General features: G+C 36.9%; 103 protein-coding genes, 1 riboswitch and 2 other annotated features (2 of these 106 only partly in view). Of the genes, 24 read left to right on the top strand and 79 right to left on the bottom strand.

Annotation, left to right across the window (positions count from 1 at the left end; translation table 11 throughout):
- The 7 genes from IGJ27_RS03175 to IGJ27_RS03145 all read right to left on the bottom strand — a co-directional run.
- Positions 1-181: the 5' portion of a hypothetical protein gene (locus IGJ27_RS03175; protein ID WP_053766137.1), read on the bottom strand. It extends 95 nt beyond the left edge of the window; only the first 181 of its 276 coding nucleotides appear in the window; it begins with the start codon at positions 179-181; its stop codon lies beyond the left edge, outside the window.
- Positions 178-528 (bottom strand): type II toxin-antitoxin system RelE family toxin, encoded by a 351-nt coding sequence (locus IGJ27_RS03170; protein ID WP_010738289.1) that lies wholly within the window; start codon positions 526-528, stop codon positions 178-180. The genes IGJ27_RS03175 and IGJ27_RS03170 overlap by 4 nt, the downstream gene beginning before the upstream one ends.
- Positions 529-940: 412 nt before the next feature.
- Positions 941-2020 carry an ABC transporter substrate-binding protein gene (locus tag IGJ27_RS03165; RefSeq protein ID WP_053766139.1) on the bottom strand — a complete coding sequence of 360 codons (1080 nt, stop codon included), beginning with the start codon at positions 2018-2020 and terminating at the stop codon, positions 941-943.
- Positions 2017-2844, bottom strand: coding sequence for an ABC transporter permease (locus IGJ27_RS03160; RefSeq protein WP_010719841.1), 828 nt, complete (start codon positions 2842-2844; stop codon positions 2017-2019). The genes IGJ27_RS03165 and IGJ27_RS03160 overlap by 4 nt, the downstream gene beginning before the upstream one ends.
- Entirely contained in the window at positions 2844-3650 is an 807-nt protein-coding gene (locus IGJ27_RS03155; RefSeq protein ID WP_010719842.1) for an ABC transporter permease, read from the bottom strand. Before IGJ27_RS03155 ends, IGJ27_RS03160 begins: the two co-directional genes overlap by 1 nt.
- A 13-nt stretch (positions 3651-3663) precedes the next feature.
- A complete protein-coding gene (locus IGJ27_RS03150) occupies positions 3664-4749 on the bottom strand; it encodes an ABC transporter ATP-binding protein (protein ID WP_010719843.1) in 1086 nt (361 codons plus the stop codon).
- A 17-nt stretch (positions 4750-4766) separates the two neighbouring features.
- Positions 4767-5309, bottom strand: a complete 543-nt coding sequence (locus IGJ27_RS03145) for a helix-turn-helix domain-containing protein (protein ID WP_010719844.1) — start codon at positions 5307-5309, stop codon at positions 4767-4769.
- A gap of 240 nt (positions 5310-5549) precedes the next feature.
- Between IGJ27_RS03145 and IGJ27_RS03140 the strand changes: the two genes are divergently transcribed.
- The 6 genes from IGJ27_RS03140 to IGJ27_RS03115 all read left to right on the top strand — a co-directional run bounded on the left by IGJ27_RS03140 (position 5550) and on the right by IGJ27_RS03115 (position 10564).
- On the top strand, positions 5550-6539 hold the full coding sequence (locus tag IGJ27_RS03140; protein WP_178306121.1) for an acrylyl-CoA reductase family protein: 990 nt from the start codon (positions 5550-5552) through the stop codon (positions 6537-6539).
- The gene (locus IGJ27_RS03135; protein ID WP_034699795.1) at positions 6536-7282 is read left to right on the top strand and encodes a phosphopantothenate--cysteine ligase; all 747 of its coding nucleotides are present in this window, start codon (positions 6536-6538) and stop codon (positions 7280-7282) included. The genes IGJ27_RS03140 and IGJ27_RS03135 overlap by 4 nt, the downstream gene beginning before the upstream one ends.
- An 85-nt stretch (positions 7283-7367) precedes the next feature.
- Positions 7368-7919, top strand: coding sequence for a phosphopantothenoylcysteine decarboxylase (gene coaC / locus IGJ27_RS03130; protein WP_178306122.1), 552 nt, complete (start codon positions 7368-7370; stop codon positions 7917-7919).
- Between the two features lie 16 nt (positions 7920-7935).
- Complete coding sequence (locus IGJ27_RS03125; RefSeq protein ID WP_010719848.1) at positions 7936-8568, top strand: ECF transporter S component; 633 nt, start codon at positions 7936-7938, stop codon at positions 8566-8568.
- Between the two features lie 361 nt (positions 8569-8929).
- Positions 8930-9577 (top strand): SDR family oxidoreductase, encoded by a 648-nt coding sequence (locus IGJ27_RS03120; protein ID WP_010719849.1) that lies wholly within the window; start codon positions 8930-8932, stop codon positions 9575-9577.
- A 3-nt stretch (positions 9578-9580) separates the two neighbouring features.
- On the top strand, positions 9581-10564 hold the full coding sequence (locus IGJ27_RS03115; RefSeq protein WP_010738295.1) for an NAD(P)H-quinone oxidoreductase: 984 nt from the start codon (positions 9581-9583) through the stop codon (positions 10562-10564).
- Between the two features lie 102 nt (positions 10565-10666).
- Here IGJ27_RS03115 and IGJ27_RS03110 read toward each other — a convergent pair whose 3' ends face one another.
- The gene (locus IGJ27_RS03110; RefSeq protein WP_178306123.1) at positions 10667-11200 is read right to left on the bottom strand and encodes an isoprenylcysteine carboxyl methyltransferase family protein; all 534 of its coding nucleotides are present in this window, start codon (positions 11198-11200) and stop codon (positions 10667-10669) included.
- A 210-nt stretch (positions 11201-11410) separates the two neighbouring features.
- Positions 11411-12922 (bottom strand): flavocytochrome c, encoded by a 1512-nt coding sequence (locus IGJ27_RS03105; RefSeq protein ID WP_178306124.1) that lies wholly within the window; start codon positions 12920-12922, stop codon positions 11411-11413.
- A 237-nt stretch (positions 12923-13159) separates the two neighbouring features.
- Here IGJ27_RS03105 and IGJ27_RS03100 point away from each other — a divergent pair, with 237 nt between their 5' ends.
- A complete protein-coding gene (locus tag IGJ27_RS03100) occupies positions 13160-13999 on the top strand; it encodes a hypothetical protein (protein ID WP_096709323.1) in 840 nt (279 codons plus the stop codon).
- Between the two features lie 220 nt (positions 14000-14219).
- On the opposite strand, the gene IGJ27_RS03095 is transcribed toward IGJ27_RS03100, so the two are convergent.
- From IGJ27_RS03095 to IGJ27_RS03080, 4 genes are all read right to left on the bottom strand, one after another.
- The gene (locus tag IGJ27_RS03095) at positions 14220-14525 is read right to left on the bottom strand and encodes a bacteriocin immunity protein (RefSeq protein ID WP_010738298.1); all 306 of its coding nucleotides are present in this window, start codon (positions 14523-14525) and stop codon (positions 14220-14222) included.
- Between the two features lie 281 nt (positions 14526-14806).
- Entirely contained in the window at positions 14807-15391 is a 585-nt protein-coding gene (locus tag IGJ27_RS03090) for a GNAT family N-acetyltransferase (protein ID WP_010719856.1), read from the bottom strand.
- Between the two features lie 107 nt (positions 15392-15498).
- Entirely contained in the window at positions 15499-16419 is a 921-nt protein-coding gene (gene murB / locus IGJ27_RS03085) for a UDP-N-acetylmuramate dehydrogenase (RefSeq protein ID WP_178306125.1), read from the bottom strand.
- A gap of 71 nt (positions 16420-16490) precedes the next feature.
- Complete coding sequence (locus IGJ27_RS03080; protein WP_010738300.1) at positions 16491-17411, bottom strand: Gfo/Idh/MocA family protein; 921 nt, start codon at positions 17409-17411, stop codon at positions 16491-16493.
- A 114-nt stretch (positions 17412-17525) separates the two neighbouring features.
- On the opposite strand from IGJ27_RS03080, the gene IGJ27_RS03075 reads away from it, so the two are divergent.
- Positions 17526-18278: an exodeoxyribonuclease III gene (locus tag IGJ27_RS03075; protein ID WP_010738301.1), complete on the top strand. Its 753-nt coding sequence runs from the start codon at positions 17526-17528 to the stop codon at positions 18276-18278.
- A gap of 191 nt (positions 18279-18469) precedes the next feature.
- Complete coding sequence (locus tag IGJ27_RS03070) at positions 18470-19003, top strand: 3'-5' exonuclease (protein WP_010719861.1); 534 nt, start codon at positions 18470-18472, stop codon at positions 19001-19003.
- A gap of 165 nt (positions 19004-19168) precedes the next feature.
- Here IGJ27_RS03070 and IGJ27_RS03065 read toward each other — a convergent pair whose 3' ends face one another.
- The 4 genes from IGJ27_RS03065 to IGJ27_RS03050 form a co-directional block, all read right to left on the bottom strand.
- Positions 19169-19693 (bottom strand): GNAT family N-acetyltransferase, encoded by a 525-nt coding sequence (locus IGJ27_RS03065; RefSeq protein WP_034699781.1) that lies wholly within the window; start codon positions 19691-19693, stop codon positions 19169-19171.
- A complete protein-coding gene (gene tsaE, locus IGJ27_RS03060; RefSeq protein ID WP_010719865.1) occupies positions 19686-20159 on the bottom strand; it encodes a tRNA (adenosine(37)-N6)-threonylcarbamoyltransferase complex ATPase subunit type 1 TsaE in 474 nt (157 codons plus the stop codon). The genes IGJ27_RS03065 and tsaE overlap by 8 nt, the downstream gene beginning before the upstream one ends.
- 256 nt (positions 20160-20415) lie before the next feature.
- Complete coding sequence (gene pta / locus IGJ27_RS03055; RefSeq protein ID WP_010719866.1) at positions 20416-21396, bottom strand: phosphate acetyltransferase; 981 nt, start codon at positions 21394-21396, stop codon at positions 20416-20418.
- Between the two features lie 152 nt (positions 21397-21548).
- Positions 21549-22229: a uracil-DNA glycosylase gene (locus tag IGJ27_RS03050; protein WP_010719867.1), complete on the bottom strand. Its 681-nt coding sequence runs from the start codon at positions 22227-22229 to the stop codon at positions 21549-21551.
- A gap of 124 nt (positions 22230-22353) precedes the next feature.
- On the opposite strand from IGJ27_RS03050, the gene IGJ27_RS03045 reads away from it, so the two are divergent.
- Positions 22354-23223: a Cof-type HAD-IIB family hydrolase gene (locus tag IGJ27_RS03045; protein WP_010719868.1), complete on the top strand. Its 870-nt coding sequence runs from the start codon at positions 22354-22356 to the stop codon at positions 23221-23223.
- Positions 23224-23246: 23 nt separating this feature from the next.
- Positions 23247-23762 carry an LURP-one-related/scramblase family protein gene (locus IGJ27_RS03040; RefSeq protein ID WP_010719869.1) on the top strand — a complete coding sequence of 172 codons (516 nt, stop codon included), beginning with the start codon at positions 23247-23249 and terminating at the stop codon, positions 23760-23762.
- A gap of 165 nt (positions 23763-23927) precedes the next feature.
- Here the strand turns inward: IGJ27_RS03040 and IGJ27_RS03035 are convergent, their stop codons facing one another.
- From IGJ27_RS03035 to gloA2, 5 genes are all read right to left on the bottom strand, one after another.
- The gene (locus IGJ27_RS03035; protein ID WP_178306126.1) at positions 23928-26057 is read right to left on the bottom strand and encodes a collagen-binding domain-containing protein; all 2130 of its coding nucleotides are present in this window, start codon (positions 26055-26057) and stop codon (positions 23928-23930) included.
- 287 nt (positions 26058-26344) lie between these two features.
- Positions 26345-26908 carry a GNAT family N-acetyltransferase gene (locus tag IGJ27_RS03030; RefSeq protein WP_010719873.1) on the bottom strand — a complete coding sequence of 188 codons (564 nt, stop codon included), beginning with the start codon at positions 26906-26908 and terminating at the stop codon, positions 26345-26347.
- 51 nt (positions 26909-26959) lie between these two features.
- The gene (locus tag IGJ27_RS03025; RefSeq protein ID WP_010738307.1) at positions 26960-27139 is read right to left on the bottom strand and encodes a hypothetical protein; all 180 of its coding nucleotides are present in this window, start codon (positions 27137-27139) and stop codon (positions 26960-26962) included.
- 77 nt (positions 27140-27216) lie between these two features.
- Positions 27217-27735 carry a hypothetical protein gene (locus IGJ27_RS03020; protein ID WP_010719875.1) on the bottom strand — a complete coding sequence of 173 codons (519 nt, stop codon included), beginning with the start codon at positions 27733-27735 and terminating at the stop codon, positions 27217-27219.
- Positions 27736-27827: 92 nt separating this feature from the next.
- Positions 27828-28208 carry an SMU1112c/YaeR family gloxylase I-like metalloprotein gene (gene gloA2 / locus IGJ27_RS03015; RefSeq protein WP_010719876.1) on the bottom strand — a complete coding sequence of 127 codons (381 nt, stop codon included), beginning with the start codon at positions 28206-28208 and terminating at the stop codon, positions 27828-27830.
- Positions 28209-28493: 285 nt separating this feature from the next.
- Between gloA2 and pnuC the strand changes: the two genes are divergently transcribed.
- Complete coding sequence (gene pnuC / locus IGJ27_RS03010) at positions 28494-29252, top strand: nicotinamide riboside transporter PnuC (RefSeq protein ID WP_010738309.1); 759 nt, start codon at positions 28494-28496, stop codon at positions 29250-29252.
- A 153-nt stretch (positions 29253-29405) separates the two neighbouring features.
- Here pnuC and IGJ27_RS03005 read toward each other — a convergent pair whose 3' ends face one another.
- The 4 genes from IGJ27_RS03005 to IGJ27_RS02990 all read right to left on the bottom strand — a co-directional run bounded on the left by IGJ27_RS03005 (position 29406) and on the right by IGJ27_RS02990 (position 33124).
- Positions 29406-30701: a hypothetical protein gene (locus IGJ27_RS03005; RefSeq protein ID WP_178306127.1), complete on the bottom strand. Its 1296-nt coding sequence runs from the start codon at positions 30699-30701 to the stop codon at positions 29406-29408.
- Between the two features lie 90 nt (positions 30702-30791).
- Positions 30792-31436 (bottom strand): pyroglutamyl-peptidase I, encoded by a 645-nt coding sequence (gene pcp, locus IGJ27_RS03000; protein WP_010738311.1) that lies wholly within the window; start codon positions 31434-31436, stop codon positions 30792-30794.
- Positions 31437-31491: 55 nt separating this feature from the next.
- Positions 31492-32436 carry a DUF979 domain-containing protein gene (locus IGJ27_RS02995; RefSeq protein ID WP_010719880.1) on the bottom strand — a complete coding sequence of 315 codons (945 nt, stop codon included), beginning with the start codon at positions 32434-32436 and terminating at the stop codon, positions 31492-31494.
- A 1-nt stretch (position 32437) separates the two neighbouring features.
- Positions 32438-33124 carry a DUF969 domain-containing protein gene (locus IGJ27_RS02990; RefSeq protein WP_010719881.1) on the bottom strand — a complete coding sequence of 229 codons (687 nt, stop codon included), beginning with the start codon at positions 33122-33124 and terminating at the stop codon, positions 32438-32440.
- A gap of 470 nt (positions 33125-33594) precedes the next feature.
- Here IGJ27_RS02990 and IGJ27_RS02985 point away from each other — a divergent pair, with 470 nt between their 5' ends.
- The gene (locus IGJ27_RS02985; protein WP_010719882.1) at positions 33595-33915 is read left to right on the top strand and encodes a DMT family transporter; all 321 of its coding nucleotides are present in this window, start codon (positions 33595-33597) and stop codon (positions 33913-33915) included.
- A 162-nt stretch (positions 33916-34077) separates the two neighbouring features.
- Here the strand turns inward: IGJ27_RS02985 and IGJ27_RS02980 are convergent, their stop codons facing one another.
- Positions 34078-35502, bottom strand: coding sequence for a basic amino acid/polyamine antiporter (locus IGJ27_RS02980; RefSeq protein WP_010738312.1), 1425 nt, complete (start codon positions 35500-35502; stop codon positions 34078-34080).
- A gap of 208 nt (positions 35503-35710) precedes the next feature.
- Here IGJ27_RS02980 and nrdI point away from each other — a divergent pair, with 208 nt between their 5' ends.
- Together nrdI and IGJ27_RS02970 are read left to right on the top strand one after the other, a co-directional pair.
- Positions 35711-36160 carry a class Ib ribonucleoside-diphosphate reductase assembly flavoprotein NrdI gene (gene nrdI, locus IGJ27_RS02975; RefSeq protein WP_010719884.1) on the top strand — a complete coding sequence of 150 codons (450 nt, stop codon included), beginning with the start codon at positions 35711-35713 and terminating at the stop codon, positions 36158-36160.
- A gap of 627 nt (positions 36161-36787) precedes the next feature.
- The gene (locus IGJ27_RS02970; RefSeq protein WP_256733879.1) at positions 36788-37189 is read left to right on the top strand and encodes a hypothetical protein; all 402 of its coding nucleotides are present in this window, start codon (positions 36788-36790) and stop codon (positions 37187-37189) included.
- 295 nt (positions 37190-37484) lie between these two features.
- Here IGJ27_RS02970 and IGJ27_RS02965 read toward each other — a convergent pair whose 3' ends face one another.
- From IGJ27_RS02965 to IGJ27_RS02910, 12 genes are all read right to left on the bottom strand, one after another.
- Positions 37485-39473 carry a glucose PTS transporter subunit IIA gene (locus tag IGJ27_RS02965; protein WP_053766156.1) on the bottom strand — a complete coding sequence of 663 codons (1989 nt, stop codon included), beginning with the start codon at positions 39471-39473 and terminating at the stop codon, positions 37485-37487.
- 13 nt (positions 39474-39486) lie between these two features.
- Complete coding sequence (gene murQ, locus IGJ27_RS02960) at positions 39487-40383, bottom strand: N-acetylmuramic acid 6-phosphate etherase (RefSeq protein ID WP_010738315.1); 897 nt, start codon at positions 40381-40383, stop codon at positions 39487-39489.
- Entirely contained in the window at positions 40370-41446 is a 1077-nt protein-coding gene (locus IGJ27_RS02955) for a DUF871 domain-containing protein (RefSeq protein ID WP_010719888.1), read from the bottom strand. Before IGJ27_RS02955 ends, murQ begins: the two co-directional genes overlap by 14 nt.
- A 440-nt stretch (positions 41447-41886) precedes the next feature.
- A complete protein-coding gene (locus tag IGJ27_RS02950) occupies positions 41887-42444 on the bottom strand; it encodes a histidine phosphatase family protein (protein ID WP_178306129.1) in 558 nt (185 codons plus the stop codon).
- Between the two features lie 86 nt (positions 42445-42530).
- Positions 42531-44027, bottom strand: coding sequence for an Lsa family ABC-F type ribosomal protection protein (locus IGJ27_RS02945; RefSeq protein WP_178306130.1), 1497 nt, complete (start codon positions 44025-44027; stop codon positions 42531-42533).
- Between the two features lie 349 nt (positions 44028-44376).
- Positions 44377-45498, bottom strand: coding sequence for a glycerate kinase family protein (locus tag IGJ27_RS02940; RefSeq protein ID WP_053766158.1), 1122 nt, complete (start codon positions 45496-45498; stop codon positions 44377-44379).
- A gap of 213 nt (positions 45499-45711) precedes the next feature.
- Positions 45712-47160 (bottom strand): hypothetical protein, encoded by a 1449-nt coding sequence (locus IGJ27_RS02935; protein ID WP_178306131.1) that lies wholly within the window; start codon positions 47158-47160, stop codon positions 45712-45714.
- A 263-nt stretch (positions 47161-47423) separates the two neighbouring features.
- Positions 47424-48350: a glutaminase A gene (gene glsA / locus IGJ27_RS02930; protein WP_010738321.1), complete on the bottom strand. Its 927-nt coding sequence runs from the start codon at positions 48348-48350 to the stop codon at positions 47424-47426.
- Positions 48351-48372: 22 nt separating this feature from the next.
- Complete coding sequence (locus tag IGJ27_RS02925; RefSeq protein WP_010738322.1) at positions 48373-49803, bottom strand: amino acid permease; 1431 nt, start codon at positions 49801-49803, stop codon at positions 48373-48375.
- 29 nt (positions 49804-49832) lie between these two features.
- Positions 49833-51041, bottom strand: a complete 1209-nt coding sequence (locus IGJ27_RS02920; RefSeq protein WP_178306132.1) for an ammonium transporter — start codon at positions 51039-51041, stop codon at positions 49833-49835.
- Positions 51042-51444: 403 nt separating this feature from the next.
- Entirely contained in the window at positions 51445-52038 is a 594-nt protein-coding gene (locus tag IGJ27_RS02915) for a YczE/YyaS/YitT family protein (protein WP_010719897.1), read from the bottom strand.
- 270 nt (positions 52039-52308) lie between these two features.
- Positions 52309-53196 (bottom strand): hypothetical protein, encoded by an 888-nt coding sequence (locus IGJ27_RS02910; protein ID WP_010738325.1) that lies wholly within the window; start codon positions 53194-53196, stop codon positions 52309-52311.
- A 348-nt stretch (positions 53197-53544) separates the two neighbouring features.
- Between IGJ27_RS02910 and IGJ27_RS02905 the strand changes: the two genes are divergently transcribed.
- Both IGJ27_RS02905 and IGJ27_RS02900 read left to right on the top strand, forming a co-directional pair.
- Positions 53545-54882 (top strand): amino acid permease, encoded by a 1338-nt coding sequence (locus tag IGJ27_RS02905; RefSeq protein ID WP_010719900.1) that lies wholly within the window; start codon positions 53545-53547, stop codon positions 54880-54882.
- 131 nt (positions 54883-55013) lie between these two features.
- A complete protein-coding gene (locus tag IGJ27_RS02900; RefSeq protein ID WP_034699754.1) occupies positions 55014-55457 on the top strand; it encodes a DUF305 domain-containing protein in 444 nt (147 codons plus the stop codon).
- A 70-nt stretch (positions 55458-55527) separates the two neighbouring features.
- Here IGJ27_RS02900 and nhaC read toward each other — a convergent pair whose 3' ends face one another.
- The 7 genes from nhaC to mgtA all read right to left on the bottom strand — a co-directional run bounded on the left by nhaC (position 55528) and on the right by mgtA (position 65515).
- Complete coding sequence (gene nhaC / locus IGJ27_RS02895; protein ID WP_178306133.1) at positions 55528-56940, bottom strand: Na+/H+ antiporter NhaC; 1413 nt, start codon at positions 56938-56940, stop codon at positions 55528-55530.
- A 372-nt stretch (positions 56941-57312) separates the two neighbouring features.
- Complete coding sequence (locus IGJ27_RS02890) at positions 57313-58548, bottom strand: M20 family metallopeptidase (RefSeq protein WP_178306134.1); 1236 nt, start codon at positions 58546-58548, stop codon at positions 57313-57315.
- Between the two features lie 74 nt (positions 58549-58622).
- Entirely contained in the window at positions 58623-59459 is an 837-nt protein-coding gene (locus tag IGJ27_RS02885; protein ID WP_010738329.1) for a MetQ/NlpA family ABC transporter substrate-binding protein, read from the bottom strand.
- A 13-nt stretch (positions 59460-59472) separates the two neighbouring features.
- Positions 59473-60153, bottom strand: a complete 681-nt coding sequence (locus IGJ27_RS02880) for a methionine ABC transporter permease (protein WP_010719905.1) — start codon at positions 60151-60153, stop codon at positions 59473-59475.
- A gap of 1 nt (position 60154) precedes the next feature.
- Positions 60155-61228, bottom strand: a complete 1074-nt coding sequence (locus tag IGJ27_RS02875) for a methionine ABC transporter ATP-binding protein (RefSeq protein WP_178306136.1) — start codon at positions 61226-61228, stop codon at positions 60155-60157.
- 62 nt (positions 61229-61290) lie between these two features.
- Positions 61291-61528, bottom strand: a binding site (T-box leader).
- A 39-nt stretch (positions 61529-61567) separates the two neighbouring features.
- Positions 61568-61803, bottom strand: a binding site (T-box leader).
- A 77-nt stretch (positions 61804-61880) separates the two neighbouring features.
- Positions 61881-62552 carry an HAD family hydrolase gene (locus IGJ27_RS02870; protein ID WP_178306137.1) on the bottom strand — a complete coding sequence of 224 codons (672 nt, stop codon included), beginning with the start codon at positions 62550-62552 and terminating at the stop codon, positions 61881-61883.
- Between the two features lie 314 nt (positions 62553-62866).
- Positions 62867-65515 (bottom strand): magnesium-translocating P-type ATPase, encoded by a 2649-nt coding sequence (mgtA, locus tag IGJ27_RS02865; protein WP_010738332.1) that lies wholly within the window; start codon positions 65513-65515, stop codon positions 62867-62869.
- Between the two features lie 347 nt (positions 65516-65862).
- A riboswitch (M-box (ykoK) riboswitch) is annotated at positions 65863-66037 on the bottom strand.
- Positions 66038-66256: 219 nt separating this feature from the next.
- Here mgtA and ndk point away from each other — a divergent pair.
- Entirely contained in the window at positions 66257-66700 is a 444-nt protein-coding gene (gene ndk, locus IGJ27_RS02860; RefSeq protein ID WP_010719910.1) for a nucleoside-diphosphate kinase, read from the top strand.
- 113 nt (positions 66701-66813) lie between these two features.
- On the opposite strand, the gene IGJ27_RS02855 is transcribed toward ndk, so the two are convergent.
- Entirely contained in the window at positions 66814-67725 is a 912-nt protein-coding gene (locus IGJ27_RS02855; RefSeq protein ID WP_010738334.1) for a helix-turn-helix domain-containing protein, read from the bottom strand.
- 502 nt (positions 67726-68227) lie between these two features.
- Positions 68228-70303 (bottom strand): LTA synthase family protein, encoded by a 2076-nt coding sequence (locus tag IGJ27_RS02850; protein ID WP_088744981.1) that lies wholly within the window; start codon positions 70301-70303, stop codon positions 68228-68230.
- A 117-nt stretch (positions 70304-70420) separates the two neighbouring features.
- On the opposite strand from IGJ27_RS02850, the gene IGJ27_RS02845 reads away from it, so the two are divergent.
- A complete protein-coding gene (locus IGJ27_RS02845; protein ID WP_178306138.1) occupies positions 70421-70636 on the top strand; it encodes a hypothetical protein in 216 nt (71 codons plus the stop codon).
- 63 nt (positions 70637-70699) lie between these two features.
- Here the strand turns inward: IGJ27_RS02845 and IGJ27_RS02840 are convergent, their stop codons facing one another.
- From IGJ27_RS02840 to IGJ27_RS02805, 8 genes are all read right to left on the bottom strand, one after another.
- Positions 70700-71320, bottom strand: coding sequence for a hypothetical protein (locus IGJ27_RS02840; protein ID WP_178306139.1), 621 nt, complete (start codon positions 71318-71320; stop codon positions 70700-70702).
- Between the two features lie 405 nt (positions 71321-71725).
- Positions 71726-73276 (bottom strand): bifunctional metallophosphatase/5'-nucleotidase, encoded by a 1551-nt coding sequence (locus IGJ27_RS02835; protein WP_178306140.1) that lies wholly within the window; start codon positions 73274-73276, stop codon positions 71726-71728.
- A gap of 637 nt (positions 73277-73913) precedes the next feature.
- Entirely contained in the window at positions 73914-75194 is a 1281-nt protein-coding gene (locus IGJ27_RS02830; RefSeq protein ID WP_063626665.1) for an extracellular solute-binding protein, read from the bottom strand.
- A gap of 24 nt (positions 75195-75218) precedes the next feature.
- Entirely contained in the window at positions 75219-76517 is a 1299-nt protein-coding gene (locus IGJ27_RS02825; RefSeq protein WP_178306141.1) for an MBL fold metallo-hydrolase, read from the bottom strand.
- Positions 76501-77319: a carbohydrate ABC transporter permease gene (locus tag IGJ27_RS02820; protein ID WP_081127814.1), complete on the bottom strand. Its 819-nt coding sequence runs from the start codon at positions 77317-77319 to the stop codon at positions 76501-76503. The genes IGJ27_RS02825 and IGJ27_RS02820 overlap by 17 nt, the downstream gene beginning before the upstream one ends.
- Positions 77316-78203 carry a carbohydrate ABC transporter permease gene (locus tag IGJ27_RS02815; protein WP_010719920.1) on the bottom strand — a complete coding sequence of 296 codons (888 nt, stop codon included), beginning with the start codon at positions 78201-78203 and terminating at the stop codon, positions 77316-77318. Before IGJ27_RS02815 ends, IGJ27_RS02820 begins: the two co-directional genes overlap by 4 nt.
- On the bottom strand, positions 78203-79279 hold the full coding sequence (locus IGJ27_RS02810) for an ABC transporter ATP-binding protein (RefSeq protein WP_178306142.1): 1077 nt from the start codon (positions 79277-79279) through the stop codon (positions 78203-78205). The genes IGJ27_RS02815 and IGJ27_RS02810 overlap by 1 nt, the downstream gene beginning before the upstream one ends.
- Positions 79280-79644: 365 nt before the next feature.
- On the bottom strand, positions 79645-81042 hold the full coding sequence (locus IGJ27_RS02805; protein WP_178306143.1) for a glycoside hydrolase family 1 protein: 1398 nt from the start codon (positions 81040-81042) through the stop codon (positions 79645-79647).
- Positions 81043-81438: 396 nt separating this feature from the next.
- On the opposite strand from IGJ27_RS02805, the gene IGJ27_RS02800 reads away from it, so the two are divergent.
- Complete coding sequence (locus IGJ27_RS02800; RefSeq protein ID WP_010719923.1) at positions 81439-81864, top strand: hypothetical protein; 426 nt, start codon at positions 81439-81441, stop codon at positions 81862-81864.
- 250 nt (positions 81865-82114) lie between these two features.
- Positions 82115-82297, top strand: a complete 183-nt coding sequence (locus IGJ27_RS02795; protein WP_010719924.1) for a hypothetical protein — start codon at positions 82115-82117, stop codon at positions 82295-82297.
- A 229-nt stretch (positions 82298-82526) separates the two neighbouring features.
- Here IGJ27_RS02795 and IGJ27_RS02790 read toward each other — a convergent pair whose 3' ends face one another.
- From IGJ27_RS02790 to IGJ27_RS02710, 17 genes are all read right to left on the bottom strand, one after another.
- The gene (locus tag IGJ27_RS02790) at positions 82527-83231 is read right to left on the bottom strand and encodes a deoxynucleoside kinase (RefSeq protein WP_010719925.1); all 705 of its coding nucleotides are present in this window, start codon (positions 83229-83231) and stop codon (positions 82527-82529) included.
- Between the two features lie 22 nt (positions 83232-83253).
- Positions 83254-83694, bottom strand: coding sequence for a nucleoside 2-deoxyribosyltransferase (locus IGJ27_RS02785; RefSeq protein ID WP_010719926.1), 441 nt, complete (start codon positions 83692-83694; stop codon positions 83254-83256).
- The gene (locus tag IGJ27_RS02780; protein WP_094940416.1) at positions 83694-84269 is read right to left on the bottom strand and encodes a TIGR00730 family Rossman fold protein; all 576 of its coding nucleotides are present in this window, start codon (positions 84267-84269) and stop codon (positions 83694-83696) included. Before IGJ27_RS02780 ends, IGJ27_RS02785 begins: the two co-directional genes overlap by 1 nt.
- 1320 nt (positions 84270-85589) lie before the next feature.
- Positions 85590-86594, bottom strand: coding sequence for a sugar kinase (locus tag IGJ27_RS02775; protein WP_053765925.1), 1005 nt, complete (start codon positions 86592-86594; stop codon positions 85590-85592).
- A 19-nt stretch (positions 86595-86613) separates the two neighbouring features.
- Positions 86614-87354: a 2-dehydro-3-deoxy-phosphogluconate aldolase gene (gene dagF / locus IGJ27_RS02770; RefSeq protein WP_178306144.1), complete on the bottom strand. Its 741-nt coding sequence runs from the start codon at positions 87352-87354 to the stop codon at positions 86614-86616.
- A 20-nt stretch (positions 87355-87374) separates the two neighbouring features.
- Entirely contained in the window at positions 87375-88481 is a 1107-nt protein-coding gene (locus IGJ27_RS02765; protein WP_178306145.1) for a DgaE family pyridoxal phosphate-dependent ammonia lyase, read from the bottom strand.
- Positions 88465-89577, bottom strand: coding sequence for an amidohydrolase/deacetylase family metallohydrolase (locus IGJ27_RS02760; RefSeq protein ID WP_178306146.1), 1113 nt, complete (start codon positions 89575-89577; stop codon positions 88465-88467). Before IGJ27_RS02760 ends, IGJ27_RS02765 begins: the two co-directional genes overlap by 17 nt.
- An 8-nt stretch (positions 89578-89585) precedes the next feature.
- Entirely contained in the window at positions 89586-90674 is a 1089-nt protein-coding gene (locus IGJ27_RS02755; protein WP_010719932.1) for a DUF871 domain-containing protein, read from the bottom strand.
- Between the two features lie 21 nt (positions 90675-90695).
- Positions 90696-92030: a PTS sugar transporter subunit IIC gene (locus IGJ27_RS02750; protein ID WP_161651947.1), complete on the bottom strand. Its 1335-nt coding sequence runs from the start codon at positions 92028-92030 to the stop codon at positions 90696-90698.
- A gap of 706 nt (positions 92031-92736) precedes the next feature.
- On the bottom strand, positions 92737-93438 hold the full coding sequence (locus IGJ27_RS02745) for a GntR family transcriptional regulator (RefSeq protein ID WP_010719934.1): 702 nt from the start codon (positions 93436-93438) through the stop codon (positions 92737-92739).
- Between the two features lie 240 nt (positions 93439-93678).
- The gene (locus IGJ27_RS02740; RefSeq protein ID WP_010719935.1) at positions 93679-94440 is read right to left on the bottom strand and encodes a formate/nitrite transporter family protein; all 762 of its coding nucleotides are present in this window, start codon (positions 94438-94440) and stop codon (positions 93679-93681) included.
- Between the two features lie 336 nt (positions 94441-94776).
- Positions 94777-96219: a glycoside hydrolase family 1 protein gene (locus IGJ27_RS02735; RefSeq protein WP_178306147.1), complete on the bottom strand. Its 1443-nt coding sequence runs from the start codon at positions 96217-96219 to the stop codon at positions 94777-94779.
- Between the two features lie 14 nt (positions 96220-96233).
- Positions 96234-98102, bottom strand: a complete 1869-nt coding sequence (locus tag IGJ27_RS02730; RefSeq protein ID WP_178306148.1) for a beta-glucoside-specific PTS transporter subunit IIABC — start codon at positions 98100-98102, stop codon at positions 96234-96236.
- 120 nt (positions 98103-98222) lie between these two features.
- On the bottom strand, positions 98223-99074 hold the full coding sequence (gene licT / locus IGJ27_RS02725; protein WP_010738350.1) for a BglG family transcription antiterminator LicT: 852 nt from the start codon (positions 99072-99074) through the stop codon (positions 98223-98225).
- Between the two features lie 255 nt (positions 99075-99329).
- Positions 99330-100052 carry a class A sortase gene (locus IGJ27_RS02720; protein WP_010738352.1) on the bottom strand — a complete coding sequence of 241 codons (723 nt, stop codon included), beginning with the start codon at positions 100050-100052 and terminating at the stop codon, positions 99330-99332.
- Positions 100053-100103: 51 nt separating this feature from the next.
- Positions 100104-100430, bottom strand: a complete 327-nt coding sequence (locus IGJ27_RS02715; protein ID WP_096709532.1) for a nucleotide pyrophosphohydrolase — start codon at positions 100428-100430, stop codon at positions 100104-100106.
- A gap of 172 nt (positions 100431-100602) precedes the next feature.
- Positions 100603-101796, bottom strand: coding sequence for an MFS transporter (locus IGJ27_RS02710; protein ID WP_010719941.1), 1194 nt, complete (start codon positions 101794-101796; stop codon positions 100603-100605).
- A 343-nt stretch (positions 101797-102139) separates the two neighbouring features.
- On the opposite strand from IGJ27_RS02710, the gene IGJ27_RS02705 reads away from it, so the two are divergent.
- Positions 102140-102829 (top strand): N-acetylmannosamine-6-phosphate 2-epimerase, encoded by a 690-nt coding sequence (locus tag IGJ27_RS02705; RefSeq protein ID WP_178306149.1) that lies wholly within the window; start codon positions 102140-102142, stop codon positions 102827-102829.
- 283 nt (positions 102830-103112) lie between these two features.
- Here the strand turns inward: IGJ27_RS02705 and IGJ27_RS02700 are convergent, their stop codons facing one another.
- Both IGJ27_RS02700 and IGJ27_RS02695 read right to left on the bottom strand, forming a co-directional pair.
- Complete coding sequence (locus IGJ27_RS02700) at positions 103113-103997, bottom strand: diacylglycerol/lipid kinase family protein (protein WP_034699710.1); 885 nt, start codon at positions 103995-103997, stop codon at positions 103113-103115.
- Between the two features lie 103 nt (positions 103998-104100).
- Positions 104101-106272, bottom strand: coding sequence for a VWA domain-containing protein (locus IGJ27_RS02695; protein WP_370566765.1), 2172 nt, complete (start codon positions 106270-106272; stop codon positions 104101-104103).
- Positions 106273-106477: 205 nt separating this feature from the next.
- On the opposite strand from IGJ27_RS02695, the gene IGJ27_RS02690 reads away from it, so the two are divergent.
- On the top strand, positions 106478-107980 hold the full coding sequence (locus IGJ27_RS02690; RefSeq protein WP_178306150.1) for a helix-turn-helix domain-containing protein: 1503 nt from the start codon (positions 106478-106480) through the stop codon (positions 107978-107980).
- 332 nt (positions 107981-108312) lie between these two features.
- Here the strand turns inward: IGJ27_RS02690 and IGJ27_RS02685 are convergent, their stop codons facing one another.
- On the bottom strand, positions 108313-110169 hold the full coding sequence (locus tag IGJ27_RS02685; RefSeq protein ID WP_178306151.1) for an ABC transporter ATP-binding protein/permease: 1857 nt from the start codon (positions 110167-110169) through the stop codon (positions 108313-108315).
- Positions 110153-112129, bottom strand: coding sequence for an ABC transporter ATP-binding protein/permease (locus IGJ27_RS02680; protein ID WP_178306152.1), 1977 nt, complete (start codon positions 112127-112129; stop codon positions 110153-110155). Before IGJ27_RS02680 ends, IGJ27_RS02685 begins: the two co-directional genes overlap by 17 nt.
- A gap of 82 nt (positions 112130-112211) precedes the next feature.
- Here IGJ27_RS02680 and IGJ27_RS02675 point away from each other — a divergent pair, with 82 nt between their 5' ends.
- Complete coding sequence (locus tag IGJ27_RS02675) at positions 112212-113042, top strand: MerR family transcriptional regulator (RefSeq protein WP_010719950.1); 831 nt, start codon at positions 112212-112214, stop codon at positions 113040-113042.
- Positions 113043-113451: 409 nt separating this feature from the next.
- Here IGJ27_RS02675 and aguA read toward each other — a convergent pair whose 3' ends face one another.
- Both aguA and IGJ27_RS02665 read right to left on the bottom strand, forming a co-directional pair.
- Entirely contained in the window at positions 113452-114549 is a 1098-nt protein-coding gene (aguA, locus tag IGJ27_RS02670; RefSeq protein WP_034699699.1) for an agmatine deiminase, read from the bottom strand.
- Positions 114503-115343 carry the 3' portion of an APC family permease gene (locus IGJ27_RS02665; RefSeq protein ID WP_034866259.1) on the bottom strand. 578 nt of this gene lie beyond the right edge of the window, so the window shows 841 of its 1419 coding nt (coding positions 579-1419); the start codon falls outside the window, past its right edge; it ends in the stop codon at positions 114503-114505. Before IGJ27_RS02665 ends, aguA begins: the two co-directional genes overlap by 47 nt.

Here is a 115343-nt window from a genome sequence, read left to right as displayed (position 1 = left end):
AGCCAAAATGGTACCTGTTCTTTTCGAATCCATCTTCAACTATCGTGTATCGTTCTTGGTCATAACAAATAAATACATAGCGATCTTTTTTGAATGTAAGAATTTTTAAAGCGAAACAGTTCTTTGACTTAAATGTTTTTTTCAAATATTGTTTTAATTGCTTTTTATAAATCATGTTCATTTTACGGCACTTCTACTTTCTTCATCGACTAGCCATTGATTTTTGTTGAATCGATTAACCAACTTATTTACTTCCTTATCAAATAAAAATTTTTTCAACGTTCGACTAATATAAAAAACTTGCACCTTTTTGCCATCTATTCTAAAAGCAATTCGAAAATCTTCCTTTCCTAAATGGATTTTCATTTCATAAATAGAGTATTTTGCAGATGAATGGACAGGTTTGATGCGATAAAAATTATGTGTCAAATACTCATTCACTTTATATACGATTATTTCTTGATATTTTTTTGATTGATTCTCAGAAAATACATCGGAAAATTCCTTGCTGAACTCTACAGAGTACATAACTATACCTTCTTTGTTAGATGATTTATGTAAAGGATAGAATACAAATACAATAGAATGTCTCATACATCACAATATAATTATAGTTGATAAAACAACCTATTTCTATTCGCATTCATTATAGCAACTATAAAAAATAGCCACCAAAAGACGGCTGAAAAATAGGCTTTTATTTGTAAGTTACCTTACAGACATTAGACTAATCCAACCAATGCCTATCAAAAACATATCATACTTGTTGCATCACTATTTCGTCTATTTTCTCTGGTAGAAAATCGCTGGTAGAAAAGATAAAATAACACAAAAAAAGCGCCTAAAAAGACGCTTTTGGTAGAAAATTGGAAAACTGAGTATTAGAAAGTATGTGAAATAGACTATTTTAAGCTTGATTTTCTCCCAATTTTATTGAGACTTACCAGCTTTTCCGATACATCTTGAACTCTAAGAACAAGTCGTTATAGATTCCTAAAAATTTAGGTCCAAGGTCTTCATAAACTTCTAGATGAGAGATGGTTTCATCAGAGGGATAGAATTGTTCATCTTGGGAAATTTCTTTTGGTAAAAGAGCTTTCGCTTTTTTGTTAGGTGTTGAGTAGCCAATGTATTCAGCATTTTGGGCAGCATTTTCTGGTTTCAACATAAAGTTGATGAAATCATACGCACCTTCTTTGTTCTTGGCTGTTTTCGGCATCACAATATTATCAAACCATAAATTCGAACCTTCTGAAGGGATCACATAATGAAGATGTTCATTTTCAGACATCATATCTGCTGCTTCTCCAGAAAAAGTTACTGCGACGGATGCTTCTTCATTGATCATATACATTTTGATTTCATCAGCTACGATCGCTTTGACATTAGGGGTTAGTTTGTTCAGTTTATCTGCAGCTGCATTCAATTGATCCATCTCTTTGCTGTTCAACGAATAGCCCAAACTGTTCAACGATAGCCCCATCACTTCTCTGGCACCATCGATCAACATCAAACTATCTCTTAATTTCGGTTTCCAAAGATCATTCCAGTGCTGGATTTCCTCTTTATTGAAAACTTTATCATTATATACGATCCCCAAGGTTCCCCAAAAGTATGGAATCGAATAGGTATTTTGGGGATCAAAGTCTAAATCCAAAAAGCGCTCATCAATGTTCGCTAATCCTTTGATCTTGGAATGGTCTAAAGGAAGCACTAATTTTTCTTTGATCATCTTTTGGATCATGTATTCACTAGGAATGGCTATATCATAATTTGTGCCACCTTGTTGGATCTTAGTAAACATGGCTTCATTGGAATCAAACGTTTCATAATTGACCTTATACCCATATTCTTTTTCAAATTTTGTGATCAAGCTAGGATCAACGTAATCGCCCCAATTGTAGATCGTAACGATTTTTGCTCCACTCATTCCGCTTGCTTGTTCTAATTGCCGTACACCAAAGAGCAAGACCAAGATGATCACAACGATACCCACAAACAGTGATTGTAATTTTTTCATCGTAAGCGTGCGACCTCCTCACGTCCTCGGCGATTTTTTCTCAGTTTTTTGGAACGATTTTCTTTACTAATAAAATAATAACCGATCACTAAAACCATCGAAAATAGGAACACTAATGCACTTAACGCATTGATTTCTAAACTGATTCCTTGACGAGCCCGAGAATAGATTTCTACTGACAACGTAGTGAACCCATTCCCTGTTACGAAAAATGTCACCGCAAAATCGTCTAATGAATAAGTAAATGCCATAAAATAGCCTGCAATGATGCCAGGAGATAAGAAAGGTAAAATGATATTTTTTACGACTTGAAAATTATTTGCACCAAGGTCTCTAGCGGCATCAACCATCGAATCATTCATTTCTTGTAATTTAGGTAATACCATCAATACAACGATTGGGATACTAAAGGCAATATGAGAAAGCAAAACACTTTGGAAACCTAATCCAAAGCCTAAAAAAGTAAAGAAAATCAAGAAACTGGCACCAATAATTACATCTGGTGAAACTAATAAAATATTATTCATACTTAGTAATGTCGTTCTTGCTTGACGTTTTTTAGTATAGTAAATCCCCATTGCCCCAAACGTTCCGATAATCGTTGCGATCAGTGCCGATAAAAAGGCTAACATAAAGGTGTTCAATACAATAATGATCAATCGTGTATCTTCAAAAACTGCCTGATAATGGTCCCAAGTAAAACCGGTAAAGTTGTTCATGGTACCACCGTCATTAAAGGAGTAGAAAATCAAATAAAAGATAGGCAAATATAATAGTAGAAAAACAATAAAGAGGTAAAGGTAAGACCACTTAAATTTTTTCATCATGCGCGGCCTCCCTTCTTCTTCTCACCTGTCAGCAACATCACAATAAACATTGCAATAATCAAAATAACTCCGATCGTCGAACCCATCCCCCAATTTTGAGTCACGAGAAAATGTTGTTCAATTGCTGTTCCTAAAGTGATCACACGATTTCCACCAATCAGTCGTGTCAACATGAACAATGACAGTGAAGGAATAAACACTGCTTGAATCCCACTTTTTACACCATTTAATGACAATGGGAATACCACTCGGCGAAATGTTTCAAAATTATTAGCTCCTAGATCACGGCTAGCACTGATTAATGACGGATTCATTTCTTCCAATGCATTGAATATCGGCATAATCATAAATGGAATCTCGATATAAGTTGCCACAAATAAAAAACTAAAATCGGTAAACAAAATTTGTCTTGGAGCAATCCCTAAAAATTCAAAAAATTGATTCACACTTCCATGGATACTAAAAATACCAATAAACGCATAAGCTTTTAGTAATAAATTCACCCATGTTGGTAAGATGATCAGCATCAACCACAACTGTTTATGTTTTAATTTAGTTAAAAAATAAGCAGTCGGATAGCTGATGATTAATGTAAAAAAGGTAATCAAAAAGGCATACCAAACAGAATTTAACGCCATGAAAAGATTCGTTCTAGACGTCAAAAAAGTAGCATAATTATTTAAAGTAAAGTGTCCATTCATATCAAAAAAAGATTGGTAAATGATCATCAAAACTGGTGCGATCACGAATAGACCAAGCCAGAGTACATAAGGAACAGAGTAGATTCTACGCATTGCTTTCATTGACTATTCCTCCTTACTCTTCATAACTATCAAGTCGTGCATCAAATTCTTCTTCTGATTCATTAAAACGCATGACATGGATATCTTCTGGATCAAAGGCTAGACCAACTTTGCTACCCTCTTTTGCTTTTTTCGTGGAATGAACCGTCCATTCATTTTGTTGCTCATCGTAACAGACAATTTCATAGTGGACCCCACGAAACAGTTGCGTGTCAACAGTCACAACCAGTTTTCCCTTATCAGGGGTAGTAATCGTTAAATCTTCAGGGCGCAAGACGACTTCAACTGGTTCATTGGGACGCATTCCACCATCAACACATTCAAATCGTTTGCCAACAAACTCTACAAGATTATCGTCGATCATCACACCATCAACGATATTGCTTTCACCCACAAAATCAGCCACAAAATGATTGATCGGTTCATCGTAGATATCGACAGGTGTTCCACTCTGCACGATTTTCCCCTTATTCATCACAAAGATTTCATCGCTCATCGCTAAAGCTTCTTCTTGGTCATGTGTCACAAAAATAAATGTAATTCCCAAACGTTGTTGCAGCTCTCTTAATTCATACTGCATATCCGTTCGCAGCTTTAGATCCAGCGCAGACAGAGGTTCATCTAACAACAATACTTTAGGTTCATTAACGATAGCTCGCGCGATAGCCACACGTTGTCTTTGTCCACCAGACATTTCGCTAATTTCTCGATTTTCGTACCCAGGAAGTTGCACCATGCGAAGTGCATCTTTGACTTTTTTCTCAATATCGACTTTATTCATTTTTTTGATTTTCAATCCAAAAGCGACATTGTCGAATACATTCATATGAGGAAATAAGGCGTAATCTTGGAAAACCGTATTTACTTGCCGTTTATTAGCTGGCACATCATTTAATCGTTTTCCCTCAAAATACATTTCGCCTTCAGTAGCATCTGTGAAACCAGCAATAATTCGTAAAATCGTTGTTTTTCCACAACCCGAAGGACCTAATAAGGTATAAAATTTCCCTTGTTCGATCTCAAAACTCACTTTTTTCAAAATCGTTTCATCATCATAGCGTTTGACCACCTGATCAAATGAAATAATTGGTTTTCCCACTTTTTAACCCCCTAAAATTACAAGTACGATTCAGTAGCGACAATCAATGCCCTCGTACGTTTTGATTGATGATTCTTCAATTGGTGGTGCTTTGTTGCTTGGTAATAGATCGATTGACCTGCTTTGGCAATATATCGCTCTTCACCTAAGCTTAACTCTAATTCCCCCTCTAACACAAAAATAAACGTTTCTGATAAAGAAGGTTCAAATAATTTATACTCTCCTGCTTCATTGAATGTCAGTAAAACAGGTTCCATTTCTTTTTCATTCGAATCAGAGACCAACCATTCAAGTTGATAACCATTTTCTTCATCTAAATAAACGGTATGATCTTCTTTAGAATAAACCACTTGTAGATTCACTGTTTCTTGATGGAAAAATTCTTCAGGGGAAACACCTAATACTTCAAGAATCGAAAAAAATGTTTCCATGGATGGCGAACTCAAGTCACGTTCTAATTGAGAGATATAGCCTTTTGATAAATCCGTACGTTCACCTAATTCTTCTTGTGTCAAATTTTTCTGGATACGTAAATTTCTTAACTTCTCACCTATTTCCATCTCATTCCTCCTCTATGAAGTTTTCTAATAGTAAACATCAAGTTTACTCTCACTCGTACTAGTATACAAATTTTGATCAAAAACACAACCCTTTTTATTTTAAATTTCACGAAAAACATCTTTTTTATTTGAAAAAATAAGTTTCACTTTTTTTAGACACTAATCATCAGCGAATCACCATAAAATAGATTGATTTATGGTATGATAAAAGAAAAATTTTGAGAGGAGTTCTGTTTTTACATGAATAAATTTAAAGCGTTTCAAGTAAATAATGTTCCGCATTTTCATACTTCGATCATTGACCAGGAAATGCCTCTTTTATCAGCGAATGAAGTGTTGGTCAAAGTTGCTTATTCTGATGTTAACTATAAAGATGCACTAGCTAGTAGTGAATCTGGTGGTGTCATCCGCTCTTATCCTATGACACTTGGGATTGATCTTTCAGGAACCGTTGTCGAAAGTCGAGATGAACGTTTCAAAACAGATGATTCTGTTCTCCTAACTGGTTATGGCTTGGGCGTCACTCAACCTGGAGGCTATAGCCAATACCAGAAAGTTTCTGGTGATTGGTTGATCCCACTTCCGAAAACCTTGTCACTTCGTCAGGCAATGGTATTAGGAACTGCTGGCTTTACTGCACTTTTATGCGTGAACGCCCTCATATCAAAAGGGATGAAATCGAGTGACCGTATTGTTGTAACTGGAGCATCTGGCGGGGTAGGCAGTACCGCTGTAACAATTTTAAAAAAATTGGGTTTTACTTCGATCATCGCTCTTTCACGCAAAAAAGAATCGGTGGAATGGCTGAAAAAATTAGGGGCGAATGAAGTCCTATCCCCAAATGAATTTCTTCCTGAAAAGACAAAACCTTTAGGAAAGCAACAAATCGATTATGTCATTGATACGGTTGGTGGTGACTTATTGACCCAACTCCTTCCTTTGATCGCCTATGATGGTGCTGCGGCATTATGTGGAAATGCTGGAGGAATCCAATTGACCACTACTGTATTACCGTTCATTTTGCGCAATATCCAGTTGATCGGTATCGATTCAGTCAATGTTCCGCATGAAAAACGTTTCTCCTTATGGCAACAATTAGCTGATCTTGCTATTGCTGATGATCTTTTCGTTAAAGAAATCGCCTTGGAGGAATTGCCCGAAGTGATTCAACGATTGTTAGCTGGGCAACATCAGGGAAGAACACTAGTTAATGTAGGTGAAATGAAATGAAGATATTGATTACGGCTGGTGGCACAAGCGAAAAAATTGATCAAGTCCGTTCAATCACAAATCATTCGACTGGGCAGTTAGGTAAAAAGATTGCTGAAACATTGGTAACTGATTCAACAGTAACGATCGACTATGTCACGACAAACAGTGCTGTCAAGCCAACGTCACAGGACAATATTCGCTTTCATCTAATCGAGTCCACTCAAGATTTATTTGAAACTTTGGAAAGATTACTGACAAGTGACTCTTATGATGCCATCATCCATAGTATGGCAGTGAGCGATTTCACTCCTGCTTTTAGCCTATCTGAAGAACAATTGGCACAGAGCATTGACCAAACACCGCTAACGCCAGAACACCTTTCTTCATGGTTCCGAGACCATGAAATAAATCCTAATAAAGCTGAAAAAATCTCTTCTGACACAGAACACTTGTTAATTGCCTTGAAAAAAACGCCTAAGATCATCAGCTATCTAAGAAAATGGCAACCAGAAGCAACCATCATCGGCTTTAAGTTATTAGTCGATGTTTCAAAAACAGAACTTTTAGCAGTCGCCAAAAAAAGCATCATGAAGAATCAGGTAGACTACATCCTCGCGAATGATCTGACACAAATCGACGGAACAAACCATCACGGCTATCTATTAGGGGCAGACGGAACAATCAAAGAAGCACAATCCAAGGAAGAAATTGCTAAATTATTAGCATCGGTTATAATAGAACCAGTTTCCTTTAACCAATGAAACGCTGAAAAGAATTCTCTGATTTATTTCTTAAAACACAAAAGTTAAGCTTGATTTTAGCAGGGAATGAAAGGAGTAAACAATTATGAAAAAAATTCTATTGGGGGTTACTGGCAGTATCTCTGCTTATAAAAGTGCGGATATTACCAATCAACTCGTGAAACTTGGCTACCAAGTAGACGTGATCATGACAGAAAGCAGCACTCACTTCATCACGCCACTTACGTTACAATCCTTATCAAAACGTGCCGTCCATACCGATGTCATGCAAGAAAAAGAACCTTCAGTGATTAATCACATCGAACTGGCAAAACAAGCAGACTTGTTCTTGATTGCTCCTGCTACGGCTAATCTTATCGGTAAATTAGCAAATGGATTAGCAGATGATCTGCTCTCAACAGTCGCAATGGCACTCCCTGCAGATACTCCGAAGTTGATTGCTCCTGCAATGAATACAAATATGTATCAACATCCACTCAATCAAAGGAATTTAAATACGTTAAAATCAATCGGCTATCAAGAAATCGAGCCAAGAGAGTCGTTGTTGGCTTGTGGTGATTTTGGCAAAGGTGCTTTAGCTGATACCCAAATAATCATTGATCAAACGGTACAATTGATTAATGAAAGAAACGCTTAATATAAAAGGAGTCATTATGAAAAACACACGTACTTTTGCTTTGACTGCTATGTTTTTAGCAATCATGATTTTATTAGCGGTCACACCGCTTGGGTTTATTCCTATTGGTCCAATCAACGCTACGACCATGCATATCCCAGTGATCATTGCATCAATCGTTTTAGGCCCACGTTTAGGTGGCTTTCTAGGAGGGACATTCGGCTTGATTAGTATGATTCGTAGTACGGTCATTCAAACGCCTTTATCATTCGTCTTCTCCCCATTCATCCCAGTGATTGGCACAGACCACGGAAGTTTGAAAGCATTATTGATTGCTTTTATTCCAAGGATATTGATTGGTGTTGTTCCCTACTTTGTCTATAAAGGAATACTACGGCTAAGTAAAAACAAGTTTCAAGGTGTTTCTTTGTTTCTAGCAGGCTTAGCTGGTTCTTTCGTGAATACGATCCTAGTGATGAATATGATCTATTTCTTATTCCAACAAGATTATGCTCAAGTGGTCGGAAAAAGTATCCATGCGTTATATACTGCTATTTTAGCTGTTATCTTTACGAGTGGTGTTCCAGAAGGAATCATCGCTGGAATTGCTACAGTCGCTGTTGGTAGTGTCTTGCTTCGTTTGATGCATGCGACACCCCAACCTAAATAAGACAATTAGCTGATAGCGAACATGATCTTCTTTGAATCAAAACATCCATCCCAATTTTTGTTGAAATTGGTAGATGGATGTTTTTTACTTAAAAATCATCAACAGTATGAAAGCTTCTACTCCTTGGAGCAAGCCTGAATTTGTCCCATCTAAGTTCCCCATGCTGTTTATTATCCTATCCACGGCGTTCTCAGAGCTGACCTTCGGAAATAAGCCTGAATTTTTCAAAATATGTGAAGCTATTTTAAAAAATTCTTTCTTATTGTCTTCGGAGCTATCGATGCTTTCATAACCTCTTTCTCGCATTTTTTTTGTTTAGTGTTATGATTGATAGTGATTATTATAAGAAAGGATGATTAAAATGAAAATTTTTGTTGTAGGTGCTAATGGCCAAATTGGTCGGCATTTAATCAAAGACCTTGCAACTACTAGACATCAAGTGACAGCAGGTGTACGCGAGGTTGCAACACAATCTTTAGTAAAAAAAGATAATGTCACTTATGTTTCTTTCGATCTTACTTGGACAATTGAAGAAATGGCAGATGCTTTTAAAGGTTGTGATCTCGTTATTTTTGTTGCGGGTTCGCAAGGGAAAAACTTATTGCAGATCGACTTAGACGGTGCGATCAAGACAATGATAGCGGCCGAATCAGCACATGTTTCTCGCTACTTTATGATTAGTGCTGTTTTTGCCGAGGATCGCAGTAAATGGCCAGATTCTATGATTGATTACTACATTACGAAACATTATGCTGATGAGTGGCTGAAACAACAAACAACTTTAGATTATGTAATCATCCAGCCAGTGTCATTAACAAATGAAGAAGTCACTACAGTCCAACTGGCAAAACCAACAGAAGCCACTGCTAAAACCGTCTCTCGTCAAACAGTAGCTGCTGTTTTGACAGCTTTAGTGGAACAACCAACTATAACTAAAACAACGCTAGTACTATCTGAAGGAACGCAGGAAATTTCAACTGCGTTGCAACAAATAGTCGAGGAGGAATAAAAAATGCGAGCCATCACGATCAAACATCCCGGTTCTGCCGAAGTACTACAAGAGATCGATGCACCAAAACCAATAGCGGAAAAAGGACAATTACTCATAAAAGTCCACACAGCGGCAATCAATCGAACGGACATCATGCGTCGAGAAACAACGAATCAACAGACTCCTTACCCGATTCTTGGCGTAGAAGTAGCTGGAGAAGTGGTTGAAAACCGAAGTGATAACCCAGATTTTGTACCAGGTACAAGGGTATGTGGGTTAGTCAATTTAGGCGGTTATGCCGAGTACGCAGTGATGCCAGCTGACCGTGCAATTTTACTGCCCGATACATTGGATAATGTTGCAGCGGCTGGTATTGCAGAAGTTTTTCTAACAGCTTACCAAACACTCTATTGGCTAGGAAATTTACAAGAAGGTGAAACTGTTTTGATCCACGCTGGAGCGAGCGGTGTGGGAACGGCAGCCATCCAACTAGCAAAACAACTTACTAAGGCAACCGTCATCGTCACTGCTGGTTCATCAGAAAAACTAGCTTTTTGTCAAAAACTTGGTGCAGATGAACAGATCAATTACAAAACACAGGATTTTTCAACCGAAGTAGCAAGAATTACCAATGGAAAAGGTGTCGACGTCATCTTAGATTTCATCGGAGCTTCTTATTGGGAGAAAAATTTAGCTTCTATTGCTATTGATGGACGTTGGGTATTGATCGGAATGTTAGGTGGAACAATTGTACCAGAGATTGATTTAGCTACCTTGATCACCAAACGAATCCAATTGATCGGCACTTTGTTGACTCCTCGAAGTGATCAGTACAAAGCTCAATTGACTCAAGAATTTATGCAAGTAGTTGGACCTTATCTAGCTGACCAACGAGTCAAACCAATTATTGATCGTACCTTTACATTGGCGCAAGTCCAAGAAGCTCATGAATATATGGAAGCGAATAAGAATATCGGAAAGATTATTTTGACGATAACAGAATAACCAACTTTTAAATGCAAATAGCAATCAAAAAAAACCCGTAGAATCTCAAAAATAGGAGCAACTATTTTTGGATTCTACGGCTTTTTTTATTTAGCTAGTTTATTATGACTGCTTTATTTCTTTCTGTTTAATAGATGCGACTAATTGATTTTCCTTTTTTATTCGTAGATAGAGACAGAGACTATAAGGAAGAATAAAAATAATGAGTGTCACATAGGCGTGAAAAAGAAGCACGACTCCAATCAATTCAGGTAAAATATTTAAAAAATAATTGGGGTGCTTGACCCGTTGGAACAACCAATGTTCAATCAATTGATGATCTGGTTCAAAGATCAATTTCACTGACCAATATTTTCCTAATAATTTCATGACCCAAAAGAGCATGATAAACAAAAATAGGATGAGACAAAATCCAATCCAGCTGACCCAATTAATTTGTGTTTTTTGAATGCTTCCCTCAAAGAAAGCAGAAAAATAAAACAGCGTATGTAAGATAGCTAACCATTTCGTAGTTGTTTTTCCATACTCAATCGCTCCTTCATGTAATAATTGGTTCGCATGCTTACTTGAAATTTTTAATACATACAATCGTACGAATGCGATTATCAAAAAGAAATAATATAATTGTTGACTCATTCGTTTCACTCGTTTCTATTTTTATTTATTATCATCTGGAACGACCTGCAAAAGTCACTTATTTTCTATCAAATAATCATTTATTCAAAGTAAAGGAGTAGAACCATGATCGCATGTTCTTCACAGTTTGATAAAAGTATAGGAGAAAACTAACTTTTAACATGCTAGTTTTCTCCTAATTGACCGTCCATTTACTTTATATTTACGTTCTTAATTTTCACTGACGAATTTTGCTGCCTGTTGTCCAGCTTGTCGTCCAAAGATAATAATTTCAGCAACCGAATTACCACCAATCCGATTGTTCCCGTGTAGCCCCCCAGTTACTTCACCAGCAGCATACAAACCAGTGATCGGTTGATTTTCTTTATTCAACACTTCTGTCTTCGTATTGATTTTCACGCCACCCATTGTGTAGTGGATACCTGGGGCAATTTTGATCGCATAGTATTTAGGTTCTGTCAGCCCATTATCCATCGCTGTCGTCCGATTAAAAGCGTCATCCTTTTGAGCATCGACTGCTTTATTCCAGTATTCAAGTGTTTGAGCCAAATTGTCTGCAGGCACATTTACTTTTTCAGCTAATTCTGCCAGATCATCTCCTGAAGTCACGTAACCCTTTTGCTCATAGAAATCAATTGCTTTTGCTCGATCTCTTACTCCTTGATCAAAAATCAAATAAGCAGATTTTTCCGGTAAAGCTGTAATAGCTGCGGAAACTTTGTCTCTTGTATCTAATTCATTCACAAATCGTTGTCCTTCTTGGTTGACTAAAATAGCCCCCTCACCTCGAACAGCTTCACCAATCAAGACGCCTTCATCTTGTTGGACTGTTGGATGTATCTGGATTTTATCCATGTCGACCGTTTGACCACCTAGTTTTTCAATCATCGTGATTCCATCACCGGTTGAGCCTACTTGGTTAGTAGTGACATAGCCTGCTAAATCAGGACGGTATTTTTCAATCACTTCTTGATTGGCACCATACCCGCCAGTTGTCACTACAATTGCGTTCCCTTTGATTTCCTTTGGCTCTTCGCCTTGGACTTGTACAGTCACCTCATTGACTTTACCACTATTTTCTTTGATATCAGTTACATCTGTATTCACAAAAATAGGAATTTTACGTTCATGTACATTTTTTAACAATCCGTCAACTAAGTAACCACCGATAGCTGAGCCATCTGAAGGTCGGTGGGTTCTTTTTTCACTCATTCCCCCAGTAATTGTTAAATTATCCAATTTGATTCCATTTTGATCCAACCAATCAATCGCAGCGGCTGAATGATCAACGAAGTAGTGGAGTAATTCTTGATCATTGGTGCCACCTCCGCCTTTTAATGTTTCTTCGTAGAACGCTTCATTGGAGTCATTGATTCCGTCAGCTTGTTGGAATTTAGTGGCTGATGCATTCATTCCACTTGAAGATTTTAAGGTATTCCCACCTGCTACTGGCATTTTTTCAAAGATGACTGGGTTCAATCCAGCATCTTTTGCTTCAATCGCAGCTGTCATCCCTGCTCCACCTGCACCAACAATGATAATATCATAAGAGTCTTTCATTTCAGCTGGGTTGGTATACGTTTGTTCCGATGCACCTGAAGATACCTCTGTTTTTTCAGATGATTTCGTGCTTGTCGTCGTTTTTTCTTTTGAATCTGCACTACAAGCTCCCATTGTTAAAACTGATGTAATAACCACCAAACTTTTTAGCACTTTTTTCATTCTTTTCCTCCTAAATTTTAGTACTCCTTTATTTTAAGTGAAAAAATTCACAATTCCAACTATTTTTTTATTCTTTTTATCAATAAACAATGACTTTTTCATCTAGCATCTCTAGATAACTACTTTTGCTATTTTTTGTTGGCTGTTTTCTTATTCATTTAGGCGTTTTGGTACAAATAATTTTGGTTTGCGCTTTTACCCTAGTATAATCTTTACTATAGATAAAGGGGTTATTTTATGAACTATCTGAAAATGTTTTTTATGAATGGTACCAAAACCGCTGGAAGAATTACCCATGCGTTTTATATTCTTCTACGGGTCATCGTTACAGTAATGTTAGTCGATCAAATTTTTCAGCAAAACATGGGAAATACTTTTCTCTTATTGCTAACTCTAGTTTTATTTGAAATTCCTTATCTTCTAGAAAAAATGTTAAAGATCGAAATCCCGAATATGTTAGAAATCATTATTATTTCATTTATTTTTAGTTCAACTGTTTTAGGAGAATTAAGTGACTTTTACGGGTATTTCTCAATGTGGGATACTATCTTACATGCTTTAACTGGTTTTTTAGCTGGTGGGGTTGGTTTTTCACTTGTCTACTTACTGAACAAAAACACGAAAACAATGAATCTAACACCATTATTGTTAGCTATCGTTTCATTTTGTTTTTCAATGACAGTCGGTGTGATGTGGGAATTTGTTGAATTTTCAGCTGATCATATATTTCAACTGGACATGCAAAAAGATAGCCTTGTCCAACAAATCAATAGTGTGGAGTTAAGTAAAGATGGCAATACTGTCCACTCGATCCCTAATATCGAGCAAACCATCGTGGAATATAAAGATTCAGCTGGAAATACAGAAAAATATGTGATTTCTGGTGGTTATCTTGACATAGGGATTATTGACACGATGAAAGACCTATTCGTCAATTTTATTGGAGCCTTGACGTTTAGTATCTTTGGATATCTTTATAGTCAGAATGATTATCGGAAGTTTACTTTTATCCGTAACTTCATCCCCAGAAAAAAGAGAGAATCACGAACTGAAAGAAGAAAAGCATCTTCGAAATAAACAAAATTTTATCGTCAATTATTCTTTATGTGATCCTATCGGTAACTTTAGAAACTAGTATAAGAAAAATAGTCTACTATTAAAAGCCTGGGACAAGAACGTCCTAGGCTTTTTTGATGAGTATAAAAACAAATAAAGTGTGTTCAGGAATTGTACTACTTACACTTATTAAAGAGATCAGATAAACCAGCTAGCAGTGGTTCCACGCTTCAGGGGATATTTATTGAAAAAATGGTCCAAAAGCGATAGGCGTCGAAGCTAATCCTCGACCTAATTCTTGTTCAAATCGCCCTATCGTAGAAATTTTTAAATAAAAAGCTGCGACTGGTGGTGTCAATTGACTCTTGATCGCTAAAGGGCGTAGTTGATATTCCAGATCTTTCATTACTCTTGGAAAATATTCTTGTTTTTCTAGTTTGTTTTTAGCCTCGATTAATGATACTCTTTCCCTTTCTTTGACTTCTTTATTAAGAATCAAGTCGTATAATTCTACTATAATTTGATTGATTTCTTCTGTTTTCTTCATGATATCGCTCCCTTTAATATCATTTGGCACATCTTTCTCAAAGCTTTAATAAATATTAAATGTATTATAGTCTAGATTTACCTCTTCAGGTCATTCATTTCCTAAATAACTGTTTTCCATTCATAATTATATCCTATAGTTATATATACATTCTTACATTTCAGCCTAAACCTATTTGAAATGAAACCAGTAGGTCGGAAAAAAGAAAGCCGAAATAACCATGATCACAGAAAATAGCTGATTCTACTTTCCATTATCACGGTTATTCCACAAAAAGAATGTTAGTCTTTTTTAGCTTTTATATTCAATTTTTCCAAAGTGTCCATTGCTAAGGGATACTCGCTATTCGGACGTCCATCAAAATTCTCAGCGATAATCGTAAACCCTAGCTTTTGGTATAGTTGAATGGCAGGATGACTCCAAGTTTGCGTATGCAGATACACTGGTCCATGAGATGCCAGCTTTTGGAAAATACGCAATACTTCGATCGTTAATGCTTTGGCAATCCCTTTTCCTTGATGCCTCGGATCTACTGCCAGCCAATGAAAAAGCGGATAGCTTCCATCCTTCCGTTTTTTGAACCAAGCGGTACAAGTCGCGATTTTTTCACCTGTATCAGTTACAACGAAAAGCATTCGTTGCTGAAGTTCTTCTTGATAAGGTAAAAAAGCTCTCTGAAAGTAAGCAAGTGCTTCTGTTTCTGTTGCGAACTCTCCGACTGATTGTTCGATTCTTGCCCATTCGGTTTCATCGCCTAGACGGTAGTACTCAAAATGATACCCAGTCGCTAAAGATTGCGTAGGGAGACTGTCACTTAATGGACGAGTCATCCAAATCTCGGCATAAGGAACATGTTTATCTAGCATAAGCTAACTTCCTTTCTAAACAGAATAGCTCTTTCTATCTGTTTTATCACAAAAGTTTGAACATCTCACTGTAGTCATTGATGGCTAGTTCATTCAACTAGCAATGGTTACATGCTTGCATCCACTGTTTTTGCTTCGCCAATGATCCGTACTTCTGTTTCCAAAGACACATCAAATTTTTCTTTGATCACTTCTTGGATATGCGCGATCAATTCTGTATAATCCGTAGCGGTCGCATGATTAATATTGACAATAAAGCCAGCATGTTTTTCAGAGATTTGTGCGCCACCCCATTTTAAGCCTTGTAATCCAGCTTCTTGGATCAATTGACCAGTAAAATGCCCCATAGGACGTTTGAATACACTCCCACAAGAAGGATATTCCAATGGTTGTTTCGATTGACGTAATTCAGTCAGCTCGTCCATCCGCCCTTTGATTACTTCATGCTCTCCTGCAGTTAATTGGAAACGTGCTTCTAAAACGACTGCATCCATTTCTTGGATTTTACTATGTCGATAAGAAAACGCCATTTCTTCGTTGGTTAGAGTTTTCAACGTACCATCTGCTAATAAAACATCCACTTCTGCTAATACGTCTTTGATTTCACCGCCATAGGCACCTGCATTCATATAAACAGCGCCTCCGATACTTCCAGGAATGCCACAAGCAAACTCAAACCCGGTTAAAGAAGTATCTAACGCCGCATAGGTCGTATCGATCAATTTTGCTCCAGCTTCAGCTGTGACCATCGTCCCAGAAACTCGGATTTGTTTCATCTCAGTCAACATGATCACCATGCCACGAATCCCACCATCTTGAACAATCAAATTACTGGCATTACCTAAAACCATCCAAGGTACATCATGGGTTCGGCAATAATCCACTACTTCTTTTACTTCATTTTGTGTTTTTGGGAAAACGAGAACATCCGCTGGACCGCCCGTTTTGGTAAACGTGTAATTCATCAATGGTTCATCAAACAATAGATTGAGTGCTGGTAAATTTTTAACTAAGTCTTCTTTATTCACTGAGGATTTTCCTTTCTATATCAAACATCCCCATTATTCTATCACGCTTAAAACAAACTTGCCAGTTTCCCTCACATTTGTTGTCTTGTATGTTTACGTAGCATTTCTTCACAAAGTGCATGACTTTGCATGATCCCTTGTTGCTTCAATCCTTCCATTGAAGGTTTTTCTTTGCTAATCTCTGCGAAAAATGTTTGAACCATTGGCTCAAATCCGCGTTTGACTAACGTACTTTCCCAATCGCCAAATTTTTCTATTTCGATACCAGATGCTCGTTGGATCGTCATATCCGTTAATTCCGCCACTTCATAAGTACCACTTTTACTAGTGATCTGATAGTTCTCGCTATTTGCTCCACTTAAAAGATCCATTGTTAAAATTGCTGTTTGATGGGCTGTTTCCAATTGTAAAACCGCAAACTCCAAAAATTCTTTTGTTTCACGGATCTGATATTTCGTACGCAAGATCGGTTCGTCCAAAAGATATACCGCCGTATCAACAAGATGTAAAAACAAATCATAGATCACAAATTCCGTTGTTTCCTGAGCGGCAATTCGATTTTTTTGTAACTGGATGAGCCGCTTCTCGGGGACTTGTTTCAAACGTTCGACCATTGGAGCAAAACGTCGATTGAATCCAACCATTAAGACAACTTGATTTTTATCTGCCAGTTCTTGTAATTCGTTGATTTCATTAAGGTCAACACTGAGTGGTTTATCGATATACACATGCACCTGATTTTCAAGACATTTTTTGGCTAATTCATAATGTACCTTTGTGGCTGCATGAATCATACAAGCCTTGATATCCTGAGACAGTAGTTCATCAATTGATTCATATAGATGGTCAAATCCATACATTTCATGGATTCGTTTTTTCGTTTCTTTGTTTCTAGTCGCAAAGTAGAAATCAATCTTTCCTTGATTTTTTGCATAAGTAGGTAAATACGCTTTTTCTGCAATATTACCCACACCAATCACACCAATTCGCATGTTCGTTCCTCCAATCCATTCATTACTCTTATCTTACACTATTTTTTAGTAAAATAAGGTACAATAGAACCACAAATGCTAATCTAAGATCCAAAAGAAAGGATGCGTATTTAATTGAAATTTATCTCCTGGAATGTGAATGGCCTACGTGCAATCGTCAATAAAAATTTTTTAGACGTCTTTCATGAATTAGATGCCGACTTTTTCTGTCTTCAAGAAACCAAACTACAAGCCGGTCAAATCGAATTAGACTTACCTGGCTATCATCAATATTGGAATTATGCAGAAAGAAAAGGCTATTCAGGCACAGCGATCTTTGCCAAAGAACCCGCACTAAATGTCTCTTATGGAATGGGCATTGATTTACATGATCAAGAAGGACGTTTGATCACACTTGAATACCCTGAATTCTTTCTAGTTACTTGTTATACACCTAATTCCCAAAATGAATTAAAACGCTTGGACTACCGTTTACAATGGGAAGAAGCCTTTTACCATTACTTAGAAGAACTAAAAAAACAAAAACCAGTCATTGTGTGTGGCGACTTAAACGTTGCCCACCAGGAAATTGATTTGAAAAATTGGAAAACCAATCAAAAAAATGCTGGCTTTACGATGGAAGAACGAACTGCCTTCTCACACTTGTTAGCAAATGGCTTTATTGATACCTTCCGCTATTTCTATCCTGAACAAACTGGTATTTATTCTTGGTGGAGTTATCGTTTCAATGCTAGAAAAAACAACGCAGGTTGGCGTATCGACTATTTCTTAACTAGTGACGAGTTGAAGCCACGCTTGATAGATGCAAAAATCCATACCTCGATTATGGGAAGCGATCATTGTCCCGTAGAACTAGACTTGAAATAATCTCATTGTTAGCCATCGTCATCCTAGGCAGGGCTGAATATTTTTATTAAAAAGAATGAAGAAAGATCAGCAAAGATGCTTCTTTTTTGAGCGTGGTCTTTCTTCATTTGATTGATTTTTTTTACATATCCATCACTTTCTTTTCTTCACTTTTTATGTTAGTGTTTATTTTTTAAGGAGGTTTTATGCACATGAATTTTGTTGCAATGGACTTTGAAACAGCCAACCATCAATCCCACAGTGCTTGTTCATTAGCATTGGTTATGGTCCAAAATAGCCAAATTGTTGATGAATATTACACACTCATCCAGCCAGAAACACCTTTTTTCTGGAGAAATGTTCAAATTCACGGTATTCATCAAGAAGATGTTCGTACCGCACCCAAATTTCCTGAAGTTTGGCAAACGATTCAACATTATTTCCAAAAAAACCGCTTAGTCGTCGCTCATAACGCAGCTTTTGATACGAAAGTTCTAGCTGGTTGTTTAGATTATTACAATTTGCTCCAACCTCATTATTTATCTTTATGTACGGTAAAAACCAGTCGTCGTTTATTTCCAGAGATGCCAAATCATCGATTGAATACTGTCTGTGAAAATTTAAATATCACTTTAGCGAATCACCATGATGCATTAGAAGACAGTCGTGCCTGTGCAGAGATTTTACTTTATCAAGAAAAACACTTTGGAACAGATCCTTTGAAAAAATTAGTTACCCTAAAATGAGCTACTAAAAAACAGGTAAACAAAAAATCCATGGTTGCTTTTTACAGGTAACCATGGATTTTTTGATCGCCTTTTTTAGCCTTTTCAAGAACCTTTATCCCCTTCATTCCAACCATTCACCAATTTTTTCTGATTATTTGAAAAGATGTCCTCCTAAATCTAAGATCAGTCAATCAATAAAGACATCCTATAGACATCCAAAAAGTCCCCATCATCTGTTCGGGCCCCTCTTTTCATAAGCGCTTCGATTTCAAAACCCATTTTTTGATACAAGTGAACCGCTCGTTCATTTCGAGTTTGCACATCTAGTTCTAGTCTAAAAAGTACACCATTTTCTTTCACCCAAATCAATACTTCTTCAAGCAACATCGTTCCTAATCCCAAACCCCAATAGTCCTTTAAGATGCTGATCCCAACCTCTCCCACATGAGAGATGCGGTATTGTTCGCCTGCTTTAACAGAAACAACCCCGATGATTTTTTGACCCATACAAGCTAAGAGTAAAAGATTATTGTTGCTGTCTTGTAGATATTCGATGGATAAAGCTAAGGCTTCAGGTGTTAGCTCCATTCCTTGTTCATCCATAACCAAAAAGTCAGTCTCTTCCTCTACTTGTTGCATCATTGCTAATAATTCACTGGCATCATTTGGCTGAGCTTCTCGAATGGTCAATGAGATCTCTTCACTCATTGTTTTGTCTCCATTTTTCCACGATCCGCTGTTTGAAAGCTTCACTTTGCTCCCCATATGCTTGCAATTTCACATATCTATATTCTAAATCTGTATCACTTTTTTCTAAAATCAGTTCCAAATAGTCTTCTGGTAAGGCTTCTTCTAAAAGATTCCCCCATTCAATGACAGATAAACCCTCTCCTTCAAAATACTCATCTAAACCAAGATCCGCGCCGCTAGCTGCTACACGATAAATATCCATATGATAAAGTGGCAATCTACCTTGATCATATTCCCGAATAATTGTATAAGTGGGGCTCTTGATCATTTGTTCGATTCCTAATCCGCGAGCAATCCCTTTGGTCAGCGTTGTTTTTCCGGCTCCTAAGTCACCAGTTAATACTAAATTATCCCCAGGCAGTGCCACTTCACCGATGACTTTTGCCAATTCTTCTGTCTTATCTAAACCACTTAATTCAATCATTCTAACTTACTCCTTCATCTAGCCTTTTGTGACAGTATATCGTGGATGGAAAATTTTTTAAAGCAAAAAAAGCTTGGGACAAAGGTCGTCCCGAGCTTTTTCATATGTGTCAAAATGAATAAATATTTTTCAATCATCAGCTCCTTGCAATAAGTCTAAATTTTTCAAAACATGAGAACTGTTTCAAAAAATCTGCGCTTATACGCTCGGAGCTGATCGCTTCTTTCACGAACTATTATTCATTGAGTCTTAGATCTTAATCTAATAATGTTTGGGCTGCAGTAATGATCGCTAATTTATACACATCTTCTTCGTTTGCTCCACGAGATAAATCAGAAACTGGTTTATTCAATCCTTGTAAGATCGGTCCGATCGCTTCAAAGTTACCAAAACGTTGAGCAATTTTGTAACCAATGTTTCCAGATTGCAATTCTGGGAAAACAAAGACAGTTGCTTGTCCAGCTACATCAGAATCAGGTGCTTTTAGTTGAGCCACTGAAGGAACATAAGAAGCATCAAATTGTAATTCGCCATCAATTACATATTGAGGCGCTAATTTTTTAGCAATTTTAGTTGCTTCGACCACTTTATCCACTTCTGGTGCTTTCGCAGATCCTTTAGTTGAAAAACTCATTAATGCTACTTTAGGATCAATATCGAATAATTCAGCAGTCTTTGCTGATTCTACAGCGATTTCTGCTAATTCTTGGGCATTGGGATTGACATTGATAGCACAATCTGAAAAGACATATTTTTCTTGGTCACGTCCACGTACCATGATCATCGCACCACTTGTTCGGCTGACGCCTGGTTTTGTTTTGATGATTTGTAACGCTGGACGAACAGTATCTCCAGTTGAGTGAATCGCACCAGAAACCATCCCGTCAGCAATTCCCATATATGTCAACATCGTACCAAAGTAATTGACATCTTTTAAGATGCTTTCTGCTTGTTCCTTGGATGCCTTTCCATTACGACGTTCCACAAAAGCTTCAACCATTTCATCCCATTTATCATAACGATTTGGATCAATGATCGTAAAACTTGAAGTTTTAATTCCACGAGCATGAGCAGCAGCTGTGATTTCTTCTTCGCTACCAATCAAAATAGGTTCCACTAATTCTTCCGCTTTCAAACGAGCTGCTGCACCTAAAATTCTTGCATCAGTTGCTTCTGGAAAAACGATTTTAATGCTGCGACGTACAATTTTGAATCTCAAACTATCAAACAATTCCACAAGATGACCTCCAGATATTTTCTATGTATCCATCATACACTATTCCCAAAAAAAAGAACAGTTTATTTTATCTGTATCAGTCAAAAAACCATTAGTAACGAAGTCTTTCACATAACATACAATCTGACATATAACAGGAAAACGCTGTCTTACTACACTGTTTCAGGTAATTGCCAATCGATCGGTGTTTCCCCTAATGCCATCAGTGCATCATTGGTCTTAGAAAAAGGTTTAGAGCCTAGGAATCCTCGATGAGCTGATAATGGACTAGGATGAGCAGATGTTAAAATGATATGCCGACTTTTATCAATCATTTTCATTTTTTCTTGAGCCGGTTTCCCCCATAAAATAAAAACGATTGGTTTTTCTCGTTCGTTTAATTTTTCAATGATTTTATCCGTCAATATTTCCCAACCTTTGCCACGATGTGAGTAAGCTTGACCTTCTCGGACCGTTAGTACCGTATTTAATAGTAAAACGCCTTGCTTAGCCCAAGAAACTAAATTGCCATGTTTGACCGGCGAAATACCTAAATCACTTTGCAATTCTTTATAGATATTGTTTAATGATGGTGGAATTTTAACCCCTGGTTGCACAGAAAAAGATAAGCCATGTGCTTGATTGACACCATGATAAGGGTCTTGACCTAAAATCACAACCTTTACTTTTTCGTAAGGAGTCAATTCCAACGCTTCATAAATATGATACATATCTGGATGAATTTTCTGAGTCGTATATTCTTTTTTTAAAAAGTTTCTTAACTTTTGGTAGTATTCTTTTTCAAACTCATCTGTTAAAATCGTTTGCCAACTGTTATGAATGATTTCTTTCAATCGTTCCACCTCCAACAATCAGGATAACTCACAAATTCTTTCTTAACAAGGGGCAATCTTCGCACGCAGTGTCATCTGGATATGGTAAACTAAGAAGAAGAGAAAGAAAGGAACGATGAGAGTTATGATCAAATTAATCGCATCAGATATGGACGGTACTTTATTAGATGCCCATATGAGTATATCACCCGAAAATGCCGAAGCGATCCGCTTTGCCAATGATGCAGGGATTGAATTTATGGTTGCGACTGGTCGCAATTATCAAGAAGCACGTGCGGCTTTAGATGAAGTTGGCATTGATTGTGCCATGATTACGCTAAATGGTGCGCAAGTTTTCGACAAAACAGGAAACTCCTTGTTCACTGTTCCAATACCGACTCTAAAAACTGCAACTGTCTTAGATATCCTTGATCAAAATGAGATTTATTATGAAGTATCGACCAATCGAGGGCTTTATTCTGAAAGCCAAGCCAAAAGAATTGAAAGCTTTGCCTCAATGATTGGTAGTCATCTCCCCCATTTAACATATAAAATGGCGATTGCGATGGCTTCAGCCAACCTTGAACTTTTGCATATCAATTATGTTGATAGTATTCGTGACTTGCTCCAAGACGAAACATTAGAGGTATTAAAAGTGATTTGTTTCCATACGGAAGGTCCGCGAGTATTGGGTCCAGTTGGAAAAGAAATCAGTGAACTGGGTGACTTAGCTGTTACTTCGTCTGGTCAAAACAATATCGAGGTCAATCACAAAAATGCCCAAAAAGGAATTGCTGTGGCTCATGTCGCACATGACCGAGGAATCGAATTAGACGATGTCATGGCGATTGGGGATAATTTTAATGACGTTAGTATGTTACAAGTGGCTGGTGTTAGTTTTGCGATGGGAAATGCTGAAATCGAAGTCAAAGATTACGCAAAATTTGTCACTGATACTAACCTGGAGTCTGGGGTCGGCAAGGCAATCTTACGGGCAATTTCCGAAAATCTATAATTTTCGAGAAAAGAGGGAGAAAGATGTCAGAATTTTTCATTCAAGAAAAGCATCTCAGTCGTGTCACGAGGACTGTTGTTAAAAATGAATCTGGTAAATCCATCTTCTTAATGGTTGGTCGTTGGGGAACAAAAGGAGATGCTTTGTCTCTTTATGCAATGAACGGAAATCTTGTGGCACATATTAAACAAACGAGTCTAACTTTCGGAACCCGTTTTGAACTTTATAAGGATTTTAAAAAAGTGGGAACGATGCAAAAAATCTTTAACTGGCCCGGGGATTTTTACTATGTACGTCGTCTTCATTGGACAGTTCAAGGAGATATCTATAACCATCAATATCAAATCCATCATTTTAATCAACGAATCATGAAAATGGATAAAGCAACGCTTTTTTCTGGAGATTATTATGTACTTGATATTCCAATGGAAGAAAATGCGCCTATCTGTATCTGTATCGCAGCTGTATTAGACTACTGGTTATACCGTAAAAACCATGACAAAGATACACCTCTTTCTTACCGATTAGACACAAATTAACTTGCTCCTTCTTATAATCAGAATAACTTCAAGAAAAAATAAGCCATCCTCTAGGAAACAAGACCCGCTAGTCAGAGCAAACGAACTTAGCAGATACGCTTCATGTAGGAAGGCTTATTTTTAGTTGGCTCAGTCAAGCACTTGATGAGCCTTTATTTATTCTTCTTATTTATGCTTCTTTCTTCTCATAAATCCCACAATAACAAATAACACAATAATCATTCCACCAACAATTGCTAACCATTTATTGGAAGCACTATTTGTTTTTGGCAAAACTTGTGAATCTTGATCTTGAAAATCCATTGACCGAGATTCATCGGTTACGTTAGTTGTTTCATTTGTAGAACTGTTAAACTCATTTCTATCTAAATCAGTACCCTTCCCTTGTTGTGGGATGGTGCTATTCATTCCATTTGATTGATTAGTTTTATCATTATTATTAGGATACACCTGATTGGTATCCTCTCCGCTCATACTTGGATCAATATGAAATGGAGTTGGCGTGTCAGTATCACTATTACCATTTGTTGGGTTGCTACTGCTGTCACCACTTGTCGTATCCGTACTACTATCACTGCTTGTTGTGTCCGTACTGCTGTCACTGCTTGTCGTATCGGTATCACTGTCACCACTTGTTGGGTTAGTGCTACTGTCACTGCTTGTCGTATCCGTACTACTATCACTGCTTGTTGTGTCCGTACTGCTGTCACTGCTTGTCGTATCGGTATCACTGTCACCACTTGTTGGGTTAGTGCTACTGTCACTGCTTGTCGTATCCGTACTGCTGTCACTGCTTGTCGTGTCCGTACTGCTATCACTGCTTGTCGTATCGGTATCACTGTCACCACTTGTTGGGTTAGTACTACTGTCACTGCTTGTGGTATCTGTACTGCTGTCACTGCTTGTCGTGTCCGTACTCCTGTCACTGCTTGTCGTATCCGTACTACTATCACTGCTTGTCGTGTCCGTACTGCTATCACTGCTTGTGGTATCTGTACTGCTATCACTGCTTGTTGTGTCGGTACTGCTATCACTGCTTGTGGTATCTGTACTGCTATCACTGCTTGTGGTATCTGTACTGCTATCACTGCTTGTGGTATCTGTACTGCTATCACTACTTGTCGTATCCGTACTGCTATCACTGCTTGTGGTATCTGTACTGCTATCACTGCTTGTTGTGTCGGTACTGCTGTCACTGCTTGTCGTGTCCGTACTGCTGTCACTGCTTGTCGTGTCCGTACTGCTGTCACTGCTTGTCGTGTCCGTACTGCTATCGCTTGATCCAGAATTATCTGGATTATCAGCAAGGAAAATTTCGTTAGGGTCCCAACGATTGGTTGCTGCATTTAGCGTAACATTTTTTCCGATGATTGTTCCATCCATATTTTGATTGGCTGTGACATCTGCTCGTGGCGCAATAATGGTACCTTGAAAAGGTGCATTTATCGCCAAGTTCGTTACATTACTTGGGAAATTCCATGAAATATTTGCGTCAGAAAAATCTTCCGTTTCATGATTTGCTCGATTATTGTAATGAATTTGTGACTGGATCGTGAAATCAGTTGGTGCATTGATGACATTCATAACCAAAATTTTATTTTCAGAATTTACAATATTCAGTGGTGTATTCATTGATAACACTGAAGCATCCACATTGATGATTACAACATCTGAACTTCCCATTCCTGTTACATCAATCGTTCGATTATTCATATCAGGAAAATCACTTGAAAGATAGGTTTTAGCAGGAGTAATCGACATCAAACTTTCCGAAGCTCCTTCTAATTTTGCAAATTCCGTGTCAAAATCAATATAAGTATTCCCAGGGCGATCTTGATAAAGTTCTGAAGCAGATAAATGGTCGATCCTTGAGCCATTCACCACTGCCCGATCATTTTCGATCCCTGTACTAATTGAAGAACCTACAACAAATTTATTTACTCGGTTACTATCTCCCGAAGTAAAGGATGAGCCAATCAAAGAATCAGTTGCTTGAACATAGTTGATTTCTAGTTGGAGATCACCTGTGATGATATCTGTCCCAAAATTATTGTTTGCATCTAGCTCTTTTGTTGCAACATTACCATTTGTATGCGCGTTTATCGTCGTTTTTTCTTTTGCGAATATATGGAATTGAGAAGCAATCCCTAATATTCCATAATCACCAGTTAAATCATCATAGATGCTACCAGAATCTTGAGGCGTATAAGTTTCCGCTATTGCAGGTAGAGCAACAAAGAGATTTAAAAATAATAGCATAACACCAAATATATTCCCAATTTTACTTCTTAACATTTCAACGGTCCTTTCCTGTCTCCAAGCCCAGTGACGAGCGATAGAGCATATTTTAATACTTAAAAAAAGACCCGTCATTACAGAATAATTGAAAATAAATGAAAAATATTTTCATAAAAAAGAGATTATAACAACTATCATTTAATATATACAACTGACATTTATGAAAACAAAACAAAAAAAAGAGTGAAAAACCTTGTTTTCACTCAACATTTTATCAAATAATAGTTACAACAATTTAAATGTCTTTATTAAAAAATAATAAGTTTGATTTAATTAAGAAACCATTAAATTTCCTTTTGCATGTGATCATAAAGATGATCACTGATTTTCCTTTTACCTACTACTTTAAATCCGTGACGTTCATACAATCTTTTGGCGTTAGGATTCTGTTCATCTACACTTAAACCAATAACATTTCGCCCAGTTTTTTTAGCTAATTTAGGTAAAGCTTCAAGTAAGTGTGAACCTATTCCTTGTCCTCTAAAAGCTTCCGAAACGGAAATGGAATCCAAATACCATTCTTTAGGAAATGTTTCTTGATCTACAAATAATTGTTCCTTATCTGTAATTCCATGTTTTTCTAAAATTACTTCTAAGGGTTTATCGATAAATGGCTCTTCTTCATCTGTGTAGCCAAATGCTACACCAGCTATCTTGCCATCAATTTCTTCAACAATTCCTCTTGTATAACTGTAACGATAATCGGGATCCATAATGGCTTCTTCTAAGATTTCAATTGTTTTTTCTTTCCCATACTTTTGTAAAAAAGGTAATTCCATATCATTTAAAATAACTAAAATAAGCGGAGCAATCTCTTGAGCATCCTCTTTTTTTGCAAAACGAATCATTTCATTCTCTCCTTTTTTTCATTCTATCACTGAAAATAAAGATCAAAAGAGTTATTTTAAATAATCCTCGATTTTTTGGGTAACAAAATAACCATGTGAAACGATGCGAGCAGCTTCTGTCCGGCAATAAGGACAAACGATTGGCATTTCTTTATCAACATGTTCAACTACATTGTTGACTTCTTCATAAGTAAACTTTTTCCCGCAATTTGGGCATTTCATCTTTTCCATAGCAATGACTTCCTTTCTTTTTTACACATTTAGCTTACTCTTATATTGTAAAAAAGAAAAATGATAGCTATTGATTTTTAGGCACGAATCAACAAAACAGATTCTTCATTATCCTCTGCTAATTTGATCTCATAGTATAATTTGTCGCTTTTCATTAGCAAAACCCAACTTCTTACTTTAGCATTGCGCTTTCCACTTTGTTTAACAGCTTCTTTCATTGCCTTTTGAGGAGATTTGCTTGAGTAGATCTTTTTGATGTCAAAGAATGGTTGGTTTTCAGCTAATTTACTCGAACGAACAGCTGGCTTTCCGGTTGTAGGATTGACAACAAGCGTTTGTTCAGAATCTACGAAAAGATATTGAAAGGTATTGTTTGTTTGTTGTTGGACATCCTCTTTTGGTACAAACTGAACCATCTGAACTTTTGTTTTATTTGTTTCTTTTTTAAAGATTCCCACTGCTTTTTTCAGTGAGATTTGATATTCTTGTTCACTAATATCATCATAACGAAACGTAGCAGTCAATAATCCTAACGAAGCCGTTAGCCCAATAAGTATGAGAATAGCTGACCCAAATAAAATTTTTTTCATCTTCATCAGTGTCTCCCTTTTCCTTTTTTTACTAGCATATCAAGATTTTTTATTAAAAAAAATCGAATGACAGAAAGAAAAAGTGACAATTTTGTTACTTATTCATGTAATTCTAACGGCAAGCCATCTGGATCAAAGAAAAAAGTCATTTTTTTCCCAGTAAATGTATCGATTCGAATTGGCTCAGTTTCGATCCCTTTTAAACGAAGCTCTTCAATGACAGATTCAATCTGTTCCACTTTAAAAGCCAGATGTCTTAATCCACATGCTTCTGGATAACTTGGACGTTTAGGCGCATTAGCTACCCCGAATATTTCTAATTCAGCTGTTCCAAGCTTTAAATCTAATTTATAATCTTCTCTTTCCGCGCGATAATTTTCACGGATTACTTCAAAGCCTAACTTATCAACGTAAAATTCCCGTGATTTTTGATAGTCAGATACAATAATTGCGACATGATGGATAGCAGATAAATTCATTTTTTTACTCCTTTAATCTTTTATTCTTTTTCATATTTTAACATTTTCTTTGGTCAAAAGTTTTTTATAAAGAAAAAAATGGAAAGTTCACCTACGTCGGTTGACTTCCCATTCTTTCATCAATTCAATGTAAAGTTTTCATGTTTCCAGAAAACAAAGCAAAAAGTATCATAACATATATTATTTTAAATTGAAAGACTAGAAATATTTTTTGAAAGTAATACAATAGGTTGTGTCAACAAATCGAACACATACTATATTTAGTGTTTAAAGGAGCTTTTATCAATGATAAATTATTTTCGCTTTTTAGCACACCAACTCAAAGGTTGGCCTCAACAAAATTACTATCTTTTCTTTTTTAGTCTTGGGTGTCAGATTATGACCCTTGTGAATAGCCCTATTACTTGGTTAGCGGTGATCACTTTTATCGGTACTACACTTGGTGTCTTGTGTATCTTATCAATCAATGCAGCGAAATCTGTTAATGGTATTTTAGGAATTTTATCAGCTATTTGTTTCATCATCGTTGGTTTTTCTGCTAAAAATTACTTGAGTATCGGCGAACAAATCGCCTATATGATCACCTTAGATATCCCTGTTTTATTAAGTAAAGAATGGAATCATAACATGGCAGCAAAAATCCGTAAGTTCAATGGAAAAACATGGTTAGTCGCAATTTTTGCTACAATCTTGGTTTATGCTATTTCAGGTTTCTTGATTGGGCGCTTAACAGACGATCCACGTCCTTGGATCGATGCTATTGCCTTTTCAATCAGTTTGACAGCTGGTGTGATCAGTTTCTTGCGTTACAATAACCAATATTATTGGTGGTTGGCTTCAGGATTAGCACAGATGGTTCTGTGGTACATCTCATTTAGACATGGTTCAGCTAGTTTAGCTATGTTTGTCAATAGTTCCGTTTACCTATTGAATGATGTCTTGGCTTTCACAGTTTCTCCTTGGTATAACCAAAAAGAACGTGAACGAATGCTAAAAATGGAAAAAGAATATGATCAAGAGCATGAAAAGAGTGTGCTGATTTAAGACCGTGCCATGATCATTTTGATCTGAATATAATCGACAGTCTTCTGGTAAAGCATGTTTCGATGTTCCCTTTTTCTTGGTACTTATCTAACTAAGCTAGCTGTCGCCAACAACTGATTGGTGGTAGCTAGCTTATTTTTACCCTATCGACTTTCACAATAGTCTTTTTAATAATTGCTTAGTTTTTGAATTTTCTGTTTGCAAAACTTTTTCTAATTGTTGGAAATATTGTAACGCATGTTGTTGTTCTTTCGATAAGGAATAGTCATTTTCATTTAGTTCTGTTAAAATGGTCATCACTTTTTTCGTTTTCAACTCAACAGCAATTTTATCCCATACTTCCTCGGTGACTACCTTTTTCTGTGACACATTTTCGTTGGCTATCACTGTTTGCTTCATTTCTTTTTCTTTTCGTAAGACCTTCAAGAAACCATTTCTCATGACTCTAGGAATACTATCAAAGAAGCCTTCTGTGAAACCATAACGACAATATTGCTGCCAGATGAAAAGATACACCTCGGATTGGATAAATCGCTGCTTGCGTGCATATTCGGTCATTTTACTCTGTTGTTCTGGAGTTTGTTGGCGTCCAGTTGCTCTTAATTGCTGGATGAATGTTTCAAAGAAGGTCAATGATAGTTGTTCACCCCCGTCAACAGCGATCAACGCCCAGTCTTTTTGCAAAAAAGTTCGGTAATTCGTTAAAAAAGTCTCGACATCTTTCACTAATTCTTCTGAAAAATCTTCAAATAGTTCTTTCTTCCCACGAATTTTTTTAGGGGTTCCCTCTAATTGCGTTGCAATACGTGAGATCTCTTGTTTCAGCGCTTGATAATCAGCAAGATAAATTGGCATATCTGCTTCACGAAAATCCACAACCCTGGCAACTAGTTTTTGATCAGGCAAATAGGGATTTTTTAATTTTCGATTTTGGTAGAGCATAAAACAATATTCTTGCCATAAATCTTCTGGAAACGCCACGTTTTGCTGTTTCAGCCACAATAATTCGTCTAGTGCTAAATCGACTTTAGTCATCCCTTGATTGATAGATGTTGCGATTTGCGGGCTTACGTGTAAATGTTCAGCAAAGTGATTGATCCCTAAAGAAAGGCTCTTACCGGTCTTTGGTGAATGAACGATATATTGCACTTTTAATTCACGACCGCATTCGCAATATAATTTTTGTTGTCGCCGTTTGGTACGAAAAAAAGGATTGATTTTAAAATCGGAAAAGACCCAATCAGTCGCTGCTAAATAATTTTCTTCTAAAAATTGGGAATTGATCAAGTAGCGTCGATGTTGATCAACTAATTGACGTTGTTTCGTCGTCAACTTTTCATAGATTTCCCAACGCTGATTACTTGTATACTGTTTTGATATCTTAATTGGATAGACTTGATTGATTTCTTTGGGATACCATTCTTTAAATACCTTTTGCCAGTCGTTCATTACTTATGTTTCCTTTCAAAAAAAGAATCGACTGATCTGATTCGACCAGTCGACACAATGATTTGTTTTTCACTACATTATTTGTAAAAATTAGTGAGTTGTTCCTGCATTGCCAGCAATGTCATGATCATTTGTTACGGCTGCTTCTACTGCATAAGTCAAAGAAGCGGCAATATCATCTAATGACATTGATGGTGTGCCTACTGGACGATCAATCACTTGATCAGGTGAAAATGGCACATGGATAAATCCGCCACGAATCGTCGGGAATTTTGTCTCAATCAAGTGAAGCAAACGATACATGATGTCGTTGCAAACAAAGGTACCAGCTGTATACGAAATGTAAGCAGGTAATCCATGTTCATGGACATTTTTTGTCATTGCTTTAATCGGTAAAGAAGTGAAATAAGCAGCTGGTCCATCTGGTTCTAACGCTGTATCAAAAGGTTGGTTTCCTTCGTTGTCAGCAATTCTAGCTTCTGCTAAATTGATCGCTACTCGTTCGAATGAAACAGCTGAACGTCCACCAGCTTGTCCAACACAGATGACGATTTCCGGTTGATGTTCTTCGATTGCTTTTTCCACAACTTGGCTGCTTTTAGCAAAAACCGTTGGGACTTCCACTTTGATAATTTGTGCTCCAGCAATTTCATCAGGCATTTTTTTCACTGCTTCATAAGCAGGATTCACTTTATCTCCACCAAATGGATCAAAACCAGTTACTAGTACTTTCATTTTACATTCCTCCATTATTCTCAATATAAACTAACTATTATTATAGAGTTTTTTCTTATTTAAATAAAATCATATAAACGATTTGGAACACTAACATGAAGATCGCTACGAATAATTGGTTCTTGATTACGCCGTATTTGTCTTTCATCTCTAACATTGCCACAGGCACGACATTGAAGTTTGCAGCCATCGGTGTTAACAAGGTTCCACAGAACCCACAGGTCAGAGCAACCATTCCCACTAGTGCTGGATTTGCGCCGTGACTGAATACAAACGGTGCACCGATCCCTACAGTCATTACCGTAATCGCCGCAAAGGCGTTCCCCATGATCACCGTGAAGATAACCATACCCAATGCATAGATAATAATACCGACATTCACATTACCTTCGGGAACGATTTGCCCGACTGCATTAGAAATAACTGTCCCTACTCCTGCACTTGTAAAAACCGCTCCTAATGATGCCAAGAGCATTGGTAACATACTTAAAGGTCCTACTGTTCCTAGCATATCCGCAGCATCATCTAAGAAAGTAGTTGGTCGATTGTCTCGTGAGAAGAACATCATGATCACCATTGCGGCAAAAACACCGACACCAACACCAACTAATGCGCCAAGCTTAGTAAAGAGTGCGAACAAGATTGCAAAGATCCCAATACTCAATGCCGGAATAAAGATTTTCATTCCTAATTTATCAGACATTTTTTCCATGTATTGTTTAGAAGGTAAGCGACTTTCTCCTTTGCTGACTTTCTTGGCAATCGCTGGAACTGTCATGGCAAAAATCAAAAGACCGTTGACGATCGCAGGTAACCATCTTCCACCAGCAATTACGATTCCTAATACTGTCCAGAAAAAAGCAGAACCGTATCGATGAGGATTCGTTTTATCGTTAATATTTCTGATTCCTGTATAAATCAGAACTAACCCCATGATGATATATAATATTTCTAATAATTTATCCCCTAATAAAATTTCAGGATCTGTAAAAAAGCTCATATTATTGCCCCTTTCCTGAATAATATTTTTTCGCTAATTTCTTTTCTCTTAAGTAGAAATAAATACTTGCAACAATCAGTGCAACGACAGCAACTGGTACTTCAACCAAAGCAAGTTGTCCTAGTGTCACTTCATAACCCAGACCTTTTAAAGTCGATTGAACTAACAACGCACCTGCTCCACCAACGAATAATACTTGACCAAAGAACCAACAAATATTTTCCATCGCAGAAGACATGCCTTTTAGTTCTTCCTCATGTTGTGGATCAATTTCCAGGCCTTTTGATTCGACTGTTCCTAAAGCCATTGGCATGATGATTGGGCGAACAAAACCGGCAACTCCACCAAAGCTGACATTGAACGCTGCAAAGATCATACGGAAGACCCCATAGATATCAATGATCATCCCAGCTGATACTTTCTTAAAGCGCTTAATAAGCGAAGCTGCTGATTCTTTCAAACCATTACGTTCCAGTGTACCTGTTGCCAACATAATAATGATAAAAATAGCCATTCCTCGATTATTGACAAAACTTGTTCCTAAAGTTTCTAACATCCCTTCAATTCCTAAACCGCCTGTCAATGCGGTGACGATCAGTGCGACCATTACGATCAAAATTGAATCTAATTTTAGTGCAAAACCGATAATGACGATCAAGACACCTAAAAGACTAAGATAGTTCTCCATTTGACTTCCTCCTTAAAATTACAAGATATTTTTTTATTATAAATCAAAAAGCCATGAAAATATAGATAAAATCCAATTATCTCATCGTATTTTTTAAAAATTCAGTCAATTCAATAAAAAAATTAGAAAAATCACTTACGATTGAAACAACTCGTTTACAGTTCAAATTTTTTGAGATCTTATTTTTGTAACTAACAAATGAACAAAAAACAAACAAAAACGTGCTTCATTATCTAAAATAACACTTTAGCGTAGGTGTTTTCCTTCAAAAAACGACTTCTAAATCGAATAGCCGATTCAAATTGGTTCACGTTTTAGCTTATCACTACCCTTATTTTTTATTCTGTGTTATCCTTTCAATTAACAAAATAATGACACAACTATCGCCGGGTAGTATTAAGAGGATAAGCATTCCATTAGGTCTTTGGAGGAATGCTACTCCTCTTTTTTGTGTAAATGGAGTGATTAATATGGCATGGTTTGAATTAATCTTAGCGGGAATCTTGGAAGTTTTTTGGTCTACGATGATGAAATGGAGTGATGGTTTTTCTAAATTGAATTATTCTTTCTACACAGTCATTGGCATGATCGCCAGCTTTTATCTCTTATCAAAGGCGATCAAACAGTTACCAATGAGTTTATCCTATCCTATTTGGACCGGAATCGGTGCCGTTGGTTCAGTGATCATTGGTGTCGTCTTGTTTCATGATAAACTGACATTAGCCACTTGGTTTTTCGTTGGCTTATTATTGATTAGTCTGGTCGGAATCAAAATAACCAGTGGACATTGATCCTACATTATCAGGAATGGTTGATCAGATCAAAACAATAGTAGGTGCATGAACACATCAAAAAAAGCCAGATAACCGGTTTTGCTAACAATTCTTTTATTAGAACCATGAATTACCGTTTATTTGGCTTTTTTAATGACTTAATTTAACATATTTGTGTATTTAAACATGTAAAACGCCTGTAGCAAATAGAATCATTGCTGTTAGTCCAATCATTGTGACACCGACTAATAAAAATTTATCTAAGTGAAGATGAGGGATTGGCTCATTTTGTTCTTTCCGGGCTCTTAAATAAAAGAAGATCCCAGGTAAGAAGAGTACTAACACTAACATCACTTCATTGAAAGCAACCACGAGCATTGCCCAGACTTGAAATGCACTGGCTAAAAAGCCGATAAAGAATTGCCCCCATTCTTTTCTTTGATAAGATAGTTTCATCTGATAAAGACCTAAGAATAACCAAGTAAAGAATATCGCTGCTGTCCCAAGTGTGTAAGCAAAATTATACGCACTATCCGTGAACAATAAAGAAAGTAAGAAAACATTAGTACAAATCGTCGTTAAGACAATAGCATATGTTGGCGCACCTTTTTTATTGACTTGACCCCAGCGTTTCGGTAATAAGTTAGCATCTGCCATATTCCTCATGGTTTCAATCGGTAAAATCGTCCAAGATAACCAGACACCGACAAGCGAAATGATCAAACCGCCGTTGATCAAGATTGCTCCCCATTTTCCTACCATCATTTCAAACACATAGCCCATCGCTGGCTGTGTTTGGATTCCTTGCAATTCTTTCATTGACATTGTCCCATAAGGTAACATCGAAACTAAAACATAAATGATGATTAAACCAAAAATACCAAGGATCGTTGCTTTCCCTACATCTGATTTTTTCTTTGCACGAGAACCAACCACAGAAGCTCCTTCGATCCCAACAAACACCCATAACATCACCATGATACAGCTCAATATCTGACTAGAAAATGGCACGGGCTGGCCATTCGCACTCAATATGATATCACTAGAAAAATTATCGATAAATTGTTGCAGTGAAAAGGTACTGATTGCTACAACAATAAATAAAAATAGTGGGACAAGTTTACAGATCGTTACAATAGCGTTCACATAACTTGCATTTTCGACCCCACGATTGACTAGCCAAGCATATCCCCATAAAAACAAAGTGCTCATAACGATCGAAGCGATATTCTGACCTCCGTCGAATACTGGGAAAAAGTAACCTAAAGCACTCATTAGCAACGTAGCAAAGGCTACGTTCCCCAACCAACAAGTAAGCCAATAACCCCAACCACTGATAAATCCAGCAAAACGTCCGAAACCAGCTTCTGCATAGCTGAAAATACCACCTTCCAGCTCTGGACGTTTTTTATTGATATTATTGATTGATAACGAGAGCATCAACATAGCTGTTCCAACTAGCACCCAACTAAAAATAGCTGGGGCACCAGCCGACCCGGAGATGTCCGTCATAATACCAAATACGCCACCTCCTATCGCTGACCCAATCACTAAGGCCGCTAGTGGAAACAACCCTATTCCTTTGTTCTGTTGCTCTGTATCCATTTTAAGCATCCTCCAAAATAAACCGCTTTTACCAAAAGTATAACAAATCTTCACCTGTTTTACTTTATTCATAAAAATTCTAATAGAAATATAATTGTAACTATTTTTTTCTAATTATACAAGAATCTTGCATATTCATTTAGGGAAAACCTTTTCCAAAAATTGATAAAAAAATGCTATACTGGAGACAAGAATTGGAGGAAATGTAATGAACATTCTATATATATCGATCTCTGGAAACACACGAGCTTTCGCTAAAAAACTTGCTGAATATGCTGCGAACCAACATGAGTTAAATCCTCAATTACCAGAAATCACGCTAAAAGAAATTCATGAAAATAGTGACTTTCAACAAGAGAGTGAACCTTTCTTCACTTTTGTACCCACTTACTTAGATGGAGGAAATGGGTTAGATAACGGTGATACAGAAATTTTAACAGAAACCATGCGTGAATATCTGGAATACGAAGACAATCATACGCTTTGTCTGGGTGTCGTAGGGAGTGGAAACAAAAATTTTAATAATCAATATTGCTTAACCGCTAAACAATACGCCAGCCAATTTGGCTTCCCTTTCCTCGCCGACTATGAATTACGGGGAACCCCAGCAGATGTTGAGCGAGTATATCAAAAGTTAGTCGAAACAGCTAACCAATAATTTCTAAAAAATTCGATCAAAACATAGAACTGAGAGGAAACTTAGTTGGTAAGTTTCCTCTCTATTTTTCTTTTTTAGGCTTTATACTCATTTAGTAATCCGCTTATCGAATATCCTTCATCCATCACTTGCGATTATTGTACATCACAATAGAAGTAAACTGTGCCACCTCCAACACTGTGATTTATTGTGTGAACTTGTTAGGAAGCTCTAGCTAAGTTAAAACACTCGTCATCCACATGATGCCCCATTCATAGACTTCCGTTATAAAAAGTTATCGTATCAGATTCTAATTCTATTTCAATGGATCTCCCCTTCATTTAGATTACTTTTGTCAGAAAAATTTGTTATCAAAAACTTAAACATAGACAGTTCGAAAGAGAATCACTAGTCAAAATGGAAGAAATAAAATTTTCCATACTCTTTTTAAAGCTATTCAGTTCAAATAATCTTAATATAACCAAGCATATTGCAAACGTTAACTTAACAGAACAAAAAGGAAAAGGTATAATAAAAATAGAAATATTTAGATTTTTATATGTTATTTTATATTTTTTTGACACTAGATTATAAACAAGGTGGTGAAAAAACATTAAAAAAAAGAAATTTCTTGTTGTGTTATTTTCAATGTTTTATTTATTATTTTTAGGTGCTTGCAAGCAAAAGAATGTTCCTGTAGTTTCTTTAGAAGAAGTCGATAAAGCAGTGATTTTTGTTAAAGATGACGAAGGAAAAGAAAAAAGTTGGAAAGCTACAGACCCCAATTTTTTAAAAACATTAATAGGAAACCTTAATGTTCTGTTTAATAAATCGGATCAACATGCTCAACGTTATGATATGAAACTGACATCAAAGCAAAAAAGATTCAACTATCAAATAAAGTTTTATAAAAACAATAATGTTGTACAAGAGATTCAGATTTCAAAAGTAAATAAGGTAACTATAGACAAAGAGGAATTCATGATTGGAAAAGAGAAAGAAAACGAACTAGATAGTTTGAAAAATCATTTATTACTTGTTGCTAAATAGATAGGCGATGTTGGGACAATCATCTACCAAAAATGAAATAAGCCTGATTTTACTTTTAGTACATACCATCAAAATCGGGCTTATTTTACTATTCTAGCCACTTTGTCTTCGTGTATTTCTTCTAATTTCTCCAATTGAACTTTTAGCTTGGTTCACCAGTGATTTATCGTCTTAAATGAATCAAACTGTTTCTCTTACAATTATTTTTCCCTCTTATTAATCATAGAAAAGAGCCTGAGACCGCACTTGGTCCCAGGCTCGAATTTTCTCTATTCTTTATCTGCTTTTACTTCGTTCAATTTTTTGTAGCTTCAACAGTCATGACCTTCGCTTTGGCTTTTGTCTCACCTGTTTTTTCTAAAACGAAATTTTTTACTTTCTCCATATTGGTAATTAAAACCATCATCGAAGTTTCTTTACCGGCAGCTTTGATTGCTGCTAAATCGACTTGAGCAACAAGTGTATCAGGTGTCACCAACTGACCTTCTGTTACCTTCACCTCAAATGGTGCACCACCAAGGTCAACTGTATTGATCCCCATGTGAAGTAACACTTCTAATCCGTTAGCGGTTGTGATGCCAATCGCGTGTTTAGTGGGGAACACTGAACTGATCGTTCCACTTACTGGTGAATAAATCTGACCATTGATTGGCTCAACAAAGTAACCTTCTCCCATCATTTTTTGAGCAAATACGGGATCACTTGCCTTTTCAAGTGACTCAACTACTCCATCAGCTACAGCAGCTAATGAAATTTCACTTGTGCTGACTGCTCCTGTATTTTCCGTCATTGGTGTCATTTCAGTTGTTGTTTCTTCAGCTAATTCTTCTTTCTCCAATTGCTCTTTAGGAATACCAAAGAAGAATGTTGCTAGGAAACCACCTGCGTAAGCAGCGAGTAACCCTAAGACATACCCTAACCATTTTCCATCTGAAATCAATGGGATCAAAGCAGCACCAGAAGGCCCGATCGCAATAGCACCTACATTTCCAATCATCCCAACAACAGCACCACCAATACCACCACCGATACAAGCGGTAATGAACGGACGTCCTAACGGCAGTGTCACACCGTAGATCAATGGTTCACCGATTCCTAAGATTCCTACGGGTAACGCACCTTTGATCATTTCAGTCAATTCTTTATCTTTTTTACAACGAACCCACAATGCTAATGCTGCTCCGACTTGTCCGGCACCAGCCATCGCCAAAATAGGTAATAATAGTGTTTTTCCTGTTTCATCAATCATTTGGACATGGATTGGTGTTAAGATTTGATGCAATCCGAACATAACCATCGGTAAGAATAGTGTCCCCAAGACAAATCCTGAAAAGGCACCACCTACACCTAATACCCAGTTGATTCCGCCAACCATTCCATCTGAGATGAAACCAGCGAGTGGCATGATGAAGAAAATTTCGACTAAGCCAATAGCAATCAATGATAATGTAGGGGTAACAATAATATCAATGGAATCTGGTACAACTTTATGCAATTTCTTTTCAACGATTGCTAATAACCAGACAGCAAAAATAACTCCTAAAATCCCACCTTGACCTGCAGCTAACGCTTCACCAGTGAATAAGTTTTTAAGTGGCGCTTCTGGATTCATGCCTGTTAATAAGACTACCGCACCGATAACACCACCCAGAGTTGGTGTTGCACCAAAAACTTGAGCTGCATTGATCCCTGTATAAATCACTAAGAAACTGAACATACCATTTTTTAGAATGTTCATGATATCAATGTATTGTTGCCAAGTTGCTGCATCTAATGTACCCGCTGTCACTAAGTTTGCTAGTACCGCAGCAATCCCTGCCACAATCCCAGTACCGACAAATGCTGGAATCATAGGGACGAAAATGTTCGAAATATCTTTCAAGATTGATTTGATTTTTGATGGTTTTTGTTTATTTTTTTGAGCAGCTTTCATCGCTTGCGCTCTCTCATTTACCAAATCTTTTCCTGAGGCTGACGACTTATCAGAAGCTCTATTTCCTGAAGAAATCTGTTCTCCTAATTTTACACCTGCTTGATCTACCATCGTTTGTGCTACTTTGTTCACTTTACCAGGACCGATGATCACTTGCAGTTGTTCGTCCTCAACAACGCCTAATACACCAGGTATCGCTTTCAATTTTGCAACATCGACAAGCTCATCATTAATGATCTTCATTCGAACACGGGTCATGCAGTGGACAATGCTTTCGACATTGCCCATTCCGCCTACACCAGCATAGATCCGCGTTGCTAATTCTTCTAAAGTCAATTCATTTTTAGCCATTGGTTCTTCCCCCTCATAAGGTTCCTTTTACAAAGCCGTTTGCTTCAACTAATTTTTCTTCTGCTGTCGCTTTATCACTATTGGTTAAAATCATCACGATCGCTAATTTCACATTTTTATCTGCTTCATTAAAATACTTCTCAGCGGTTTGATAGTCAACCTCTGTTGCTTGCATAATGATTCGTTTTGAACGCTCAATCAATTTTTCGTTGGTCGGTTTCACATCGACCATCAAGTTATTGAATACTTTGCCAATCCCGATCATACTAATTGTTGAGATCATATTCAAAATCAATTTTTGTGCTGTACCAGATTTTAGGCGAGTTGAACCGGTTAGAAACTCAGGTCCTGCATCAACTTCGATCGGATAATCGGCATGTTGACTGATTTCAGCATTTTTATTACAAGAAATTGTAGCAGTAGTCGCACCGATTGTACGAGCATAATCTAAACCGCCAATCACATACGGTGTACGACCACTTGCGGCAATCCCGATGACCATATCATTTTCAGTTAATCCTAAGTTTACTAAATCTTCTTTCCCTAACTCTAAAGAGTCTTCTGCTCCTTCAACCGCAACTGTCATGGCTGCTTCACCACCAGCAATCAAGCCAATGACCATCTCAGGTTCTACACCAAATGTTGGTACACACTCTGCAGCATCTAGCACACCTAAACGGCCACTTGTACCGGCACCCATGTAGATCAATCGACCACCTTGTTGGAAAGATTTAATCGTCTGTTGGATCACTGGTTCGATGCTAGCCAATTCTTTTGAAACGGCTTCGGCTACTTTATGATCTTCTTGGTTCATTAGCTGAACTGCTTGGGTAACACTCATTTCATCAAGTCCAAATGTTTGTTGATTTCGTCGCTCTGTTGTTAGATTTTCTAAATTAATTTGCTTCATTTGTTTTTCCTTCTCTTCTAATTATTTTAAAATTTACCCCTGCACGGATTTGCTCAAGTAGCGGTAACTCGGCTTCGCTTATTTGAGCGACCCGATTCACTTTTTCATCTGCTGGTAAATCCTTTTTAGTAATTTGAATTTCCCCCATGTAACGAAGATATCGTTCATTATCTAAAGTAATCGTTCCTTTTGCTCGTTCTTTCGTATCCCGAGGAGGAATTTGAGGGATGTTTCTAAACCGTGCATCCGCACTGCGGATAACATCTCTTGCTTCATCTTGCCGATTCATATGGTTTCCTAAAATATACTCGTAAAACTGGGCATCAATTACTTCAGCATGTAGTAAAATTGTTTGTTCTCTTTGATACATGGCAAATTGTTCTTGAACTTCTTCTGAAAGTCCGCCATCACCGATATAAATCAAATCTGTATCGCATGACATCAAATCTAGCGCAGCAGCTAAAGGATGGACATGTCGATGACTTTCTAAAGTAGGTAAACCTTGATATAACGGACCACGTAATGCTTCGTCGCCTGCCACAAAACCTTGGATTGTAAAGCCTTGTTCTTTTAGCCAATGATTTTTTTCTTGATACCATTTCCGATCTAATCCGGTTTCGGGACGCGGATAGTAATTATGCCATGCTTCAAGTTGAGAAAAATCTGCATTAGCGACTTGTAATTCTGTGACATCTTGTGGAGTGATCGTGCTGGCGTTTAAACTGATTTTGATTTGATGGCTCCAATTCGCAATTTGTTCATTTGAAAGATGATAATCCATTCGTAACCCAGTAACGCCAATCTTTTTTAATGGCTCTAAATCTGCCATCGAAAACCCAGCATGTTTTAAAGCATCTCCAGAAATATCTACCATTAGATCCAATTGATTTTCTTTGGCACATTCGCCTAGTTCTGTTAACCGTTTTTTATATAAACTAGCATCATCTTCAGGAATATGCATAGAAGTAAATATCCCATCAAACCCATTCTTTGCCATCTTTTGGATATAAGCTTTTTTTTCTATCGTTAAAGCTTCATTCATAAAGATCGAAAAACCAAACATCTGTCTCCCCCTCACGCGATGTATCCGTATTCATTTCTATGAACAGAGTATACCTCTTGTGAAATAAAATTTCAACATCTTTATAAAAATAAATTAATTTTATTTCTAAAAGCGTTTTCGTTGATTGATAATGATAGGCGATTTCAAAGATTAATGGCTAATTATATAACTAAAGAAAGAACGACACACCGACTAAAAAGTGTTTCATGCGCTGAATGACAGAACAAAAATACGCATCAATCATTGGTTCCTTCTGACCTCTATTTGATTTTATACAACTCATCAGTCCTTATTGACAAAAAGCCACGTAAATAAACGGAAGAATGACAAAAATAGCAAAAACTATTTTTGGATTCTTCCGCTTATCGGTTTCAGAAATCAACTATTTTTTTGATTCATGATACGAATGTTTGACTCCGCTGCTACCCGCCAAAAATGAGTTAAGACTTTATAGTGTTCAGCTCATGTTTACTAGGAAAAGTAACTAATTCCGTATTTTCAACAAAAAAATCAAAGAATGTCTCATTTGGCATAGGATGGAAATAAGCGTTCATGATACGAATCAACGCATTATGACAAACTAATAGGTAGACATTCTCTTCATCAGCAAGACATTCTTCGATCAATGGAACAACTCGAGCATAAACATCTAACACTGATTCACCATTTGGAAAACGCACCGCAAATTCTTGTCGTGCTTCTTGAAAGATTGTTTCATGACTTGGCATCCCGTCGTATTCCCCAAAATCCATTTCGATTAACCGTTCATCTACTTCCATTGGCAAGTGAAGTTTATCGGCAACGGCTTGCGCTGTATCTTTTGCACGTTGTAAAGGGGAATGGATAATCTTCGTGACTGGGACTTGTAATTCTGAAACTTTTTCAGCCAATTTCTCCGCTTGTTTTTGCCCTTTTTCTGTTAACGGGGCATCTGCTCTCCCGCAGACCCGTTCTGCTGCATTCCAAGTTGTCTCGCCATGTCTAGTTACATATAACATTATTCAACGCTCCTTTGTTTGTTCTGGCTCGATTGTAACATAACCAATGAGCAAAACAAGTTTCACTACTTATTGATGACAATGAGTTATTTGAGTGAAATGAGTCGATCAGCTATTTTATTTAAGAAGACTTGGTCATGATCCACAACCAACATTGCAGGTTTAAACGATAAAATCAGTTGCTCCAACTGGACTTGATTGAAGACATCTAAATAGTTCAACGGTTCATCCCAAATATATAATTCCGCTTCTTGAGAAAGCGACTTGGCTAGTTCAACTTTTTTACGTTGCCCCATACTCATCTGTTCAATTCGGTTATGAAAGACTTCTCTTTCCATCCCTAACTTGCGGAGATTATTTAAAAATGTTTGATAATCAACTTTTTGCTTTTCTGCAAATTCACTGAGCGTACCGCGATTATCTTCATAATTCTGACGCACGTAACTGATCGTTAGTTGATTAGGCTTATGGATCGTACCTGCAGTTATTCCATCAAAATCGTCTAAAAGATAATGGATGATCGTAGATTTCCCTATACCGTTTGCCCCTGTCAACGCCACACATTCGTTTTGGTCAATCGTAAAATTAACGGGCGAAAAAAGCAGCTGTTGATACCCCAGTTGTAAATTCTCCACAGTCAGCAATCGTTTATGATGTGTTTTTTTGACTTTCATTGTCAAAGGCTCTACATATTCGATATCCTTCAATAATTTTTCTTTTTCCCCGATTTGCGTTTCCATCCGATTCACGATTGCTTTCGAGCGTTTCATCGTTCGAGCGGCATCCGCACCAATTGCACCACGATTCACTCTACGATTTTCAGTATCGATAAACCCAACGCTTTTTTTCGTCTTATCTCCCTCACGAGAGCGGGACCACTCTGCTTTTTCTGCTGCAGTTTTCTTCAAGCGCGTGACTTCTTTTTTGATTTTTTCATTTTGGGCAATCTCAAACTCATTTTTTAACTGCTTTTGCTCTTCATATACTGAAAAGTTCCCCTGATACAGTTCTAATTGGCTTTTTTCAATTGCTAATACATGATCGACCACTTCATCGATAAATCCGCGATCATGGCTGATCACGATAAATCCTTGATTTTTTTTCTGCAAGTAATTAGCTACTTGTTTTCTTCCGACTAAATCCAAATGATTCGTCGGCTCATCGATCAAAGGAAAATGCTGATCATCAACAAAAAGCAGCGCTAAGAGTACTTTTGTTTTTTCACCACCAGACAGTGTGTGAAATGGTCGCCACAAAATCTCTGGGTCAGTTTCCATTAATTGTAGTTCTCTTTCGATTTCCCAAAGTTCAACATCAGCTATCTCATTCAACGCATCATAAGTAAATTGTGCTTCTTCTCCAATTTCTTGAGGGAAATAGTTAAATTCTTGCTGATGGATAATCTGTCCTTGATAAGGTAGTTTATCTTGTAAAATGTTCAATAATGTCGTTTTTCCACGTCCATTCCGACCGATCAATCCTAATTTCCAAGTGGTATCAAAATTCAATGTAGCTTGATCAAATAAGGGTAGCACTTGATTGTCATAACCAAAAGTTAAATTTTTAATTTCTATCTTCGACATTTATATCCTCCTATAAAAAAGACCAGTCCTATTTTCAGAACTGGTCGCCAAAGAAGGGATACAAAAAGAGACCCCACCAATGAAAACTCGCCAATTCTGAAAATCTGCCTGCTATTTTTTATTGAGTAAGTGTTTTTCACATTAAATTCTGCGTGAGCAAGCTTCAACGGGCAATCGTTAGACCGTTTCTCTTCACTCAAACATCTTGATTAATGTAATTTATGCACTTTTCTCATTAATAAAATAGCCTTAATGCAGCTTTCAATCATTGACTTAGTTTTTCAATGGCAAGATCCCTCACTTCGTTTTATTTGTCATTAGGTTAACATAATTATTTTTAAACTGTCAACTAAGATAAATCATCTTCCACTAATCGGCTGAGATTATGTGTCATAATCGCTACTTTTTCGAGGGTTTCTTGACGATCTAAGGCTTTTTTCAATTCAATCGGTCCTAGCTGGATACTAAAAACACTTGGCAGAAATTCATCTAATCGTCCAAGATTTTTTTCGCGACTGCCACATAACGCAATAACTTTTTTCCCATGTTTCTTTGCCAGTTTAGCTACACCATATGGTACTTTCCCATTGATCGTCTGCTGATCGATTCGTCCCTCACCTGTGATCACGAGATCTGCTTGTTTGATGGCTTCTTCTAAACCAATCAGTTGAGCAACAAGTGAAAAACCAGAAACCATTTTACCACCGACAAGCAATAACGCTCCACCGATTCCACCAGCAGCCCCACTTCCAGAAACAGCATTTAAATCAATATTAGTCGTTTGTTTTATCTGTTCGGTTAAATTCGTTGCCTGTTTGTCAAGAAATGCTAAAGTTGTTTTTGTACCACCTTTTTGCTTACCGTAAATTTGAGCTGCTCCTTGTGGGCCACTGTAAAAACTTGTCACATCAGCAGCAACTAGCAATTGAACCTTTTTGAATTTTTCACGGCTTTTGCCCCACTCGATTCGTTTCGTCGTCAGCAGTGGATTTCCCTCTGTAGCCCCAACTAACTTGGCTCCTAGCGACTGCAACAGACCTAAGCCACCATCTGAACAGCCACTCCCACCTAATGTGACAATCACCTGATCAACCTCTTGTGTCAAAGCATCTTTCAAAAGTTCTCCCAAGCCAAAGCTAGAAGCTGATCGAATCGTTTGATCAGTTGGCTCCTTTAATAAATCAAGACCGATTACTTCAGTTGATTCAATCACTGCCAGGCGTTTTCCCGCATAAACCGTGAGTAAATATCTGCAACTTACTTTTCGAAAAAGCAGATCTACCCCTTCGATTACCCGCCATTGACCACCTAAAGCATGATAGATCGCCTCTGCTGTTCCTTCTCCTCCATCAGCAATCGGGCGATTGATTTTTTCTCCTTTTTTTGAAAACCAGCCGTTCAAAGCTGCTTGATTTAATTCAAACGATGAGGCACTTCCTTTAAATGAATCAATGGCTGCTAAGATCGTCATTGTCGTTCCTCCTCTGTACGTTGCTCTCATTACTAGTAAGACATGTTTCTCTTTTTTTGACAACCAATACAAGTTGAAAATTTGCAAAAAACAATACTCGGATGGAACTTAGAAACCATTGATGTTGTTTTCTAAAAACAGAAAAGTGACGTTCAAGAATTCACTTCCTTCTTGAACGCCCACTTTCGATTATTGCTATTTGATTCTTGCTGTTTATAAGTGCTTTTTATTTGAAACAACCGACCATGTGGTATTAAGATGCTCATATTTCCTGTTCAAAGAAATTGGTATCACCCTCGTGTTTTCAGTGTCAAATCCACATTGATATACAGTATAATCACAATACACGATTCTGTGCGTAAAATACAAGCATTCATCTGGTAATTCTTCTAACGAATGATAAATCATTGGATTCAATTCAGTATATTCATTCATTTCGGACATGAGTAGTTCACGATAAAAAATTTGCTTTACAACACTAGGAGCCACAATGAAAATTTCAGTAGGTTGTTCTTCTTTTTCGTCTGCAATCAATGTCATACTTTTGACAAATTTTCTGATCAAGTTGTGATTCCATCTTACTTTTGGATAGTATGTTTCCTTCCAATCATTGAGAATAACTATGATATCCTCATACAGTTTTTTTTCTGCAGTAGTTAATAAATAGATTTGATCAGGGAGAAATACTTGACCATCTGCCCAGATCGTACGAATAAACTGTAAAAATGATTTTTTTAAAATAAAATCATTTTTACAATTTTTGTCAATTCTAGTTACAATTTTTTCGATTAGCTCATGGAGACAAGGCGTGTTTTCAATGAAACTGGTATAAACAACTTCAAAATCTTTTTTCAATAATTCCATATTTTCGTTCGTATAATTTCGTGTGTTAAATAACGAAAAAATATAATACACGTCTTCTTCTTGTATATCTAAATGTTCTTTTTGTTCAGCTAACCCTTGGCTAACAATATGAAATAAAGGCTTTTTTTCAGCTGACTTTTTATCTTCTTCATCAAAATAAAGAGGATATTCTTTACGTCCAATCGCTATTTCAATTCCTCGAACAATCAAAAATCTATCTTCCTCAGAATATCTTCGTTTGAAAAAATGTGTTTCGACAAAATCAATCAATTGGTGACAAGCATCTATTACTTGATGATTTTTATTTTCATACCCTTCCCAATTAATGTATCTCACTAAGGAAAGCAAAAGATTTCGCACGTCAAATTCAGGAATGATAATTTGTTTATTTCTTAAATAGGAATTAGCTTTAAAGAAATCTAAGACTGTCTTTTTGATCGTATAAACTTTACTTAAAGAGATAAACTCAAGATCTGATAATTCCGTACTAGTGAATTGCCCTCTAAAATAATAACTTAAAAATTTTAAAAAATACGATTGTCCATATAAAAACTGTGTTAACTCTGATAATTCAATACCATGTTTAAATATGACTCTATAGATATGCTTTTCTCGCTTAATGTCTTCGATACAATATTCTAAACATTCGGTGATACTTTCAAGATCGTGTAACACAGTAGGCATTGTCACACCTAACATTTTGGCAATATATTCGATATCTATTTCTTGAAATTCAAATAATTGCTCACAAAGATAGACTTTTCTCGAAATATTCCGCTCAATGTAATTTTCCAACATGCCTTTTTCGCTCCTCTAATTTATATATATACTTATTTAAACATATTACTTAAAACCCATTTTTTTTATTTCCTTAAAAGGAAAACGTTTACAAAAACAAAATAAAAAAGTCTGAGCTGGGAAAAAGCTTCTTCCCAGCCCGAACAAACCAATCATTAACTATAAATAAATGACAGTGAAGCATTTTTTATATCGAGTAAAAAAAGATTCAACTAAGGAGGAATCTGTCTTTCATCATTCTGCTTAATACTTTCTCGCTAATTTTAGTCAAAAATATCAACATCGAGTTTTTCGACAACATCTTTTAAAAGTTGGATTCCAGCTGCGCTATTACCAAAAGCATCTAATGCTGGGCTGAAAACACCCATGCCATAATAATTAGGAACAGCTACCATTAGGCCCCCACCGACACCACTTTTAGCTGGAACACCGACATGAACAGAAAATTCCCCTGATTCATCGTACAATCCTGCAGTTGTCATAATTGATTTGACAATCGTTGCGCTTTCTTCTGTAATGATTTGTTGTCCACTCCAAGGAGCAATACCTTTATTCGCTAAGACAGCGCCTAACTTGGCAATCCCTTTAGCAGTCACATTTACTGAACATTGTTTAAAATACACATCGAGGATTTCTGATACATCTCCGTCGATCATTTGATTACCTTTCATGTAATAAGCCAAGGAGCGATTAATATCCCCAGTTCTTGATTCAGAATGATAAATTTCTTCGTTCAATGTAATTTGAGGATCATCACAAATTTCTTTCATAAAAGCTAAAATACGATTGAATTTGTCCTCTGGATCTTTTCCGGCAATCAAAGAAGTGGTTGCAATCGCACCAGCATTCACAAATGGATTCATTGGATGATGACGATGATTGAGTTCCATATTCAAAATCGAGTTAAAAGCAAAACCTGTTGGTTCTGTATTGATCGTTTGAAAGACTTTATCGATGCCATTATCTTGGATGGCTAATAATAATACGGGGACTTTTGACATGCTTTCAATCGCAAAACGAACTTGCGAATCACCCGCTTCGATTAATTGATTTTTCTTCAAATCATAAATTGCCATTCCTAATTGTTCCGGATTTACTTGCGCAAGCGCTGGGATATAATCTGCTACATGTCCTGTTTGATAGTAGTGGAAATTTTTCCCAATCAATTGTTCTAATTCTTTGACATCCATTTTAATAACCAGCTTTCAATTTTTATTTATTATTTGCATGTTGAAATTTATGACGACATGCATAAATCGTAAAAGGAATAACTGCAACAATGAGATATGAAATGACTAAAATCGTTTCATAGATTCCATGTTGTCCTGCAGCAATACTTGAAGGTGGTACAAAAGAAATACAAAAAGCAAATAGTGAAGTCAATAATCCTAAACAAGCGACAATGGTTTTGACAACTTTTCCACCTGGCACTTGATAAGCCCGTTCTAATGAATCATCTTTGTAAACTAATTTTAAATAGCCAATAAAAAACATAAAATACAGCATCAAATAGATAACTACTGTTAGTGACATAGCTGCAAGGAAGGATAAATTATTTCCGCCACCACTTAATGTAAAGACAGTTGCCCAAATGGATGCAACGATCCCATTAGCAATCATTAAGTTTGCCGGTACACCATAAGCATTTTCTTTCGCAAAATGTGCGGGTAATAAACCTTCTTCGGCAGCCACATGTAAGGCTTTAGATGGTGAAGTGACCCATGATGCAATTTCTCCAATAACCCCTAAGCACACTAAGATAGCAAGAATTTTTGCAATCCAAGCAAGACTAGGATCAATGTGTCGCAATAAAAATTCAAGAGATTGAATAACCCCTGTATTGAGTGATAATCCTTGTTGAGGAACAGTTGTTGCCACTGTCAATCCACCAAATGTATCCAAAATAATCGCTAATATAACTAATACGAACATCGCTAGTGGATAATTCTTTTTAGGATTTTCCATTTCATTTGCATGACTAGCAGAAGTTTCTACCCCCATATACGCTAAAATAAATGAAACAAAAACGACTAATGTTGGTAATTTTGAAAAATCAGGTATCAATGTTTTCATTGATAGTGTCGTTTGTAAGGGTGCGCCAGAAGCCACATAGTGGATACCTAATCCGAATAGAACTAGTGCTGGTAACAAAATCCCTGCAATAAACCCGATCCGAGCGATCAATGAAGTATATTTTGTCCCTCTTAATTGAGACAATAAAATAGCCCAAAAAATAATTAAAAGAATCGCTAATTTCAAAAACTTATTATTTTGAATCGCAGAGATTCCTGTTGCATAAGATAATGCTCCTGTCAGGAAATACAACATCGTTAAGTAACCAACTGTGATTTCAAACCATTGGAAAAAGATGGCAGCAAATCCAAATCTTTTACCTAGCGTGCGACTTACCCAAGTGTAGACACCGCCTTTTTCCCAGCCTTTAACAGTTGCCATTTCAGCCGCACATAATGCTACCGGAATAAACCATAACAAACCGCCTAGCAACAGGAAGAAAACCAAACTAAAGCCCGATGTCGCAAATGTTGGGTACTCATAAAGTGAGACAACCATTGAGATCGTCATGGCTAAAAAACCAAAAAATGTTAATTTCTTCGCAGGAATTTTCGCTTTGCTTTCTTGCATGAAACTTCCTCTTTTCTACTATATTTAATTTATTTATTTTCAAAAAACGTGAAATCTAATCCTTCTTCTTGTTCTTCTTTCGTCGTCGTGATGATCGTTAGACACATGATGCTCTTTAAGATACCTGCTGTGAGCGCATAAGCGTATAAGGCAACTAGACAAACACCGATGATTTGAACACCTAATAGGAACCAGCTGTGTGAATCAGAGAGCAAATGAGCATTTGTAGCAAAAAGCCCAATTAAGATGGTTCCAGTAAAACCACCCATGCCATGTACACCCCATACATCAAGTGCATCATCCCAATTTTTCTTCTTACGAAATGCAACAGCATACTGACAAACAATTCCGGCAATGATTCCGATGATGATGGCACTTCTTGGATTGATATAGCCTGCACACGGTGTAACTGTTGCAAGTCCAGCGACAGAACCAGTTAAAATGTCGACAAAATCAAAACCATTCCCTCTGATTTTCGCTAAGATCAACCACGTCATCATCGCAAATGCCAACGCAACAAAAGTTGAACCAAAAGCATTGACCGCTTGGTAATCTGCTCGGAGTGCCCCTCCAGCATTAAATCCAAACCAACCAAACCAAAGAAGACCTGTTCCAATAGCTGCTGCCATCAAACTACTATGTCCTGATCGTTCAGAAGTAGGGATCTTTCTTTGTCCAAGTGTCAAAATACATGCCAGCGAGCCGAAACCTGCAGTTGTATGGATGACAGCACCACCAGCAAAATCTCGGAAGCCTAATTGTGCTAAAAATCCGCCTCCCCATATCCAGTGACAAACAGGGAAATAAATCAGAATATTCCAAAAAATCAAAAGCAAAACATAACCTTTAAGATTCAATCTTCCAGCAAAGGCCCCCGTCATCAATGGAACGGTGATTACGATGAACATCAATTGATATAAAAAGAACATCAAAAAAGGAATCGTTGCTCCATGTAATAAATTAGGTGCGTTAGAGACATGCTTCATTAAAAAAAAGTCAGCTGGATTACCAATTAGTCCACCGATATCTCTACCGAAAGCTAATCCAAAACCACCAAATATCCACATCAAAGTTGTTATTCCTACTGAAAGAAACGACTGTGCCATAATAGTTGTGATGTTATTTTTCCGTGCCAGCCCGCCATAAAAAAATGCCAAGCCAGGAGTCATCAAGCAAACCATTGCGGTACATAAAATCATAAATGCTGTATCACCTGTATTGATAGGTAAATGATTCATTCGTTTTCACCTCTTTTCTATGGTTTGAGTATAAGAAATTTTAACATCTGTTTTTTGTTTATCTTTTTGCGTTTTGTATCGTCAAATCCGAAATAAACTAAAATATTGGTCTAATTACTTCTTAAAAGTCTTACCTTATTTAATATGTATCCGTTTTTTTAATCACTTTATCTAGCTGTCTGATGGATTTCCAGAGAAAATCCGCACAAAAATAATGCTGTTTTTTGTTTTTTTATTTTGTTATCGTTCAACTTTTTGAACAAAAATAAACTTTCTCTTTATTTTTTTCATTAAACTGAATCATTAGTAAACAAAACAAAAAAGAGTCTGGATATCAATCCGACTCTTTCTATGTAATACATATAAATATGATGTTCGATTTGCACAGAATTGCTTCACACGTTTAAACTCTATTCAATTGCTTTAGTGTTAATCCAAAGATTGGTCCAATCGCTAGTACACATAGAAGTGTTCCGATACCAATAGGGGCACCTAATAATACGCCTACAACGACCATTAGTGCATCTAAACCGATCCGAATAAAAGTTAAACTGAATCCCGTAAATTTATAAAGCAATTGAGTCAGTGCTTCTAGTGCGGCAGATCCTTTGTTTGAAGAAACATATAATCCCGCTCCAACCCCAAATAAAATAGGGGCTAAAAGAACTGCCATGATCGAATAGCCAGTCATGTTAACTGAAAGTTTATTTAGCCATGGTTCAATCTGTCCAATCAGTAATCCCAATCCAAAACCATTGATTAAACTACCGATCCCTAATTCTTTTCGATTGAAGATAGCAACGATTCCTAACACTACTGCATTAAACAACAAACTAGCTACCCAAAAGGGAATATCAATCAACGTCAACATACCTAATAAAAAAACACTGATCGTATCTGCGCCTTTATGTGCAGTGATCAATAATGTGATCGCTAATGCAATCATACTTGTCCCTAAAATCACTTGTATTATTTTTTTTCGTTCTAATCTATTCATTTTTCCTCCATCAAACCAAAAGATCCGCTTGTTGAACAATCAGATATTAAACAAATGACGATACATTTATCATATCTGATACGCCAACTAAACCTATGGAGCCTATTTTACTATTAAATAGGAAGAAATAACTATCAACTATTACGGCTACCACTGAAATAATTAACGTAAAAATAAGCGATTTATCTGGTATAATGAGAAAAGGTTTACATCGTTAAAAGAACGACTGTTTTTCTAAAAAATTTTTCCAGCTTTTTCACCCATACATTCTTAATCTTCTTTATGATACTCATATTTTTCAAAGTCTACTTTATCTAGCCATAAGAACCTTTGAGCCCAATTATTGACATCAAAAAAGTTTAAAATGTTCGGATCAACGGGCTGAAAAGGTGAATGCAGGAATTCCGGCAATTCATCCAAATTTCGTTCCTGAAGTAAAAAGATATTTTGAGGATTATAAAAATAGTAGCTTTTAATTGCTTCATTGTCAGTCACTAACTTTTTCTCAAAAAAACTAGATTCAAAAGTTCGTAAAGTGACTCCTTTTTGTCCTGCTCTCATGAGTTCTAAAATTCCTTGTGATTGTGCGGTCAATGCTAAATAATCTGCGTAAGAAAGATAATTCGCCTGCTCATTTCCTCGTGAAGGTAAAATATAATAATTGGTTGTAAGTCCACGTTGTTCAAATTCCTTGCGATAGCTCTCTGCTAGCTCCTTACGACCATTATCAGTGGCACCAAAAAACAAATCAGAAGTGACTTCCACCTGAGGAATCTTCATCTTTTTAGAATAAAATGAACTATTGTGGCGTAATCCAAGTTTTTGCGCCTCTATCCGGTCAAAATGGTATATTTCATCGACGGCCGATTCGTTTTGTGCTTGTTGAAGCATTCGAAAGTGTTCCTCTTCTTTCAAATGATTCCAAAAGTATAAAACGATTTTAGCTGTTGTATAAGGGCGGATCTTCGCAGCTATTTCCGTTTCGAATCCATAATCTAAAAAAACGATCAATTCATATTCTTTCAATTTGGGATGGAAAAAATTAAAATACACTGGATCTAATAAATCTTTTCCCGAAATGACATCTAAAGAATCAATCGAGGGTAAAAAATACAACGCTTTATCTTTTGCAACCAATAAGATAGGCAATTTTGACATTCTGGTTTCCTCACTTTCCTATGACCATTATGGTTCATTTGATTAATTCAATAGTAACATGAAAATTAGTGATTTTTTGCTATCATAATTTCTTCCCTTAGGAAAAGACAAACAAAACGCTCTCTTATTAGGGTTTGCTCCTACTATCAAGTTTTACGCTTACATAGGAAATTTATGACAAACATATGATGTTTTCATTAAAGTAGAAATTTTTATTTACAGAATTGTTGAAATTGTCAGATAATTTGCTATGATATAAAAAGTTATTTTTCTACTTAATATAGTTATCAATCATTTGACTACGATTGTTTCGTCGTCAATAGTTTAGTCTTAGAAAAGGGGTTGCTTATGGAGAAAACTGAAACAAACAAACTAAAAAAACAACTAAGTTCCAGACACATCACGATGCTAGCACTGGGGGGTGCTATTGGTGCGGGACTATTTAAAGGAAGTGGCGAAGCTATTGGGATTGCCGGTCCTGGTGTCTTGATTGCTTTTTTGATTGGTGGGGCTGTTTTATTCATCGTAATGAATGGTCTTGGTAAATTAGTTTTAGATGACGGGGATACCCAGCATGGATTATCGGGGCTTGTTCGACCTTTTTTAGGTGCCCATTCTGCTGACTTTATCGACTGGGTTTACTATTCATTATGGACGATCAATATTATTGCCGAAGCTGTAGCGGCAGCATCCTTCTTACAATTATGGTTTCCAACGATTCCACCTTGGACATTTGTCTTAATTCTAGCCGTGTTGACAACGTTGATTAATTTATATTCTGTGCGGTTATTTGCTGAAACTGAGTATTGGTTGGCATTTGCTAAAATCAGCGTAATCATATTGTTGATTATCTTCGGGATATACCTAGTAGGTCATCAAATGTTTGACATTGGGGTCTTTCCTACACTAAACAGTATTACGGATCATGGTGGCTTTGCCCCTCATGGTATGAAAGGAATCGTCAACTCGCTACTCGTAGTTATATATTCTTATGGTGGTTCAGAATTGATTGCGATCACAGTAAGTGAAGCCGACAATCCCAAAAAAGCGATTCCTAAGGCAATTCGTGGAGTAATGGGACGAATCATTTCATTTTATATCATTCCATTGTTCTTGTTGTTAATCATTTTCCCTTGGGATACCTTGGCAAACTCATCTGCTAGCCCATTTGTGATGGTATTTGAAAAAATGCATATTCCATTTGCCGCTGATCTTGTAAACTTTGTGATCATCTTAGCGCTCTTTTCTTCCATCAACTCAGGTGTATATGCTTCTTCACGTTTGCTGTATTTCCGTTTAAAAGACAAAAAAGGTGCAGCAAAAAAACTATCTGTTTTAAATAAACACCATGTTCCACAACGTTCCGTATTATTTTGCGCAAGTGTTTTATATTTAGGCGTTGTTCTTTCTTACTTTGTTGGTGACAAACTATTTGGCTATTTGGCTGGTTCTCTTTCCTACACTGTCTTAGTCATCTGGCTTATGATCAGTATTGCAGCATTTATCCTTGCTTTAAAGAAAGGTTCTCTTTTTGAGAAAGGGGTAAACTTATTAGCAATCGTAGTTTTAGGATTGATCTTTGTGGGAATCTTCTTCACTAATTCAATTGGTGTGACATTATTGACTGCCCTTCTTTACTTGGTGATTTTCTTTAGCTACCGCAAGAAAAATGATATCTTTGCTTAAAAGCCCTATAAATAGCTTGAGTTCCTTAAGCCAAAAACAAGCAACTAAGTTGTACCAAACAATTTAGTTGCTTGTTTTTTTGTAAGCTGAGAAGATAAAAGTTGGGGAAAAAATAAAAGGAGTGTTTTTAAATGAAAAAGTATTGGAAATTTTTATTAATGATTGGGGTATCGACCGTCATCATGTTTGGTATGATGTATTTGAATGTCTACTCGATCGATCATCTTTTCTTTAGTCGTACACGGGTGTTCATGGCATTGATGATGGGCGCTGTAATGGCGATCATCATGCTCTTATTTATGTGGAAAATGTATGAGAATAAAACATTGAACAAAATCATTTTAGGGGTAAGTGTCTTAGTATTTGCCGGTTCTTTGTTTATGGTCCGTAGTCAAACAACAGTCAGTGATGTCGCTTGGATGAAAGCCATGATCCCTCATCATTCGATTGCTATTTTAACCAGTAAACGTGCCAATTTGAAAGATCCTGAAGTCAAGAAATTAGCAAACGACATCATCGAAGCGCAAGAAAAAGAAATCGAACAAATGAAGAAGTTGATTGAAGAACAAAAATAAATATATCGTAAAAAAAACGCCCGAAACATTGCTGTTTTGAGCGTTTTTTTGATTCAAATATTCCGAAAGTTTATTCGTTTGTATCGATACCAAGCGTTCCATTCGGCTTTTCGTCTATTTTTGCGATCCCTAATCCAGTAAAGGCGCTAACCATTGAAAAAACTGGTGAGAGTAAACTGAAAAAGACAAATGGTAAGTATGTGAGGGTTGGAATCCCAAAGGTACTAGCTACAAAGCTGCCCGCAATTCCCCAAGGTACAAGGTAATTGATCACTGTGCCACCATCTTCTAACGTTCTACCTAAAACAGTTGGGTCAAACCCAGCTTTCTGGTAAGTCTCTTTGAACGCATTCCCAGGTAAGATAACTGATAAAAATTGTTCTCCAATAAAGAGATTGACACCAATACTTGTCATCAATGTGGTGAAAATCAATTTTGGTGTATTGGTCATTTTCTTAGAAACGACATCCATAACAGTTGAAATCAAACCGAATTCAATGAGTAATCCACCAAGTGATAATGTTAAAATGATCAAAGAAACAGTTGGCATCATACTTTCGATCCCACCACGACTAAGTAATGAATCAATTTGTTGATTGCCAGTAGTTGCAACGAATCCAGATTCAATCACTGTCGCTAAACTACTAAGAGAAGTTTGCGGATTCTGAATAAAGATCATCCCCACCGCCACAGCTATATTTAACAGAATAGTCAAGATAGCTGGTACTTTTTTCCAAGCACATAATAACATTAAGAACAAGGGAATCAACGACCAAAAAGAAATTGTAAAGTTTGCTTCCAGGATATCAGTGACTTCTCGGATAGCCGTTAGACTAGTTTCTCTATTTGTGTGTCCAAGAACCATGAACAAAAAGAAGGAAACGACAAAAGCTGGAACCGTAGACCACATCATATGTTTGATGTGCTTGAATAGATCGGCATCAACGATTGCTGCGGCTAGATTGGTTGACTCTGACAAAGGAGACATTTTATCTCCAAAAACAGCACCTGAAACAATTGATCCCACGACTAACGCTGGATTAATTCCTAATGTCGTACCAATACCGAAAAATGCGATCCCAATCGTTGACATGACAGTAAAAGCACTCCCTACTGCACTACCGACGATAGCACAAACAACAAATACAGAAGGAACAAACCACTTGACACTTATCAATTTAAAACCAATAACCATAAGTGTCGGGATAATTCCTGCTTGGATCCACACCGCAATCAGTGCGCCGACTAATATAAAGATAAAAATCGGAATGATTCCCGGTTTGATTCCATTGATAATTCCTTCATGTAACCACTCTGTTGGGTATCTTTTCACTACAGCGTAAAGCATGATCATTCCAATTGCTGCTAAGATCGTAATGTTTGGTGATAATTTTAATCCGACAACCCCAATTGCTATACTTGCCACAATCACCAATAAGACAAATACAGCTTCTTTAAAACTCGGTTTTCCTTTTTTCTTCATAATCATTCTCCTTTTTTAGTTAATCGAAGTACTAAAAAAGAATAGATATCGAATGACTCCGCCACAATTCATGGGCATTTCCCCCTCTAATCAAACAAAAAGAACTATTTTCAACTAAGGACGAATGACTCCGCGGTACCACCTTAATTAAAAACAGTTCTGTTTTTCACTTTGATTTAACTATTTAGTTTTTATTCCTTTTCATGTAATTCGACATTTCGGCTTGATCGGTTCGCAGCTACCACCGACTTTCTGAACAAAACACCTGAAACGCTACTATGTGAAAAGTTGACTTTCATGAAGTTTACCTTCTGCGAGATTTTTTGTCAATACAAAATGACTATTTTTTTCAAATCATAAATCATTATTTATTTAAAAAGTCGAACCAGTTAACTGACTTTTTTCTAAAAGTTGTTGGTGTTCTTCCTGAATCTTTGTCAATAAAGCTGGTTGTTCGAATAAATCTAAAGCGGTAGACGCTAATAGTTCTGCTGCAATGGCGATCGATGCCAACCCTTTTTCACTTTTTGCGGCTGCTTTAAACTCTTCCGAATGTCCAGCGATATACTCATCTGAAATCGAAATAGTTGGTTGAATCGTCGGAATCACTTGACTGACATTCCCTACATCAGAGGACCCTAAGCTGGTCTTTTCTGTTACATCGATTTCCGTTTCTGGAACTCCAGCTGCTTTTGCATGTGTAAAAAACAACTCATCGAAAGAAGGTGTCGGAATCATATGATCTACCGCATTTTGAAACAAATCAAATTCATAGCTTGTGCCCGTACTCAACGCAGCCCCTTTCACGATTTGTTCCACTTTTTTAAAGACTATATCTAATGTTTGGCGATTGCCAGCACGTAAATAAAAACGTCCTGCAGCATATTCAGGGATGACGTTAGCAGCAACTCCGCCGTTAGTGATGATCCCATGGATATTGACATCTTTAGGTAATTGTAATCGTAGTGCGTTGATACCATTAAAAACTTGGATCAGTGCTTCTAATGCGTTTACTCCTTTTTCGGGTGCTGCAGCAGCGTGAGAAGCAACTCCATAAAATTTGATATCAACTGGATCATTAGCTAGCGATTCGGTTGTTTTTCCGTAACGGTAAGCTGGATGAGCACATAAAGCAGCCGCCACATCGTCAAATAATCCCTCACGAACAAAGCTCCCTTTCGCTGAACCATTCTCTCCTCCTTCTTCCCCTGGTGTTCCATACACTCGGATCTCACCACCAATTTCGTCAATTTGTTTCTTAATGATACTCGCGGCTAATACGGAATACGTTCCAAAAAGATTATGTCCACACGCATGTCCAATTCCAGGAAGTGCATCAAATTCAGCTAAAAATGCAATCGTCGGACCTGGTTTATCTGAGCGATAGCTAGCAGCAAATCCTGTACGGTGTCCAGCGACCTCCTTTTCAACTGTAAAGCCTTCTTTTTCTAACTGGCGAATCAATGCAGCAGATGAATAAAATTCGTAATTGCTCACTTCTGGATGTTGATGGATATCCAAGGCAAGTGCTTGATATTCTGGTAATCTTTCTTGGATCGCTTCTTTCAATAAACTGGATCGATTCGTTGAAATAGTTGATATAGTCATAAAAAAATTCCTCCTTGTATGCTGGCTTCAGATAAAAATTTCTAGTTCATTTGAGCTGTACTTTCTGATGATGCTCATTTACGACCAAAGGTTTTCCATGCTGGAACACTCGAACCTTTTGACGTTTCTTCAATGACTTTAGCAGTTGCTTCAGTTTGATAAGTATCAACGATTTTTTGATACGTACGGTTTGTTTCATCTTCTTTTCGGGCAACAATGATGTTGACATAAGGGCGGGCACGATCATCCACTGGTTCTAAGAAAATTGCATCTTTCGTTGGTGTGAACCCTGCATCGACTGCTACCCCACTATTGATGACCGAAAGACTCACATCGTTTAGCGCACGTGCTGTTTGCGAAGCATCCAATTCTGTGAGCTTAAGTTTTTTATCGTTTTCTGTCACATCAGAAATCGTCGGAGTCTGCCCCTTCGATGGATCAACTTTGATCAGCCCCGCTGATTGAAGAAGAAGTAAAGCGCGTCCCCCATTGGTTACATCATTAGGGATGGCTACTTTTGCACCTTCTTTTACTTCCTCAATCTTTTTGATCGTATTGGAATAGATTCCTAATGGGGCATTTACGGTGTTTCCGATTGAAACTAGATTTGTGCCATGTTCTTCATTATAGTTATCTAAAAAGAACTGGTGTTGAAAGGCATTCAAATCAATTGAGCCATCAGCTAAGGCCGCATTTGGTTGATTATAATCGGTAAACTTTACATATTCTAATTCAATATTCTCCTTTTTTAGACGTGCTTTTACATCGTCCCAAACATCTGTATCTTCACCAATCACCCCTAATTTGACAGTTGTTTCTTTTGTTTTTGTATCTGCCTTTCCTTGACTACAGCCTGCCAACCAAAATAATGCGACGAATGTCACTACAGCAAATCGAATCACTTTTTTCATTTTTTCTCCTCCATTAATGTGATATTTTTTTAATTAAAAAATTACTGATAAATTGACTTAAAAACACCAATGCCAAAATCAATAATGTCGCAACAACCGTTACGTCTGTTTGAAATCGATTATAGCCCCGAGAAATAGCTAAATTTCCTAAACCACCAGCTCCTACAGCACCTGCCATTGCGGTTAAGCCAATAACATTGATGATCGTTAAAGCTGAGACACGAATGATACTAGGTAGTCCTTCCAGTAAATAAACACGAAAAATGATACCCAATGGACTCGTTCCCATTGCTTGTGCAGCTTCGATAACACCGGGATCAACTTCAAGCAAGGCATTTTCGATTTGTCGAGCAAAAAAAGGAACGATGCCGACAATCAAAGGAACTAGTGCTGCCGTTGCTCCAATTGTTGTTCCGACAATAAAACGAGTCGTCAATGCAAGTAAAGAGAGTAAAATGATAAATGGAATGGATCGTACGATATTGATCACCTTATCAAAAAGTTCAAAACATAAGCGGTTTTCAATTAATCCTTTAGGGCGGGTAACGACTAAAACCACCCCTAAAATAATGCCCAAGATTCCCCCAATCAAAGCAGACCAGAAAGTCATATATAGTGTTTGCTTTGTCGCTTCAATGAATTCATCTGGGATCAAATAAACATTTGGCAGATAGCTTTTGAGCCATTCGTTCATCTTAAACGCCTCCTTCAACGAGTTTGATTCTTTCTTGTGTTTCATGTTTTTGTAAGAGATTGACTTTGACACCTAATTGGATCAAATAATCTAGGGCTTTTTGTTTTTGAATACTATCTCCCGCTAAAGTTACCACCAAGCTTCCTATCGGTGTTTCTTGCAGCCATTCGATATTGCCATAAAGAATGTTTGCTGTTACTTGGTATTTGCTATACAACTGGGCAATCAATGGTTCATTCGTTTGGCTCCCCACATAACTCAGTTCAACTAGCCATTTATCCGTAAGCTCTTCTGCAAAGCCTTGCTGTCCAGTAATCTTTTCCAATGCTTGATCTAAGTGAGTCGCTGTACGTATAAAATCTTTCGTTAGTTCTTCTTTTGGATGACTAAAAATTTGAACACTACTTCCACTTTCGATGATTCGTCCAGCTTCCATCACCGCCACTTTATTACAAATTTCTTTCACTACTTGCATTTCGTGGGTGATCAAGACGATCGTTAATCCTAATTGGCGATTTAATTTTTTGAGCAACGCTAGAATTTGATGAGTCGTTTTTGGGTCAAGGGCACTCGTCGCTTCATCACAAAGCAATATTTTGGGATCATTTGCTAAAGCTCTCGCAATCGCTACTCGTTGTTTCTGTCCTCCAGATAATTGGTTGGGATAGGCAGAAGCTTTTTCCTTTAACCCTACTAAATCCAGTAAGTCACTTACTTTCTGACGACGTTCCTGTTTTGATTTCCCAGTATACTTTAAGGAGAAATCAACGTTGTCAAAAATTGTGCGACTTTCCATTAAGTTGAAATGTTGAAAAATCATACCAATCGTTTTCCGTTCTTTTCTTAATTCTTTTGGTGTGAGATCACTTAAATTCGTCTGCTGAATGATTACTTCCCCCTTCGTTGGTTTCTGTAAGAAATTCATCACACGAACTAATGTGCTTTTTCCTGCCCCAGAATAGCCCACAATGCCATAGATATCTCCTTGGGACACCGATAAATTCACTTCATTGACAGCTGGAATGTCTTTACCTTTTTGCTCAAAATGGACACTGATGTTTTTTAACTCAATCATTCGTTCTCCTCCTTGTTGTATAATAAAAAAGGCATCCTCAAGAAAATGAACTCAATCATTTCCTTGAGGACGCCTTTTTGCGTGTTACCACCTCATATTCAAGCCACATTCACATGTCGCTCCTCTTCAAGTACAAACATACTCTAGCGAGATACCGGTCGCAGCCGTTACCGCCTCACAAAATGCTTGGGGTAAAATGCTCAGTAGCCATTTTCCAATCGTTCCTCTTTGCTTCTTCTCAGCTCCCGAAGCTCTCTGTTAAAAGATTTCCAACTGTACTTACTACATCATTGCAAAAAAATATATAAAAAAAATCCTCTTACCAACAAAAAATGTTAGTAAAAGGACGACGAATCGTGGTACCACCTTTATTCGGAAGTTTCCTTCCCTCTAGCCAACGTCTCATTCCTGAGAGATTGGGGTTCAGTTTAACGGTTGAACGACGACCGAATTTATCTACTTATCGACAAATTATTCTCCAAGGCCATTTTCAACTTTGCGGATTTGACTCTTTTCACCAAACAGAGCCTCTCTAAGAAATCGTTCAAGTTTACTTTCCTTATCAACGAATATACTTATTTAGTTGTTGCGAATAATTTACCGTACTCATAATTAAAAGTCAAGGAAGAAGTTTACAAAAAAAATGATTGAATTATTTTGTTGTTTTTTTATCTAACATTTCAATAACAGTTCGTAAGTCTTTTCCTTCAGCAAGTAAATTTAATTTTTCTTTTTCTTCTGCTGTATAATTTCGTTCAAAACTAGTATCTGGAATTAAAACAACGCCCATCCCAGCTCGGGAAGCAGAAGTAGCTCCAACTAAAGAATCTTCCACTGCAAATGCTTCTGAAGCAACTAATTTTGTTCTTTCTAAAGCGGTCAAGTAAGGAACAGGTGAAGGCTTGTTTTCACTTACTTCATCACCGAATGTCATCGTATCAAAATAATTAGCCAAATCAAATTGGGCTAAGATATCAGTCGCTCTTTTAGTAACTGTCGTTGTCGCTAATCCAAGTCGTAAGTCACGTTTTTTTAATTCAGCTAAAACTTCTTTCGCATAGGGTTTTAATTGTATCCCACCGTTATGAAGCTGTTGATAAAAATATTCTTCACGCTTAGCACGAACTTCTTGAACTTTTTCAGGGCTTCCAGCTGCTTTCACTAAAATGTCAAAACTTTGCTTCCAGTTTTTACCTCCCCAAGCATCTACTACTTCTTTGGGAATCGCTAAATCATACTGTTGGAATCCCCATAACCAACCATCACGATAGGTTTTCTCCGTGTCAACTAATAGTCCATCTAAATCAAATATTGCGCCTTTCATTTTTCACTATTCCTTTCAGAAAACAATATCCATAGTTTAGCATGTTTCATTGTTATTTGCACAGAACGAATCATATTTTCCTTTCATAATAAAATGAAAGGTGTAGAAAAAAATGAGTCCGAGGCACTTTTGAAGTGCCCCGAACTCATGATTAGAGGTGAGAATGGATGGGTAAACGGTGTTCATTCATCAACTCCTTGCAATAAGCCCGAATTTTTCAAAACATGAGAAGCTGTTTCAAAAAATTCTTTCTTATTGTCTTCGGAGCTACCCGATGACTTCACAACCTCTTTTTAAATGGTATTCATCAACCATTACAATAGTTCACCAAATTTTTTAATATAGAATTTTTTGACCATTGTCACTAATGTCAAGTAAGCTAAAATCGTTACGACTAACCAAGTCCAGTAAGTTCCTGGTAACGGCATCAAACCTAGTTCTGCACCAAAGCCTGTAAATGGCAGAATCGAACCTACAACGATTCCTAATGTCGTAATCGTAAACATCGCAAATGTCGCATTGCTTTGAATAAATGGAATCTTTGGTGTCCGTAGTGCGTGTAGGACTAATGTTTGTGACCATAATGATTCAACGAACCAACCTGCATGGAACAACGCAATAAATACGATCTTTTGTTGTGCATCTAATGTATGGAAATCTCCACCTACAACTGCTGGACAAATGATAAAGTACATCAATAAGTAGGTAGTGATATCAAAAATCGAACTCGTAGGTCCAAAATACACCATAAATTTCCCAATGCTTGATGCTTCCCATTTTTTAGGCTCATGTAAATATTCTTTATCCATTTTATCCCATGGAAGTGAGATACAAGACACATCGTAAATCAAATTCAAAAAGAGAATTTGCAGTGGCAACATTGGTAAGAATGGTAAGAATGTGCTGGCAACTAAGACAGAGAACATATTCCCAAAGTTTGAACTTGCAGTTGCCTTGATGTATTTCATGATGTTCCCAAATGTTTCTCGACCAGATAAAAGACCTCTTTCTAAAATCGTTAAATCTTTTTCTAGTAAGATCACATCGGCTGATTCTTTTGCGATATCTACTGCTGTATCAACCGAAATACCGATATCCGCTACTTTCATTGCCGGTGCATCATTGATACCATCACCTAAAAAGCCCACGGTATGGCCATTTTGACGTAAAGCAGTCGTTAAACGAGCCTTTTGTTGAGGATTCAATTTAACAAATACTTCATGATTTTCAGCAACTTGTGCTAATTCGCGATCATCCATTTCTGAAATCTTTTCGCCAGTGATCAATTCATTAATTTCCAGACCCACTTGACGACAAACCGAACGAGTGACTAATTCATTATCACCAGTTAAGACTTTGACTGCAACACCATGATCTTTCAATGCTTTTAGTGCTTGTTTCGTCGTTTCTTTTGGAGGATCAAGGAAAGCAAGGTATCCAATCAATACCATATCTGATTCATCTTTCACTGAAAATTCGCCAACTACGCTTGGGTTTGTTTTTTGGGCCACTCCGATTACACGTAGACCATCTTCATTTAAATCTCTCACTTTTGCAAGAACTGATTCTCTTTTTTCATTGGTTAATGGACTAACGATCCCATCAATATCGATGTAATTAGAGATACTCAACATCTCTTCGATCGCACCTTTGGTAATCATTTGTGTTTTACCTGCGGTGTCCTCTACAACGACACTCATCCGACGACGTTCAAAGTCAAATGGAATTTCATCCACTTTGCGGTAATTGATTTTATCGGTTGCTAACGTTTGTTTGGCTTCATCAATAATTGCTACATCCAACAGATTTTTTAATCCTGTTTGATAGTAACTATTTAAATACGCATGGCGTAAAACACGATCATCTTCTTTACCAGAACAATCCATGTGGTATTCTAAAATGATTTTATCTTGAGTCAATGTCCCAGTTTTATCCGTACATAACACGTCGATCGCACCAAAGTTTTGGATCGCATTCAAATTTTTGATGACCGTTCCTTTTTTCGCCATCACGCTAGCACCTTTAACTAAGTTCGTAGTAACAATCATTGGTAACATTTCAGGTGTAAGACCGACTGCTACAGATAAACCGAATAGAAAAGCTTCCAGCCAATCCCCTTTAGTCAACCCATTGATAACGATAACTGTTGGTGCCATTAAAGCCATGAATTTGATTAATAACATGGATGTTTTATGAATACCAATTTCAAAGCTTGATTTGATCGGTTTTTCAGAGAGCGTTTGAGCCACATGTCCAAATAATGTTTCATTACCAACAGATACAATAATACCTTCAGCACTCCCGCTGATAACGTTACTTCCCATAAAAGCCAAATTTTCATAACTAGTTTCACTCAAAGTCTCATCATCGTAAACAATCGCTTGCTTTTCGACAGGGTAACTTTCACCAGTTAAGGCAGCTTGTGAAATAAATAAATCTTTGGCTGACAACAGACGCATATCTGCAGGAATCATATCACCTGCTGATAATCGAACAAGGTCTCCACAAACGATTTCTTCCATTGGAATCTCAGTATAATCACCGTTACGTTTAACTGCTGCGGTTACTTTTACCAATGATTTTAATTTTTCTGCGGCTTGGTTAGAGCGAACAGATTGAACCAACGTCATCGTTCCACTGACGATGACCATCGTAAAGATGATAATTACTCCAAATAAATCTTTATCCCCAGGAGCGGCTAACACGTATTCTGTGATAAATGAAATCACTCCGAGTGCAATCAATACCAAGGTGAATGGTGTAATATAAGCTTTTAAAGCTTCTACAATAAAGGGTGTTTTCTTCCCATAAGAGATTGAATTTTCACCATATTTTTCTCTTGATTCTTCAATTTGTTCGTCTTTCATTCCTTGATCAGTCGAATGAAAGAAGTTCAATAATTCTTGTTTTGTCTTTCCTGCAAATGCAGCATACATTTTTTGTGTATCTCTCTTTTTTTCCATCTCATTTTTCTCCTTAGACCCAGTAAATATAAGCAATACTTATTTAAGCTGGGTTATTTTTAGTTAGTTGAGTAATGGAGAAAATGCTGTATTTAAAGGGGCTGAAAACAGATAGATAATAGCCTCAGCCAGCAATTTCTCTCGCATTATTTTCTTCGCAGGACTGTCATCCATTTGTTCTCATCTCCTTTAACTTGATAGAATTGTTCTTGTTTCTCTTTCGTTTTAAAAGCATCAACTTCCCAACGAAACCACCTCCATTTTTTGTTTGTTAGGATTGTTTCAACACAAAAAGACCTTTCATCAAAAATTCAGCGAAAGGTCGAAAAAGCACATAAAAAAAAGCTTCTTTGATCTCATCGTTGAGTTTTGACACTGTACAACGTAAAAAGCAATTCCTTGCTTTTAGCTACCTTATGAAAAGCCTTGTCTCGACAATTCCTGTTCTACCCATTGGCGTCTCTCGACGTTTTTGGGCAGTAGCCTGTGTTTGTATAGGAGCCTCACCTAACAAATCCTATTTAGTTTTCCTTCGTAAATATAACAACTTATGCACCGATTGTCAAACTTATTTTTTGCTTTTTCCAAACATTTATGGTAAATAAATTGTTTTTGATTGATGGGGTTAGAAAATTCTTATTGAATTTAATAGCCCGCATGTTGATCAGCTTTTTCACTTTGATTGTGGGTTTACTCAGACACCAGTATAATAAAGGTATAACAAAAAAAGGGGTGTATCAGATGGAACGTACATTGGTCATTATCAAACCGGATGGTGTCAGACGTCATTTAATTGGGCGGATCATCCAACGATTTGAAGAAAAAGGATTAGCAATTACTGAAATGAAGTTTGCAACAATGACAAAAGAACTCGCACAAGAGCATTATCATCACTTAAGTGGTCGGAGCTTTTTCGATGAATTGATTGATTATATGACCTCGGGACCAGTAGTCTATCTTGTTTTAGCTGGAGAGGATGTCATCGATATCGTCCGTAAGATGGTCGGTGCAACTAAAGCTGTAGATGCTGTTCCTGGAACGATTCGTGGAGATTATGCCTTACCTGGAACTGAAAATATCATTCATGCATCTGATTCAAGAGATGCTGCAACCAATGAAATCAATCGTTTTTTCCCATTATTCGATACAAAAAAGCAAAAATCTGAGATCGTTCATCCTGAATGACCAAACAGATTTGCTCTTACTGATAGTTGAGTGAAAGAGCAGAAAAGTACCTGACAGTTCGTTTAGTCAATGATTGTTGCAAGGTCTTTTCTACTCTTATTCACTTGTCTTACTTATTCTTGTTCTATCTTGGCAATCTGTTCAAACAGCATCATTTTTTTCTCTTCTTCTTTTATCACTTCCAAGAGTTTCTCTTCAAGACGTTTGCGCTCTTTCTTGCCTAGGGTATATTCGATGACCGTAAAAAAAGTATTCAACTCTTTTGAAAGTGGTTCACCTAAGGCTTGTGCAATTAGCTTTCTGTAGTATTCTGTCATCAAACTTTCATAAATGATTGTTGATTTTTCTTTGTGTGCCAAACTGCGAGACATATCGAGGTTGATACTACGCGCTTTTTTGAAACGTTTTTTATCGATATAATAAAGCGTGAGATTCATTAAAAATGTAAATAAATAGTCTTCATTCAAAGAATCGGTCATTTGTCGCATTCTTTTTTTGATTTTCAAGTAATGATTGTCTAGAAATGAATCACTGAAAATATAGGGGTACTTGGAAAGAATATCTAACTCAAAATGACCATATTCCCTGATTTTCATAAAGTATTCTTCAATCGTACGACACTCATATCCTAGAAATTCTAATTGCAACTCCATTTTTCCATTCGTCTGCCAAAACATCTGTAGGTTTAACATTAAATAGTATAAATCAGCTGTTTTTTTATATTGCTTTCGGTTGTTGGCAATTTCCTTATAAGGATCAAAGTTCTCTTCTTGGATTTTATTTAAAAGATGCCGACTTTTCTTCGTTTTTTTGGGTTCTTCAAGCTGATTACGTAACCATTCATATTCGGCCAAAGAAATATTTAAGCGTTCCAAGAAGGCTTTTAGTGTACAAAAAGAGATCTTCTTTACGGTATGATTTTCGATTCCTACTAGAGATGTTTTAGAACAGATTCCCTTTGCTAACTGTGTTTGTGTCAACTTTCGATTCACTCGAAGTTGCTTGATTAATTCTCCATCATACATAATTGATCGTTACCAAAACCAATAACTGAGTGAGTGCCATGTACGAAACAGTTGATCTTTCATCCTTCTTGTAACACTTCTACAACACGTATCACATGACCGTTTGTATGATAAGAAATGTTTAGCCAAAGTGTTGAAAAATAAATTAGCTGCTTGGATCTGTGCTTCTATATGTACATGTTCGTTCATTGCCAGTTGTTGTTTTGATTAAACGTTTCCCCTCCTTGTTGTTTCTGATTTTTATTCTTCGGTCAACCTATAGCTGACAAGTTTATCCTGTTTTCCTTTTCTATTTTTATTTGATTCAACTGAATTCAGCCATCATTTTTTACACCTATCCAAATTTCCTCGGATTTTTCACTTCCAAAAGAATCGCTGTAAAAAATTTGTTTCCTTCACTAATTACATACGCTAAAATAAAAAAGTTTACGAATTATATAAAAAAAACTTCCAAAAAAGTGAAAACAAATCGACTTTTTTGGAAGTTTTATCAACTATTCATTTAATTATTCTCATCTGTTTCTGCAGGGTAAAGGTTAGTCGTTGTTTTATTTCCATTTTTAGAATAAACACTCGTGGACTTGCTTCCTTTTTGTTTTTCAATGGTTTCATTTTTCTCTGCATCATTTTTATAATCATACTTTTTAGGATCAATCGTTTTAAAGTTATCTGGTACATAGAAACGTAATAGATTCTCTTGATTCAACTTATCAGATAAACTTAAAGCCGTTTTGACTTGATTCTGATCTTTTTCCACTTCTTTTTGGATACCAGCTTTTTTAGGATCAATGATTTCCCCTGTTTGGTTATCATAAGTTTTTCCATCTAAAACGGTATATTTAGGTGTCACAAAATTACCATTTCTAAAGGCAACCAACTGATCATGCTGTGGTGAAAGCAAATCTGTACCAAAATGGATATAGTCTTTATCATTGATTCCTACTAAGTGTAACAGGGTAGGTAACACATCAATTTCGCCACCATATTCATGATTGATCTCACCTTTTTTATAACCTGGAATGTGGAACATCAATGGCACTCGCTGCATTTGAGCATTATCAAAATCATCCCAAGTAGCAGGGTCTTTTCCTAAGGCTTTCGCCAAGTCTTTATTATCCGTATTGGATATTCCAAAATGATCTCCGTAGATGACAAACATCGAATTTTGATAGATACCGGATTTTTTCAAATACGTAAAGAATTGTTCCAACGATTGATCTAAATAATGAGCTGTCCGGACGTAATCATCTACTCTGCTATTGCCAGTCTTCAATGATGGGAAATTAAAATGTTTATCGTCTGTATAGTATGGCGTATGATTGGTTACCGAAAGAAACTTAGTATAGAACGGTTGTTGTAAATGTTCCAAATATTTAGCTGATTCTCTGAATAAGTCCTTATCTAAAATACCATATCCCAACGTTTCATCTGAACTATTGAAATAAGAACGATCAAAGAAGTTGTCATAGCCTAAATTTTTATACACATGATCTCGGTTCCAGAAGCTCCCGACATTCCCATGGAAAACCGCGCTCGTATAGCCTTGCTGTTGCGCCAAGATTGCTGGAGCAGCTTGGAACGTGTTATCTGAACCTAGCTCGGTAAACAAAGAACCTTGTGGTAAACCAAAAGTTCCCGTCTCTAACATATTTTCTGCATCACTTGTTTTTCCTTGTCCAACTTCATGGAAGAAATTGTCAAAGCTGATCGTTGATTGATTCTTATAGATACTATTTAAGAATGGCGTTACTTCTTGACCATCTACCTTCATATTGATTAGAAATTGTTGGAAGCTTTCTAAATGCAGGACAATGATGTTTTTCCCTTTAGCCACGCCAAATGTTGCTGGATTAGGAGCAGCATAATGATTTTCGGTGTATTTTCTCACTTCTTCCACACCATTACTACTTGCATGCGCACGAACACTACTTGTCATCCCTGTTTTGATAGCATCGTAAATAGTATAGGCATCGATTCCCAAATATTTGACGATGTAAGAACGGTCAAACGTCCGTTGCAACAATTGGGGACGATTTGCTTCACTAAGCGCTAAATTTCCTGAAAAAATCAACGCTGACAGACAAGTGACTGCGATCGCCACTGGTTTAGAGACTGCAGGACTTTTTACTGGTATTTTTTTAACAAACATCCAGATGATGAGTCCTACAAATACTAATATATCCAACCAATACAAAATGTCATGAGGTCTCATTAATGCAAAGGAACTTCCTGATAAACCTTGTGAAACTTTAGAAAAGCCTAGAATAGACTTTACGGTCACGAAATCTGTAAATTCTCGATAAAAAATAATATTCAAATAAAGCAAAAGCGTATTTAAAATATCAATGATTAAAAGAACAATCAATGCGGGTTTCAATTTTTTTATATATAATGCTAAACCAAAAAACAACAATGTCGTTGCAATTGGATTAATCCACAGAATAAAGTATTGGATGCTGCCTTCAACGCCCAATGAAAAATCAACGTAATAGGCAAAGATCGTTTTCAGCCAAAAGAAAAAACTAGCTGTCAAAACAATCAGCAAACGATTTTGGCACAATTTTTTCAAATGTGTCACAAGTATCACTTCTCTCTTTTATTTTTTTTTATTCTGCTCCTAAAAAATGAAAATTTCCTAAAAAAAGGGTTATTTTAAGATTTTTTTTAGAAATGAAGGGAGCAATTATGGATATCTATGCCAAAAAAAAGAACCCCTCAGACTAAATATGTCCATCCTGAGGAGTTTTTGTTATCTGTTTTTGTTTTGGTCAACCTGAACTACAATAGTTCTAGTTATCGAATGAAGCAAGAACAATCAGTCAAAGATTCAGCAGAAAACAGTAACTTAGTAAAAACAAATGAACTTCCATCATTTCAAACGAATGACTATCATGCACCTTTCAGTACTTGAGCTGGAAAAGACGTGTTGCCCCATCTATTTCACAGTTTTCGTACTCTTACTAAAATACTCGTGTTACTTTGCCTTCTGTTGCTGACTTGCTTTGCTGTTTTTTGTGCTATTTTTAGTTGTACGACTCGATTGCGTCTTGGACTTACTTTGGGTCGTACTTTGAATTGTTTCCGAACGTTCAGAAGAACTTTCCTGAGTCGTATCAGAATTTTCTTTGACTTCTTTATTCATTTTTATCCAATCTTTCAGACGGGTACTAACAACCTCACGATTCACCTTATCTGAATAGCTGGTTATTACTTTTCCGTTCTTTAATCGAGCTAGTTTTTCTCCGTCATTGGTTAAAAGTAAGACGGTCAAATGTTTATCGTTGAATTGATATTGTCTTAACGAAATAGCACTTAAGACATCATCAATATTGATAAACTGATTACTTTCCTTGTCTTTTGGCAAATAAAGCTCTAATTCTCCCTTATCATAGTTGGCTACTATCTTGTAATCCTTCCACCAATAAGTAGAAAATTCTTTTTTAAATTTATCTACTGATTCTTTACTTGCAATGATTTTTTCTGTTTCTAGTTGAGCGATATCTGCTGTCATTTTTCCTGAAACTGCGGCTGATAAAAAAAGCAGTAAGAAAAAAACAACTAACCAAAAGAGAAGAAAAGGACGTTTTTTTCTCATACCTTTCTCCACTCCCATTCAAATTTGCCTATTCCATTATATACAAAAAATGAAGAGTAAAGACAAAAAAGTAAAAAAAGATATTAAATAACGAAAATTTTTTTATAAATAACCCATACTGATGGATCGTTTTATAAAAAAGGTTGTAACTAAATTTATAGTAAAGCAAATTTAGAACGTTTCTAAGATCATACTTTCACCAAAAAAACGTTATAAGTACATTGAAAATAACCTGAAACTTACAACACTTGAGACTGTTAATCATTTACAACAATTACCTTTTGGATTAGTTTTGATAAACAATTTTGTTAATTGCATGCTTCGATTTATTTACCTTCGTTTTGGCTTGCTCTTTTCTTGAATAGACTTGAATAGACAGATTTCACTAATTTCTGTCCCCCTTGTTTACTTGATTACCCGAAAGTTATGATTCACTTCAGCATGAATTTGTTGATGTTTTCTTAAATAATCAGCAATCAGTTCAGTCATATCGATTTGGATTTCACGAATGATTTTATCGGCAGAAAACATGTGATAATTCCCACCACCAACCGCTCTGTACTGATTCATGACTACTTCCAGCTCTTCCTCAGGATGGATCGGTTTGCCTGCTCTGGCTAATTTAGTGATCCTTTGCCCTACTGGTTGACGTAAATCGATCTCATAATCAATGCCCTCATACATGTCATAATTATAATACTGTGGTTTAGGTTCAATGAACGCAGGATTAAATACGATCTCGCCTGATTCTATTGCCAAGAAGTTTGCTGTTTGTTCTAAGGCATCTCTTAGATCCTGCCCTATAATTTTAAGAACTGCTAAAGTATTAGGATAAATATAATTGGTAATAATTTCTCTCATTGTAATAGTTTCATTGAATCCTTGACCTTCATTGTTGAACAGAGCCGTTCCAGAAATCGATACTCCGCTGGCAGCCATTTGCACCCGATTAATAAACTCAATATAAGGATGTTCCACGATTCGTGCTTGCATCGGATCAGTGATTTTCATGTCTCCTTGTACCTCTCCCACTGGTTGATCAAGCCATGTTTGCAATTCATTTTCTGTTTTTTGAACAAGTGAAAGAATGTCTTCATCTGCCTCGTCAGTTACTAAGGAAATCAGTTCTGCTTTTCCGTCCGAAACACGATAGCCATTAACTGTTCTTTCCAAGGATAATTCGATTTTACCTAAAAATTCGCCACGATAGCCCGGTTGGATAATCGGCACACCATTTACCTTCGCAGCAATCACTCGATGTTGGTGCCCAGTAATCAACGCATCCATCCCAGTTACTTCTTGGAGTAGTTGGAAGCCTTCATTTTCGCCAGTCAATGCTTCGGTGGGTTCGCCAGTCTCTAAATCTTTCTCGAATCCACCATGATAAGCTACAACCACTACATCTGCTAATTCTCTAAGTTTAGGTACATATTGTTTTGCTGCTTCAACTGCAGAAACAAATTGTAGGTCTTTAATTGTTTCAGGTTGTTCCCAATGAGGAATATATTGCGTGGTCAACCCTAAAATTGCCACTTTGATCCCTTGTTTTTCAATCATCACATAGGGCTGTCCAAAATAAGGATCGCCTTTGCTCGTTAAAATATTAGCAGATAAGACAGGATGATGATAACTAGCGATAGCTTGTTCTAAGTAAGATAAGCCATAATTAAATTCATGATTTCCTAATATACTAGCATCCACATCCATTTCATTTAAGACATTTGTTAATTCTGAGACGTGGTGATCTTGTTGTTTTGCTAAGTAGTAACTAAAAGGTGACCCCTGAATGAAGTCACCGTTATCAATGACATAAAGAGGGTCTGGGCTAGTTTCTCTGATTTGTTTGATCCTACTGGCAATTTTTGCATAGCCATAAGGTTGTTCTTGATCCGTCGCATAGTTCGTTGGATAGATATACCCATGGACGTCACTAGTTGCTAACAATGTTATTTTCATACTTGTCTCCCATTTCATGAGACTGAACCAAAACTTGCCTCAGTCTCTTTTAGTCTCTCTAAAAACGAATAAACGGTGTTCAAACATCAGCTCCTTGAAATAAGCCTGAATTTTTCAAAACATGAGAAGCTGTTTCAAAAAATTCTTTCTTATTGTCATCAGAGCTAACCGATGTTTTCACGACCTCTGATTTACGGTGTTCAAAGAGCTGACCTTGGGCGATAAGTCAAAAAATCTCAAAACATGGAAAGCTGTTTCGAGATTTTCTTCCTTAATGCTCCTGCGATTACTCGTCGCAGTTTTTACTTGGTGAGCGCTCAGGTCAAGACACTCTTTTCACGACCGCTTGCTAAACGGCGTTCAAGAAGCAATTCCTCAACAATAAGCGATGATTTTCTAAAATATGAGGAACTATTTTAAAAAATCCTCTCTTATCCGCTCGGAGCTAAACGCTTCTCTCACAGCCTCTTGTTCACAGCGAGACAAAAGCAGCATCTTCGAAAAATAAGCCGAAATTGACCCAAAATTTGAGAAGAAAATTTCGGAAACTCCTTCTTATTTCTTGATGTTAAACACTTTTGTCACAACCGCCTAAAGCAAACAAGCTAACGTTCTTAACGTTCTTTCGTTCGATTGTTTATTGATTCCAAGCATCTTCCAATTGAGGAACGGAATCTTTTATCAGTTTCTTCGTATCTTGATTCGTATTCGATAAAATGTTTTCCATGATCGAACGTACCTCATTATAAGCAGGATCTGCGTTTTCAATCACAGGGATCGAGAATAGATCAGAAGTAGCTGCTTCTAAATATTGTGGTACTTTTGTTTCTGTAGAATTCTTGTATTCATCACTTTCAAGAACCGATTCAACGATTGGCATATAACCAGTCATATTTGCCCAATACAGTTGGTTTTCCGGTTGCGCTAAAAATTTCATATATTCAAAAGCAGCTGTGCGTTTTTCAGCACTGGCACTACTGAACATATAGATATCCGTTCCTTGTTGCAAATTGATTTTTTCAGGACGTGGCGCAACGCCATACTCAAATTTTCCTTCAGTATCTTTTTTCACATAACCTTCTCCAGCAATCGAGCCAACAAACATTGCCACTTGTTCATTTGCAAAAGGACCTGACAAGTACTTATCCGATCCAGCAATTCGGAAATAACCATCTTTGACGCCCTCAGCATAGTAATCGATCACTTTTTGTGATTCTTTCCCATCTAAAGCTAAGTCTTTGTCAAAATCAACACCTTGATTTTTCATACCGATCGCATAGTAGTTATTCAATGAATCAAACCCAGCACCCACCACTTGCCCATCTGATTTTTCATAGATCGTTTTTGAAGCTTCTTTTAATTCTGCTAGTGTCGTCGGCACTTCAACGTTATATTGTTTTAATAGATCTGCATTGTAGAAAAGCATTTCCGTTGATTTGTTAAAAGGGATACCATATTGCTTGTCATCAATTTTAGCACCTTCTAATAATGAATCACGGATTTCTTCCTGATCCTTCCAGCCAATCGTATCATTTTCGATATAAGGGTTTAAATCAACCAACATCTCATCTTGAGCGGCATTCCATAGCCATCCTGGATAAGCTTGAGTGATTGTCGGCAGATCCTTAGGTGAAGGTAATGTCGAATTGATTTTTGCTTGAAGATCCGAATATTGCGATTGATTTTGCAACTCTACCTTGATATTAGGATTTTCTTTCATGAAGTCATCTGTAAGTTTAGTTAATGCTTCTTCTTGCGCACCATTCATCGCATGCCAGAAGTTGATCGTTGTCTTTTCATTGATTTCTGTTACGATATCCTCACTTGAACTATCTACCTTTTCATTCTTTCCACAAGCACTTAACGCAAATACTGCTGCTGCAGCCACAAACACAGAAGCCCATTTTTTCATTTTCATCTTCTTTTTACTCTCCCTTTTCTCTTATAAAATAATTTGTTCGCCACGTTTTGGCAAAATTCTTTCTCCATAAGGATTGACTAATTTCTCGGGTTTTAACGTATGGATCGGCACTAACACTTTTGGTTGTATCTTGTCGATGATTTCAGCTAAATCAGCTGGAAATGCGTGTCCAGACAGCGATAATCGAACAAATTCAACTTGCTTTTCAGCTAAAATCTTTAAAAAGACAGCATATTGTGGATCAAAATCTCCCAATGGTTGGGCATCACTATGAATGTATAAACCTCCTCCTTGCAAGTTTTCTATATTATCAACGACTTGCCAAACAAAAGTTGTTTCATCGTTGCGTAAAACTTCGTAGGGATATTCTAATTCTGACTGAAGAATCGGAATGACTGGACTATCCGTTAAATAGTAATAGGGCACATCCATTCCTAGAACTTCTTTCATTAATGCAGCCATATTCGCTTCTAAAACCATCGTTCGCGGGGATTGTTTCACCAGCATTTCAAAGCGTTTAAGGTTTGCTGGGTACCCATTGAAAGTAATTTGACGATTAGGATATTGATCGACCAGTTCACAAAAGCGCTGAACTAGCTCTTCTTCCGTAGCAATTGGCGTTTGTTCGCTTATTTCTCGGTCAGGAAAACTGATGCTGACGCCTTCCATCATCAATAAGTCAGTCTGAAATGATTTTTGACAAAACGTTTCTGTCATTTGCCGGTCATATCCATGAAGACGCAAGTCACCAGTGTAAGTCAAGAATTGATCAGGCGTTTTGATTAGTAAAGCAGCTGCACCATACGCATCATGATCGACTGGTAGAATCTCCACACTGATTTCTCCGATCTGGACAGTTTCATAAGGAGATAATCCATTCATTTCACGTATAAACCCTTCTTTTTCAAAAGGAGAAGGAATCAAGAAATCGTTGTTTCGATGAAGGGAATGTAAGATTTGCTTCGTTTCATTTAAAGTGTATAAAGGAATTGCTGGATCAAGATAATTGATCATTTTTGAATGATCCAAATGAGCGTGAGATAAGAAAACGGCTGTATGCTGATACGGCTCTCTTTCTCCTGCTTGTATGTGCTGTACTTGATCAAACAGCCTTGGATCATATAATCCATTCAAGTCAGGAATCAATCGATGTTCAAGCAATGTATTTAAAGATTCATCAGCTAAGTCTAATTCTGGACGGTACTCTGTGCCAAAATCAAAAAAGATGTGTGAATCGCGGTAGGCAACTTCAATGATCGTTCCACCGATCGTTAAGATTCCGCTATGGAAAGTAATCACTGTTTTATCCTTTGATTCCATTTTTCGCCACTCCTCGTATAATTTCTTTTCTAAAAATCAAATAAATAATCAAAATCGGGATAACTGTTAACGTCGCCGCCGCCATTTGTAAATGAACGTCACTCCCACTTTCAGAGGTAAAAGCAGCTAAACCATTATTTAACAGGCGGAATTTTTTCTCGTTCGTCACAAGCAGTGGCCATAAAAATGAATTCCAACTTGAAATAAACGTCAAGATACCCACCGTGACTAGTGCTGGTTTAGACATCGGCACTAAAATTTTCCAAATATACTCTAGATCACTGGCACCATCGATTTTAGCTGCTTTATAAAAGGTACTGGAGATACTCTTTAAATACCCGTTCAAATAATAAATATAAAAAATACTGGTCAAGAAAGGAATGATCAATGCACTATAGCTGTTTAGTAATCCCATTCGTGAAATCGTATTATAATTCGTAAAAATAATGGACTCATAAGGAACCATTAGTAATGAGATCATGATCCCGATAATCAATTTTTTAAAACGAAATTCCAGACTTGTTAACGCAAAAGCCGCTAAAACAGATGTGATGACTGTAGCGATCGTAGTTACTAACGAAACAAAGACGGTATTGAAGAAATAACGTAAAAATGGTGCTTTTTCAAATACCTCCGTATAATTTCCCCATTGAAATGATGTTGGCAGTAAGGTTGGCGGAATACTCGTTGCCTCACTATATGTCATCAACCCAGCTAAAATCATATAAATAAATGGAAAAATCGTTACGATCCCTAAAATTCCGATAAATAGCAATGAGAGTCCTGTAACAACTTTTTTCATCCTCTTCTCCCTACTTTCTTCAACAATTTATTTTGAATAAATGTGATCAGTAAAATGACGAGGAACAAAATGACCGTCGCCGCCATAGCGATCCCTGGTCGACCAGCGATGTGGAATTTATCGTAAATATAAAAGACCGCTGTCGTAGCACTTTTGGCGATCCCTGGCTGCCCACCAAACAAAGCATAGACTTGAGTATAGACTTTAAACGCTCCGATGATATTGACAGTCAACAAGAAGGTGATCGTTGGGATCAATTGAGGAAACGTGATCCGACTAAAAATCTCCCAAGCATCTGCTCCAAACATTCGAGCAATTTTATAATGCTCTTCGTCAATATTTCTTAAACCAGCCAATAAGATAATGATATTGAATGCGAGACTGGTCCAAACCCCAAAGATAATCAACGTTGTCATACTCATCGAAACATTATCTAACCAATTGATTGATTCAAATCCTAAAAAATTCAGCAAATAATTAATGAGCCCATAGGACCCGTTGAAAAAATAGCGAAAGACGATCCCGATAGCAATCGTACTTGTCACATAAGGCATGAAAAAAATCGTTTCAAAAAAAGTCTTATGTTTCACTTTTTCAAAGATCACCCAAGCAATTCCCAGTGAAAGGAGCAATGAAATAGGAACAACTGTAAAAGCAAACAATGCGGTGTTTCTTAATGCTTTGATAAAGACTGGGTCTGACAACACACGCTGATAATTCTCAATTCCTGCAAATTGTTGATTGATTAAGGAGCCTTTTTGAAAGCTCATCGCTAGTGAACGGAACAACGGATAGATACTGAACAAAACAATAATAACCAATGATGGCAGTAAGAAGAACCAAGCTTTCGGTTGATTTTCTGGATCATATGCTTTTTTGAACATTAGTACACCCGCTCCCCTTCTTCATCGAAAAGAAACATTTTATGGTACTGAAAATCAAAAGAGAGTGCCGTATCTTCCTCGATGAGCTTTTCAATACTAACGATCGATTTCAGACGTTTCGCAGCGAGCGAAAAATTCAAAATCTGTTCACGTCCGATCAATTCAACTCCAGAAACTTGTACTTCGAACAATCCGTTAGTCGTTGGAAAAACGTCTTCTGGTCGAATCCCTAAGATATATTTTCCATCCACTAATGGTTTTCTTAATTGAGCGGATTCCAGTTTCGTCAGAGGAATTTGAAAATCCGTATGGCTGATTTTCCCTTCACGAACATTGACCTCGACCGGTAACGTATTGATGATCGGATTACCGATAAAATTAGCAACAAACAGATTAGCCGGGTCTAAGTATAAATTTTGCGGAATATCATTTTGTTGAATCACACCTTCATTCAGTAAAATGATTTTGTCACTAATCGAAAGTGCTTCTTCTTGATCATGCGTCACAAAAATCGTAGTGATTCCAACTTCTTTTACCAAACGACGGATTTCTTCTCGTATCTTTAATCGCAAGCGTGCATCCAAATTACTTAAGGGCTCGTCTAATAATAAAACTTCTGGTTTCTGGACTAAGGCTCGTGTAATAGCCACACGTTGTTGTTGTCCACCTGATAAAGTCCCTGGTTTTTTATCTTGGAGTTCTTCGATATTCGTTAGTTTCATATATTCCTGTGATATTTTTTTAGCTTCTGCTTTTTTGATTTTATTTTCGCCAACCGTCAATGGAAACATAATATTCTCAACCACAGTCATATGCGGGTATAAAGCATAATTTTGAAATACAAAACCAATATTCCGATCTTTCGGTTCCGTTCGTACCACCGACTCTCCACTAAAACGAATGTCCCCATGACTAGGGCTTAATAACCCCGCAATCAAATTCAAAATCGTTGATTTTCCACAACCACTAGGGCCCAGCAAACAAACCAAATCCCCTTTTTCGATTTGAAAATCAACAGACTTCAGTGCTTCAAACCCATTATCGAATACTTTCTTCAGATTGATAACCTCAATCATTTTTCATAGCCCCTCACGTAATAAAATTTCTTTTTACAGGTGTTAATAATTTCTACCTTATAATCAATGCTAACGCTTCTATGTGTAGATTGATTTAATTCTGTGTAAATATCTTGAAAAGAAAACCATCTGCTCACACTTCCTCCAAAAAAGATAACGTTCGTATTTTAATCATATAGAAACGGTTACAATTGATAAAAACTAAAAAAATCACTTAAAAAGCATACTTACTTTATAAAGATATCAAATAACATTCTTTATTTATATACATTCAAAAGCGTTTTCATTGTATTCTAATTTTTCAAACAAACAAAAATATTCCTCTTGACCGTTTATTAAACGGAGCAAGAGGAACGTTGACTTTTTTATATTGTAAATTGGTTGGTATCAGATAGTTTTTTAAACCAGTGACCAGATTTTTTGATTGTCCGTTTACCATCATTCGCTAAATCAACGGAAATAAATCCATAACGATTTTTGTAAGCATTGGTCCACGACCAGTTATCCATACACGTCCACATATGATACCCCAAGCAATTAGCACCTTCTTCGATTGCTTGGTGAACATATTTTAGATGTTCTTGGACAAATTCAATGCGATAATCATCGTGGATCATCCCATCTTCTTCGATAAAACGTGCTTCATTTTCAACACCCATACCGTTTTCAGAAATGAAACAGTCAATATTACCATAATGGTCTCGAACATTGATTAAGATATCATAAATTCCCTTTTCATAAATTTCCCAACCACGATAAGGATTCATTTTACGATTTGGCATTTCATAATTATCAAAATAATCTTCTGGCATTGGTCCATTTTCATGATCAATCGGAGTTTCTTTCGCTTTGACTCTTCTTGGTTGGTAATAATTGATTCCTAATAAGTCAATGGTATTTTCTTTAATGATCGCTAAGTCATCTTCTTGCATCGCTGGTACCATGTCTAATTCTTTCACAATGGCGATCAATTCTGGTGGGAACTCACCTTTAACTGCTGGATCAAGAAACGAACGATTAAAAAAGGCATCAGCTAATTTAGCTGCTTTGACATCTTCTGGGTTGTTTTCATCCCGAGGATAGCTTGGTGTTAGATTCAAAATGATTCCGATTGAGCCATCTAATGCCATGGAATGATATGCTTTGACGGCTAATGCAGAAGCCAGCGCTTCATGATAGCCTACTTGGATCGCCTTTTTCATATCGGACTCTTCCGGATAATGCCAACGGTAAAGATACCCAGCTTCAACTGGCACGATTGGCTCATTATGGGTAAACCATTTTTTGATTTTCGTCCCAAATGATTCAAAACAAATCTTAGCATACCTTTCATACGCTTCAACCGTTTCCCGATTGAGCCATCCGCCTTTTTCTTGCAAAGGCATCGGCATATCAAAATGATATAAATTCACAAATGGTTCAATGCCATTAGCGATCAATTCATCGAAATACGCATGGTAAAAATCAACAGCTTGTTGATTCACTTCGCCAGTCCCTTCAGGAATCAGGCGACTCCATTGGATCGAAGTACGAAAACTATTGTGTCCAGTTTGTTTCATTAATTGAACGTCTTCTTTATACTTCGTGTACACTTGTGATGTCTTTTCAGGACCTACTTGATTAAAGAACTTTTCTGGTTCTTGGCTAAACCAATAATCAAAAATATTCTCTCCTTTACCATCGCCAGCAACACGACCTTCTGTTTGCGGGCCACTTGCGGCTGATCCCCACCAAAAATTACTTGGAAATTGATAATTTGTCATCCACTCACACCTTCTATTAAAGAGTTCAGTTTATTTGCTAAATAATACTTGTTCCCTACTCAATATAGCAAACGTTTACACCAGTTACAAGTTAATTTAGCAAACGTTTTATTTAGTTGAAACGACTCGTACACCCCTACTTCATTTGCTGTACTGAGCAAACCAGTCCTTTTGAAGGGGAGTTGACATCTGTAAAGAAATGAGATTGAATAGAAGAGACATAAATACCTTTTTTCAATGGAATAGACAAAAGCTAGTATTCCTAAATCTTATAATAGAAGCTATACTAATTTATTAGTCACAGTAAACGCAACGACAGAAACCCAGCCAACTTGGTTGACTAGAGGATTCACACCGTTTGTAGTTAAAGCTGTATCATACAATGGAGGAAATATTTTGAAGAAATTAGTCATCATGGTTCTTTCGCTTGTCAGCTGTTTTACTTTATCAGGATGCAGCCTATTCGGTGGATCTGGTAATTCAGCAGACCAAACGACAGATTCATCGACTCTACAAGCTGAAAAAGAGGATATCAGTAACAGTAACTATTCATTAAAAGTCCGCAAAGACATGAATTTAGTCAGTGGGCAAATCATTTTTAGCGATCATAAAATGGAATGGACACGTACCTATACAGGAACTGAAAAAGATACCGCAAGTACTTCTCAAGAAAAAACAGTACTCAATGATATCAAGATCAAGACCGAAGCAGACACTTATACCATCTCTGGTAAAGAAGATGGTAAAGAAGTATCCGTTACCTTCAAAAAGATCGGAAACTACCGAATCGAAGATCAGGACGGAAATATTTATAGTTTGTAAAAGACCTAAAAAGACCGACTTGACCTGATCAGTAAAGAAAAAACTTTTAGAACAGCTTTTATTTTTGAAAAAACTTGCAACTGTTCTGGCTGTTTTCTTGTCACTTCGTACAAAAAAACGAGAGCTGACATCGCTCACTCGCTAGGAATTAACCGGAATTAAGAGAAATTGTTAATTTCTCTTAATTTTTTTGTTTCTGCCATTTCTTTCTGGTATATTGGGTAAGCACAATGTGATAAAGGAGAAAAAAATGAGTATATTTGATAGTCATGATTATTGTACTTGTACAACCAGTAAAAATATTCATACCGAATTTAGTGATCAAGGAAGCTTAAGTATTTGCGATCACTGTCATAAAACTGTAAAAGATTCATTTAAGTCATTTGAATCCTATACGAAAGAAAGACATGCGGATGTTTTAACTGTTAAATAAAGTCTCGGCCTTATTTTGTATAAGTATGGCAGGATACCAATAGGTCAAAAGATTTGAAGAGGTCAAAAGACATGTTCAAATCTTTTGACCTATTTTTTACTATCTTCTTCACTTAGCCAAAAACAAGCTGGAAAACCGCCAAATCGTTTCAACTATCTTGGAGGTTTTCCAGCTTGTTTCTTAAAATGAACGATGTCATCATCTTTTTAAAATGGAACATTATGACTGTTTACTGACCCAGTCCTTGTCCTTTTGCATGTTGATTCTCAGTAAAGTATTTCCCTGCCTCTACATCGCTTAATTCTGCTAATTTTTGTTGGATTTGTTCAATGACCTCTTTTGCATGTTCTGGCTTTTCAACAAAATCGAAGCGGTCACCATCGATTTGAATCTTCGGACAAACATCAAAATCTTCATACCATTGATCATACCGTTGGTTTAAAGAGCGATAATAGTCATAAAGTGTCTCATCACTTTCCAGCTGTTCATAATCACGACCCCGTTTTTTGATGCGATCCAACATTGTATCCAAGGACACTTTGATATGAACCATCAAGTCTGGACGTTTCTTAGGAGCAACATCGTCTAACTCGTTAAGCATCGTATCCAATAAATTATCATATTGTTGCACTTCAATATCGGTCACTCGACCTAGATCTGCATTTAAATGAAATAGCAGGCTATCTTCATAGATCGAACGGTCTAACACGTTATCATCATCCACTAAAGCATTTTTCATCGCTAAAAATCGTTTATTCAAAAAGAAAATTTGCAATAAAAAAGCATACTGTTCCGGATTTGAATAAAAAAGTGGTAACACTTCATTATCCTCAACACTTTCATAAAATGGTTTTGAGTCGATTTCTTTCGCAAGCATATCTGTCAAACTGCTTTTTCCTGCACCAATCGTTCCTGAAATTAATATCACTGACATGCAATCCTTCCTCTTTCTATTTCTATAAGTACTCGCCTACGTATTTCGTTACTGGTAATGTTTTAAAATCGTAGTCACGTACTTCGTCAACTGTTTTTAAATAAGTATGCAAACTTTGAGTAATCATCAAATTAGTTGGAACAGTCTCTTCTTGGAAAACAATCATTGGTTTTTTCATCATTGTCGCTGCCCCTAATTCATAAGCTGTCCCTGGATCAATGATTTGATGTTCATAATCTAAAATAGCTACTACGTAATCAGCTGCTGTTAGTTCTGCCATATCTTTTTCATAAACTTCTTGTGCCCAACCTGCACTAAACATTTCATAATTACTTTCTTGATGATGTCTTGGCGAATAAAAACCAGTCACCGTTGGATTTTCTTCCAATGCTTTTTCGATACGAGCAACACGCTCGACTTGCTCCTCTGAAAAGAATGGACCTGCTAAATAAATTTGACTCATTAATTTGCCTCCTCTATTAATAGTTGTGTTTCACTTACTTCTGCGCGTAATAAATCGACTAGTTCTAATGGGTTATTTGAAAAAAAGACGTAATCCAGCCATTTGGCATCCATAAATTCTTCTTTGGCAAACGTTTCTAATAACGTCTTTAAACCTTCATAATATCCTCCGATATCTAAAATACCAATTGGTTTCTTCGCTGTTAAATCAATGGCCATCCAAGATAAAAGTTGAGAAAACTCTTCTAAGGTTCCCAATCCTCCAGGAAAGATCAAAACAGCATCTCCTTGTTCAAATAACAATACTTTTCGTTCGTCGATTGTCTCGGTAGGAATAAAAGTTGTTACATTTGTATTCGGTAACTCAGAATCAAAAAGCCCTGTTGGATAGATACCAGTGACTTTCCCATTGTTTTCTAGTAAAGTCTGACTGAAAACTCCCATGATACCCGATTCTGATCCACCATAAACCAGCTCAATCTCTTCTTGAGCCATATATTTTCCTAACGTTTGGGCAATAAATTTATAGCTTTCTTTATTACCAAAACGGGAGCCACAAAAAACTGTTAGTTTCAAAAAAACACATCCCAACTCAAAAGTCTAACTTCATTTTACACTTGTTTTTTTAAAATAAAAGACTAGATTTTGTGATTTTTTAGTGGTATATAAGAAAACAAACACTATATCTAGTGTTTGTCGGCGAATATTTTTTTAATCTTTTTTATTTTAAAAAAATATTAAATAACATAAACATTTGAATTTGAAACGACTTTCTTAATTAAGAAAGCTTGCTTTCATCGTGTTCTGACAATAACATTCACTCATTTAACGAGAATCTAGCATCATTCTTTTCTCGCAAAAAATTTGATAAAATAATTGTTATGTTTCATTATCTGTAAATGTTTCGCTAAAAATTTTATGTATATGAACTCCCCAATCAAATGCTTTCTTGAATTGTTCTATTTTCTGATATTCATCACATTTTGACAACCAATAAGAAAGACCAACTTTTTATCTAATAGCAAAAAAATAAGCCAATACTTGAAAGAGAATCTACATTCCTTCAATATATCGGTTTTATCTCATGGTACGACGGCTCACTCAATTATTGTTCTGATCTTGAAAAACGATAGAAACAGCCAAATGCTTTTATTCTAAAACATGTGCTTTTTTATGTTCCTTGAAAAAGCCAAAACCAACATTGACACACTTTACTCGCCCAAGTAAACTCTCCCCTATTTGTTGCACTTGCTATCTTCATTTTACTCGTTATCCTCAGGTGTATGTTTTTGGATAAAAAAATGGACTGGACACATCGTATCCAATCCATTTATGGCACAGTAAATAAAACACATGTAATTCATCTATTTTTCTCATCAAAAAAGGTAGATTTCTCCTTTAAGATTCGATACAATAAACGAAGTTGATGGTTTCCATTGACTATGGCAAACTTGATTGGTCAATGTGGTTGACTTTTTCAAGACCTCTGTTTCTGGCTGCCACTAGAAATGGAGGTGCCTTTTTTTATTCGGCTGTTTCTATCTGTTCCTTATAATACTGATCGCTTACGTGGTAGTCAAGAGAAAACGAAAACCTACAAAAAACTGTACTGTTTTTCTCCCAGATTTTTGTCAAAAATATTTCTCCTTCTTTTAGACCCTAAAACAACAGAGAAAGTTAGCGATCTAAAACGACCGCTACAGTTGTAACTCTATCCAATCATTTCTGGATTTTTACCATCAGCTTATTCAACTCTTGGCTGATCCGCTATCTACTAAAAGCTAACTTTTAATATTTCAGACGATGTCAAAAAGTCTCGAAACACTGATTCCCGTTTCAAGACTTTCTTAACACTCCGTTGCATTTTATTTCGTCCATTCATCACAAGACTATTTCTTAGCGAATCAAATCGACATCTGGCGCATCTAGTAATTGTTGAACCTGTTTTCTAGTTGTGAGCGGAACATCTCCTTGGATTGCATGAGCCAAACGAGCATTTCCTGTTGCAAACTCGACGGTTCTAGTCAATGACCAGTTTTCCGCATATCCTAATAATATCCCAGCCGCAAAAGCATCCCCTGCACCAATTCGGTCTAAAACAAATAACTCGTAAAAAGGTGTTTCAACGTCTTCTGTGACGGTGATCAAATATCCTTTTAATTGTTTTCTTCCTTCATGGCTGGTTCGTTTCGTACCAGCAAACCATTCGATGTCATAATAAGCTAAAAAGGATTGGATATAGGCGATAGGATTTTTCGTTGAATCGCTTGTTCGCCATTCTAATAATTCCGTCAAATCACGGATCGAGCCAAATAAAATCGTACAATAAGGTAAAATTTCCTCATAGCGTTGTTTCAAGATGTTTCTTTGATCTTGTTCCTGGTTCAATGTTGGCCGAAAGTTGAAATCAAAACATACTTTTTTTCCCTGAGCATGAGCTTTCTTGGCAAGAGAAATCGCCGTTTCAGCACATTGATCAGACAAACTCAAACTGATCCCGCAAATATGCACAAGATCTACTGTTTCAATAAACGCCTGTAATTCATAGTCATTTTCTTGAGACAATCCAAAAGAACTATGTTTTCGATTTTGGTAAGTAACTTCAGTAGGTCGAACACCATACCCCATTTCTGCGAAATAGGTACCGATATGTTGTTCTTGTTGGATTACATACTTCGTTTCAACACCGATACTTTTTAAGTTAGCTAACGCAGCACTGCCTAAGCGATTATCGGGCAGAGCCGTCAATAGATAACTCTCCATATCAAAATGGGCTAGATTACCAACTAGATTCACACCTGTTCCGGTATATGCCAGTCTTAGTGTATGGGTTTGTTCTAGCATCAAGTGTTCTGGAGGTGTCAATCGCAACATCACTTCTCCAAATGCCCCAAATTTCATTTTCTCACCTTTTTTCATCTTAGCTGACAACTTTTTTCATGATTTGTAGTAATGTCCGGACATCCTCTGGCTTCGTATTGCCCGTTTCAGGGTCAATAATCGAGCTGTAGACATGGGGAATAATCTTTTTCACCTTGGCATCGACAGCGATTTGAAGGATCTCTTCAAAGTTGGTTAAATCAATTCCTCCTGTTGGTTCTAATGCAAAATCATAAGTGGCACAAGCTTGCGCTACCGCCTCATACTCTTTTTGATGTGCTAATCCTTTCATTGGAAAATACTTGATTGATGTTCCTCCCATATCTTGCAGTAAGCGAATCGCTGTTTCAATCGTGACTACGCCTGCTGTACCTTGAGAACTTAAAGGACCGGTTGCAATATTGACATACCCTTCTTTACCTGTTGGTGAAACTAATCCATTGACCACTGTTTCATTTTGACCTAACACAGCTCGTGAAGCACCCACTCCAGTAAATACTTGGTTCACATGTTGTGGTTGCAAGACTTTTGCCAAACGAGTCACCATTTGACTCTGGTTTGGATCACCTGCTCCCAAGCCAACTGATAGCGCATTATTCGTTGCTGCTTGATACTTTTTCATGTCAGTAATAGCTGCTTCGTCTGTTTCATAGTTTTTTGAAAGCACCCCTAACAAAATATGTCCTTCAGCTGCTTCATAACACTCCACTGCATTTTCAACAGAATTAGCTAAAACATTCAAACAAACTTGATCGTGTAAATAGTTAGGAATTCGTGACATTTTTTTCTCTCCTTTTTCACTCAAGATAATTTTGTTTCATTCATGATTTCTTGCAGGCGAATAATGATTTTTTTCATTTCTTCTTGATTGACCGAACGTATGTCAAATTCAATGATACCATGATTCGCTTGATAATCTCGTGTATAGACTGCTGGATTTTTTTCTTTTAGTGCCTGAATAACTGAATGTGCAGAACGATCACTGATTTTAACACTCGCTCGATAAATCTCTCGACCAGCTGGATCTTGAACAATAGTTGCTGACAAATGATCAATGTGATTCAACTCTTCAACAAATGGTTGTAAACGGCGCTTCATTGACTCACCAGATTCACTGCCATGTTCAAGATAATCGGTGACCGCTTGGGTAAATCCTAAAATATTCTCTTTACCGATTTTCATCGAACGACCGATCCCTTTTGATTGTAATCGCACCCATGGTATATAAGGATTCTTTCCAATCACCATTCCTGCACTTGGACCTTCGATCGCCTTTGCACCCGAATAGATCACTAGGTCCGCTCCTAGTTTAGTGTATTTGAATAAATCCTCTTCTGCTGCTGCATCAACAATCAACGGGATTTCATGTTTTTGAGCAACTGCTACTGCTTCTTCTACTGACAACATACTTTTTTGAACCGTATGGTGACTTTTGACATAAAGAATCGCTGCGGTATTTTCAGTGATACAGCTTTTAAGATGTTCAGAGCTACACATATTGGCATAACCTGCCTCGATTACTTGCCCCCCACCTTGTTGAATCATTAATTCAACGGATGTGCCGTAATCAACATTGTGTCCTTTGGGTAAAATAATTTCCTTTTTCTTGATAGTTGTTGAATAAGGATGATAAACATGAGTTAAACTTCCTTTGCCAATAACCGCTGCCACTGCTTGAACAATACCAGCAGAAGCACAAGAAACGATCTGAACATCCTCAACTGCTAAGAGATTCGCCAGATAAGCACCCGTTTTTTCACTCAGGTCTGACATTTCAAAAAAATGTTCGCCGCCAAAGCGTTGCGCTGCCAAAACAGATTCCGATACTTTGGAAACACCTAAAATCGTCATCCGGCCTGAAGCATTGATCACTTCTTTTAAATTGAATTTATCATAACTTACACTCATAACTCTTTCCCCCAATAACTACGCTAACTGGTTTGATTTGTTGATCGATCACTTGCTGTTGTCCATTCGAGTCAGTGATCGTCTTTTCTTGGTCAACAAATTCAAATATTGTAAAATCCGCATCAAAACCTACTTCTATCTGACCTTTCGTTCCTAAATGAAAATTTTTAGCCGGCACACAAGTTACCTTTTCTAAAATTTCTGACCAGGAATAGCCGATAAAATGCAATTTTTCCATCGTTGTCGCTAAATCGTAAACGGGGCCGTTCTTTCGATTACGAATATAGATATCCGTGCTAATAGAGTCCGCTTTGATTCCTTGGTCATAGGCTGCTTTTGCCACCTCAAAATTAAAACTGTCGGTGCCATGACCAATATCGAAAATCACCCCTTTGGCTAAGGCATCTTTGACAAACGGTTTAATCTGATGAGTTTCTTTCTCCATAATCCCGTTATCTTTCCCATTAAAACAATGGGTCAAGATATCGCCTTTTTCCAGGAGCTGCAAAATTTCTTCTAAATGTGGTGGGGCAGAGCCAATATGCACCATCAAAGGAATTTGATGATTCTCTTTTTGAATTTTTTTCGCCCATTCCAGCGGTGTCAATCCATTATTCCCAACCACGGTTTTGCTCATTCTGGCTTTGATTCCCACGATAAATTCTGGAAATTCAGTCAATTTTTCTTTGACCAAATTCGCTTGTATCTTGGATAAATCAGCTAATTCATCTTGTTCTACGATGCCCCACTTTGAAATATTCAACAAGGCATACACATTGGTTTTAGCTTTTTTTGCTCGTTCATAAAATTGATGGATATTTTCGGCACCTGTTGTTCCTGCATCGATAACTGTTGTTACCCCTTTACTCACACCAATCTGGTCTGGGTAATCATAATATAAAGTCATTTCCTCAAAACAATGGACATGGTCATCGATCCAGCCAGCAGAAAGATAGTGCCCTGGCTGCAACGTTTGTTCTGTTTTTCCTTTTTCTGGGATACTTGTTGCGATTTTCTGGATTTTTCCATCATTGATCCCAATATCCATTGTTTCGCCAGTTAATCTACGAGCATTTCTGATCACTAAATCGAACATCACAACGCCTACTTTTCTATAAATTTGAACTTCGACCATGGGTGGATAAAATCTAGTAAGAGATGTTCTTCTGGTACAATTGCACCAACTTTATTTTTCCTTGCATCCCGATGTGGTTCTAAAACAATTTGAAGTTCATTTTTGTATTTGCCAAATGTATCATTTCCAATGACTACATCACCAATTTGAAATTCATTTTCATTGTCATGGGCTTCATTTTTTGCATCTTTATATTTTTTTCGAACTTCAGTGGAACGAATAACCTGTTCAGTGATATCTCCTCGACGAACATGTTGTTCTCCTAGTACAATTTGTCGTTCTACTTCATGAGCAGCTGTCTGCCACTCGATCGTAAATACTGTTTGATAGCGATCCATTTCTCCTAACATACGCAGCTCTTCTTCAGATGCGTAGGCATTTCCAATAATGACATCATCGATCAACCCAGTAGCAAACAAATGTTTTGCTGCTACATGGACCGGTAAATGACGGTGCATCTCTAACGTAGTCAACCCATCATTGATATCCCAAGGTCCGATTGTTCCTACCTGAGAAGAGACAAAAGCAGCCGTTCGTAACCCTTGTTTTTTAAATCGTTGGCTGCAAGACTCAAAAAATCGGTAAGGTAAGCCTGTTCCTTCTTGAGGATAAAAATTATGACACCCATAGAGAAAGGGTTTATTTGCTTGATGAGACAAAATATTATCCAAATAAGCAACATCATTACTCATATTCAACTCAATCGCTAAATGATAAGGGTTATATGACAGCAAAGCTTCTTTTCCGCCGTCAAATCCTAAATCAAGACGGATTCCATCTGCACCAGTTTCGTGGAAAAAACTTAAGTCGTCATACGAAATGTCCAACTGTTCAAAAATGTTGGGAGCAACATCTAAAATCGTTTCAAATCCCAATTCTTTCGCAAAATGAATCAATTTTTGAAACTTTTGTTTTACAATCAGAGGATCTTCCGTTACTTCTAACATACTCATAAAAATACGGGTAAATCCATAACGTTGTGCTAATTGCAAATATTCTTGGTCTTTGATTGGATCACTATGATCTGGGTAAAGTGAAATCCCTAGTGCACGTTTCATAACCCTAACCTCCATTTTTTATTATGCTTGTTCCTCGGTAACGCCTGTCACCATTGGTGCTTCTTCTTCCGCTTGTTCTTCTGCTTCACGAGCCAGTTGTTGTTTTTCGAATACTTTGAAGAACGGATAATAAATAGCCAATGTGATCAGGAAGTTAGCAATAACTAACACGCCAGCTGCTACGCTCCAGTTTGTACTCATCCAAGCGGCGATTGGCGAAGGAATAGCAAATGGTAACCGAGCCGTCATCATTGGGATGAGACCACTAACCGTTAAGACATATGACAAAGTAGTCGTTACTAACGGTGCAAGAATGAACGGAATCCCTAATACTGGATTCATTACAATCGGTGCCCCGAAGATCATTGGTTCATTGATGTTGAATAGTCCTGGTAAAATCGATAATCGACCTAAACTCTTTAAATATTTTGATTTGGAGAACATGAATAAAACCACTAAAGCCAAGGTTGTTCCTGCGCCACCAATCCACACGTACCACTGTAAAAACTGTTCTGTAAAAATATTCGGCATATTATGAGCATTCGCACCAGCGTTGAAAGCATCAATGTTTTCAGCAATCGAAATATCCCAAAATGGGCGAATCACTGGTCCCATAATGGCTGGGCCATGAATCCCAAGAACCCAGAAAAAACAAATCAAAAAGACTGTTAATAAACCACCAAACAAACTATTCCCTGCAAGTATGCCTTTTAGCGGCATCAATAACTCACTTAAGAACCCATTCAGATCAAAACCAAGCATATGTCGGATCACCCAGAAGAAAATCAAAATCACCGCTCCAGGAATCAATGCAACAAAAGAGTTTGTCACTTCTGGTGGCACCCCATCAGGCATCTTGATTGTAATTTTCTTTTCAATGAAGAAACGATAAATCTCGACAGAAATAATTGCTGTAACAATGGCACCAAATAATGAACCTGATCCTAGATTCGCAATATTGATATAACGTCCTGCTGTGATTCCTTCCAAGTCTTCTAATACCTGTGTCGGTGGTGCTGCCACGATCAGAAAAGACATCAATGCTAATATACCAGCCGTCAAGGAATCAACTTTATAACTTTTTGCTAATGATGAAGCAATCCCAAATGTTGCGTATAATGCCAAAATCCCTATCGTATAACGAAAAGGAATATCCAAAATTTGCCGATAGGGTTCGATCACTGCTGCCACAGATTCAATCGGAATGTTTAGTAAAATCGTAAAAAATGAACCGACGATCGTTAGTGGCATCGTTGCAATAATTCCTTTTCTAATTGCCGTCATGTGCCTCTGTGTTCCAATTCGGTTAGCTACTGGCATAATCTTTTGTTCAATCAATCCTACAAACTTATCCATTGCCGCTCTCTCCTTTTATAACATTATAATGTTTATCAAAGTGATCGTACCATATTATGCTAACTTTGTAAACGATTTCTATAAATAGTAAAAATTTTTCTACTCTCTAAGGAAGCTTATCCTAAAAATACACAATCCTTCCCCCATCACAAGAAACCACCTGCGAATATCTTGACCCATGTATCTGATGGCTTCTGCGGTAATAACAGCGAGCCTTATAAAATATGAAAAGCTATTTTCTGGCAAGCCTTTAACCTGAGGCTTTTACCTCCTGATAGACGGTGTTTAAAAGGTTGCTTCTGCGGTAATAACGAGCGTACTTACAAAATATGAAAAGCTATTTTCTGGTAAGCCTTTAACCTGAGGCTTTTACCTCCTGATAGACGGTGTTTAAAAGGTTGCTTCTGCGGTAATAACGAGCGTACTTACAAAATATGAAAAGCTATTTTCTAGTAAGCCTTTAACCTGAGGCTTTTACCTCCTGATAGACGGTGTTTGAACGATTGCTTCTGCGGTAATAACGGCGAGCCTTACAAAATATGAAAAGCTATTTTCTGGTAAGCCTTTAACCTGAGGCTTTTACCTCCTGATAGACGGTGTTTGAACGATTGCTTCTGCGGTAATAACGGCGAGCCTTACAAAATATGAAAAGCTATTTTCTAAGGCTCGCCGTTATTACTTGAAGCAGAACATCGTTCAAACAACCTTATGTTTCATAGTCTATATGATAAGGATGCAGATTGGTCTCGTAAATTGCTTCTGAATATTCGATTGTTTTCCCCAAGTGGGTCTTTGATTGTCGCGTTCTTTTAATCGCGATCTCTGAGGTAGTTTTTAAAATTTCCCGTTCATCCTTTGTTAGAAACACAGCGGAAAAATCATCGGCAAAGGAGTCGATGGCATAACCTTTTTGGGTCAATAAACGATATAAAGACTCTTCATCAAATACTTTGCGCTTGATTTCTAACAAATCACTTGGCAGATAATGCGTAAAGTAAATATAAGGACGGTCGTTTAAGTAGTATAATCGCTTAAAACAGACAGCCGTTGAACCAAAAGAGGCAAATAATGGGTGATCTTTTTTTAAAGTGATTTTCTTTAATTCCAACGTTTCTTTGTGAACTGTATGTTGTGAGTTTTCTAGAATCTGTGTAAAACTTGCCGCTTTTGACAAACGATTGTATGGACGATTACTTACTACCGTCGTCCCTCGTCCGCTTTTCTTTTCGACATATTCATCTGTTGCTAATAATTCAATGGCCTTACGAACCGTGATCTTACTTACTTGAAACATTTCTTCTAATTCATTTTCTGTAGGCAACATGGTGCCGACAGGATACTTTCCTGAAAAGATATCTTCTTTGATCTTGTCTGCAACTTCTAGGTATAGTACACGTGTCCTTTTCATAACTTCACCTTTCGATTTTATTACTAGAATCATAGCACATAAAAAATAAAAAAAGAATATAAACGCCATGGATTAGCTATGTTGGTGGATTGAGGATTGAGACAATAGTTCTTCTTTTTTATCTATAAAATTATAATAGGAAGAAATTATTTTATCAGTTACAAAAAACACCAAAGTAAGCAAAACGCAAACTTCGATGTTCTTATTAGGCTTCTAACTTATTGATCAACATGCTTATTTTCAATGATGCTTATAGCTTGCATAGTAAAATCCTGATACGAATATTGCACCGCCGACAATGTTACCGATATAAACTGGGATAAAATTCAAGAGAAATTCTGTCCAAGTTGCTTGTCCTTCAAAAATTGCGGCTGGGATCACAAAGCAGTTAGCCACACTATGCTGAAAGCCGATGGCAACAAAAATCATTACGGGGAACCAAATAGTCAATACTTTTCCAGCTGCATCTTTTGCTCCATAGGATAGCCATAATGCTAAGCCGACAAACCAGTTACAACCGATTCCCGAACCAAGTGCTTGCCACCAAGAAGCTTCGATCTTATGATCAGCAATATGGATGACTTGGTCCAAATAAACGCCTGAATGAGTCAATCCGACAAAGTGTCCAAAGAAATATGCAACAAAAATGGCACCAACGATATTAGCTAACGTGATAATTGTCCAATTTTTAACTAATTGTGAAAAAGTTACTTTTTTATCCATAAAAGCAATTGCAACCGCCATCATATTTCCAGTAATCAATTCCCCGCCACCAAGCAGGATCACCAATAGTCCGATAGGAAACACAGCCGCCCCTACTAAACTAGTTAAACTCGCCAGTGATTCTGGAATCGAAGCTGAAACTCTGATGTAGGCTAAATAACCTAACGAGATCATTGCTCCTCCGATAAAACCTAGAATTAATTTCGCAAGAATTGGCTTTTGGATCTTTTTCGTTCCAAGATGGATACTGATATCCATAATTTCTTCTGGTGTATACATAGATGTTCAAACCCACACTTCCCATATTTTTTCAAAAACAATAATGATTTATTTCACATTTTCATTTTAGATTATATCATCTTCCATTCCTAATCCCTATGATTATTTTAAAATAACCGATATTTTTTTATCATTCTATGACAGGGCACACAAGTGAGACTTTCCCACATCTCGTGATTTTTTTCTTTAGAACAACGAGAGTAAAATGAATCGCTCGATCAAATAGAAAAAAGACCATTTTCGACAGTGATTTGTCAAAAATGACCTTATTTTCTTTATCAGAAATGAACTATTCTTAATTTCTTAGTAAACAACGGTTCTATCATGAATACAGACTTACAGTTCTTCTCCATTGGTGGCGATGACTTTTTGATACCACTCAAAAGATTTTTTCTTTGAACGATTTTTGGTTCCGTTCCCTTCATCATCCAAATCAACATAGATAAATCCATAACGTTTACTCATTTCACCAGTCGAAGCACTTATCAGATCAATACATCCCCATGGCGTATATCCCATGAGTTCCACTCCATCAGCCACAGCTTCTCCCATTGCTTCGATATGACGACGTAAATAATCAATACGGTAATCGTCATTGATGCGCCCGTCTTCTTCTACCTTATCAATTGCGCCTAACCCATTTTCAACAATAAACAATGGTTTTTCGTAACGGTTGTACAACTCGTTTAATGCAATCCGTAAACCTTCTGGATCAATCTGCCATCCCCATTCACTGGCTTCTAAGAACGGATTTTTAACTCCACCTAAAAGATTACCGGCTGAGGCCGCTGCATCTGGGTCCGTTTCGTTGACTGCAGTAGACATATAATAGCTGAAACCGATATAGTCGACTGGATATGCTTGCAACAACTCAAAATCTTCAGTCGTTTGTTCTAATTTGGCACTATCTACGCCATATTTTTCATACGTGCGGTTTGTATATGCTGGGTACTTTCCACGTACTTGAACATCTGCACAGAAGAAATTAAATTCTTGGTTCTGGATCAATGTAGCTACTTGATTGATTGGATTAGCATCTATGCTATACGTCGTTGCATAGATAATCATACACCCCACTTGGCTATCCTCCCGTAATTCATGAGCGATTTTTACTGCTTTACTACTTGCTACAAATTGGTTATGCCATGCTTGGAAGATATTTTGATAATCAGCCGCACCATTACTTTTTACTAATCCTTGACTCAAAGCTGGAAAATGAAAAGCTGAATTGATCTCATTGAACGTCATCCAATATTTGACTTTATCGCTGAAGCGTTCAAGCACCACTTTAGCAAAGCGTTCGTAAAATTCAATCAGTTCTCGGTTTTTCCATCCGCCATATTTTTTTGCTAGATTTAATGGCATTTCGTAATGGAAAATCGTGATCACAGGTTCAATCCCATGTTTCAAACATTCATCAATCACTTCTTCATAAAAGGTTAAACCTTTCTCATTCGGTGTTACTTCGTCTCCTTGAGGGAAAATCCGTGTCCAAGCAATAGAGAAACGATAACATTTAAAGCCCATTTCAGCAAAAAGCGCAATGTCTTCTTTAAACCGATAATAATGATCGATCCCTTGATGGTTAGGATAGGTATATTTATCTGGTTGGATCGTCCAATCAAAGTCTTCACTGCCAATAACTGCAAATCGTTGTTTCCCCCCAGGCATCGCATCAGCAACTGAGAGCCCTTTCCCATCTTGATCGTAAGCACCTTCTAATTGATTGGCAGCTGTAGCGCCACCCCATAAAAAATCTTTTGAAAACTTTGTAGTCATCTGCTATTTCCTCCTTATTTGACAATTGCTAGAAAATCTTCACTAGCAATCAGTTCTTCTTGATTTAATTCCAACACATCAGCAAAATGTTCCGTATTTGTAATAACGATTGGCGTGATCACACTGTATCCAGCGGCTTTAATCGCTTCAATATTAAATCGAACCAATAAATCACCAGCTTTTACTTGATCCCCTTGTTTTACAAAAGTCTCAAACCCTTGTCCTTCAAGCTCAACGGTATCCATACCGATATGCATCAAGATTTCAATTCCATCTTTCGTTGTTAAACCAACCGCATGACCTGTTGGGAAAATGGTCGTGATCTCCCCATCTGCTGGCGCAATCAATTCACCTTTTTCCGGATCAATCGCAAGCCCTTTTCCCATCGCTCCAGAAGAGAAAACTTTATCCGGAACATCAGATAATGGCAGGACTTTCCCGCTTAAAGGACTTTTTAGATTATGTCGAGCAGAACTAATCGTGTCACCTGCTGTTGTTTGTTGATTTGTTTCTAGTTTTTCATCTTGGACGGTTTCATCAAATCCAACGATCAGCGTACCTACGAATGCTAAGACAAATGAAAGAGCTGTCGCAAGGATTGCCATGGTCACATTGGATTCAACTGCTTGGTTCGTACTAATAAACGTTGGGATCGTTAACAAGCTTACTAACCCGCTAGAGAAAGCTTTCACACCAGCAAAACCAATCATTGCGCCTCCGATACCGGCTGACAGACAAGCAACGACAAACGGTTTCTTTAACGGTAAAGTTACCCCATAAACAGTTGGTTCCGTAATGCCAAAAAGTGAGGTAATTGTAGATGAAATACCTAATGAACGAAGCTTAGTATCTTTGGTCCGAATCGCCACTGCTAAGGCTGCACCACCTTGAGCTAAAACGGCTGGTAAAAGCATTGGAACCATGACGTCAAACCCATATTGTTCAATATTCAAGAACATGATCGGTACAAAGCCCCAGTGCATCCCAAACATTACGAACACTTGCCATAAACTTCCCATAATCAAGCCCGCAACTAATGGACTAAAGCTGTAAATCGAATTAAATAGACTACCTAACCCATTACCGATAACTGTCCCGATTGGACCTAACAGTAAGAAAGTTAATGGCACCATCACCAATAAAACGATCATTGGTACAAAAATCATTTGTAAAAATTGTGGAATCACTTTTTTCACCAGCGGTTCAAATTTGCTTTGGACCCAAACAGCCAAAATGATCGGAATCACTGAAGATGTGTAACCTGATTGAGCTAACACGATTGGTAATCCAAAGAAATCCACTGCCCCTCCAGCTCCAGCTAGTTGCGTGATTGCTGGATAAACTAACGCCATAGCAATTGCCACAGATAAAAATTGGTTCGTTTTGAATTTTTTGGCTGCAGTAAAAGCTAACATCACTGGTAAAAAGGTAAAGACACCATCTGCGGCTGCAAATAGAATTTGGTAAGCCCCAGTATCCGCTGAAAGCCACCCTAACACCGTTGCCAAAGATAAAAATCCTTTTAAGATCCCTGCAGCTGCCATTGCGCCTAAAAATGGCGTGAAAATACTAGAAATAATATCAATCAAGCGATTCAAAGGATTTTTTGACTGATCCTCTGTTCCTGATTGATCTGTCAGACCTTGCTCATCAACGATTGCTTGGTAAACGTCAGCCACATTACTACCGATAACTACTTGGTACTGACCACCACTTTGTACTACTTGAATCACATCTGGATCCTGTTTTAACTTTTGTGTATCTGCGACCGATTCATCTTTTAATTTGAAACGTAAACGTGTCGCACAATGTACTAAACTATTGACATTCTTTTCACCTCCGACTGCCTCCCATACTCTTTTACCAACTGCTTGATTATCCATCTTATTTTCCTTCTTTCTAGTTGATTTAATCAAATAAAAAACCTAGATTGAAAAAATGGTCACGAAAATTCGTGCCCTATTTTTCAATCTAGGTTTTGCCTGCTTTACCAGTAACAATCCTTAAGATTGGGTACTTTGTTTTTCACTCACTACACGTTGGATGTGAATCGTTAAATAGATTTGTTCTGCGACTCCCATTGGTTCCTGTTGCGTTTTTAAGAGATAGTCATTGATCCGTTCCGAACAGCGAAAGGCTTTTGGATATTTCCCTTGAACGAGCGCATAGAGAAATTCATCCTGCTCATCCGAACTTTCGCCTTTTAAATAGCGTTGTGTAAAAAATTGTAAATGGGTGATGATTCGTTGGTAATTCAACGATTCCTCGTCAAATGTCACACCAAAGAACTTACTAATAATGCTGAGAATATCTCTAACGATCGTCGTTGCAGTCATCGTGACTTGCATATCCCCATTTCCTTGTTGGCTATTCACTAAATGAAAAGCGATAAATCCTGCTTCGTCAATCGGTAGACTGACTCCAACTTTTCTCTGGATCAATTGCAATACTTCTTTGGCCACCAAGTATTCTTTCGGATAAAATTTCTTTGTTTCAAAAAGAAGCGGATTTGGTAACTGGATATTTTCGTTCGCTCGACAAATCGCATAATGAATATGATCGGTCAATGTCAAATAAATATTTGACGACAACGAAACGCCTAATCGTTCTTCCGCCACATCAACGATCTGTTTGACTAATTCTACTTCTTCTAATGGGACATCCGCCATCAGCTGTTGAAATTGATTGGTTGCTAAGGAATCTTTTAAAACAAATTCTTTTTGAACTGCTGTTTTATCAATCCTATCACCAGGTCTTTTTTGAAACGCGAGGCCTTTGCCCATACAGATAATCTCTTCACCTCGTTCGTTTTTTGAAATGACGACGTTATTATTTAAGACTTTTTCAATAACCATTTTCCCTCGCCCTCTCATAAAAAAATAAAAAAACCTAGAATCCCCCTGTACTTTAGGTTGAATTCTGGTTTTGCCTGCCGAACAGTAACAATCCATCGATTATCTGAACCAAGCATAGCACCCTTCTTTTATTTTTGCAAGCCTTTTCAACTTTTTTTTTTAGTAATTGTAAAAATGAGAAATTAAAAAACCGACGAAAACTATTAGCTATTCGAGCGAACTAGCAATCGTCGGTTTTTCATTAACTATTTTCGTCTAAAATGTTCGTGTTTCCATATTGAATGCTGCCTTCATTTCTTTCGTCGCTTTTTTCATTGGTGTAACCTTCTCTAATTCGCCTTGAACGACTAATCGAGTCACCGCATTCATATCTCCGCACGTAATCAAAGTAACGAGCGATTTTCCTTCTTGGATATTTAACAGCTGGGTCTCCGTCGGTGCCACTTTTTCTTTAAAGGTTGCTTTATACGTATAGACATTTTCCAAATCTACCAAATAGATTTTATCTCCTAATGATAAATTTTCTAGTGGCGTGAATAATAGTTGTGGATTGCTCGAACGATGACTCGCTAAAGCATAATTTCCTTTTCCCATTTGCTGATTAGGATCTAGTGTCCCCGCACCATAAAGCAAGTTCGCATTATCTAAACCTCTAAAAATCGGGATATTGATTGCCACAGAAGGAACAGCAATACTACCAATAACTGGTAAGTCCGTTCGATTCAATTGGGCACGCAACACACTTTCCGTACTCATTGACTCCACTGCATCAAAATCAAAACTTGCCTCTTTTTCGTTGTTTTTCTTGATTTCATCTTTTGTCACATTGGCAATTGCGTATTTATCTCCGGTATTTTTAACAAAATAATCTTTGATCTGTTCATTAAAAATTAACGCTAAGCCAACCAATAATAGTAAAAATAAGAAAAAATTGGCGATCCATCTTTTTACTCGACCTTTGCTTGGTTTTTCCTTCATTCACTTGCCTCCCTTATTTAGCTAAAATAAACGCAACCTGTAGTTTCACACTTAAAGTTCTGTATATTTCTTTCGTTGTCCTCGACTTGCTTCTACTGGATATTTCAATTTATTTTTTGCTAATTTTTCTTCAATAATTTCATCAAGATCCAACTGTAAATTGTCAGCCATCATATAAGAATAGATCAAGACATCTGCCAGTTCTTCTTTGACCCGCTCTAATGAAGTTTCCTTCACTTCTTCTGGTTGCTTCCATTGAAAAAGCTCCAGTAATTCAGAAGCTTCTAAGGAAATAGAAATTGCAAGATCTTTTTCGTTATGAAATTGTCGCCAATTTCTTTCGTCTCTAAATTGATTGACTTTCGCCATACTATCCATGAACATTCACCTATTTCTTTATTCGATTACTAATAATCATACCATGTTTTTAATAGAAAATAAGTATATTTACCTAGATAAAATAAAATATACGTATTTATTTAACGATCTTTTTATAAAGCAAAATGATAACGAATGTTACTTATCCACTGATAACTTACACCAATGGATGTTATTCTTGTAAGCTGAATTTTAATTCTTTTACACCAGTAAGTGTCCACAAGACCACTAGACTGACAAGATAAATACTACTTAGAAAAATAATCACAGCAGATAATTGATAATGATCCATCAAAAAGCCAATAATGATCGAAGAAAATCCACCTACAGCTCTACCTAAATTCATAATAAAGTTATTGGCTGTTGCACGGATCTCAGTAGGATACAGGCTACTAATGATTGCACCATAGCCGCCATACATGCCATTGATAAAGTAACCAACAACCACCGCTGCTGCTACTAAACTCCATTGACTACGAGCTAAAACGAGTAAGAAGACCGAGAGCGCTGAACAAATCAAGAATAAAGTAAAGGCTGTTCTGGGACCTAATTTATCCATGATGATCCCAAAAGTCAACATACCTAATGACATCCCCACAATCGTACTCACCATCCATAAAGACGAACCTGAAACGGATAATCCTAGTTGTGCTTGCATGATCGAAGGTAACCAATTCATCAAACCAAAATAACCAGCAATTTGGACAGTCACCATGATACTCAAGCCAATCGTCTGCCAAGTAAGTTGTTTCGTTTCAAATAGATTACGTAACTTTGTCGCCTTTTTAGTTGCTTTCGCAGCTTGAAATGCCTCCGGTTCTTTTAAACCATGTCGGATGACTAAAACTAATAATACAGGTAATACACCAATCACATATAACATGCGCCACCCGAGCCATGGAATGACGATTGCCGCCAAAATAGCAGCGAGAGCCGCGCCTACTTGGGCTCCAATACCAGCAATGGACGAAGCTCGTCCAATTTGTTTTTTTGAAAAAGTTTCAGAGATCAAAGACATACAAGCGCCATACTCGCCCCCAGCCCCGATTCCGGCAATAAACCGAAACAAGTAGACTAAATAAATCGTTGAAGAAAAATACATCAATAATGAAGCAATTGAAAATAAGATAACCGTTTGAGAGAACACCTTTACTCGACCATATTTATCCGCCATCAGACCAAAAAAAATACCTCCAACGAGCATCCCCAGATTAGTGATCGTCGCAATCATTCCCGCTTGCGTTCCACTAATATGAAAAGTTGCAATCATTGAAGATAAAGAAAAAGCTAGGAACATGATATCCATATTCTCTAATGCAATCCCTGATGATGTTGCTAATAAAACCTTCCGTTGATACTTCGTCATTTTTGTTACCCCTTTTCTTTCATTTTTACCCTAAATTGTTAAAATCATATATAAAAATTAAGAAAAAAGCAAGAACTTTTGTTTTTTTATGTCAATTCATTTACTCAACTGATCTACGCTGTTTTTGAGAACTATCACTTGCTCAATAATTACGAAATCGCTACACTTATTTTGTAATCAAAAAATAAAGCGTTTTTCTAAACCGCTTATTTGTCTGATCAAGCAATTTATCTTAGATATCCATTACCTAAGTAATCACTTTTTTGCTATCATTCGCATAGCCTTAGCTCTTTGCGAAACGTTTTTGTGAAACTGAGAAAAAACTATAAAGGAGAAAAACAGAATGGACAAACAATTATTCTTAGAAAAAATTGCTGGTGGGCTGATCGTTTCCTGCCAAGCCTTACCTGGAGAACCTTTTTATACAGAAGAAGGTAGTTTGATGCCTTATTTTGCTTTAGCTGCTGAAAAAGCAGGAGCTGTTGGTATCCGTGCGAACTCAGTACGGGATATTATGGCGATCAAAGAAAAAGTGGCCCTGCCGATCATCGGTATCATTAAACGTGATTATCCTCCTGAAGCGCCATTTATCACAGCAACCATGCGTGAAGTTGATGAACTAGTAGCCACAGGGGTTGAAGTTATCGCTTTAGATTGTACTTTACGCAAACGCCACGATGGTCTGACCATCAATGAATTCATTGCTAAAGTCAAAGAAAAATATCCACAGCAATTATTGATGGCTGATATCGCCACTTTTGAAGAAGGAAAGAATGCTTACGAAGCAGGAGTGGATTTTGTGGGGACAACTTTAAGCGGCTATACAGAAGAAAGTGTGAAACAAGTTGGTCCTGATCTCCCACTCATCCAAGAACTGATCCAAGCTGATATATGCGTTATTGCAGAAGGTCGGATCCACACGCCACAACAAGCCAAACAAGTCAAAGATCTAGGCGTAGCTGGCATCGTTGTAGGTGGTGCGATCACACGCCCTCAAGAGATTGCTCAACGCTTTATCGAAGCATTAGATTAAGAGACTCCTTCATTTTTTCAGGAGAAATGCTTTTTCGTCCTTCTAACTAAATCAGCTAAATACAACTAACCAAAAACAGCCAGAACGAGACTGAGCCAAACTTGCCTCAACCTCATCCTGGCTGTTTTTCAGTTCATTGTTCCAACTTTACTCACAACCTCTTCCTCACCAGATTCTCAGATCCACTTAAAATCGACATCAGATAACAAGAGCACCTACTGTTCAAAACAAAGGATATGACTCAGATCAACAGTTATAGAATGCTGATCCTCCCCCTCGTTTCTCAACAATAAATCATCAGGTGTGAAGGAAGAACTTTTAGTGTGACAGGCAGCTTGACACCTTCATCGCCATCCACATTTGTTGCCAATTCTTGGTCTTCATCCAAAGCAATCTGGATCGTTTCACAGGTTTGATAAGCCAGATGGTCGGTAGAAGAATCCACACCTTTTAACAAATCAGGCAATGTTTTTAACGTATCTAACAATGAAGTGTCTTTTAAATAAACCAAGTGCAATTTGCCATCGTTTACTTTAGCATTAGGTATCAATGTTTCAAAACCACCAATTGAATTAGTTAATCCTACCAGCAATGTACTACTTTCAATTTGTTTTTCCTGCCCATCAATGACTAACTGGAATTTATAAGATTGAGTTCCAGCCAATTGCTTGATTCCTGAGATAAAGTAAGCAAACTTGCCATATTTTGTTTTCTTTTCTGGATCTACATCATTGATTGACTCAGGAATGGTTCCAATCGCCACGACATTCATAAAATATTGGTCATTGATTTTCCCAATATCCAATGGTTGCAACGCATCCATTGAAAGATGAGCGATAGCTTCTTCTGGTTCTAACGGTATGCCTAAAGCACGTGCTAAGTCGTTGACTGTCCCTAACGGAATAAAACCAAAATTTGGACGATGTGCTTGTTCAGCGATCCCATTGATTCCTTCATTAACAGTACCATCTCCACCCATGACAAACACGCTGTGATACCTATCCACTGCTGCTTCTCGAGTAAAATTCTTGGCATCTCCAGCTTTTTTCGTATGAAGAACAACGACTTCATCAAACATCGTGGTTAACTTTTGATGGGCCAGTTTTTCATATTCTTGTGCTTGTTCTCCTCCAGAACTTGGATTAACGACCAACAACGCTTTTTTCATCCTGTTTCCCCCTTCGTTTCACAACATGACTTTGACTAAACTATAGCACAAAAAAACTCAGAACATCTAGTTTCAGACATTCTGAGCTACACCAGCTGATTGGCTATTTTATTTTACGAATCAAATAATAACCCACCGATCCGACGATCATCGTTCCCAGAAAGACCAGAATGGATGAGGAATGTTCATTTGTTTTTGGTAACTGTTCCGCTCCAGAATTAGTCGAAGATTCAGAAGCAATCTGGAGCATCGTCTCTTTTTTAGTTGTACTTGGTCCAGAGTTTCTTAAGTCGATGGCGCTTGATTCGGTCATACTTGATTCTGTGGTGCTTGGCTCCGTCGTGCTTGGTTCTGTTGTGCTTGGTTCCGTTGTGCTTGGCTCCGTTGTGCTTGGCTCCGTTGTGCTTGGCTCCGTTGTGCTTGGCTCCGTTGTGCTTGGTTCTGTTGTGCTTGGTTCTGTTGTGCTTGGTTCTGTTGTGCTTGGTTCTGTTGTGCTTGGTTCTGTTGTGCTTGGTTCTGTTGTGCTTGGTTCAGTCGTTTTTTTCGTATTCGTGATCACAAAAGAATTGCCATTATTGGTTACGTTACTCTCAAATTCATCAGGTACATTCACTTCCGCTACTTGATAAGTAAAGTCTTCTCCTTGATTATTGTATTTTGGTAAGACCGCTTTTTCGTTTCCCACTGGCAGTTCCTTGATCGTTGCTTGATAATTATCTTGTTTTCTTAAAGAAAGCACCGCTGAACTTTGCCAACTCGTAGGATCAACGACCGAACTCCTGCGAATCACATAGTCAATAGTCTCTGGGATCTCGGATGCCGCTACATTTTTCCATTTTTTTTCTACTTGGATTGTGGTTGTCGGTGCCTTGATTGAAGGGATTGGAAAATCAAGTAATTCACTTTCATTTGTTGGTGCTAACGTTGTCCGTCCATTACACAAATACCAAGTTTCGCCTTTAAAATGAGTATTTTCAGTGTTTAAACGGACTTGATAGGTACACGTAAGCCGTTCATTTTCCCCTAATGCAATATTTGCAATCGTAATCGTTTGGTTCGCTTCCGATACAACTACATCAGCCACTACATCATTGGCTTGTTCCCAATTTCCTTGTTCATTTTTTCGCCAACCAACTAATTGATAGGAGCGTTCATTAAACTCACCCGCTCCTTGGAGTAAAATGTCTTGCCCCATAGGATCAGTGATCGTACCATTAGGAATCGTTTTATCAATTTGGTTGGCGATCTCTGTTAAGGCAGAACCCAAACCGCTTAGATTTTCATCGGTTGTAAGGTATTGTTGCGGTTTAGAAGCTAAGTTTCGCCCAATATATTCCCCTCGAGCAGAAGGTGCTGTCGCTATCGAATAACAGGTAAAACCCGAATGCTTGAGAGAAACAATCGTTCCTAAGGTCGCATCTGTCACAACTGAACTACTAACAGAAATTGCATTGGGATCAGAAGGGTTACTGTTCGTCGTATAGTATTTGTCAGAATCAGTTTGAAAATCTTGAATATAATGATCGGTATGGTAGCCATTATAATCAATGATCTCTCCCTCATTTGGATACTCTTTCGCTCCTTGTACTGGAAGATAACTACGATTGGCACTGTCATCACCAATATGAATAAATAGTTTTTCCGCTTCTGGCCGACTTTTCTCCAATAATAGCCGTTGCCCTGCTAATAATCCTTTTTGCATAAATGTTCCCGAATGTGACTCAGCGGTATATTTCAAGAAGTTCTCTAAGTCATTCATATTACTTGAAAAACCATTTGTTGAATAAACCTCTCGATTGTATGCTACGATCCCCACGCGGATATTCCCATTAGCTAACGAATCCGCTAATTCATTGCCAAATTGTTGTAATCCGATTAAAGCATTGGTTAATTTTTCGCCAGTCATGGAGGAAGAATAATCGATCACCAAAACTAAATCAATCGGTGTTCCGATCTGGTTACCTTTCACATCTAACGTGACGTCAAATAAACCTTGTGTCTTGCTATCTTCTGTGACACTCTTTTTTAAATATGCACGGTCGGCGTAATTAACATAATTTTCTTCGTCAAATACGGCTTCTGGTGCATGGCCATAATCATAATTATAGGTATTCCCTACTGCTATTCCATTTGTTAAACGTTGTCCCGTAGAATCGGTATAAGCAAAATCAACCGTCTCCGCAAATGATTTTTGCATCCCTATTCCCAGTAAAATACTCATTAATCCTACGAATAAAATCACTATCTTGAAATAGCTGTCTTTTCTCGTTTTCATCATTTCTCTCCTTTTCTACCAACAGATTTCCCCATTCTTATTAAAACCTTAGAATTTTTTCAACAATTGCTAGTATAAATTTTCTGGAATCTTTTCTGAGCTAAAAAAATGTACATTTGGAATACATTAAAATCCTCTTTTTATGATAAGATGGCATCAAGTAACAGCTAAGAATCGAGGGAAATCTTTGGTTAGGAGTTTTTTTATGGAAATATTCAATGATTTTTTTGGAAATGATGTCAAAAAAGAAATCGAACTTTTGCATTTTTTATATCATCAAAAGCGCTTTGTAACGATTGAAGAAATGAGCCAAGCCCTCAATATGGATCGGCGTTCGATCTACAAATATTACGATGTCCTAAGCAATCATTCCCTAATGACAGATGAAAGTCGTGAACCAATTTTTCATACAAAACATGGTCTCGGCTATAAATTCACAGGAACCAAAACAGACTATAAAACGGTGATTCGTAAAATATTACAAGAAAATCCTTTTTTCAATTTATTTGAAACTTTATTGTTGGAAAATGAAGTGAATCTAGTCAAATTCGCCTACGAGAATTATTTATCCGAATCTACTGTACGAAAGCGAAGCTATGAACTAGAAACGCTACTACAGCCATTGGGGTTTACCGTAAAAAAAAATAAAGGAACGCTCTATTTAGTCGGTGATGAACCTCGTATTCGCTATTTTATGGTTGCTTTTTTTTGGAAAAATTTTTCTGGTCTTCACTGGCCATTTCCAGGTATTTCTCAACAAAAATGTGAAATGCTCGCCCGACACTTTTATGAAATCAATGAAATTCCTTTCAATGAGATTGAACTAAAAATTACTACTTATGTACTAGCAGTGACGATTATTCGGTTTAGAAAAGGCAAAAAAATAACAGCTGAAATGATCACTTTAGCTCCTGTTCTACCGCCTAAAGACCAAGAAATCTTCCAACAATTGACGGACCAGCATTCATCACTCTTAAAAAAACTGACAGATGAGTTGAGTGAACACTTCTTACTCGAAACAATGGAGAGCCATTTTATTTTCTTGTGGCTACGATCAAATCTGGATCTCACTTTTTCTAAAGAGCAGTTAGCTGATTATTTTGCCATCCAAGAGGAAAACGTTCAAAATCGTTCTTATTTGCAAGCAATCATCCATTTGTTACTGAAAGATACAGACTCTCAACAATTGTCTACCAGAAAAAAGAACTTGATTTTGCGAACGATTCTTTCTGGAATTTTGTCCGTCGAACTATTTGGAGAGACGATCCATACCTTGACCGGCTATAATCTACAGCACTATGTCTCGCAGAATTTTCCCAACCTTTTGATGCGTTCTGAACAATTGTTAGATCAAATTGATCTTTACTCATCCTCAGATAGCAAACGAAAAGGACTTGCGTTACATGTAGCAGTTGCTTGGACCTTGGTTTCACCACCATCCACCTTTATGAAAAAAATCAACCTTAAACTCGAAACAGATTTACCTTTGGCACTTTCTTTAACAATCAAAGAACGTATCGAGTCTTCTTTTCAAAGCTACTACCATCTGGATATTCGCAGCCATTTTGAAAACGAAGACTATGATCTCTGTCTTAGTACCGCTCCTTTAACAGAAAGTTTTGAAACCGTCCCCGTTTTACTGATCAATGCCCAAGTCACATTAGCCGATCTGCTGGCAATCAAACAAGTACTTGAAGAGCTGGTGTAGTAAGAGCAGAAGAAATGGAATGTTCATTATTTGAACTGCGAATAACACTTCTTCGATCATATTTATACTTTTTCAATTCATAAAAATAGCTTAAGATTTGTGGGAAATAAAAGCAAAAAAACTGAGGTTGAGACAAAAGTGTTCAGCATCAAGAAATAAGAAGGAATTTCCGAAAATTGCTTCTCAAATTTTTGGTAAATTTCGGCTTATTTCCGAAGATGCTACTTTTGTATCACCGTTTATTCGTTTTTAGAGATACTAGAAGAGACTGAGACAACTTTTGTCTCAGTCCCAGACTCTTAGTCAGTACTATATTTCTAAAGTTAAAGATCTTATTTTTTTAAAGCCAGACTAGGTGATAGGTTGACCAATCGATAATTAACAAAACCAGTTATGCCAAAAACTAAACCAATATTTACTAACAACAAAAGCAGCCCTAGTTGGAAATTAAACTCTAGATTATAACCAAAGTTCTGGCTATATACAGTATTAAAAATAAGAAGCCATATACTACTAAATAAGATGGATAGTAGACAAAATAGAACGGTTTCTCTTCTCAATATCTTAGAGATATTTCTGGTACTATATCCTAAGCAACTTAGTATACCAACTTCAGAATATCTAGTGATAGAAATTCGATAGATTATAATAAAACTAACAGAGATAAATAGGAGTAAAAGTAAATTGGATAATATGGTGAACAACTTTATAGTATCAGCAAAACTATTTTTAAAAGCACGAATGTCTTTTTCCTTAGTGTATATATCGTACCCCTTACTTTTCAGCAGGCGATGAATTTTGGGAATGTCCTCAAAATTTTTCACACTAAACGCTATAGCAGAAGCCTCACCTTTAGCTACTTCTTTATAAATTTTCTTTTCCAGCTTCGTACTCATTGTAAAGTTATCAAAAGTATCGTTTGAGATACCACTCACTTTCATTTTTATTTTATGTTTTTGTCCCTCCTTATCAAAGTATTCAAAGTCAACGTACTTTCCAACTAATTGATTAATATTCTTACTCAAAGACGAGGCAACACTTAAAGATAGACTGATTTCATTCCTATTATCTTTAGGCATGTCCCCATAAATCATCGAAAGATTGGAAGAAATCAACGTTGGCGATTTAGTATCTAAGTGTTTATTCTTATGATCATATTTAAGATGAATATTTTGAAGATTATATTGGTAATACACATCCTTAACGTTTGGTAATGTTTGTAAATAAGTAAGCCCTTCAGATAAAGGCTTTTTTGAAAAAGCAATTGATCCTTTACTATAGTAATCATTTTTTTCTTTAAATGACTGTATTTCATTTTTTATTGTATTTTTTATTCCTAACGTTGAAATAAAAGAGACCGTTCCTAATGAAATCAATACGATAGCAAGTAAATTTTTTAAAAAATGTATTCTAAAATTCCTGATTGCTATCCAAAAAAGTAATTTTGAGTTGAGTTTTGGGACAATCTCTTTAGCTTTTTTCGCTGTGAAAGTCTGACTTTCTTTACTATAGTCTAATTCATATCGCTCTTTTTCTTTAACTATTTCTATTGTATGATTTTTTAAACAGACTATTTCATCGGCGTACTTTGAAACTTTTTCACTATGCGTAATAACAATCACGGTTCGATTCCTTGCCAACCTTTTTAGTATCTTCATCACACCATCACTATTTAATTCATCTAAAGCAGCCGTTGGTTCATCTGCAAGAATTATTTTAGGATCGTTCATTAAGGCTCTCGCTATAGATGCTCTTTGTTTTTGACCACCGCTTAACTCATGGACCATTTGATTTGCCTTGTTTTTTAAACCGAGTTCCGTTAATAAATTCAATGCTTTTTCGATTTTCTCTTCTTTCGTTAGTTCAGAGTCTAAATGTGCCCCCATTATGACATTTTCAAGTACTGTATATCCATTTAAGAGATGATAATCTTGAAAAATAAATCCCACATTGTTGAATCTATAATTAGACAAGTTTTTATTCGAGAAATTTTTTTCCTTAAAACATAAATTTTCAATTTCCCCATCATAATCTACATCTAAGCCTGCTATTAAATTTAATAATGTTGATTTACCAGCTCCACTATTCCCTAATACACAAGTTAACGTACCATCTTTAAATCGATAATTGGCATGTAATAGTATATCCAAATCTTTGTACTTTTTACTGACATTATTTAAGTAAATCATTCGAATCACCTTGTTTCATTTTATGAGTAGGATTAGTTTTAAGAAATAATAAGTAGGATAGGAAACTGATTATTATTGATTGGACAAATGGTAGCAACAATACCAAAACTAAGTTATTAGTAGATACTATATATATACTAAATAATTTTTGACTTAAAAGACTAAGCATTGGGAAAGTTATCAGAAATAGAAGAGAAGACATTATTCCAAGTATAAAGTATTCTGAAATGATTAAACTTAAAATATTTTTATTACTGAAACCATTGAATTTGAAAAAACGAAATTCACTTTTCTTTATATAAAAATTGAACAAAGCCAGAACAATACTAATTGTTAGTGACAATACAAAGAATATCAAACTGATGGTAACCCCTTGCTCCTCATTTTTCTTTCTCAATCGGAGCATGTCTTCAATCATGCTAAAATCTCCAGAAGGTTGTAAACCTGCTTGTTGTAGTTTATTCACGATAGGTAAAATATCATCTAATGTTTTTGCTCTTACGTTATAACTTATCGATTTCTCAATGCCTGCTTGTTGGCGCATTTTTTTGATAGCTTCTACACTAAACAACAACGGGCCATCCGTTAGTTTCCCGTCACGTCTTCCTAAAGTGCTGGTAATTGCTCCACCTTTAGGATTATTTTCAATGACTCCCACTACTTTTACATCATTTAATGAGACCTTTGATCCTGTAATCTCGTTGCTTCCAATCTTTGGATTTACGTCTATAAGCCCTGTCATATTTAAGTTTTTTCCGATTACGTCGGTGGGTTTTAGACCTAGTAAATCCAGTAACCGTTTAGGAACAGCCACTTCTATTTCTCCAATTGAAGGATATCTTCCAGCTATCAATTTCGTAATTGCAGGCAAGTTAAAGCTATCCTTCACTTCATAATTTTTAATCAAATCTCCTACGTTTAGTTTCAAATCACCCACTATTTCCAAGGGTGCCACAAAATCTACTCTGGGATCATCTTTTAATAAATCTACTGCTCCTGAAGTATCTTGTTTTAGAGAACCAGAAGGACCACCACCTGTCGATTCTTTTGACAAAGAAATATCTTTGATCGTCTCTCCTCTTTCTTTAACGAGACGGCTAAAATTATCATCTTGTTTTTCTTTTATTTCCCCACTCAAATTAATCAACATAAAAAAGGAAGAAAGTATGAGTAAAATAATCGTTAATATAGAATATATGGATGCGCCTTTTAGAATGTTAAAAGATTGAGAAATACAATTTTTTAAAGATAAATAAGGAGGTTTATTCAATCGATTGTTTTTCCCGTCATCTTTTGAGTGTTGTTTACTTTGCCCTACTAATTTTAGTTGTCCTTGCTCCATGCTATAGACATTTGCGTCTTTTTCAATTAAACCTTTATCATGAGTGACTATTATCACTATTCTTTCTTTAGCGATTTTTTTTAGCTCCGTCATGATTTTATTAGCAGCTAAAAGATCTAATGCTTTAGTTGGTTCATCTGCTATGATTATTTCTGGATCTTTTACTAATGCTCTAGCTATCGCTACTCGTTGTTTTTGTCCGCCAGATAATTTTGTCACTTTCATTTTAGCTAATCCAGATATTCCTAGTTCCTCTAATACCTTTGCTACTTTCATTTTTCGTTCTGCTTTATTTAAGTTCGATAGGCTTAGAACTAAATCAATGTTACATTCTACACTTAAGTATTCTATCAATTGGTAATCTTGCCAGATAAAACCGATTGAATTGTAATAATAGTCGGATAGTTCTTTTTTCGTAAAACGTTTCATCGACTGATTGTTAAAATAAACATCTCCTTCAAAATTTTGATCCATACCACTAATGATATTTAATAGCGTTGTCTTCCCACTACCCGATGGACCGTAAATAAAATTGAGGCCTTTTTGGAAATCTCCTGATAAATGATTCAATACTATTTCATTTCCAAATACTTTTTTTATTTCGATTAAACTTAACATAAGAATCTCCTTTTATAACGAATTTGGGTTATTGCTCTGCTAGAATAAACTGTAACGTTACGTTATATTCAAGGAGGTAATTATGAATAATTATTTAACAATCAGTGAATTTGCAAAATACGTCAATTTAAGTAGAAGAACCTTAATTTATTATGATCAAATTGATTTATTCAAACCAAAAAAAATATCTACTCATGGTTATAGATATTATACTTGTGACCAATGCTTTGAATTAGACGTTATACTAACCTTGAAATTTCTTGATGTACCTTTAGAACAGATTAAATATTTTCTCGATAATCGAAACATGGATGACACGCTGACAGAATTTAAAAAGCGAAAAGAAATTTTAGATGAAAAAATCAATGACTTAAAACATATGCAGACGTTTTTAGAAAATTATATCGATCGGTATACAACATTGAAAAATATAAATTTTGATATAATTACTCATTCTTATAGAGAAGAAGAATCTTTTATTTGTTCTGATTTAATGCATTCTCATTACTACGACTCCATCGATTCTTTATCTAGTTATAGTGATTTTTATTTATCCTTAGATCAAAAAGATTTATTTAATGGCTATCCTATAAATTTTTTAGTAGAAGATTCTATTTTTTCTGACATTCAAAAAACTCCTTTTAGGTCACTAATTAAAATAAACAAGGAACAAAGTCATCTTTACGACGCAGAGAAAATTATAACCAGATCGAATGGAACATATGTCTCTTTCTTCATAGAGGATTCCAATTATAATAAGCAAGAAATCAATCAGAAACTACTGAACTATTTTCAAAAAAATAAATTTATTCCAGAAAGATTTTTTTGGAAAATATTATGGCAAGATGAAATTACTACCACGATTCCTGAAAAACGTGTATTTGAAATCTTGATACCTGTAAAAAAGAATTAATTGTTTACTGAAACTAAGAAAGTTCCTTATTTCCCCTTCTTAAAACAACCTCTTAAAAATGATTCAATTTGTATATATATGCATTATTGTTTTAAAATATACTTAAAAGGTACCTAGGAGATTTTTATGGGCTTGGGAAAACTATGAAAAGATCTCACCCACATCTGGCTTCCTCTAATGGTTGAATCACCAAGCTGATCGTCAGCTAATGATAGTTAATGAAACAAAAAAAAGAGATTGGGACAAAAGTTGTCTCAGTCTCTTCTAGTATCTCTAAAAACGAATAAACGGCCGTCATTGATCAGGTCAGTAATCGAATTTGCTGCTTTGGGCTTTGGTCAATTGTTCATGAGCAGCGTCGCCTAAAATTCCACCCAATGCGATGACAATTTTTGAGATAAGCCTCCACCTATCTTTGCGGTTGTTGTTGTGTGATACAGTGAATATTTCCACCACCGTATACGATCTCAACTGTATTTACGCCTACGACTTCTTTATCTGGAAAGAATTCTGCTATTTCCTCAAGTGCCAGCGCATCATTTTTATCTCCATACTGAGGAACGATCACACCGTTGTTCGTGATCAGAAAATTCATATAAGAAGCAATACAAATGTCGCCATCTTCACGTGGCATCGTTCCTTCTACGTAATCGATCTTGAAATCCCCATTGATCGTGACATTCTCTACTGGGCAACAAAGCTTATGAACTTTTAATTTGCGACCTTTGGCATCGGTCATTTCATTCAAACGCTTGTAAGCAGCTTGAGCCGCTTCATAAAATGGGCTGTTTTGATCTTCAGTATAGATACAAGCCACTTCTCCGGGACGAACAAAACATGCCACATCATCCACATGCCCATTGGTTTCTTCCGGATCGATCCCGTCACCTAACCAAAGTACTTTCTCACAGTTTAAGTAGTCACATAATTTTTGTTCGATCTCTTCTTTTGTCATATGAGGATTCCGACCTTCACTCAATAAACACATCTCAGTCGTTAAAACAGTGCCTTCTCCATCAACATGAAAGGAGCCCCCTTCTAAAATAAAATCCTCCGTTCGATACGAATCCACGTGCTCGATTTCACAGATCTTTTGTGCAATCAAATCGTCTTGATCCCAAGGGAAATACAAGCCATCGACTAATCCGCCCCAAGCATTGAATCCCCAGTCATTGCCTCGTAATTCACCATTGTCGTTGATGACAAAGCTAGGACCACAGTCACGAATCCAAGCATCGTTGTTCGACATTTCATAGACAGTGATGTCGGCAGGCAATTGACGACGGCAGTTTTGATATTGCTGTTGCGACACGACCACATTCATTGGCGTGAATTTGCTGATCGCTTTTGCAACTTCGGCAAATGCTTCTTGAGCCGGTTTGCCTCCATCACGCCAGTTATCCGGACGCTCTGGCCAAATCATCCATACTTTCTCTTGTGGTTCAAACTCTCCAGGCATTCTAAACCCGTCTTGTTTCGGTGTGGTCTTTTCGATTCGCTTTGCCATGATACAGCACTCCTTCTTTTTTGATTTTTTTGATCCAGATAATGATTTCACCAACGAGGGCAAATATAATTGCTCCAATCGTGATTGGTAATTGCTGACTCAGCGATTCAGCATCAAACTGCAAAGGAATCGCTGTGAAAATCAATGAGATCACGATCATGATCATCGGTAGTGCGACTAATACCTTCAAGAACAAGTCGCTGCCGCTCACCTTGAAAGGTCGAGGTGTTTCTGGATCGATTTTGCGCAATTTATAAAACGCAGGAAAAACAGGTACATATGATAGTAGGAACATTACTAGGTTCAACGAGAAAAATGCCCAAAATAAATCTTGATTTGGTAAAATTGGTGCGATGATGACAACGATAGAAGCAACAATACCATTCATAATCGCCGCACCAGTAGGCATGCCGTTTTTTTTGCTGCGTTTGGCAAATACTTTCGGCATATCGTCATTTTCGGCTGCATAACAAGCAGTATTGTTAACCCCTAACGACCAAGAAATCATATTGCCAAACAATGTCAGTAAGAATAAAAAGGCCATCGAAATAATGAACCAGCCGCCTGTTGATCCTGTCAATAACTTAAAACTATCCATCAATCCACTGCCTGTACTAATCTGATCCGTAGGAATTGCTACACCGATCCCGAATGCAGAAAAAATGTAAATGGCTGCAATCACCAGTCCACCGGCAATGATCGATTGAGGGATTTGCTTTTTAGGATTTTCCATATCATTCGCGAATGTACAAATCACTTCGAATCCTAATAAGTTAAAAATGATTACTGAAATA

This window comes from Enterococcus sp. DIV1726a, assembly GCF_051710985.1.
In the GTDB taxonomy this organism is placed as follows: Bacteria; Bacillota; Bacilli; order Lactobacillales; family Enterococcaceae; genus Enterococcus_B; species Enterococcus_B hirae.
This window is presented reverse-complemented; position numbering and strand designations above follow the sequence as displayed.

Coding starts and splice junctions, on each gene's coding strand:
- IGJ27_RS03140 (WP_178306121.1), top strand. CDS start 5,550: ATGAATAAATTTAAAGCGTTTCAAGTAAATAATGTTCCGCATTTTCAT.
- IGJ27_RS02935 (WP_178306131.1), bottom strand. CDS start 47,160: ATGTTGGAAAATTACATTGAGCGGAATATTTCGAGAAAAGTCTATCTT.
- dagF (WP_178306144.1), bottom strand. CDS start 87,354: ATGTCACGAATTCCTAACTATTTACACGATCAAGTTTGTTTGAATGTT.
- IGJ27_RS02825 (WP_178306141.1), bottom strand. CDS start 76,517: ATGGAATCAAAGGATAAAACAGTGATTACTTTCCATAGCGGAATCTTA.
- nhaC (WP_178306133.1), bottom strand. CDS start 56,940: ATGAAGAAAAAAGGAAAACCGAGTTTTAAAGAAGCTGTATTTGTCTTA.
- IGJ27_RS02740 (WP_010719935.1), bottom strand. CDS start 94,440: ATGTATACACCAGAAGAAATTATGGATATCAGTATCCATCTTGGAACG.
- IGJ27_RS03135 (WP_034699795.1), top strand. CDS start 6,536: ATGAAGATATTGATTACGGCTGGTGGCACAAGCGAAAAAATTGATCAA.
- IGJ27_RS02795 (WP_010719924.1), top strand. CDS start 82,115: ATGAGTATATTTGATAGTCATGATTATTGTACTTGTACAACCAGTAAA.
- IGJ27_RS02745 (WP_010719934.1), bottom strand. CDS start 93,438: ATGAAAAGGACACGTGTACTATACCTAGAAGTTGCAGACAAGATCAAA.
- IGJ27_RS03025 (WP_010738307.1), bottom strand. CDS start 27,139: ATGGAAAAGATGAAATGCCCAAATTGCGGGAAAAAGTTTACTTATGAA.
- nrdI (WP_010719884.1), top strand. CDS start 35,711: ATGAACATTCTATATATATCGATCTCTGGAAACACACGAGCTTTCGCT.
- IGJ27_RS02965 (WP_053766156.1), bottom strand. CDS start 39,473: ATGGCTAAAAATGAATTGACTTTAGAAGAATTAGCAACGCGGATCTAT.
- IGJ27_RS02830 (WP_063626665.1), bottom strand. CDS start 75,194: ATGAAAATGAAAAAATGGGCTTCTGTGTTTGTGGCTGCAGCAGCAGTA.
- tsaE (WP_010719865.1), bottom strand. CDS start 20,159: ATGATTGAATTAAGTGGTTTAGATAAGACAGAAGAATTGGCAAAAGTC.
- IGJ27_RS03020 (WP_010719875.1), bottom strand. CDS start 27,735: ATGAAGATGAAAAAAATTTTATTTGGGTCAGCTATTCTCATACTTATT.
- IGJ27_RS02680 (WP_178306152.1), bottom strand. CDS start 112,129: ATGTTAAGTTTAATCGAAATAAAAAAAGTATTTGGAAATGAAATAGTA.
- IGJ27_RS02715 (WP_096709532.1), bottom strand. CDS start 100,430: ATGGATAGTATGGCGAAAGTCAATCAATTTAGAGACGAAAGAAATTGG.
- aguA (WP_034699699.1), bottom strand. CDS start 114,549: ATGGCAAAGCGAATCGAAAAGACCACACCGAAACAAGACGGGTTTAGA.
- IGJ27_RS02805 (WP_178306143.1), bottom strand. CDS start 81,042: ATGACAAATTATCAATTTCCAAGTAATTTTTGGTGGGGATCAGCCGCA.
- IGJ27_RS02945 (WP_178306130.1), bottom strand. CDS start 44,027: ATGTCGAAGATAGAAATTAAAAATTTAACTTTTGGTTATGACAATCAA.
- IGJ27_RS03070 (WP_010719861.1), top strand. CDS start 18,470: ATGAATTTTGTTGCAATGGACTTTGAAACAGCCAACCATCAATCCCAC.
- IGJ27_RS03165 (WP_053766139.1), bottom strand. CDS start 2,020: ATGAAAAAATTACAATCACTGTTTGTGGGTATCGTTGTGATCATCTTG.
- IGJ27_RS02710 (WP_010719941.1), bottom strand. CDS start 101,796: ATGACGAAGTATCAACGGAAGGTTTTATTAGCAACATCATCAGGGATT.
- IGJ27_RS03095 (WP_010738298.1), bottom strand. CDS start 14,525: ATGAAGAAAACAGAAGAAATCAATCAAATTATAGTAGAATTATACGAC.
- pnuC (WP_010738309.1), top strand. CDS start 28,494: ATGATAAATTATTTTCGCTTTTTAGCACACCAACTCAAAGGTTGGCCT.
- IGJ27_RS03005 (WP_178306127.1), bottom strand. CDS start 30,701: ATGAACGACTGGCAAAAGGTATTTAAAGAATGGTATCCCAAAGAAATC.
- IGJ27_RS02990 (WP_010719881.1), bottom strand. CDS start 33,124: ATGGAGAACTATCTTAGTCTTTTAGGTGTCTTGATCGTCATTATCGGT.
- IGJ27_RS03125 (WP_010719848.1), top strand. CDS start 7,936: ATGAAAAACACACGTACTTTTGCTTTGACTGCTATGTTTTTAGCAATC.
- IGJ27_RS02685 (WP_178306151.1), bottom strand. CDS start 110,169: ATGATTTACTTAAATAATGTCAGTAAAAAGTACAAAGATTTGGATATA.
- murQ (WP_010738315.1), bottom strand. CDS start 40,383: ATGAAGCAAATTAATTTAGAAAATCTAACAACAGAGCGACGAAATCAA.
- IGJ27_RS02760 (WP_178306146.1), bottom strand. CDS start 89,577: ATGTTCGATTTAGTGATCAGAAATGCTCGTAGATTAACTGGCGAAACA.
- IGJ27_RS03110 (WP_178306123.1), bottom strand. CDS start 11,200: ATGAGTCAACAATTATATTATTTCTTTTTGATAATCGCATTCGTACGA.
- mgtA (WP_010738332.1), bottom strand. CDS start 65,515: ATGGAAAAAAAGAGAGATACACAAAAAATGTATGCTGCATTTGCAGGA.
- IGJ27_RS02750 (WP_161651947.1), bottom strand. CDS start 92,030: ATGGATAAGTTTGTAGGATTGATTGAACAAAAGATTATGCCAGTAGCT.
- IGJ27_RS02925 (WP_010738322.1), bottom strand. CDS start 49,803: ATGCAAGAAAGCAAAGCGAAAATTCCTGCGAAGAAATTAACATTTTTT.
- IGJ27_RS02700 (WP_034699710.1), bottom strand. CDS start 103,997: ATGAAAAAAGCGTTGTTGGTCGTTAATCCAAGTTCTGGAGGAGAACAA.
- IGJ27_RS02980 (WP_010738312.1), bottom strand. CDS start 35,502: ATGGATACAGAGCAACAGAACAAAGGAATAGGGTTGTTTCCACTAGCG.
- IGJ27_RS02835 (WP_178306140.1), bottom strand. CDS start 73,276: ATGAAAATAACATTGTTAGCAACTAGTGACGTCCATGGGTATATCTAT.
- IGJ27_RS02915 (WP_010719897.1), bottom strand. CDS start 52,038: ATGAATAGATTAGAACGAAAAAAAATAATACAAGTGATTTTAGGGACA.
- gloA2 (WP_010719876.1), bottom strand. CDS start 28,208: ATGAATTTATCTGCTATCCATCATGTCGCAATTATTGTATCTGACTAT.
- IGJ27_RS02955 (WP_010719888.1), bottom strand. CDS start 41,446: ATGTTTGGTTTTTCGATCTTTATGAATGAAGCTTTAACGATAGAAAAA.
- IGJ27_RS03115 (WP_010738295.1), top strand. CDS start 9,581: ATGCGAGCCATCACGATCAAACATCCCGGTTCTGCCGAAGTACTACAA.
- IGJ27_RS02730 (WP_178306148.1), bottom strand. CDS start 98,102: ATGGATAATCAAGCAGTTGGTAAAAGAGTATGGGAGGCAGTCGGAGGT.
- IGJ27_RS02690 (WP_178306150.1), top strand. CDS start 106,478: ATGGAAATATTCAATGATTTTTTTGGAAATGATGTCAAAAAAGAAATC.
- IGJ27_RS02810 (WP_178306142.1), bottom strand. CDS start 79,279: ATGATTGAGGTTATCAATCTGAAGAAAGTATTCGATAATGGGTTTGAA.
- IGJ27_RS02785 (WP_010719926.1), bottom strand. CDS start 83,694: ATGAGTCAAATTTATTTAGCAGGTCCATTCTTTTCAGAGGAGCAAGTC.
- IGJ27_RS02920 (WP_178306132.1), bottom strand. CDS start 51,041: ATGAATCATTTACCTATCAATACAGGTGATACAGCATTTATGATTTTA.
- IGJ27_RS03100 (WP_096709323.1), top strand. CDS start 13,160: ATGAACTATCTGAAAATGTTTTTTATGAATGGTACCAAAACCGCTGGA.
- IGJ27_RS02735 (WP_178306147.1), bottom strand. CDS start 96,219: ATGACTACAAAGTTTTCAAAAGATTTTTTATGGGGTGGCGCTACAGCT.
- licT (WP_010738350.1), bottom strand. CDS start 99,074: ATGGTTATTGAAAAAGTCTTAAATAATAACGTCGTCATTTCAAAAAAC.
- IGJ27_RS02775 (WP_053765925.1), bottom strand. CDS start 86,594: ATGAAATTTGGGGCATTTGGAGAAGTGATGTTGCGATTGACACCTCCA.
- glsA (WP_010738321.1), bottom strand. CDS start 48,350: ATGGATGTCAAAGAATTAGAACAATTGATTGGGAAAAATTTCCACTAC.
- IGJ27_RS02940 (WP_053766158.1), bottom strand. CDS start 45,498: ATGACGATCTTAGCAGCCATTGATTCATTTAAAGGAAGTGCCTCATCG.
- IGJ27_RS02755 (WP_010719932.1), bottom strand. CDS start 90,674: ATGAAACGTGCACTAGGGATTTCACTTTACCCAGATCATAGTGATCCA.
- IGJ27_RS02875 (WP_178306136.1), bottom strand. CDS start 61,228: ATGATTGAGTTAAAAAACATCAGTGTCCATTTTGAGCAAAAAGGTAAA.
- IGJ27_RS03035 (WP_178306126.1), bottom strand. CDS start 26,057: ATGTTAAGAAGTAAAATTGGGAATATATTTGGTGTTATGCTATTATTT.
- IGJ27_RS03120 (WP_010719849.1), top strand. CDS start 8,930: ATGAAAATTTTTGTTGTAGGTGCTAATGGCCAAATTGGTCGGCATTTA.
- IGJ27_RS02675 (WP_010719950.1), top strand. CDS start 112,212: ATGAATAATTATTTAACAATCAGTGAATTTGCAAAATACGTCAATTTA.
- IGJ27_RS03030 (WP_010719873.1), bottom strand. CDS start 26,908: ATGATTCGTTTTGCAAAAAAAGAGGATGCTCAAGAGATTGCTCCGCTT.
- IGJ27_RS02695 (WP_370566765.1), bottom strand. CDS start 106,272: ATGAAAACGAGAAAAGACAGCTATTTCAAGATAGTGATTTTATTCGTA.
- IGJ27_RS03065 (WP_034699781.1), bottom strand. CDS start 19,693: ATGAGTGAAGAGATCTCATTGACCATTCGAGAAGCTCAGCCAAATGAT.
- IGJ27_RS02910 (WP_010738325.1), bottom strand. CDS start 53,196: ATGTCAAAATTGCCTATCTTATTGGTTGCAAAAGATAAAGCGTTGTAT.
- IGJ27_RS02790 (WP_010719925.1), bottom strand. CDS start 83,231: ATGTCAGTGATATTAATTTCAGGAACGATTGGTGCAGGAAAAAGCAGT.
- IGJ27_RS02970 (WP_256733879.1), top strand. CDS start 36,788: ATGTTTTATTTATTATTTTTAGGTGCTTGCAAGCAAAAGAATGTTCCT.
- IGJ27_RS02900 (WP_034699754.1), top strand. CDS start 55,014: ATGAAAAAGTATTGGAAATTTTTATTAATGATTGGGGTATCGACCGTC.
- IGJ27_RS02885 (WP_010738329.1), bottom strand. CDS start 59,459: ATGAAAAAAGTGATTCGATTTGCTGTAGTGACATTCGTCGCATTATTT.
- IGJ27_RS03145 (WP_010719844.1), bottom strand. CDS start 5,309: ATGGAAATAGGTGAGAAGTTAAGAAATTTACGTATCCAGAAAAATTTG.
- IGJ27_RS03045 (WP_010719868.1), top strand. CDS start 22,354: ATGATCAAATTAATCGCATCAGATATGGACGGTACTTTATTAGATGCC.
- IGJ27_RS02880 (WP_010719905.1), bottom strand. CDS start 60,153: ATGAACGAATGGCTCAAAAGCTATCTGCCAAATGTTTATTTGATCCCA.
- IGJ27_RS02815 (WP_010719920.1), bottom strand. CDS start 78,203: ATGTTCAAAAAAGCATATGATCCAGAAAATCAACCGAAAGCTTGGTTC.
- IGJ27_RS02705 (WP_178306149.1), top strand. CDS start 102,140: ATGGACAAACAATTATTCTTAGAAAAAATTGCTGGTGGGCTGATCGTT.
- IGJ27_RS02870 (WP_178306137.1), bottom strand. CDS start 62,552: ATGAAAGGCGCAATATTTGATTTAGATGGACTATTAGTTGACACGGAG.
- IGJ27_RS02840 (WP_178306139.1), bottom strand. CDS start 71,320: ATGAGAAAAAAACGTCCTTTTCTTCTCTTTTGGTTAGTTGTTTTTTTC.
- IGJ27_RS02985 (WP_010719882.1), top strand. CDS start 33,595: ATGGCATGGTTTGAATTAATCTTAGCGGGAATCTTGGAAGTTTTTTGG.
- IGJ27_RS02995 (WP_010719880.1), bottom strand. CDS start 32,436: ATGAGCTTTTTTACAGATCCTGAAATTTTATTAGGGGATAAATTATTA.
- IGJ27_RS02845 (WP_178306138.1), top strand. CDS start 70,421: ATGCCAAAAAAAAGAACCCCTCAGACTAAATATGTCCATCCTGAGGAG.
- IGJ27_RS03155 (WP_010719842.1), bottom strand. CDS start 3,650: ATGAAAGCAATGCGTAGAATCTACTCTGTTCCTTATGTACTCTGGCTT.
- IGJ27_RS02905 (WP_010719900.1), top strand. CDS start 53,545: ATGGAGAAAACTGAAACAAACAAACTAAAAAAACAACTAAGTTCCAGA.
- IGJ27_RS03040 (WP_010719869.1), top strand. CDS start 23,247: ATGTCAGAATTTTTCATTCAAGAAAAGCATCTCAGTCGTGTCACGAGG.
- coaC (WP_178306122.1), top strand. CDS start 7,368: ATGAAAAAAATTCTATTGGGGGTTACTGGCAGTATCTCTGCTTATAAA.
- IGJ27_RS02765 (WP_178306145.1), bottom strand. CDS start 88,481: ATGAGTGTAAGTTATGATAAATTCAATTTAAAAGAAGTGATCAATGCT.
- IGJ27_RS03090 (WP_010719856.1), bottom strand. CDS start 15,391: ATGCTAGATAAACATGTTCCTTATGCCGAGATTTGGATGACTCGTCCA.
- IGJ27_RS02890 (WP_178306134.1), bottom strand. CDS start 58,548: ATGACTATATCAACTATTTCAACGAATCGATCCAGTTTATTGAAAGAA.
- IGJ27_RS02855 (WP_010738334.1), bottom strand. CDS start 67,725: ATGTATGATGGAGAATTAATCAAGCAACTTCGAGTGAATCGAAAGTTG.
- IGJ27_RS02950 (WP_178306129.1), bottom strand. CDS start 42,444: ATGTTATATGTAACTAGACATGGCGAGACAACTTGGAATGCAGCAGAA.
- IGJ27_RS02720 (WP_010738352.1), bottom strand. CDS start 100,052: ATGAAGGAAAAACCAAGCAAAGGTCGAGTAAAAAGATGGATCGCCAAT.
- IGJ27_RS03105 (WP_178306124.1), bottom strand. CDS start 12,922: ATGAAAAAAGTGCTAAAAAGTTTGGTGGTTATTACATCAGTTTTAACA.
- IGJ27_RS03080 (WP_010738300.1), bottom strand. CDS start 17,411: ATGCGAATTGGTGTGATTGGTGTGGGTAATATTGCAGAAAAAGCGTAT.
- pcp (WP_010738311.1), bottom strand. CDS start 31,436: ATGAAAGTACTAGTAACTGGTTTTGATCCATTTGGTGGAGATAAAGTG.
- IGJ27_RS02820 (WP_081127814.1), bottom strand. CDS start 77,319: ATGAAAAAAGTTGTTACAGGACTCTCATTGCTATTTATCGGAATTTTA.
- ndk (WP_010719910.1), top strand. CDS start 66,257: ATGGAACGTACATTGGTCATTATCAAACCGGATGGTGTCAGACGTCAT.
- IGJ27_RS03170 (WP_010738289.1), bottom strand. CDS start 528: ATGTACTCTGTAGAGTTCAGCAAGGAATTTTCCGATGTATTTTCTGAG.
- IGJ27_RS03160 (WP_010719841.1), bottom strand. CDS start 2,844: ATGAAAAAATTTAAGTGGTCTTACCTTTACCTCTTTATTGTTTTTCTA.